The sequence below is a fragment of the Promicromonospora panici genome, from assembly GCF_900608595.1.
In the GTDB taxonomy this organism is placed as follows: Bacteria; Actinomycetota; Actinomycetes; order Actinomycetales; family Cellulomonadaceae; genus Promicromonospora; species Promicromonospora panici.
Genome location: NZ_UWYY01000027.1, coordinates 1 through 90,166, shown reverse-complemented (window position 1 = coordinate 90,166; position 90,166 = coordinate 1). Strand labels below are relative to the sequence as shown.

The following is a 90,166-nucleotide window of genomic DNA, read 5'->3' as shown; positions in this document are numbered from 1 at the left end:
CGGGCGCGCCTGGCGGGGGTCGGGGGCGCTCGGCGGGGGAGCGCGCCGGCCGCCGTCGACCGGCGGGGGGAGCCGGCGGCCGTGGAGGTCGAGGCGGTGGTCCCCTCCCCGCCCGGCGCGGGCGACGGCGGGGTGTGCGCGGCCGCGGCGGGGGTCGGGTCCGGCGGGGTAGCGGCCTACGCGGCCGCCCACAAGACCGTCACGCTCGACGTGGACGGCGAGGTCACCACCGTCGAGACCTTCGAGGGCGACGTCTCCGACCTCCTGGCGGGCGAGGGCGTCGAGGTCTCCCGCCGAGACGCCGTGACCCCCGCCGTCGACGGCGCCCTGCGCGAAGGGGACACGGTCGTCGTCCGCTACGGCCATCGGGTCACCCTGCGGGTCGACGGCGAACAGCGCGCCGCGTGGGTCACCGCACTCGACGCCGACCAGGCGCTCACGAAGCTCTCGAAGCAGGGCGACGACGTGCTGCTCCTCCCGACCCGCTCGGACGGGAGCGTGACGCTCCCGATGCGGATCGACGTCGACGGCCCGGTGAAGCTGGTGGTCGGCGGGCAGGCTCGGCGGGTCGCCGACGGCGCGATGCCGCTCGACCGGCTGCTCGCCGAGAACGAAGTGCGGGTCGACGCCGACGACAGGGTCACCGTCGAGCGGAGGCATCCGACCACTCCGGGTGCGCCCACGGTCGCCGTCGTCGTCCGGGAGGTCCAGACCTCCATCGAGGAGACCGTCTCCGAGGTGCCGTTCGAGAGCGTGACGGCGGCGGACCCGAACCGCTACGAGGACCTGGGCCCGTACCTGGCGACCGAGGGCGTGGTGGGCAAGCGCGTCACGTCGTGGGACGTCACCAAGATCGACGGCAAGGTGGTGCACAAGGAGAAGCTGTCCACCTGGGTCGCGGAGCGGCCGGTCGACGAGGTGACCATGTACGGCACCAAGGCCCGTCCCGAACCGGAACCGAAGCCGAAGTCCGAACCCAAGCCGGATCCGAAGCCTGACTCCAAGACCGACGCGAAGCCGAAGCCGGACTCGACGCCGACGCCCGACTCGACGCCCGACTCCAAGCTCGACGTGGAGTCGCCGGACGAGAAGACCAGGGCGCAGTCCTGACCCCGTTCCGGCCGCCGCAAGCTCTGGCAGAAGGTGCTGACACGGGGCGGAGGCGGAGTTGAGCCGCCCATTTTTCACCCTGGACATTTGGGATATTGATCTATTTTCCTGGCCTTTCGCGAGTCATATTGGCGAATAGGCTTGCATTTGATAACAGCAGGGTTACGGTCACCGAGAAAGCCGGATCGGCTGGCCGGGCCCGCGCCCAGCGCGGGAGGCACGTGAGACTCGTGTCGCCCCGGCCCCCGTGCCCGGAAGGCGCCAGGACTGGATCCGCGTGTCATCTCCCCACCCAGCTCAGGGCATCCCCAGTGATCTGCCCATCAACCCTGAGGCCGACGCCGGCGTCGGCATCACCGAGCTTTCCGGCCTACCGCCGTCGGCGGACGAGGCCTTCCCCGCGGCAGTGACAGCCGCAGCCGGCCCTCCATCCGGCGCACCGCCCGCAGCGGCAGTCGCCCCGACGGCCGTACCACCTCCATCTCCGCCGCCTCCACAGTCCGCCTCGGCGCCCCGGCGTCACCGCCGGGCCGCCCTCCTCGCGGGGGCCGCGGCCGTCGCCGTGGTCGGTGCCGGCGGCATCACGGCATACGCCTCGGCCCACAAGAGCATCACGCTCGACGTGGACGGCAAGGTCACGACCGTCGAGACCTTCCAGGGCGACGTCGCCGACCTCCTCGTCGACGAGGGCGTCGAAGTCACCAGCCGGGACGCTGTGACGCCCGGCGTCGACGGTGCCCTCCGGGACGGTGGCATGGTCGTAGTCCGCTACGGCCACCACGTCACCGTCCAGGCCGACGGCGAGCGTCGGACCGCGTGGGTCACCGCGCTCGACGCCGACCAGGCGCTTGCCACGCTCTCCAGGCGGGCCGGCGACGTGGCCCTGGTCCCCTCCCGCTCCGGCGGCCGCGTCACGCTCCCGATGCGGCTCGATGCCGACAGCCCCGTGAACCTGGTGGTCGGCGGAAAGACGCAGCGCGTGTCCGACGGCGCAGCAGCGCTCGACGACCTGCTCGCCGACTACGACGTCACGGTCGACGCGGACGACAGGGTCACCGTCGAGCGCGGGCAGCCGGCAGGCTCGCCGACGGTCGACCCGGGTGTGCCGACGCTGACCGTCGTCGTCAAGAAGGTCGAGACCTCGGTCGAGCGGACCGTGACCCGGCTCCCGTTCGACAAGGTCACGGCTCAGGACCCGGACCGCTTCGAGGATCTCGACCCATACCTGGCGACCGAGGGCGTGGCGGGCAAGCGTGTCACGTCGTGGGATGTCACCAGGGTCGACGGCAAGGTCGTGGACAGGGACAAGCTGTCCTCGACCGTAAAGCGCAAGCCGGTCGACCAGGTGGTCATGTACGGCACCAAGGCGCGCCCCGAGCCGGAGCCCGAGCCGGCTCCGGCACCGCTGGAGGCGGTGGAGCCCGTGTCGCTGGAGGCGGTGGAGCCCGAACCGGAGCCCGAACCGGAGCCCGAACCGGAGCCCGACGACGGGGCGGTCGTGACCGGCGACGTCTGGGCCGCCCTCGCGGAGTGCGAGTCGGGCGGTGACCCCACCACCAACACCGGCAACGGCTACTACGGGCTCTACCAGTTCTCGCTGCCGACCTGGGAGGCGATGGGCGGCTCCGGCCTCCCGTCGGATGCCTCGGCCGCCGAGCAGACGATGCGCGCCCAAGCGCTCCAGCAGCAGTCCGGCTGGGGCCAGTGGCCCGCATGCTCCGCATCGCTCGGCCTGTACTGACCCCACCTCCGGGCCGTGTCGGACGCCCAGGTCACCGTAGCGATCTGGGCGTCCGGCACGACCGGAGGCTCGCGGAGAACTTGGACGCCTGTCCTGGACGAGTGACCGAGAACACAGCGGCAACCCCACCGAGATGGTTGGCCGAGCGATAACAAATCAGTTACGTTCGGTTGTCCTCGCTGGCGCGGGGGTGCGATGTGGTGTAAGCCACAGCACCCCGGCGGCGGCAGGGCGGCACTGACCGCGGAACCTCGCGGGCAGTGTGAGACCGCCGGATCGGCCGGTCGAGACCGCGACGGCTCGCAAGAGTCGCCAGGCCCAATTCGGCCGAATCGTGGTAGGAATTCCCGCCCCAAACGGGACTTCCGCCTCGCCGCCCGTGCCCGGGACGTCCGACGACTGGACACGAGTGAACCCCCGTTTTGAGCAGCAGAGTTCTGGCTCCATCCCCAGCATCAACTCAACGTCCGAGGCAGTAGCACCTCAGGCCGCCCCCTCGAAGCGTCGCCGTCGCTGGCCGCTCGTCGCCGGCCTCTCGGCCGCCGCGATCGTCGCGTCCGGATCGGTCGCCTTCGCGCAGGCGCAGAAGACCGTCACGCTCGACATCGACGGCACATCGAAGACCATCACCACCTACTCCGGCTCCGTCGCGGGCATGCTCGAGTCGCAGGACGTCCGTCTGGGCGACCGCGACCTCGTGGCCCCCGGTGCCGATGCCAAGCTTTCCGACGGGGACGAGATCGTCGTCCGCTACGCCCGCCAGGTCACCATGACCGACGGCAAGGGGGAGCGCGACGTCTGGGTCACCGTCACGGACGCGAGCGAGGCCCTGACCACCCTTGCCGAGCGTGGTGGCGACGTCGCGCTGGTGGCGTCCCGCTCGGGCGACCGCGCGTCGCTCCCGCTCCGCCTGAACGACGACGGACCCGTCGCCGTCGTGGCGGACGGCAAGACGCGCGTGGTCGAGGACCACTCGGCGAGCGTGGACAGCGTGCTCGGCGGCCTCGAGGTCGAGCTCGACAAGGACGACCTCGTGAGCGTCGCCCCCGTCGCCACTCTGGCGCGGGACAAGGCGATCGACAAGAAGGCCGCCAGGTCGGCCGACCGGGCCGGCGCCGACGTCGCCATCCAGGTGCAGCGCGTCGAGACCAAGAAGATCACCCAGAGGTTCGACCTGGACTTCGACACCAAGACCGTCCAGGACGACGACCGCTACGTGGACGAGGGCGACCTGGTCCGGAACGAGGGCAGGCAGGGTGTCCGCACCCGCATCGTCCTGCACCGTCTGGTCGACGGCGAGGTGGTGCACCGCAAGGAGCTCTCCGAGAAGGTGACGAAGAAGCCGGTCGACCGGGTCATCGTCGAGGGGACCAAGGAGCGCCCGGTGGAGGAGCCCGTCGTGGAGACCTCCGTCGAGACCGCCCCGGAGCCCAGCGCCCCGGTGCCGGCGGGCTCCGTCAAGGAGATCGGTCAGCAGATGGCCGCCGCCCGCGGCTGGACCGGCGAGGAGTGGACCTGCCTCGAGCTCCTGTGGGAGCGCGAGTCCGGCTGGAACTACCAGGCGGCCAACCCGACGTCGAGCGCCTACGGCATCCCGCAGGCGCTGCCGGGTTCCAAGATGAGCACGGCGGGCTCGGACTGGGCCACCAACCCGGCCACCCAGATCGAGTGGGGCCTCGGCTACATCGCGGACCGTTACGGCACGCCGTGCGGTGCGTGGGGCCACTCGGAGTCGGTGGGTTGGTACTGATCCGGTTAGGCTCCCCTGCATGAACGAAACCTCAGGCGCCCTGCTCGGTCCCGCGGAGATCCGCGACCTGGCAGGGCGCTTGGGCGTTCGGCCCACGAAGACCCTGGGCCAGAACTTCCTGCACGACGGCGGCACGGTCCGCAAGATCGTGCGCATCGCCGGGCTGAAGCCCGGGGAGCGGGTCGTCGAGGTCGGGCCCGGGCTGGGATCGCTGACCCTGGGCCTGGTAGAGGCCGGCGCGTCCGTGGTGGCCATCGAGATCGACCCGGTCCTCGCGGGCCAGATCGCCGGCACCGTGAAGGCGCGGTTCCCGGACTCGGACTTCGAGGTGGTGCTCGCCGACGCGATGGACGTCACCACCCTGCCCGGCGATCCGCCGACGGCGCTCGTCGCGAACCTCCCGTACAACGTGGCGGTCCCGGTGCTGCTGACCATGCTGCAGCGGTTCGACTCGCTGGAGCGCGTGCTGGTCATGGTCCAGGCCGAGGTGGCCGACCGGATCGCCGCCGTACCGGGCTCCAAGATCTACGGCATCCCCTCGGTGAAGGCCGCCTGGTACGCGTCGGCCCGCCGGGCGGGGACCATCGGGCGCAACGTGTTCTGGCCCGCCCCGAACGTCGACTCGGCGCTCGTCCAGCTGGAGCGCCGGGAGCCGCCGTCGACCACGGCGTCGCGCGAGCGGGTCTTCGCCGTCGTCGACGCCGCGTTCGCGCAGCGCCGCAAGACGCTGCGGGCCGCGCTGTCCGCGCTGTTCGGCTCGGGCGCCGCCGCCGAGACGGCGCTCCGTGCCGCCGGCGTCGATCCGAGTGCGCGCGGCGAGACGCTGGTGGTCGAGCAGTTCGCGCGCATAGCGGAGCAGCTCCCTGACAACGGGGAGGGGCGCGAGTGAGCCCGCGTCTCGCCGCGGCTCCGCCGCCGTCCGTCCGGGTGCGCGCGCCCGGAAAGGTCAACCTCACGCTGCGCGTGGGACCCGTCGGCGCCGACGGCTACCACCCGCTGGCGACGATCTTCCAGGCCGTGTCCCTGTTCGAGGAGGTCACCGCGACCCAGGTCGCGCCCGGCTCCGGCATCTCGCTCACGGTCTCGGGCCCGCAGGCGGACGTCGTCCCGACCGACGAGACCAACCTCGCGTGGCGCGCCGCGGCACTGCTGGCCGAGCGCACGGGGCTGGCCGCCGACGTCGGCCTGCACATCACCAAGGGCGTGCCCGTCGCGGGCGGTATGGCGGGCGGGTCCGCCGACGCCGCCGCGACGCTCGTGGCGTGCGACGCGTTGTGGGACGCCGGGGTGCCGCGCCCGGAGCTGGTCGAGATGGCCGCCGAGCTCGGGGCGGACGTGCCGTTCTCGCTGCTGGGGCACACCGCCGCCGGCACCGGGCGGGGCGATCTGCTGACGCCGGCGATGACGCGCGGCGAGTTCCACTGGTGCTTCGCGACGCAGCGCAAGGGCCTCTCGACGCCCAGCGTGTACCGCCGGTTCGACGAGCTGGCGGGCCCGTCGACGCCGGACGTGGCCCCCGCCGCCGACGACACCGAGCTCATGCACGCGCTGCGCGCCGGCGACGCGGTAGCGCTCGGCAAGGCGCTGCACAACGACCTGGAGGCCCCGGCCCTGGACCTGCGGCCGGAACTCTCCGAGGTGCTGGACGTCGCCACCGACGCCGGGGCGCTGGGCGTGATCGTGTCCGGGTCCGGGCCTACCGTCGCCGCGCTCGGCCGCTCGCGACAGCACGCGCTCGCGCTGGGCGCCGCGTGGACGGCCGCCGACGTCGTCGACGCGGTCTGGACCGCGACCGGCCCGGCCCCGGGAACCCAGATCGTCACCTCGATCACCCGCTGACCCCTCCCGCCGAGGGGAGAGGGGTCAGTAGGCGACCTGGGGAACGAACACGTTCTTCAGGTGCGTGTGCGCCGCGATCCAGCGGGTGCGTCGCACGGTCGTGTTGCTCTCGGTGGTCACGACGCACTCCACCACGGGCTCGATCAACCCCGTCATCGCGGCCAGCGCCAGCGCGGCGTTGAAACCCCACTCCTCGAGCAGCACCTGGGCGCCAGCGCCCTGTGTGAGCTGCAGCGGGGTGCTCGCCCGGCGGGCGAACGCGACCAGGGAGTCCTTGTGCGCGGCAGGGATGTCGCCCTCGACCATGGCGCAGGCGAGGTCGGGCAGCAGTCCGGCCGCGGCGACGCCCGCCGCGGCCACCGAGCCGGTGCCGAGCACCGCCACGCGGGACGGGTCGACCCTCGCGAGGGTGCGCAGGGCTTGCACCGACCGGACCGCGTCGGTGAAGACGCCGCGGTTGTACGGGTCGTCCAGGTCGTCCTGGGGCAGCTCGACCACGAGGTGTGCGAACCCGCCGGGGGCGAGCCACTCCACGTCACGGCCGGCGTCGCGACCGGCAGACCGTAGCTCCACCAGGCCGGGCAGGGTCGCGCCGGCGCCGACCGGCGTGATGAGCCGTCCGGTCACCGGGCGGCTCTCGAACCCGGCGAACGTCACGGCCTCGGCAGTGAGGTCCTTGGACCGGGCGGAGGCGGCGGTCAGCACGGGTGCGACATCGATGTCGCGGTGAGCGGCCAGCGTCTGCGACCAGAACAGGTCGAAGTCGATCGGCTCGTCGGTGGCGGGCGCAGCCGCTGGCGTCACGGCAACGGGCGGCAGGTCGAAGTCGGTCGGCTCGACGCTGGCCGGGGCAGTGGGCGGAACCGTCGGTGAGGGCGAGAAGGCCGTGATGGGCGGCAGGTCGAAGTCAGGCACTGGGGAGACCTCCGGAAGATGGGCGTGCGCTGGGAGCGTACCGCCAGTCGGTATCGGGTAAATTTCCGGTACGCTCCCGTCGCGCGTCAGATGATCTTGCCCAGCCACTGGAGCTTGCGGGGGAAGCGGTAGTCGCCGCCGCCCTCGTGGTTGTTGTACGGGTAGACGTCGATCTCCTTGACGGTCTCCTCATGCCCCGGCGCCCAGTTGTTGAACGCGGCGTACACGGTGGACGGCGGGCAGGTCGCATCCATGAGCGCCGCCGAGAACAGCCCGGCCGCGCGGGCCCGGCGGGCGAACGACACCGCGTCCAGGTACGAGAACGTCCGCCAGACCTGCGCCTCGACCGACGGGTCGCGGTACACCGAGAGGTACTTCGTGATCTCGCCGTACGGGAGGCTGTCCGTGATCGACACCGCCCGGCGGAAGTGGCTCAGGAACGGCACGTCCGGCATCGCGGCGACGACGTCGGGCACCAGGCCCGCGACCGCGATGGTGATGCCGCCGCCCTGGCTGCCGCCGCTCAGCGCCACGCGCGCCGGGTCGATACCCGGGATCGCACGGGCCGCGTCGACGGCGCGGACGCCGTCCGTGAAGACGCGGCGGTAGTAGTGGTCGTGCGGGTCCAGCACGCCGCGGGTCATGAACCCCGGCGACGCCGGCCCCGACCCCACCGGATCCGGCGTCGCGCCGCCGGCGCCCCAGCCCGAACCCTGCCCGCGGGTGTCCATCATGAGGTGCGCGTAGCCGGCCGCCGCCCAGTGGATCCGCTCGTGCGGCAGACCCCGCCCGCCGCCGTAGCCCTGGTACTCGACCACCACCGGCAGGTCGCCCGCCGCGTGTGCCGGGCGGGTCAGCCACGCCTTGACGGGGTGGCCACCGAAGCCGGGGAACGTGACGTCGTCGACCAGGATCTCGGTCAGCCCGACGTCGATCCGCTCCACCTCCGGCGCCTCGTCGAACGAGCGCGCCTCGGTCAGGGTCGCCGACCAGAACTCGTCGAAGTCGCCCGGCTCGTCGATCTCGGGCAGATACTTCTCGAGATCGGGCAACGGCATGTCGAACTGGGCCACGTGGGTGCTCCTCGGCGTCGTCTTGTACAAGGTCGACGGCGGAGTCCTCCTGGCACATCGCCGTCGACGGGGTGAGCGTAGCGCGCGACTACCCTTGTGAGGTGGCACATCTTCTCGGCGCAGACGGCATCGCGCTGACCATCGGTACTCGCACCCTCCTGGCAGACGTCTCCCTCGGGCTCGACGACGGCGACCGCGTCGGCGTCGTCGGCCCCAACGGCGCCGGCAAGTCGACCCTGCTGCGCATCCTCGCGGGCACTTCGCAGCCCGATGCCGGACGGGTCACCAAGGTGGGCGGCTCCACCCTCGGCATGCTCGACCAGCGCGACGAGCTGGCCGACGATTCCACGGTCCTCGACCTCGTGCACGGCGACGCCGAGACGCACGTCTGGGCGTCGGAGGCTCGGGTCCGCGAGGTGCACGACGGCCTGCTCGCCGACCTCGCCTGGGACGCTCCGGCCGCGAAGCTCTCGGGCGGGCAGCGCCGTCGCGTGGCGCTGGCGGCACTCCTGGTCCAGGACCCGGACGTGCTGCTGCTCGACGAGCCCACCAACCATCTCGACGTCGAGGGCGTGGCCTGGCTCGCCGCCCACCTGCGGGAGCGCTACGGGCGGCCGGGCGCGACCGGCGCGCTCGTGGTCGTGACCCACGACCGCTGGTTCCTCGACGAGGTCTGCACCCGCATGTGGGAGGTGCGGGGTGATGGGACGGGCGCCATCGACGGGTACGAGGGCGGCTACGCGGCCTACATCCTGGCGCGCGCCGAGCGGGCGCGGCAGGCGGCGACGGCCGCCGAGAAGCGGGACAACCTGCTGCGCAAGGAGCTCGCGTGGCTGCGCCGCGGGGCGCCGGCCCGCACGTCCAAGCCCAAGTTCCGGCTCGATGCCGCCTCTGCCCTGATCGACGACGAGCCGCCGCCGCGCGACTCGATGGAGCTGACGCGCATGGCGACGCGGCGGCTGGGCAAGGACGTGCTGGACCTGGAGTCGGTCAGCGTGACCGTCCCGGGCAAGGTCCTGTTCGACGACGTGACCTGGCGCCTGGGCCCGGGCGACCGGTACGGCGTCGTGGGCGTCAACGGCGCGGGCAAGACGACGCTGCTCGCGCTGCTCGCGGGCCGGCGGGAGCCGGACTCGGGCCGGGTCAAGCGCGGCAAGACCATCCACGTGCGGGAGCTGTCGCAGGACGTCGCCGAGCTGGACGAGGTCGGGAACCTGAAGGCCGTCGAGGTGATCGAGCAGGAGAAGGGCCGGGTCGTCGTCGACGGCAAGGAGCTCACCGCGGCGCAGCTCACCGAGAAGCTCGGCTTCACGCGGGAGCGCGCGTACACGCCGGTGCGGGATCTGTCCGGCGGCGAGCGGCGTCGGCTCCAGCTCCTGCGGCTGCTCGTGGCCGAGCCCAACGTGCTGCTGCTCGACGAGCCCACCAACGATCTCGACACCGACACCCTCGCCGCCGTGGAGGACCTGCTGGACGGCTGGCTCGGGACGCTGATCGTGGTCTCGCACGACCGGTACCTGCTGGAGCGGGTCGCGGACCGCCAGGTGGCGCTGCTCGGCGACGGGACCATCCGCGACCTGCCCGGCGGGGTCGAGGAATACCTGCGGCTGCGGGCGGCGGCGAAGGCCGCGGGCGCCTCGGCGTCGGGCACTCCCGCGGGCGTCGGTGCCGATTCGGCCGGGCGAGGTTCGGCCCCCGGTGGGCCGACGTCGGGCGCGGCTCCGGCGTCGGGCGGCGCCGCGGGCGGCGAACCTTCGCAGCGCGATATCCGCGCCGCACAGAAGGAGGCTTCCCGAATCGAGCGTCGTCTTGCGAAGATTGCCGAGAAGGAGGCCGAGCTGCACGAAACAATCGCACAGCAGGCAACTGACTACCAGGCTGTCGCCAAGCTGGACGCGGAGCTCCGCGACCTGGCGAACGAGCGTGACGAGCTCGAGGCGGCGTGGTTGGAAGCAGCGGAGGTGGCGGGATGACCGACAACGATCTGGGACCGCTCGACGGGATCGACCGAGCGCTCGTCGACGCGCTGCGCAAGGACGGCCGCACCACGCTGTCGGTGCTGTCCGAGATCTCGGGCCTGTCCTTGTCCGCGGTGCAGGTGCGGGTGCGAAAACTCGAGGCGCGCGGCGTCATCACGGGCTACCGGGCGGTGGTGAACCCGGAGGCGGTAGGGCTGCCGCTCTCGGCGTTCATCGAGATCACGCCACTGGACCAGGCGCAGGAGGACGACGCGCCCGAACGCCTGCGCGGGATGGCCGGGATCGAGTCCTGCTACTCCGTGGCGGGCAACGCGAACTACCTGCTCACCGCACGCGTGGCGTCGCCGCGGGCCCTGGAGGAGCTGCTGGGGCGGATCCGCCGCACGGCGAAGGTCTCGACGCGGACCACCGTGGTGCTGCAGACCTACTTCGAGGGCCAGACGACCGAGCCCGATCCCTCGCGGGCCTAGCGCCGCGCCAGGGCCGGATGGTCCAGCCTGAGCGTGCCGGCATCGGCGTCCAGCTCGGCCGACACGCCCAGCGGCACCGTGACCGGGTCAGGCCCGTGACCGAACCCGAGCTCGCCGAGGATCGGGATGCCGAGCGGCCCCAGCAGGTCCATGATCACGGGCTCGACCGGGTCGCAGTCCTGCCACGAGCCCAGCACGATGCCGAGCACGCCGTCGAACCAGCCCGAGCGCAGCAGGTGCGTGAGGAACGAGTCGATGCGGTAGGCCCGCTCGTCGACGTCCTCCAGCAGGACTAACCCGCCGGCCGCGGACGGCGTCGTGCCGACGCCGATGGAGGTCGTCAGGAGCGATACGCAGCCGCCGGTCGTGATGCCGCGGGCAGTGCCGCCCACCAGCGTGTGTGCCCGCGGACCCGTGATCGTCTGCGCGGCCTCCGGCTCGAACAGGGTGCGCCGCAGATGCTCGCGGGCCGCCTCGGACTTGAGGAACGACACGGTTCCCGACATCGGCCCGTGCAGCGACACCAGCCCGAGATGCACGGCGACGGCCTGGTGCAGCACCGTGCAGTCGCTGTACCCGACCAGCACCTTGGGGTCGGTGGCGGCGAGCGCGTCCCAGTCGACGAGGTCGACCATCCGCGCCGTCCCGTACCCGCCACGCGCCACGATGACCGCGCGGACGTCGGGATCGAGCCAGGCCTCCTGGAAGTCGGCGGCGCGCGCCAGGTCGGAACCGGCCAGGTACTCGTGGCGGGGGTGCGTGTCCTGGACGTGCGGCATCACCTGTACGTCCAGGCCCCACTCGCGCAGATGGGCGACGCCGATGTCGAGCCGCTCGGCGGGTACCGGACCGGACGGGGCGACGACGGCCACGGTGTCGCCGGGGCGCAGTCGCGGCGGGCTGGTCAAAGGCCGCAGCATGCCGCCGAGATTACCTTTCGCGTCCTGTCGCGCATGCGGACGCTGCTCACTTTCACCCATCTGAAATCTTGCTGCTCAGCGCTGTGCCGAGCCGGCCGAGCAGCTCGGCCAGTGCGAGGCGGTCCGGCGCCGGCAGCTCGGCGAGGAGCTGCTCCTCGTGCGTGAGAAGCTCGCGCACGGCCCGTTCGACGAGCGTGTGTCCGGCGGCGGTCAGCGTCACGGAGACGGCCTGCCGTCCTGAGCCCGTCGAAGGGTCGGACGGCGCCCGCACGACCAGCCCGTCACGTTCCGCCCGCGCGACCCGCTGCGAGATGGCGCCTGCCGTGACGAGCGTCTGCGCCGCGAGCTGCCGCGTCGTCAGCGACCAGGGCCGACCCGAACGTCGCAGGGTGCTGAGCAGGTCGAGCGTCGCGGGGTCGATCCCGATGCGGTGCAGGGTCCGGCGCCGGTCGTCCGCGAGAGTTTTCGCGACGCGCCACAGCGGCGTGATCACGCCGATCGACGACACCGGAACGCCCGGCAGCTCACGTTCCCACGCGGCGGCGCTCATGGCGCAGCTCGACGCGCCTGTCGACGTGCTGGTGGCCATGGCGGGCGGCAACACGGACTTCGCCCGGACTTCGGCCGGCCTCGGCAAAGTAACCAGCTCTGCCGAGTCGGCCGATCTTGCCGAGGTGGCTGAGGGTTGGCGCGCCAACATCGAGGCGAACCTGCTCAGCACCGTGCTGGTCGTGACCGCCGCTCTGGAGGGCATGCCCGCGGGCGGCGCGATCGTCACGGTCGGCTCGATCGGTGCCGAGTACGCGGGCACGTCGTACGGCGTCGCCAAGGCGGCGGTTCAGGCGTGGACCGCCGGGCTGTCCGCGACGGTCGGCCCGCGCGGCATCACCGCGAACTGCGTCGCTCCCGGCTACATCGCCGACACCGGGTACTTCAAGGACCGCCTCACCGAGCAGCGTCGCGACCGCCTGATCGCGGCCACGCACGACGGGCGCCCCGGCCTGCCCGACGACGTCGCCTCCCTGGTCACCTTCCTCGCCTCACCGGGCGCCCGGCACGTCACCGGCCAGACGCTGCACGTCAACGGCGGCGCCCACACGACGCGGTGATGAGCGCGGCTCTGGCCGTTGCCACTGCTGATCCAGGTTCAGCAGGCTGAGGACGACCGTAGTCGACCCGACCATGGTCGTCCCCGGCCTGGTGAACGTGAGTCAGTTGGGCTTGGTGGGTATACGCCGGCTCGCGTTTAGTCCGGTGCGTCGCTTCCGTCTTGTAAGGGCGGATTGTTACGCTCGCGCTCGCCAGTACATCGCCCGGCGCCGGCGTCGGGCAGACGAAGGAGCGCCGAGGGAATGCCCACCACCCGAACCTGGCTGCAGGCGGGCGGTGGCACCGTGGCCGCGGCCCTGATCATCGCCGCCATCGTGCAGGCGGTGAACTCGAGCGCGATGTGGGTGTCCAACGACCCGGTCGGCGAGTGCGGCGCGACGTCCGGCGGGGCGGTGGTCGCCGCCCAGAACGTGCTGTGGGCCGGCACCGGGCTCGAACCCGTGGACGGGTCGTGGGACACGGAGTCGGACGTCGCGACCAAGGCGTTCCAGGCGTACAACGGCCTGCCGGTCAACGGCTGCGTCGACACCGGTACGTGGGTCACCATGCGTGCGCTGGTGGTCTCCGTGTGCGACCCGGAGTTCGACTGCCGGGGACCGGACCACCGCGTCCGTTACACCGCCGCGGGCGGCGTGCGCGACACGTACTTCGCTGAGAACGACTGCGACTGGGGCTCCTTCGTGCCGCCGGGGGTGGCCCGCAGCCCGGTCGCGTCCAACGAGGTCATCGCTCTCTCCCGAGACGCCGTCACCGAGATCGAGTGCGAGGGCTGACGTGGTCACCACCATCGAAGAGCCCAGGATCCGGCCGGAATGGCTCCTCGGCGGGGCCATCACACTGCTCGGCGCGATCATCATCATCGTGGTCACGCTGGTGCTCGGGGCGAGGGAGGACGAGCCCGTCGTCACCCCCGCCGATGCCACCGCGCTCACCGCCGGGTCCTGCGCCGAGAACCTGCGCCAGCCGCACTGGGTGCCCGAGGAGGTCCGGCGCGCCGTCGCCGAGTGCCCCGCCGACATCTCGGCGGGGATCGGCCGCACGACGGCGGAGGACCACCTCGGCACCTGGGTCATCTACCTTCTCGACGGGGCCGAGAACGCGGAGACGTTCCGTGGTGACCCCGGCCTGGCCTGGCCCGAGGAGGAGGTCCGCGCGGGTGCCTACCACCCGGCGTCGACCATCACCTACGTGGCGTACGCGGGCTCGGCGGAGCTGTCCGACGAGCTGTCCGGCGACAACGTGACCGTCGAGTGGGAGGAGCTCACGGAATCGGGCCGCGAGGCGCGGGTCACCCGCGTCGACAACAACGGGTACGGCCCGGTGCGCGTCGAATGGACCGACGACGCGGGCTCGTACCTGCTGCTCGGCATCATCGGCCGCACACCGACGGGGAGCGCGGGGCCCACGGTGGCGGAACTGATCCGCATCGCGGACAGCGTCGCCGCCAACGACGAGTAACTCCTTCCTTGTTGTGGGCGGGATCGTTGCGCCTAAAACGGGCGCGTGGTCGCAACGATCCCGCCCACAACAAGGGGTGGGTCAGAGGGTTTGCGTCAGGACCTCGTCCAGGGCTCGGACGCCGGCCTCCAGGGCCTCGGCCGGGACCGTCAGCGCCGGGCGGAACCGGACCGAACGCTCACCGCAGCCCAGCAGCAGCACGCTCCGCTCGGTGAGCGCGGACAGCACCCTGTCGCGCACCTCCCGCGACGGCAGCGTCAGCGCGCACATGAGGCCCTTGCCGCGGACGTCGGTCACGCCGTCGTGCCGGGTGGCCAGTTCGGTGAGCGCGTCCTGGAGCCGCTTGCCCATGGTGCGGGCCCGGTCGACCAGGCCCTCGGCCTCGTAGGTCTCGAGGATCCGGCGCGAGCGCACCATGTCGGTGAGGTTGCCGCCCCAGGTGGAGTTGATGCGCGACGAGACGGCGAACGCGTTGTCCGGCACCTCGTCGACGCGGCCGCCGGCCATGATGCCGCAGACCTGCGTCTTCTTGCCGAAGGCGACGACATCGGGCGTGACGCCGAGCTGCTGGTAGGCCCACGTGGTGCCGGTGATGCCCGCGCCGGTCTGGACCTCGTCCAGGATGAACAGCGCGTCGAACTCCCGGCACAGCGCCTGCATACCTGCCAGGAACGAGGGGCGGAAGTGGTGGTCGCCGCCCTCACCCTGGATGGGCTCCATGATGAACGCCGCGATGTCGTGCGGGTTGGCCTCGAACGCCGCGCGGGCGGCCCCGAGCGCCGCCGCCTCGGCCGCGTCCATGTCCTTGCCCTCCGCGATGTACGGCGAGGGGATGCGCGGCCAGTGGAACTTGGGGAACCGGGCCACCTTGCCGGGTTCGGTGTTCGTGAGCGACATCGTGTATCCGGAACGGCCGTGGAACGCGTGCTCCAGGTGCATCACCTGGGTGCCGAGCTCGGGGGAGCGGCCGTTCGCCTCGTTGTGGCGGGACTTCCAGTCGAACGCGACCTTGAGCGCGTTCTCGACGGCGAGCGCGCCGCCGTCGATGAAGAACAGGTGCGGCAGGGCGGGGTCGCCGAGCACGCGCGCGAAGGTGTCGGCGAAGCGCGCCATCTCGACCGTGTAGATGTCGGAGTTGGACGGCTTGTTGATCGCGGCGGTGGCGAGCTCCTCGCGGAACGCGGCGTCGTCGGCCAGGGCGGGGTGGTTCATGCCGAGCGGTGAGGAGGCGAAGAACGTGAACAGGTCGAGCCACTCGCGCCCGTCACGGGCGTCGACGAGCGTGGAGCCGTGCGACCGGGTGAGGTCGAGGACCAGGTCGAACCCGTCGACCAGGAGGTGCTCGCGAAGGGTGGGGAGCACTGCGGTGGGCTCAAGATGTGTCGTCATGCAGGCAACGTAGGCAATGATCCTGTTGCGTTTCAATGCGTATGGAAAAGTTCCTGTTACCGGATGTACCTGGGGCGTCGCGTCGCGATCAGCTCCGCTGACCCGAGCGCCAGCGTGGACCCGAACATCACCAGGAGCGCCGCGGTCCATCCGCCCGACGCCGCGTGCACCGCGCCGATCACGGCGGGCGCCGTCGCGGCCACGGCATAACCGAACGTCTGGACGGTCGCCACCGTCCGGCGGGTCTGGGCGACGGTGCGGCACCGCTGCGCGACGATGGTGAAGATCACGACGAAGTTCCCGCCCTGCGCGATCCCCGCGAGGCTCACCCACAGCAGCCACCACTCCGGTGCGAGCAGCAGGCCCGCCGGAAGCCCGGCCCACAGCAGGCCCATGGCGATCGCGGCGGCGCGCATCGGCACCCGGGCGGCCAGCACGAGCGGGACCAGCACGCTGCCCGCGATCGCGAGGCCCTGGAACGGCGCCGCCGCGTTGCCCGCCGTGGTCACGGAGACATCGAGCAGGTCGCGCAGCAGCTCCGGGAGCCAGCCTGTGACCGCGAAGTACGAGAACGACTGACCGGCGAACGCCACCGACAGCACCCAGGTGATCGGACGGCGCAGCACGCCGCCCCACGTCTCATCCGGCCGCTCGGCGCGTGCGGCACCGGCCACGCCGTCGTGCAGCGATATGTCAGACGCAGGGGTCACCCGAGTGACCTGTGGGTCTGACAGGCGGCGGGTGGTGATGAGCCAGACGGCCAGTGCCACCACCGCGACGAGCGACCACGAGGCGACGGCGCCCTGCCAGCCCAGCAGGGCCGCGAACGGCGCGGTGAGCGAGGTCGCGAACACCGACCCGAGGTTCATCACCGACGAGTACAGGCCCGTCGCCAGCGCCGTCCGGGCCGGGAAATCGCGCGCGATGATGACCGGAACCACCACGTTGCCCACCGTGATCGCGGCGCCGAGCACGACGGTACCCGTGAAGGCCGCCACCACGCCGACCGTGCCGGAGCCCGCTGACCGGATGAGCGTGCCCGCGATCACTCCCACCAGCGCCACCGTGACCGCCGCGTACGGCCCGATCCGGGCGATCAGCGTCGACGCCGCCGGCGCCACCACGCTGAAGCAGAGTGCCGGGATGCCCACGAGCAGGCCGGTCAGGGTCTGGTCCAGGCCGAGACCGGTCGCGGCGTCGGCCAGCACCGGAGGGAGGGATGTGATGGGGGTGCGTAGGTTCAGCGCGAAGACGAGGACTGCGACGAGCAGCGCGGAGCCGCCCGCCGCTGCGCGGATGTTGCTCATGATGCCGTCATTGTGCGTGACGAGGGCAGTTGGTTGCGTCGGGCGTCCATCGCTTCACCACATGGTGTGCCGATCGTCATCTCCGCTCCCCAGGAGGTATTGCGGCTTTCCCGTTAGATTGGGCGACCGGTCAGCCGGTCCGGAACAACTGAGGTGTCGAATGAACCAGCGGCAGGTCTTCCGAGGCGTGGGAGCACTCGTCGGCGTACTCATGCTGTCGGGGTGCGGTTTCGATATCGGAAAGCTCGACTACACCGAGCCCGAGTTCGTGGGTTCCTACGTGGGTGACGGCGCCGCGACGATCGTCGCGCTCGGCGAGGACCGGACGTTCACGGCGGTCGGGGTCCCGGACGAGGTGCTGGAGAACGTGGCCGAGGGCGGGATCGACGAGGTGCCCGCCGAGATCGAGGGCACCTGGAAGTACGACTCGAAGAGCTCGGCCGACCATGTCGAGCTGACCGTCACCGACGCCGACGGCGTGCCGGCGAAGCTGGGCGAGCTGCCGCTGTACGTCGCCGACGCCGACGACCTGTTCTTCCTGCCCGACCAGCTCGGCCGTGAGAAGGTCATGGTCAGCCGGAGCCACTGAGCCCGGTCAGCCTCTCACCACTGCCGGTGCAGGGTTGCCTTGCCGCCGGTCACCAGGCTCGCAGGCGGGACGTCGTCGGCCACGACGGCGCCGGCCGCGACCACGGCGTCCCGGCCGATGCTGACGCCGGGCAGGATCGTGGCGCCCGCGCCGATCCACGCGTTCTCGGCCACGTCGATGGGTCCGCCGCTCAGCCACTCGCGGCGTGCCCCCGGATCGACCGGGTGGCTCATGGTGATGAACGTGACCCTGGGCCCGATCATGACGCGCTCGGCGATCCGGATGCCGGCGTAGTCCAGGAACGTGCAGTTCTGGTTGATGAACACCCGCTCCGCGAGGTCCAGGTTGAGGCCGTGGTCCGTGTAGAACGGCGGGTAGATCGTGACTCGCTCCGGCAGCGGCTTGCCGAGGAGCTGCTCGAACAGCTCAGCCTTGGCGGTCTCGTCCTCGAACGGCAGGACGTTCAGGCGGGATGTGAGCTCGGTGGCACGCAGGACCCGTTCCGCCATGGCCTGGAACTCCGGGCTGTGGATGCGCATGAGGTGATCGTGGGGCATGCGACGATCCTGCTACATCGGCGCTCGCCGGAGCTGTCCGCCCGAGCTACTCGTCGAACTGGGCGGTCACCGTGCGCAGCAGCGCCGCGAGCTGCGGCCGCTCCGTGGGGGACAGGGCCGTGAGCACCTTGGCCTCGATGTCGAGCAGGTCGCTCATCGCGGCGTCGACCCGTGCCAGGCCCTCCTCGGTGAGCTGGACCAGGACCCCGCGGCGGTCGTCGGGGGAGCGGTGCCGCTGCACGAACCCGCGCGACTCCAGTCGGTCGATCCGGTTCGTCATGGTGCCGCTGGTGACCAGCGTCTGCGTGACGAGCGTCCCGGGCGACAGGCGGTACGGCTCGCCCGCGCGCCGGAGCGCGGAGAGCACGTCGAACTCCCAGGTCTCGAGGCTGTGCCGGGCGAAAGCGGTGCGGCGCGCGAGATCGAGGTGCCGGGCCAGGCGGGACACGCGGCTGAACACCGTGAGGGGTTCGAGCTCGAGGTCCGGGCGCACGTGTCGCCACGCGGCGACGATGCGGTCTACCTCGTCGGCGGGACCTGTGTGCTCCATGGCGAGAGGCTACCGGATGTCTCGACGTCAAGAATCTCGATAGCGGGTGGGCTCGACGTAACCCGTGGTCGGAGTGGCCGTGGCGACCGTAGGCTCAGGCCTCGTGGGAACTGATATCAGGGTGCACCAGGTGTATGCCGGACGAGTGCTGCAGGGCGCGGGCGCACGGGTCCTCGTGCCGGACGAGGTAGAGCGGCTAGGGTCGCAGCGGGTGCTGGTGGTGGCCGCGCCGTCGTCGGCCGGTGTCGCCGAGGACCTGGCCACAGCCCTGGGGGAACGGTATGCCGCGACCTTCGGCCGGCCGGTCCAGCACACGCCGGTCGAGGTGACGGCCGAGGCGCTCGCCCTGGCCGGCCAGGTCCGGGCGGACGCCATAGTGGCGATCGGCGGCGGCTCGGCGATCGGGCTGTCGAAGGCGCTCGCGATCCGGACCGGCATGCCGCAGGTGGCGGTGCCCACCACCTATGCCGGCTCCGAGGCGACGCCGGTGCTCGGGGAGACCGAGGACGGCGTCAAGACGACGCGGCGCGACCCGGCCTTCGCGCCGGGCACGGTCGTCTACGACCCGGAGCTCACGCTGTCCATGCCCCGCGGCCTGACGCTGACCTCGGCCCTCAACGCACTGGCGCACGCCGTCGAGGCGCTGTGGGACTCCGGCGCGAGCGCGGCGACGCGGGCGTACGGCGTCGAGTCTGCCGACGGCATCCTCACGGCGCTGCCGGTCGTGCTGGACCGCCCGTCCGACGTCGTCGCCCGCGCGCGGCTGCAGGAGGCCGCGTGGCTGGCGGGTGCGTGCCTCGCACAGGCGCAGATGGGCCTGCACCACCAGCTCGCGCACGTGCTCGGCGGAACCTTCGGGCTGCCGCACGCGGAGCTGCACGCCCTGCTCCTCGCGCACGTCATGCGATTCAACCTGGTCGCGGCGCCCGACGCCGCGGCGCGCCTGGCGCGCGTCGCGAACGGCGACCCGACGCTCGCCGTCGCCTCCCTCGCGGCGCAGCACGAAGGGCCGACGACGCTCGGCGCACTCGGCGTGCCCCGCACCGCCCTGCGCGAGGTAGCCGAGCGGGTCGCGGCCGATCCCTACCCGAACCCGCGGCCCGTGACCGCCGACGCCGTAGAGGAGCTGCTGCTCGCGGCCTGGTGAGTCAGTCGCGAGTCTTGCGAGCCAGAAGGTGTGCCTGCGGGAAGCCGCGCACCGGGTCTTCGGCCGGAGCGATCACCAGGCGGGCGACCTCCTGGAGGCCGGTCTGCCCGAGCAGGTCGATGACGTGGTCGGGCGAGTATCGCCAGGCGGGCGACACCTTGTGGTCGAAGGGCTCGGCCGTCGCGTCGTTGCCGTCCAGTGCCTGGAACGCAGTCAGGATGTAGCCGCCGGGGGCTAGTACGCGGCTCAGCTCGGCGAGCGTCGTGGGCAGCACGTCCGGCGGCGTGTGAATGAGTGAGTAGTTCGCCACCACTCCGGCGAGGCTGCCCGGCGACACGCTGAGCGCGCCCATGTCGCCGACGTCGAACCGGATGCCCGGGTTGGCCGCCCGGGCCGCTGCCACGAGCTGGGGAGAGAGGTCGACGCCGAAAGCGTCGACGCCCCTCTCCCGGAGATACGCCGTCACGTGCCCCGGTCCGCAGCCGACGTCGGCCACCGGCCCGCCGCCCGCCTGTCCGACCAGGTCGGCGAAGGCCTGGACCATGACGTGGTTCAGCGGCTCGCCGGCGAACGCCTCGCCGATGAACGCCGTGTAGGCGTCAGCCATTTCGTCGTAGTCCGCGCGGACGGTCGCAAGGTGGGTGGAGGTCGTCACACGAGGGAGCGTAGACCGCAACTGACGGGCGCTCAAGAATATGCCCGGTTTATGGCGCTGCGTTGCTCGATTTCTGCCCCACTATCACAGGGTGAAACTGGGCGCGCATTAAAGAGGAATATCCAATTCCCGTTGCAGAGTCCGTGTCGTGTGCTTAATGTGTGGAACGCGAACACTGTTCCGCTCGCAGGTGATCATCCTGTGATTCCCGTTTTCCGGAAGGAATAGCACCATGACCGTCGTTGACATCGTCGCCACCCTGCTCGACTCTCTTGGCATCACCCTGGCGCAGATCCGCGCCCTCCTGGGTCTCTGAGCAGGTAATACGCCGCTCGTTTAGCAGCGAGGCGGCGTTTGAAACATCCCCAGCTAAACGAACACCCTCTGCGCAGCGCGCAGGGGGTGTTCGTTCTTTTGCGTTGCGCGCACACATTGTTGCTTCTACGCAGGAATGGCACGCGGCTTCGGACATTCCACCAGTGACCGGCATTTCGCCGGCCATATTGACGCGCCGTCAGTGGCGTGGATCCATAACCCGCCGTGACGGGTTCAGTGCGAGGGGCCCAGCATGACGGACTCAGCGCGACAGCTTGGTCAGCACCGGCTTCTTTTCCATGTTGTGCAGGCCGTTCCACGCCAGGTTGACCAGGTGGGCCGCCACCTCGGTCTTCTTGGGGCTGCGTGCGTCCAGCCAGTACTGGCCGGTGAGCGCGATCATGCCGACCAGCATCTGCGCGTAGAGGGGTGCGGCCTTGCTCTCGAGCCCGTTCGACCTGAACTGGGGCTCGAGGATCGCCTCGACCTGGGTGGCGACGTCGCCGATCAGGCTCGAGAACGTCCCGGTCGCCTGCGCGACGGGGGAGTCGCGGACGAGGATCCGGAATCCGTCCTCGGACGATTCGATGTAGTCCAGCAGGGCGAGCGCGGTGCGCTCCAGCAGGACCTTGGGGTGTCCGCCGGAGCCGAGCGCGCCGGTCAGGGCCGTGGTGAGCGCCTGCACCTCGCGGTCGACCACCACTGCGTAGATGCCCTCCTTGCCGCCGAAGTGCTCGTACACGACGGGCTTGGAGACCTCGGCGCGTGCCGCGATCTCCTCCACGCTCGTGCCCTCGAAGCCTTTCCCTGCGAACAGTCCGCGGCTGACGGCGAGCAGCTGCTCACGACGCTGACTGGCCGTCATGCGAGGTCGGTGGGTACGTCGGTTGTCGGCGGCCATGGGGTTCATTGTGCCTGAATGGCCGTTCCCGACATGTCCGGGAGCAGGCTGCCGGAATGAGCGGGTGTGGCTGACGACTCGGCCGCTACGGGCAAGGGCATGCCCGAGGACCTGGCAGACTGTTCACGGACGTGCGACGGTGGCACACGCCCGCTTCGGGTCATGACGGGACCCCGCGCGCCCGGTCCGCCTTGGTGTAATCGGCAGCACAGAGGTTTTTGGTGCCTTTAGTCCAGGTTCGAATCCTGGGGGCGGAGCCATCCGGATCTGACGAACCCACCGATCGGAGCACTCGTGACCGAGACACCTCAGCCGGCAGCAGTCATCGTTCTTGCCGCCGGCCAGGGCACCCGCATGAAGTCCGCGTTGCCGAAGGTCTTGCATCCGCTCGGCGGCAAGCCGATGGTCGGGCACGCGCTGGCGGCCGCTCGTGAGCTGGAGCCGGTGCAGGTGGCCGTGGTCGTGCGGCACGAGCGCGAGCTGGTCGCCGAGGCCGTCGCACAGCTCGACTCCGGCGCGGTCCTCGTGGACCAGGACGACATCCCGGGCACGGGCCGCGCGGTCCAGTGCGCCCTGGCAGCGCTCGACTCCAAGGCGCAGGCTGCCGCCGCCGCCGCCGGGATCGCGGACGGTGAGGTCGTGGGCGACGGCGTCGACGGGCCGGTCGTCGTGGTGGCCGGCGACGTCCCGCTGCTCGACGGAGCCACGCTCGGCCAGCTCCTGGCGGCGCACCACGCCGACGGCAACGCCGTCACGATCCTCACCACCGAGGTCACCGACGCCACCGGCTACGGCCGGATCATCCGCGAGAAGGACACGGGCGACGTGCTCGAGATCGTCGAGCACAAGGACGCGAGCGCGGACCAGCTCGAGATCCGTGAGATCAACTCCTCGGTCTACGTGTTCGACGCCGCCACGCTGCGCCGCGGCCTGGGCGGCCTGAACAGCAAGAACGCGCAGGGCGAGGTCTACCTGACCGACGTCGTCGCGTTCGCGCGCGCCGAGGGCCTGCACGTGCGGGCGCTGCTCGCCGACGACCCGATGCTGGTCGAGGGTGTCAACGACCGGGTGGCCCTCTCCGTCCTCGCGCGCGAGATGAACCGCCGCATCGTCGAGGAGTGGCAGCGCGCGGGCGTCACCGTGCAGGATCCGGCCACCACGTGGATCGACGTCGACGTCGAGCTCGCTCCGGACGTCACGCTCCTGCCGAACACGCAGCTCAAGGGCGCGACCGTGGTCGCGACCGGCGCCACGATCGGCCCAGACACCACGCTGGCCGACGTCGAGGTGGGGGTGGGCGCCACGGTGATCCGCACGCACGGTTCGCTCGCCGTCATCGGCGAGGGTGCGACGGTCGGACCGTTCGCATACCTGCGCCCCGGCACCAGCCTGGGCCGCAAGGGCAAGATCGGCACGTTCGTCGAGACCAAGAACGCCGAGATCGGTGAGGGCAGCAAGGTGCCGCACCTCTCGTACGTGGGTGACGCCACGATCGGTGAGCACACCAACGTCGGCGCCGCGTCGGTGACCGTGAACTACGACGGTGTGCACAAGCACCGCACGGTGATCGGCTCGCACGCCCGCACGGGTGCCGACAACATGTTCGTCGCCCCCGTCACGGTGGGCGACGGCGCGTACACCGCCGCCGGGTCCGTGATCCGCCGCGACGTGCCGGCCGGCGCGCTCGGCGTCACGGCCGGGCAGCAGCGGAACATCGAGGGCTGGGTGGCCCGCCGTCGGCCGGGAACGGCCGCTGCCGACGCCGCCGCGCAGGCCAACGGTGGTTCCGGCCTCGGCGACCAGGCGCAGCGGCAGCTCGCCGAGCAGAATGCCGCCGGGGCCCCCGTGGCCCCGCAGGCCGCGGCCGCTCAGGCCGAGCCGGCCGACCAGGCCCCTGTCCCCGGGGCCGACAAGGAAGGAAAGTCCCACTGATGTCCAGCACCGCCCCCGCTCCCGGCCCGAACCGCCATCCGCTCGTCCTCGCGGCCGGGCGGGCACACCCCGAGCTGGCGAAGAACGTCGCGAAGGAGCTGGGCATCGACCTTCTCGGCGTGTCCGCGTACGACTTCGCGAACAGCGAGACCTACGTGCGCTTCAGTGAGTCCGTGCGTGGCATGGACCTGTTCCTGCTGCAGTCGCACACGATGCCGGTCAACCAGTGGATCATGGAGCAGCTGCTCATGGTCGACGCCGCCAAGCGGGCCTCGGCGCACTCCGTGACCGTCGTCGCGCCGTTCTTCGGCTACGCGCGCCAGGACAAGAAGAGCCGTGGCCGGGAGCCGATCTCGGCCCGCCTCATCGCCGACCTGTTCAAGACGGCGGGCGCGGACCGCCTGATGAGCGTGGACCTGCACACCGCGCAGATCCAGGGCTTCTTCGACGGCCCGGTGGACCACCTGTGGGCGATGCCGATCCTCGTCGACTACGTGCGCACCCGCGTGGACGTCGACAACGTCACGGTCGTCTCGCCCGACGCCGGCCGGATCCGCGTCGCCGAGATCTGGGCGTCCAAGCTGGGCGGTGGCCCGCTGGCTTTCGTGCACAAGACCCGCGACGTCACGCGGCCCAACCAGTCCGTCGCCAACCGTGTGGTGGGCGACGTCGAGGGGCGGGACTGCGTGCTCGTGGACGACCTCATCGACACCGGCGGCACCATCGCCGAGGCCGTCAAGGTCATCATGGCGGCCGGCGCCAAGTCCGTGACGGTCGCCGCGACGCACGGCGTGCTGTCCGGGCCGGCGCAGAAGCGGCTCACCGAGTGCGGGGCCCGCGAGGTGGTCGTGACCGATACCCTCCCGATCGAGGACGGCCGCCGGTTCCCCAATCTCAAGGTGCTCTCCATCGCGCCGTTGCTCGCCTCGGCGATCAACGAGGTCCACTCCGACGGTTCGGTAACCTCGCTCTTCGACGGCAACTCCTGATCCCCGGCTGGTCTGCGGCGTAGCACACGGCACTTGACTCAGACCCGGTCAACGGAGGACCGTGTCTTGACATCGATTTGGGAGGGTCAGTGACCGTCACCGTCGTGGTCCCGACGTTCAACGAGGGGCCCAACGTCCGGGCGCTCACCGAGCGGCTGTGTGCCGCGTTCGGGGTGCTGCCCGACGATGGTCGCGCCCCCGGCGTCCCGACCGGACCCGAGGGCGGCCCCGCGCCGGTGGGGGCGCCCGGCCTGGCCGAGATCCTCTTCGTCGACGACTCGACCGACGACACCCCGGAGCTGATTCGCGAGGTGGCCGCCACCGCGCCCGTCCCAGTGCGGCTGCTGCACCGGGAGAAGCCCGAGGGTGGTCTCAGCGGCGCCGTCGTGGCCGGGCTGCGCACCGTGACCACCGAGTGGGCGGTCGTCATGGACGGCGACCTGCAGCACCCGCCGGAGCTCGTGCCCGCGCTGGTCACGCGTGGCCGGGAGTCCGGCCTCGACATCGTGGTCGCCTCCCGGTACACCGGCGACGGCGACGCCGGCGGCCTCGACGGCTGGTGGCGGCACGGCGTCTCGATCGCCTCGGCGCTCCTGGCCCGATCGATGTTCCCGGTGCGCCTGCGCAACGTGACGGACCCGCTCACCGGGTTCTTCGCCACCCGGGTCGACCGGCTGGACCTGGACGCGCTGCACCCGCGCGGCTTCAAGATCCTGCTCGAGCTGCTCGCCCGCAACACGCTGGCCGTGGGGGAGGAGCCGTTCGTGTTCGGCGAGCGGTACGCCGGGCACTCCAAGGCCACCTTCAAGACCGGGCTCCGCTACCTGGAACAGCTCGCGGCCCTGCGGTTCGGGCGGATGTCGCGATTCGCGATCATCGGCGGCTTCGGCGCCGTGCTCAACATCCTCATCCTGTGGGCGCTGACCGGGCTGCACGTGCACTACGTGGTGGGCGCGGTGATCTCCGCCGTCGTGACGATCCTCATCAACTTCGGGCTGCAGGAGCGGTTCGTGTTCCGCGACCTGCGGAACGAGGGCCGCGGCGTCTGGTCCAGGTTCGCGCACTCGTTCGCGTTCAACGGCACCGAGGCGACGATCCGCCTGCCCGTGCTGTGGTGGCTGGTCGAGTTCACGGGCATGTGGCCGGTGCTCGTGCAGGCCATCACGCTCGTCGTGGCGTTCCTGCTGCGGTTCGTCTTTCATGTCCAGGTGGTCTACAAGCCGCGCCGTACGCAGCCGACGATCGGCGTCACACCGCCCGTCGGTGCGGACCGGGCCGACGAGCGGGTACAGTAGTCAGGTTGCCTCGGCGAGGGACGCTTGACGGCCGCGGCGGGACTCGATCCCGCAAGCACTCGGCCGGCGTCCGTGATCGACTGGGCGGCCGTCGGCGGCCCCTGGGTGGAGTTCCCTCCAGCACTCCGTCCCACGTGCCCGCTCCGCGCCCGTCACGTGTCCCGCGCCGACGCAGCCGCCCCATCGAGTTGCACCCACAGACATTTCAGGAGTGAATTCCCATGGCCGAGATCAAGCTCGCCGCCGAGGCCCGTACCGAGTTCGGCAAGGGCGCGGCCCGCCGCATCCGCCGTGACAACAAGATTCCCGCCGTCCTGTACGGGCACGGCGGCGACCCCGTGCACGTGACGCTGCCGGGCCACGAGTCCATGCTGGCGCTGCGTCAGACCAACGTGCTGCTCAACATCGAGGTGGACGGCAAGGGTCAGCTGGCCGTCGCCAAGGACGTCCAGCGCGACCCGGTCCGCAACGTCATCGAGCACATCGACCTGCAGGTCGTGCGCGCCGGCGAGAAGATCACCGTCGACATCTCCGTGAACATCGTGGGCGAGTCGGCCCCCGGCACCATCCACCTCGTCGAGGAGCAGACGCTGTCGGTCGAGGCCGAGGCCACGCACCTGCCGGAGTCCGTCGAGGTCTCCATCGAGGGCCTCGAGTCCGGCTCGCAGATCCACGCCGACGAGGTCACGCTCCCGGAGGGTTCGACCCTGCTCACCGACCCCAAGGCCGTCGTCGTGCTCGTCACCGAGCCGCGCGGCGAGGCCAGCCCGGAGGAGGAGTCGGCAGCGTCCGCCGAGTCGCCCGCCGAGGCGTCCTCGGAGAGCTGACCCTCTCTGTACCCCGAGTAGTCGGCAGATCGTCAGGTGATCGGTAGCTCCAGCTGCCGATCACCTGACGGTCTGCCGACCGCTCACCCGACGTGTAAGGGAAACGCGATATGAGTGACCGGGCTTGGCTCGTCGTCGGGCTCGGCAACCCCGGACCGAAGTACGCCGGCAACCGGCACAACGTGGGTCAGATGGTGCTGGACCTGCTCGCCGAGCGCACCGGCGCTCGCTTCTCCAAGCACCCGCGGGCGCAGGCTGTCGTCGCCGAGGGACGGCTCGGTGTTCTGCCGGGCGGTGCGCCCGGGCCACGCGTGATCCTGGCCAAGCCGACCACGTACATGAACGTCTCGGGCGGCCCGGTCAGCGCGCTCGCCAAGTACTACGACGTCGACCCCGACCAGGTGGTCATGGTGCACGACGAGGTGGACATCCCCTTCGACACGATCAAGCTGAAGATCGGCGGCGGCGAGGGTGGCCACAACGGGCTGCGCGACACCACCAAGGCGCTCGGGACCAAGGACTACTACCGGGTCCGGGTCGGCGTCGGCCGCCCGCCGGGCCGCATGGACACGGCTGACCACGTGCTCAGGGACTTCTCCGGCACGGAGAAGAAGGACCTCCCGATCCTGGTGGACGACGCCGCGGACGCCGTCGAGCTGCTGGTCACCGAGGGCCTGCTGGCCGCCCAGGGCAAGTTCCACACGAGCGCGCCGAGGTAGAACTGCAGCGAGGTAGAACTGCAGCGAGGTAGAACTGCAGCGAGGTAGAACTCTGGCGAGGTAGAACCGCAGCACGCGCTGCGGTTCTACTTCGCTGCAGTTCTACCTCGGCGGGGCCGCCTCGGCTCCCGCCCACGTCGTCAGGTAGCTCTCCGGGCCGCGGGCCAGGTCGTCGATGAGGTCCTGGCCGCCCACGAGGCGCAGGTCCTCGACGTAGTCGGGCACCAGGCCGTAGTGCGCGACGCCGTCGACGTTGACGTCCCAGGTGCGCTGACCGGTGGTCTGCCGGTCGAGGAGCGTGCCGCCGTCGAAGGACCGGAACGGGTAGGTGACGGAGTTCGCTGCGACGTCCGCCCGGGGCGGCGGCGTGCCGCCGAACCCGTTCATGTCGAAACCGAACCCGATCCCCGCGCCGTACCTGTCGCGTACGGGCGCGGTGCGGTTGTATTCCTCGACGAACTCGTGCGCGGCGTGCCCGTAGATCGTGGCGAACCCGCCGAGGTCGTAGAGGCGGTCGAGGTAGCGCTCGTCCATCCAGGAGTGCGTCGACAGGACACCGGGGTAGTCGGTCTCCTCGAGGATGTCGAGCGTCTGGTCGGCGGCCTTCGCGCTCATGTGGTCGATCTCGACCATCATATTCCGCTCGACCAGACCGCGGACGGCGTAGGCACCGAGCCCGCTCAGGCCGTGCGTGTTGCAGAGTGTCCCCGGCGGGTAGAGGGGCAGGACAGGCGGGAGGTCGTCCTCCAGTGCGGGCGGGAGCTCGCCGTTGCCTGGATTGTGGTCGTGCGGCTGGTCCGCGGGGCAGGAGCGCGCGTCCCACCACGTGCCGGTGGAGAGGAACTGGCCGGCGTTGATGATCGTGCCCATGGACCCTTCGTCGAACCGCACGCCGCACAGCGCGTTGTCGAACTTGTGGCACAGGTACATCGAGCGGACGCCGAGGTCGTACAGCTCGTCGAGGCCCGCGTCGATGTCGGCCCGGGAGCAGTTGGGAATCCGGAGGGTCTGCTTGCAGCCGAACGGCTCCGACGTCTCGACGCCGAGCACGACGGCGAGCTTGCCCTCCTCGATCACCTGCCGAGCCTCCTCGCTGCTGGTCACTATGCGGAACCAGCCGCGGCCCGGTCCGCCGTACTGAGCGTCGACGTACGCCTGCAGGTCGTAGGTGTCCTGCGCCTGGCGGCGGATCGCCGTCATCTCGTCACAGCTCTGGTGCGTGCCCGGGTTGATGCTGCACAGGAGCCCGTTGGTGACGAGGTCGTTGACGAGCACGCGCTGCCCACCGCGCCAGGCCCGCTCGACCCAGCGGTAGTACATCTGCTGATGCGTGAGGGAGTCGTGGGCCGGCCAGTCGGCGAAGGTGGGCCAGCCAGTCGTGTCGTGCGTGCCGATGGGGGAGCCGTCGCGGGTGAGGTTCTCCAGCAGGGCACCGAGGCCGTGCGGCTCGTGCGACAGGCAGTCGCGCAGCGCCGTCTCGATCCCGTCCTCCGAGAAGACCTTGCCGCAGAGAGCCGCTCCCCCCATGCCGTCCTGCATGAACAGGTGGCTGTGCGCGTCGATCAGGCCGTACACGGTCCCGTCGGGCCGGGTGCCGGTGAAGGGCGTGCCGGTGACGTTGACCTCGGACTCCGGGCTGGGGAGTGTGGGTTCGGCCAGTGCCGCTGTGGTGACGGCGGCGGGTCGCGGTCCGGTGTCCGCGTTCGTGGCCGACGCCGGTACCAGCGCCGCCGCGCTGAGGGAGGCCGCGGTCATGGCCGTCACGAGAACTGCCGTCTGTCTGATGCGTCGCAGGCGTTGCACGAGACCTCCCGCTGGCCGGGGCGAGGCCGGGGACCCGCCTGGTCGTGACGGCGTCGTTGCCGTTACTGAGTGCCACACAGTAACAGGAAGATCACCCAGAGGGTAGATATCGGTCAAGAGCCCTTTGCCCGATTCAACCTGTCACGTACAGGTCACCCGAGTGACCCACACGTCTGACACGTGGCTGGACCCTCGCGCAGGTCGAGCGCGCAGGCTCCCGGACATGACCTCATCGCACGTGGCCCGACGCCGGCCGCACCGCTCGGGCGTGGGCGGGCCGCTCCCGGCGTCCTACCTGGTGTGGCTCGCCGCCACCACGGCCTCCCAGCTCGGCGACGTCGTGTTCGGCTTCGCGGTCGGCTGGGTGGCGGCCGAGCACGGCGGTTCCGCCGCCGGCCTGGTGCTCGCGGCCGGGAGCCTGCCGTCGGTCCTGCTGCTCCTGCTCGGCGGGGCCGTCGCAGACCGGTTCGGCGCGCGCCGCGTGATGATCGCGGGCGACGCCGTGATGGTCGTGGTGTCGCTCGCGCTGGCGGTCGCCGTCCTGCACGCGGGTACGCCACTGTGGCTCCTGCTCGCGGCGAGCGCGCTGCGCGGAGTGGTGTCGGCGTTCTACCGGCCGTCGGCGGGGTCGATGCCACGGCGCCTCGTCGCCGACGCGCAGCTCACGCGGGCCCTGGCCCTGCGGCAGAGTGCGGCCCAGGCGGTCCTCCTGCTGGGCGCGCCGCTCGCCGGGATCCTGGTGGCGGCCGGCGGCCTCGGCTCGGTGGCGCTGCTAGACGCAGGCACGTTCCTGGTTGTGCTTGTCGTCCTGCTGCTGGTCCGGCCCCGGTACGCGACGCCGTCGTCGGACCCGGGTGTACCGGTGTGGCGGGCGGCCCTCGACGGCGTGCGCGTGGTGCGCCGGACGCCAGGCCTACCAGCTGCGCTGGGGCTGACCGGCGGAGCCGCCGCGTTCCTCCTGCCGACCACGTCTCTTGTGCTTCCGCTCCTGGCGCGCCACGCCGGATGGGACGCGTCGGCCGCGGGGATGGTCATGGGGGCTCAGGGGGCGGGCATCGTCCTGGTCACCGCGGTCGTCGCGCGGCGCGGTGGTTCGCGGAGGCCTGGTGTGGCGGCGTCGGGTGGGCTCGTCGCCGCGGCACTGGGGCAGGCTGGGCTGGTGGCCGCGGCTTCGATCCCCGTCGGCGCGGCCTCGGGATGGCCGACCGTCGTGGCGGCGACTGCCATGGGGTTTGCCGTAGGGGTCGGCAGTGGGCTGTTCACCGCCCACCTCGCACCGGTGGTGCTCGGCTCCGCCCCGCGTACGCACCTCGCGCGTGTGCAGGCGCTGGTGGGGTTGGTGCAGGTCCTGGCCCTGACGATCACCAACCCGGCGCTGGGCGCTCTCGCGAGTGCGACGTCGCCAGCCGTCGCCGGGGGTGTCTGCGCGCTGGGGCTGCTCGCTTGTGCGGCCGGGGGTGCGACAGCCCTGCGGCGGTTGACCCTCGATCAGGTCGAGGGTGCACAGTGAACCCATGCACGAACACCTCCACGGCATCGGCGCGGTGGCGCGGAGAAGCGGGCTCCCGGTGAGCGCACTTCGCTTCTACGACGCCGCGGGTGTCCTCCGCCCTGCGTGGTGCGACCCCGTCACCGGCTACCGCTGGTACTCCAGCGAGCAAGTGAGCCAGGCCAGTCTGATCGCGCGGCTGCGCCAGGTCGAGATGCCGCTGGCCGACATCACCGAGGTGCTCGCGAGCCGCCACCGGCCGGACGAGGCGCTGACCGTGCTGGACCGGCACCTTCACGCGCTCGAATCGCGGTTCGCCCTCGCGCTGGAGCAACTGTCCGACGCCCGCGAGCTCCTCGCCGACCTGCCTGTCACTCGCTTCGAGGTGTCCGCCGCGGATCTTACGCAAGCGCTCGCCGCGGTCCGCTACGCCGTGGCATCCGACCAAGCCTGGCCCGCGCTGACCGGCATCCTGCTCGACTGCTCCGCCGGCGTGCTGCGGCTGGTGGCCTGCGACCGCGCCCGGCTCGCTGTCGCCTCGATGCCGGTGGAGCGCCTCGACGGGCCGCCGATACAGGTGGTCGTGCCGCCGTCGGTCCTGGAGTCCTTGCCCGACAGGGAGGGCGGGTCGCCCGGCGCCGTCGGGTTGTCGGTCGAGATGCGCGCCGACCGGGTCTCGTTCAGTGCTCCTGGGGCGGAGCCGGTCGTGGCCGAGCCGGTCGCGGCTGAGTACCCGGACTACCGGACGCTGCTGCGGGCAACCTGGACCCGAGAGGTGCGCATTCCGGCATCAGACCTGGTCAGCCGGGTTGTGGACCGGGACCCGGCTGTCGACCGAGCCAGGCCCGACGTCGTGGCGGTGCTGCTGGGAGACCGCGGCGTCGACGTCGTGCAACCGAGCGTGCCGGGCGCGGTGGCGTACGACCGCGCCTACCTGCTGGAGGCGCTCGCGGCGACGGGCGGGGACGACGTAGTGCTGTCTCTCGACGCGGCACGTCGGGTTCTGGCGGTGGCGCGCCAGGACCGCCCGGAGGACCGAAGCCTGCTCATGCCGGTCCGGCTCCGGCTGGAACAAAACGCATACAGCTAGCTCGATCTGTATGCGCTTTGTTCCGCTAGGAGTTCGGGTATCAGCCGCCCGAGTCCGTCAGGCGGCGCGGCGGGGCGAACAGCCAGCGCGCCCCGATCCGCGGCGCCAGCGAACCTAGCCCCAGCCCGACGGCGATCGCCGCCACCCAGAGCGCGACCGGCAGCCACTGCGACTGCGGCGCGGGGATCCAGATGCCGTTCCGCCACAGCACCGAGAGCAGCGCGAGCACCACGGACGTGTGCGTGACGAACACCGGCAGCGTCCGTGCGCCGAGCCACTGCAACCCGAGTGACCTGGGCAGATACCGCGTGCCGGGTGCCCGGGAGGCCAGGGCGCTCACCGCCACGCCCGCCGGGACCCCCGCGATGTTGGCCAGCAGGTAGAACCCGGGGACGCCGGCGAGGTCGAGCTCGCGCACGGTGACCTGGATCCCGAGCCAGACGGCGACGGCGCCCAGCGCCCAGAGCCAGGTGACCCGCTCGGCGAACCGCTCGAACAGCGGTCGCAGGTGCAGCCCGGCCAGGAAGAACAGCACAAACTGGGCGGTACCCCGCCACGCAATGGTCTCCGGCTCCCAGCCGGCCAGTGCCCACCCGCTCACGCCGGCGGCCAGCACCAGCTGAACCGGGACCGGAACCCGGCGCAGGGCCCGCGCGATCACGAAGAACGCCGCGAGCGTCCAGATGAACCACAGCTCGGAGCGGGGTATCAGCGGCGACCAGGCGAGTTCGTGCGCGAGGGTCCCCCAGTCGGCGTCGGGCACCTGGTAGTAGCCGGTGAGCAGGCGGACCACCAGGGAGATCGGCTCCCACAGGACAAAGACCCAGGCGAAGTAGAGCAGCTTGCCGCGGGCGAGGCGGGACCACGACGCCGCCACCCACTTCGCGGCGAACATGCCCGCGACCGCGAAGAACAGGGGCATCCGCAGGCTGCGCAGCGTCTCGTTGATCTCGCGCAGGACGCCCACCTCGTACCCGGTCGACCACGTCCAGTTGGTCGCGTGGTAGAGCACGACGAGGCCGATGGCGAGGCCGCGGGCGGTGTCGGGCCAGGCGAGGCGGACGGGGGTGCGGTGCCCGACGGCGGCGTCGCGCCCCGGTTCCGACCGGCCCGCGTGCCGCGGGGTTCCGGGTGGGGTGAACATCGCCGGTCATCGTACGTGCCGGGTGTGACACAAAGGCGACGAGCAAGCACTGTCGGTGGCCGGGAGTAGCCTGGGTCCAGCCCCTCACTCGTGACCCGTACCCCGGGTCATGCCCGTGAAGGGCCCGTAGTCGTGCGCCATCGAAGGACAGATCTCCATGAACCTCACCGGCCTTCTGCCTACCCTCCTGAGCGATCCCGGGGCCTCCGCCGCGGTGGAACACGTGCGCGCCCGTGGCTTCGCGGACGTGGTGGGCCCGGTCGGCGTGCGCCCGCCCCTGCTGGCGGCCGCGGCCGGGCAGCGCCCGCTCGTGGTCGTCGCCGCGACGGGCCGCGAGGCCGACGACCTGGCCGCGAGCCTGCGCAGCTACCTCCCGGAGGACCGCGCCGACGACGTCGCCGTGCTCCCCGCCTGGGAGACCCTGCCGCACGAGCGGCTCAGCCCGCGCGCGGACACGGTGGCCAAGCGCCTCGCGGTGTTCCGCCGGCTGGCCCACCCTGCCGAGGGTCACGGGCAGGCGGGCGCGATCCGGATCCTGGTGATGCCGGTCCGCGCCCTGTTGCAGCCCGTCGTCGACGGCCTGGGGGAGCTGGAGCCGGTCCAGCTCGACATCGGTGCCACGGCAGACCTGACCGACGTCGCCGAGCGGCTCACCGCCGCGGCGTACACGCGCGTCGACATGGTGGAGCGGCGCGGAGAGTTCGCGGTGCGCGGCGGCATCCTCGACGTCTTCCCGCCCACGGAGGACCACCCGTTGCGGTGCGAGTTCTGGGGCGACGAGATCACGGAGATCCGCTGGTTCGCCGTGGCCGACCAGCGCAGCCTCGAGCTCGCGGAGCGCGGCGTCTGGGCGCCGCCGTGCCGCGAGATCCTGCTGGACGACGCCGTTCGGGCGCGGGCGGCGGAGCTCGTCGAGAGCCTGCCGGGTGCGGTCGAGATGCTCGACAAGCTCGCCGCCGGCGTCGCCGTCGAAGGCATGGAGTCGCTCGCGCCGGTCCTGGTGGACCGCATGATTCCCGTCCTGGAGCTCGTGCCCGACGACGCGCTGCTCGTGGTCAACGAGCCCGAGCGCGTGCGCCGGCGCGCGCACGACCTCGTGGCGACGACCGAGGAGTTCCTCGCCGCGGCCTGGACCGGCGCCGTCGCCGGCGGCGCCGCGCCCATCGACCTGTCCGCCGCTTCCTTCGAGACCTTCGCCGAGGTGCGCGAGATCGCCGCCCGGCGCGGCCTCGGCTGGTGGACCCTCTCGTCGTTCACGCAGGACACCGAGCTCGCCGACGTGTCAGACACACAGGTCACCGGAGTGACGTCAGCGTCTGGCACGTCCGGGGAGAACGTGTTCACGATCAGCGCGCGGGATGTCGAGTCGTACCGCGGCGACCTCGCACGCGCCCTCGACGACGTCCACGGGCTGCAGGTCGCGAGCTGGCGGCTCGTTCTCACCACAGAGGGTCACGGACCCGCGAAGCGCATGACGGAACAGCTCTCAGCGGCGGGCACCGCGGCCCGGCTGGTGGTCTCGCTCGAGGACGAGCCGGAGCCCGGCGTCGTGCACGTGGTCGCGGGCGGTGCCGGCAAGGGCTTCGTGGCACCCGACCTGAAGCTCGCGGTCTTCTCCGAGCAGGACCTCACGGGACGGGCCGGCTCGGGCACGCGCGACATGCGCAAGATGCCCAGCCGGCGCCGCAACGTCGTGGACCCGCTCCAGCTCAAGGCGGGCGACTTCGTGGTGCACGAGCAGCACGGCGTCGGCCGGTTCGTCGAGATGGCGCAGCGCACCATGGGCACCGGCGGCAACCGGGCCACGCGCGAGTACCTCGTGATCGAGTACGCGAGCAGCAAGCGCGGCCAGCCGGGGGACCGGCTGTTCGTGCCCACCGACCAGCTCGATCAGGTCACCAAGTACACGGGCGGCGAGTCGCCGTCCCTGTCCAAGATGGGCGGCGCCGACTGGAAGAACACCAAGGCGAAGGCCCGCAAGCACGTCAAGGAGATCGCGAGCGAGCTGATCCGGCTCTACAGCGCGCGGATGGCTACCCAGGGCCATGCCTACGGGCCCGACACCCCGTGGCAGCGCGAGCTCGAGGACGCCTTCGCCTATGTCGAGACGCCGGACCAGCTCGCCACGATCGACGAGGTCAAGGCCGACATGGAGAAGTCCGTGCCGATGGACCGCCTGGTCTGCGGCGACGTCGGCTACGGCAAGACGGAGATCGCGATCCGGGCCGCGTTCAAGGCGGTGCAGGACGGCAAGCAGGTGGCGATCCTCGTCCCCACGACGCTCCTGGTGCAGCAGCACTTCGAGACGTTCTCCGAGCGGTACACCGGGTTCCCCGTCAACGTGCGGGCGCTGAGCCGCTTCCAGTCCGCCAAGGAGTCCGAGGAGACGATGGCCGGTCTCAAGGACGGCAGTGTTGACATCGTCATCGGCACGCACCGCCTCATCACCGGCTCGGTCGTCTTCAAGGACCTGGGCCTCGTGGTCATCGACGAGGAGCAGCGGTTCGGCGTCGAGCACAAGGAGACGCTCAAGCAGCTGCGCACCAACGTGGACGTGCTGGCGATGTCCGCCACCCCGATCCCGCGCACGCTCGAGATGGCAGTGACCGGCATCCGCGAGATGTCCACGCTGGCCACGCCGCCGGAGGAGCGGCACCCGGTGCTCACCTACGTGGGCGCCTTCGAGGAGAAGCAGATCGCAGCCGCCCTGCGACGCGAGCTGCTGCGCGAGGGCCAGGTCTTCTACGTGCACAACAAGGTGGAGACCATCCAGCGCACCGCCTCCCGCCTGAACGAGCTGGTGCCCGAGGCCCGCATCGGCGTCGCGCACGGCAAGATGAGCGAGCACCAGCTCGACCAGGTCATCCGCGCCTTCTGGGAGAAGGAGCTCGACGTGCTCGTGTGCACCACGATCATCGAGACCGGCCTGGACATCTCCAACGCCAACACCCTGATCCTCGAGCGCTCCGACATGCTGGGCCTGTCCCAGCTGCACCAGCTCCGCGGGCGTGTGGGCCGCGGGCGCGAGCGCGCGTACGCGTACTTCCTCTATCCGCCGGAGAAGCCGCTGACCGAGACGGCGCACGACCGGCTCGCCACCATGGCCGCCCACACCGACCTCGGCGCGGGCATGCAGATCGCCATGAAGGACCTGGAGATCCGCGGCGCGGGCAACCTGCTCGGCGGCGAGCAGTCCGGCCACATCGCCGGCGTCGGGTTCGACCTCTACGTGCGCATGGTGGGCGAGGCGGTCTCCGCCTTCCGCGGCGACCGCGAGGAGGAGGCCCCCGAGGTCACCATCGAGCTGCCCGTCGACGCCCACCTGCCCGAGACCTACATCGCCACCGAGCGGCTGCGGCTCGAGGCGTACAAGAAGATCGCCACCGCCCAGGACGCCGCGGCGCTCGCCGAGGTGCGCGCGGAGCTCACCGACCGCTACGGCACGCTGCCCGACGTCGCGGACGCCCTGTTCGACGTCGCCGACTTCCGCAACCACGCCCGCCAGGCGGGGCTCACGGACATCACGGCGCAGGGCAAGTACGTGCGGTTCGCGCCAGTGAACCTGCCCGAGTCGGCACAGCTGCGGCTCAAGCGGCTCTACCCCGGGACGATCCTCAAGCCCGCGATCCGGGCGGTGCTCGTGCCGTTCCCGACCACGGCCCGGATCGGCGGACGGCCGCTGCGGGGTACCGAGGTGCTGGAGTGGGCGCGCGGCCTCATCGATGCCGTGATTCTGGCGGATGTGGGGGCTGCGGCTAAGGTCGGCACCAGCGCCTGACCGAGTGTCCGCCCCGCTGTGTCCCTCACGGTGGGCGTAGGTGAAACTCGAATTCACAGTAACTTGCCAGGACCGTATAGGCTCCACCCGCGTAACTCGCTCATCATGTCTTTTTTGTGTGGAGGACCCCGCATGGCTCTCGGACACCGCATGCGTGCGGTCATCGGCTCAGTAGCGGCAGCAACCGCTCTCGGAGCCCTGGTGGCTGGCTGCTCGCTCGAATCGCCGCAAGCGGCGGAGGGTGACGGACAGGAGGTCGAGGTGAACGCCGAGCTGCGCGCTCTGCTGCCCGGCGAACTGCGAGCCGAGTCCACGCGCATCACGGTCGGTACGGAATCGGGCTACCCGCCCTTCGAGTACACGAATGAGGCCGGACGCATCGTCGGGTTCGAGATCGACCTGTTCGACGCTGCCTCGGACCGGCTGGGTCTGAAGTACACGTTCCATGACATGCCGTGGGACTCGCTGATCGACGAGCTGTATGCGAGCAACGTCGACGTCGTTGCTGCCGCCATGTCGGACACCGCCGAGCGTCAGGTCGAGTCCGACTTCGTGGACTACTACAACGACAGCGACGCGATCATGGTCCCGGCCGGCAACCCCGACGGGATCAAGACGCTCAAGGACCTGTGCGGCCGCAAGGTCGCCGTTCTCGGTGGCACGGCGGTGGAGGACTACACGTCGCAGCAGTCGGCGCTGATCGCGCTCAACGAGAACGAATGCAAGGCCAAGCCGGTCACGATCATGCCGTTCGGCACCGACGCCGATGCGCTGGCGCAGGTCCAGGCGGGCAAGGCGGACGCCGAGCTCACCCAGTGGTCGACGGGTGCCTACAACGCGAAGCAGGTCGGCTCGGGTGACGTCTTCGAGGTGGCGAACACCGAGGTCATCAACCCGACGCCGCTGGGCTTCCGGTTCCTCAAGGGTGACGTCGAGATGGTTCGGGCCTACCAGGCTTCACTGCAGAGCTTGATCGACGACGGCACATACGCCGAGATCCTCGAGAAGCACGACCTCTCGGTCGGCGCGCTGAAGACGGCCACGGTCAACAACCAGAATCCGCAGTGACGTACCGCTGAACGTCGCGCAGAACGGGTCGTCCCACACCGTGGGGCGGCCCGTTCTGCTGTACCCGCACGTCCGTCGCGCCCGGCGCCACCAGAGCCCGAACAAATAATGGTCACCCTAGTGACCATTACGGCGCCCGTCGGCTAGCCTGGTAACCGAAGGGAGTTTGTCATGGCCAGAACGTCCCTCCGGACCCGGCGCGACCTCGCCTCACTCGGCGAACACGTCCGCGCCTGGCGCAAGATCCACGGCCTCACGGCCCAGCTCGTCGCCGACCGCGCGGGCATCACCCGCACCACGCTGCGAGCCATCGAGACCGGCACCGGAACCGTCAGCCTCGAGAACACGTTTGCCGTGTTGCGTGTGCTCGGCGTGGCGGACGCCGTCGTCGGCGCGAGCGACCCGTTGACCACCGAGATGGGCAGGTTTCACGCGGAACGTGCCCTGCCGCAGCGGGTAAGAGTCTCCAGCTGAGGAAGTGAGCCACATTGTCGATACATGTCGAGGTCGAACTGCCCGGTGGCGGACAGATCCGCGCCGGTGACCTCGACATGCACCTCAATCGTGGTGGCGCCCTGGTGGGCTGCACATTCCGCTACGACGCCGCTTACCTCCGCGACGCGCGCGCGTACGCCCTGTGCCCGGAGCTGCCGCTGACGCCGGGGAACATCCCGTCGGGCAGCGACCGGCCCCTGTTCGGCGTCCTCGCCGACTGCCAGCCCGACCAGTGGGGCCGCACGCTCCTGTTCAACGCCGAGCGGCGCGCCGCTCGCGCGGAGGGCCGCGGGTTCATGACCCTCACCGAGGTCGACTTCCTGCTCGGCGTGCAGGACGAGACCCGCCTGGGCGCGCTGCGCTTCTCGCTCGATGACGGCAAGACGTTCATGGGGCCGCCGCGCGCGGAGGTACCCGACCTGGTGGAGCTGCCGTCGCTCACGGACGCCGCGGACGCCGTCGCGCAGCACCGGGAGACGGACCACGACGTGCGGCTCCTGGTCGCGGCCGGAACCTCCATGGGCGGGGCCCGGCCGAAGGTGACCGTCAAGGACGACAAGGGCGACCTGTGGATGGCGAAGCTGCCCGAGAGCGGCGACCGGTGGGACGTGCAGGCCTGGGAGTACCTGACGCTGCGGCTGGCCTCGGACGCCGGCATCGAGGTGCCGGTGGCGCGGCTGCACCGCATCGGGCCGGCGCGCTCCATCCTGCTAACGCGCCGCTTCGACCGGCGTCCGGACGGCGGCCGCATCGGCTTCCTGTCCGCCGACAGCCTGACGCAGAAGGCGTTCTTCGAGGTCATCGACTACCGGACCCTCGCGGAGACGCTCGCCGACCACTCGGGCCGGCCGGCCACTGACGGGCACGACCTGTTCCGCCGCGTCGCGTTCACGCTGCTCGTGCGCAACGTGGACGACCACATGAAGAACCACGGCTTCCTGCGCCGCCATGACGGCTGGTCGCTGTCGCCGCTGTTCGACGTGAACCCGAACCCGTTCGCCGTCGCGGAGTCGACGCCGCTGCGCCCGGGCGGGTCCCGCATCGACCGGGACGTGCGGGTGCTGCTGGCCACCGCGGACTCCTACGGGCTGCGCCAGGACGACGCCCGGCGGGTGCTCGCCGAGGTGGCGACGGCGACGTCCGGCTGGACACGCATCGCGCGCGACATGTCGCTCCCGGCCGAGGAGATCGCGCTGATGGCGGAGGCTTTCGAGAACCCGAACCGCGACGAGGCCCAGGCGGCCTGAGGGTTACGCTCGATAGGTGACTGGTAACACCCGGCCCATCGAGGCCTCCATCCGCACGGACTTCCGCGACGAGATGGACTACGGCGCCTACCTGGGGCTCGACGAGCTCCTGTCGGCGCAGCACCCGATGAGCGATCCTCCGCACCACGACGAGCTGCTGTTCATCATCCAGCACCAGACCACCGAGCTGTGGCTCAAGCTCGTGGTGCACGAGCTGCGGGCCGTGCGGCAGTACCTCGACGCCGACGACCTGTCCCGCGCCCTGAAGGGCCTGGCCCGGGTCAAGCACATCCAGCGCACCATCACCGAGCAGTGGTCGGTGCTGGCCACCCTCACCCCGAGCGAGTACGCGGAGTTTCGTGGCTCGCTGGGCCAGTCCTCGGGCTTCCAGTCGCACCAGTACCGCGCCGTGGAGTTCCTGCTGGGCAACAAGAACGCCGGGATGCTGCAGGTCTTCCGGGACAAGCCCGAGGTGCACGCGCAGCTGGCGCAGCTGCTGGACGAACCCACGGTGTACGACGCGTTCCTGCGCCTGCTGGCGCGGCGCGGGCACAAGGTGCCGGCTGAGATCTTGGACCGCGACGTCACCCAGGCCTGGGCCGAGCACCCGGAGCTAACTGCCGTCTTCAAGACGATCTACGAGGACCCCCACGACTACTGGGAGCTGTACGAGGCGTGCGAGGACCTGGTCGACATCGAGGACGCGTTCCAGCTGTGGCGGTTCCGGCACCTGCGTACGGTGCAGCGCACCATCGGCTTCAAGACGGGCACGGGCGGATCAAGCGGGGTCAGCTTCCTGAAGCGTGCTCTCGACCTGACGTTCTTCCCGGAGCTCATCTCGGTGCGTACCGAGATCGACGGCCCGCTCGGCGCGTGACCGCACGACGGGGCGGGCGGTCAGGACGGGAGGTCGCGGCGGACTACCTTGCCTGTCGGGTTGCGGGGGAGCGTCTCCAGGAAGTGGACGTCGCGGGGGAGCGAGAAGCGCGGCAGGCCGTCACGGAGCCGGGCGAGCAACGTCTCGGCGGTGAGCGTCGCGCCGTCGTGCAGCACCACGTACGCGGCGAACCGGTCGCCGAACTCCTTGTCGGGCACGCCGAACACCGCGACGTCGGCGACCTCCGGCATGGCGGTGATCGAGTCCTCGACGGGGCGGGGGAACACGTTCTCGCCGCCGGAGACGATCATGTCGTCGGAGCGGCCGATCACGTAGAGGCGTCCCTCGGCGTCGAGGCGGCCGCGGTCGCCGGTCGCCATCAGGCCGCCGAACATCGGCTTGCCCGCGCCGTTGGTGTATCCCTCGAACAGCATCCCGTTGCCGACGCAGATCTGGCCGACGTCGCCCTGCGGGACCGGGCGGCCGTCGTCGTCCAGGATGCCGATGCGGGTGCCCAGGGGCGGGCGGCCCGCCGTCGTCGGCTCCGCGGCGAGGTCCGCCGGCGTCGAGATGGCGGCCCAGGAGGCCTCGGTGGACCCGTACAGGCCGTAGAGGACGGGGCCGAACTCGTGGAGGAACTGGGTGATCCGGCCGGCGGGCATCGCCGAGCCGGAGTAGGCGACGACGCGCAACGACGACGTGTCGTAGCGAGCTCTCACCTCGGCCGGCAGGTCGAGGATGCGCTGCAGCATCACGGGAACCGCGATCAGGGCGGTCACCCGCCGCTCCGCGATGGTGCGCAGCGTCTGCTCCGGGTCGAACCGGCGCTGCAGGACCAGCTCGGCGTGCAGGGCCATGCCGAGCTGCATGGCCGCCAGGCCCCACGTGTGGAAGATCGGCGTGGTGATCATCATGCGGTCACCGGTCCGCAGGGGGATGACCGACAGCAGCGAAGCGGCCTCGCTCAGGCCGTGCGGCTGCGGGCGGCGGGCGCCCTTGGGGGTGCTGGTCGTGCCCGACGTCATCACGATCGTCCGGCCGGGCCTCTCCGGGATCGGCGTTGCGGCCGGGCTGCCCGACTCGATGAGTTCCGCGAGGCCGGAGGCGCCGTCGTCGGCCCAGGTCGAGAAGACCGGCAGGCCGGCGGGCAGGTCGGGCTCCCGGTCCAGGAACTCCTGGTCGGCGAGCAGGACCGCCGGCCGCTGCTCGGACACTACGGCCGACACCTGGGCGGGGGAGAGGCCCGAGTTGAACAGCAGGGTGGTCGCGCCGAGCTTGGCGAGCGCCACCATGGCCTCGATGAGGCCGCCATGGTTGCGGCACATCAGGCCGACGGCGGTGCCGACGCCGACGCCCCGGTCCGCGAGGGCATTGGCCAGGCGGTTGGCGCGGTCGTCGAGCTCCCGGAACGTCGAGGTGCCACGCTCGTCGGCGACGGCGGCCTGGTGCGGGGCGCGGACCGTGCTGGCGCGGTAGCCGCCGGCGATGGACGGGCCCCACGTGAGGAGCTGCCAGATCGCCCCGACGTCGCGATGGACGCGGAGGCCGGGGGCGAGGACGCCGGACCTGACGAGATGGAAGCCCTGGTTGAGGAAATTCTCCTTGCGGTCGACCTGCACGAGGCCGTCGGTTCGTGTCCCTGTCGCATCGGTGGTCACCGCGTCGCCTCCCTAGTCCCGCCACTATTGCAGACGCATTCAATAGGAAACGAATGCCGGAGGCAACCCCCGTTTGGCTGTGGGCGTGATCGTTGCGACTACCCGCCCGTTCTAGGCGCAACGATCGCGCCCACAACAAAAGGGGTCAGGCGAGGGTTAGTGCCAGGGTGCCCAGGGACTTCAGGGTCTCCTCGGCGGACGGCTCGTCGTAGCCGCGCGTGCACACCGCGATCACCAGGGCGTCCGGCCCCGGCTCGCCCACGAACGCGACGTCGTGCCGGATGCCGTCCACCCAGCCGGACTTGGAGCCGTACGGGAGGCCGTGCGGCACGGCGGCCGTGAGCTGGCGGTCGGTCTGGCGCCCGAGCAGCGCGCACATCCACATCGTCCGCTCCGGACTCGCGAGCCTGCCCGCGACCACCGCCGACATGAGCAGGCACAGGTCGGCCGCCGTGGTGCGGTGCGAGGCGCCCGCCCGCTCGGCGGCCAGGTCGGAGTACTTGCGGCCGAAGACCGAGCTGGTGGCCCCGGCGTCGGCCAAGGCGAGGTTCACGGCCGGCAGGCCCACGCGCTCGGTCACGATGTTGGTCGCCTCGTTGGAGGAGACAACGATCATGCGCTCGATCACGTCGCCGAGCGGCATCGGGGTGCCGTCCGGCGGGAGGCCGGTGTCGACGTCGTCGGGCTCGATCGTGAACTCGCCCGCGCCGTCGACCTGTGACGTGAAGGTCCGGGTGGCGACGCAGGTCTCGTCCAGGCTCGCCGTTCCGGCGTCGAGCTCGCGCGCCGCCGCGACCAGGACGGCGAGCTTCACGGTGGAGGCCGCGTAGAAGTCCAGGCCGTCCTGGCGCGCCGCCAGCACCTCGCCCGAGGCCCGGGCGATCCGGTAGGCCACCACGGGCACCCCGTCGCTGTGCGTCCCTGTCGCCACCATGTCCGCCCGCCCTACTTCGCGGTCTCGTGGACGACGTCGGACCACGCGCGGACCAGCGCGCGCGACTGCGCCTCGTTCTCGGTCGCGTGTACCAACGCCGCCTCGGCCAGCGCCGCCCGGTTGATGCCCTGCTCCGAGAGCGCGGCCTCGTCCCAGGTCGCCACCCGTTCGGGCCTCGCCTCGGGGTGGAACTGCAGGCCCCAGGCCGCCTCGCCCACGCGGAACGCCTGGATGGGACACACGCCGCTGGAGACCAGCAGCGTCGCCGACGGCGGCAAGGTGGTCACCGAGTCCGCGTGGTTCTCGATCATCCACAGCGGCCCGTCCGGCACGCCGGGCAGGTCGCCGAAGACCCGGTCGTCGGCGGCGGCGGGCAGCACGGTCAGCGGGCACATGCCGCGTTCCGTCTCGCCCGACCGCGCCGTCACGACGCCGCCGGTGACGTGCGCCAGGAGCTGCCCGCCGAGGCACAGGCCGAGCAGCGGCAGCCCGGCCTCCAACGCCTCCGTCGTCAGCCTCCGCTCACGCGCGAGGAACGGGTGGTCGACGTCGTCGTCGGGCATGAAGCCGCCGCCCAGCAGGACCACGCCCGCGAAGCCGTCGAGCGTCTCCGGAAGCTCCGAGCCAGGGGTCAGGAACGGGTCGAGACCTGCCTCGGGAAGCAGCTGCTCGAGCCTGCCCATGGAGCTGGTGGGCGAGTTCAGGACTACCAGCACACGCGTCATGCTTCGACCCTAGGGGCGGCCAGCTCTCGTGCGAAGTGGCAGGCCACCACGTGGGAAGCTCCGCCGGGAGCACCGCCTGAGCCGGCCTCCGGGCGGGGTACCAGCGCCGGCCCGTCCGTCTCGCATGCCGTTGGCACCAGCCGCAGCCCCGCGTCCGCCCGGTCGGTCAGCGGGTACGAGGGGATCGGGTCGGGCTGCGCCTCCGGCAGCGTGGGCGCGAGCCAGCACCGCGTGTGGAACGGGCAACCGGACGGCGGGTCCACCGGAGAGGGCGGGTCGCCCTCCAGGACTATCGCGGCCCCGCCGACGCCGCTGCTGCTGGCCGAGCCTGCTTCGGAGGTCGAAGCCTCGACCAGCCGCACCGACGGGTCCGGCACGGGCACCGCGGACAGCAGCGCCTGCGTGTACGGGTGCTGCGCCCCGTCGTACACCTCGGCCTCGGGCCCCTGCTCGACGATGCGTCCGAGGTACATCACCGCGACGTCGTGGGCGATGTGCCGCACCACGCCGAGGTCGTGGGCCACGAACAGGTACGACAGGCCGAGCTCCGCCTGGAGGTCCTCCAGCAGGTTGATGACCTGTCCCTGCACCGACACGTCGAGCGCCGAGACCGGCTCGTCGCACACCAGGATCTTGGGCCGCAGGGCGAGCGCGCGAGCGATCCCGACGCGCTGCCGCTGACCGCCCGAGAACTGGTGCGGGTACCGGTTCGCGTGGTCCGGGTCCAGGCCGACGAGCTCCAGCAGCTCGCCCACCGCGGCCCGCCGTCCACCCGCCGGGTCGATGCCGTGGATCGCGAACGGCTCGCCCACGATTTCGCTCACCGACATCCGCGGGTTCAGCGACGTGTACGGGTCCTGGAACACCATCTGCACGTCGCGGCGTAGCTGCTTGCGGCCCGCCCGGGACAGGCGCGCGACGTCCTCGCCATCGACGAGCACCGCGCCCGACGTCGGCTTCTCGATGCCGACCAGCACGCGCGCGAGCGTTGACTTGCCGGAGCCGGACTCGCCCACGAGGCCGAGCGTCTTGCCCCGCTCCAGAGTGAGCGAGACGCCGTCGACCGCCTTGACGGCGCCGGTCGAACGCCGCAGCAGGCCGGAGCGCACGGGATAGTGCTTCACGAGCTCCCGCACTTCGAGCACGCCGTCACTCATGATCCCCACCTCCGTTGTTCGGGCCGTCGTTCGGCGCTGGGGCGTCCGCCGCAGCGGCGTCCGGTGCCGGGTCGTGGCCCGCCATGATGTCTTCTGCGAAGTGGCAGGCCGACGTCCGGCCCTCGGCCGGCGTGGCCAGCGGCGGCACCTCGGTGCGGCAGATGTCGCGCACCGCGTCGCAGCGCGGGTGGAACGGGCAGCCCGACGGCATCGCGGCGGGGCTCGGCGGGCGTCCCGGGATCACGGGCAGCCGCCCCGTGCCGGACGCGGACGGGATCGAGCGCAGGAGGGCCCGCGTGTACGGGTGGGCGGGCGTCGTGTAGGTGGGCGCCACGGGGGCCTGCTCGACTGCGCGGCCCGCGTACATGACCGTGACGTCGTCGGCGACGCCGGCCACGACGCCGAGATCGTGCGTGATCAGGACGAGGCCCATCTGCCGCTCGGCCTGGATCTCCGCGAGCAGCCGCAGGACCTGCGCCTGGACGGTGACGTCGAGGGCGGTCGTGGGCTCGTCCGCGATGAGTACGTCGGGGTCCATGGCCAGCGCCGACGCGATCATGACGCGCTGGCGCATGCCGCCGGAGAACTGGTGGGGGTACTCCTTGACGCGGGCCTTCGCGTTCGGCACCTTGACCAGGTCGAGCAGCTCGACGGCCCGACGGCGGGCGTCGCCACGCGACAGCCCCTGCCGCGCGCGCAGCGCCTCCGTGAGCTGGTAGCCCACGGTGTGCACGGGGTTGAGCGCGGCCAGCGCGTCCTGGAACACCATCGCCACCTGGTCGCCGCAGCGCGCGCGGTGCGCCTTGCGGCTCAGGGTGAGCAGGTCCGTGCCGGCCAGGCGGACGCTGCCGCGCGTGACCCGGGCCGTGTCCGGCAGCAGGCCGAGCACGGCCAGCGACGACACGGACTTGCCGGAGCCGGACTCGCCCACGATGGCGAGCGTGCGGCCCGCCTCCACCCGGTAGGACAGACCGTCGACGGCGCGCACGACGCCGTCGGGCGTACGGAACTCGACGGCGAGGTCGGTGACCTCGAGGAGCGGGCCACCCGCCCCGGCGTCCGATGCCTGGCGCGTGCCCGGGTTGGTGACGGCGCTCATGCCGTGAGCCTCGGGTCGAGGGCGTCGCGCAGGGCATCGCCGAGCACGACCAGGGACAGGACGGCGGCGATCAGGCAGACCAGCGGCGCGATCAGGATGTGTGGCGCGCCGCCGAGCACCCATTCGGAGCCCTGTGAGATCTGGATCCCCCAGCTCGTCGCGGGCGGACGCACCCCGATGCCCAGGAAGGAGAGCACCGCCTCGGTACCGATGACCGCCGCGATCGACGTCGGTATGAGGGCCGTGACCGGACCGATCGCGTTGGGCAGGACGTGCCGGAACATGATGCGCAGGTCCGAGGCGCCCAGGGAGCGGGCGGCGGTCACGTAGTCCAGGTTCTTCGCCTCCAGGACGCTGGCGCGGACGTACCGCGCGTAGCCCATCCAGTTGAACAGGATGAGCACGACGGCGGGCAGCAGGATCACGTCGAACGTACCGGCACCGAGGTCCACGTTCTTGAACAGGGAGAGCAGGAGCAGCGCCGCCAGTAGCAGCGGGACGACGAGGAACACCTCGATGGTGCGCGAGATGAGGTAGTCCGCCCAGCCCAGGTAGTAGCCGGCGAGCAGGCCGAGCGTGACGCCGATGAGCAGTGAGGCACCCACTACGACGAACGCGAGCAGCAGGGACGGCCGCACCCCGGCCACCAAGGTGGCCAGCACGTCGCAGCCGAGCGCGTCGGTGCCGAGCGGATGGGCCGCGCCCCAGCCCTGCGGGTCGAGCCGCGCCTCCCGGATGGCGCACGTGCGCGGGCTCGTCGCGGTGAACAGCCGCGGGAACGCGGCCATGACCGCGAAGAACAGGACGATCAGGGCCGCGACGATCACGTCGGGCCGGCGGCGGAGCGTGCGCCACGCGGCGGAGACGAGGCCGACGTCATTCATAACGGATCCTCGGGTCGAGTAGGGCATAGACGATGTCGACGATGATCATCACCAGGACCGTCACGACGGTCAGCAGGGTTACGACGGCGATGACGAGCGCGACGTCGTCATCCTGCACCGCCTGCCACAGGACGCCGCCGATGCCGTAGATGTTCATGATTCCCTCGGTGATGACGGCGCCGCCGAGCCCTTCGACGAAGGCCAGGCCGATGGCGGTCACCACCGGCACCGAGGAGTTGCGCACCACGTGGTGCAGGATGACGTGCCGCTCGCCCAGGCCCTTCGAGCGTGCCGTACGCACGTGGTCACCCTGGTACGACTCGAGTTGGCTGGCCCGGACCAGGCGGATGAACGCGGCCGAGCCGGCCAGGCCCAGCAGGATGCCCGGGACGACGATCGTGGCCCAGGGGTGGCTGGGGTCGAAGGACGGCTTGAACCAGTACGGCGGCCAGGAGTTCTCGCCGAACGTCTGCTCGGACCATCGGTTCAGCGGCACGGCGACGACGTACCGGTAGACGACGAGCAGCACGAAGACCGGGAACGCGTCGATGAGGACCGAGCTGAGCCGGATCCCGTGGTCGCCGGGGGAGCCGCGCCAGCGTGCGGCGGCCGATCCGAGCAGCATGCCGAGGGCGAGCCACGTGACCAGCACGACGCTGAACAGGCGCAGGGTGTTGGGCGCGGCCGCGGCGACGATGTCGGTGACCTCGCGGCCGCGCAGGTTGGTGCCGAGGTCGCCGCGCGCGTACTGGCCGAGGCGCTCCACGAACGGGCCGAGGCAGGGGTTGCCGGGCTGGTCGAAGCACGGGTCGTCCAGGTTGAAGCGGCGCTCGACGGACGCGATCTGCGCCGGTGACGCGACCCGGTCGCCGAAGAAGGCCTGCGCCGGGGTGCCGTTGAGCTGGATGGCGACGGTCGTGAGCAGGTGCAGCACGAACATCACGAGCAGCAGCGTGCCGACCGCCTGGGCCAGACGCCGCACGATGTAGCGGCCCATACGTCCTGGAATTCCTTGCCTCGGGAGCGGGCCCCGGGTGGGGCGTGCTACTCGCTGATCTCGATGTCGCGCAGGATCGGCGCACCCGAGAACGGGTTGAGGATCACGTTGTCGAGCCGCTCGCTGTAGTAGGTGGCGCTGAAGCTCCACCGGAACGGGATGGTCGGGAACTCCTCGGCGAGGATCGCCTCGGCCTCCTGGTAGAGGGCGACGGACTCGTCCAGCGACGGCGCCGCAGCGGCCTCGTCCAGCTTGTCCTCGAACTCCTTGCTGTACCAGCCCCAGTGCCCCGCGCCGGGCTCACCCGAGGCGTAGAAGCTGAGGTAGTTCTCGTTCAGCGGGTAGTCCGGGAACCAGTTGTTCCGGAACATGCCGTCGTAGCCCTGCTCGGAGCGGATGGTGAAGTAGTCGTCGCTCGAGACGATGTTGAGCTCGTAGGGAATGCCCAGCACCTCCTCGATCGAGTTGCCGATCGCGGTGAAGTACTCCACCTCGGCGTCGTCGTCGCCCAGGCTGATCTGCAGCGTCTCGCCCTCGGGCCAACCGCCGGCCGCCTCCAGCGCGGCCTTGGCCGCCTCGGGGTCGTAGACGCACCACTCGCACGTACCCGCCTCGCCGCCGGGCACACCGCCCGGGACCGCCCAGGAGTCGGCGGGCGCGGCCTGACCGCTGCCCAGCGAGGAGATGATGCCCTCGCGGTCGATCGCCATCGAGATCGCCTTGCGGAACTCCTTGTCGTTCCACGGGCCCTCCGTGTAGCCGGAGAAGCCGAGGAACGTCAGGGCGGCACCGGGCTGCTCCACGTAGCGCTCGGAGAGCTCGGGGTCGCTCTGCGCGGCCTCGACCTCGGCCGTGGGCGGGAAGGACAGGTCGATGTCGCCGGCCTGGAAGTCCGCCCAGCTCGCGGTCTCGCCCGCCGAGTACTCGGTCCAGTGGATCGCGTCGTAGTTCGGCGCCTCCTCCAGCGGGTAGTCGGCCCAGCGCTCGGCGGTCAGCTCCTGGCCCTGCTGCCAGTCGGTGACCTGGAACGGGCCGTTGCCGATGGGCTGCGTGGCGCACGCCTCGACGTCGTCCAGGCACTCCTGGGCGACCGGGAAGAATCCGGTGTAGCCGAGCATCGTCGCGAAGCCGGCGAACGGCGAGCTGAGCGTGACCTCGAGCGTCAGGTCGTCGGTGACCTTCAGCCCGGACAGCTCGTCCGCGGCGCCCTCCGCGACGATCTCGCCGGCGTCGTCGGTCTCGGGCTGCATCTCGTCGTAGCCCTCGATGATGCCGAAGAAGTAGTTGGCGTACAGGCCGTTGTCGCCGTCGGCCGTGTAGTTCCAGGAACGGGCGAACGCCTCGGCGTCGACGGGCTCGCCGTTCTGGAAGGTCAGGCCGGGCTTGATCGTGATGGTCCAGACCGTGTTGTCGTCGTTCGGCTCGATCGACTCGGCCACGTAGTTGTACGGCTCGGTGGTCTCCGGGTCGTACCGGACCAGACCGTCGTAGACGGTGTCGAGAACACTGATGTTGTCGTAGGCCCCCGCGTCGCCCGGGAAGAGGGTCTCCATGTCCTGGCTGATCCAGGTCTCGAGAGTGAGCGGCCCGGCGCTGTCCGGCTCCGTGTCGTCCGGGGTGCACCCGGCGACGGTCAGGGCCACCACGGCCGCACCCGCGGCGAAGGTGGCGATGCGTGTTTGCCTCACTGATTGCCTCCCCTGTTCGTCTCCCCGGTCTGAGGTCGGGGAGGTTTGGACCATATCGCCACAGGACGCCGGTCGCCTGGAAACTCGTGTAAACCATCTGTAACGATTCGTCAGGACCCCTTCCTAGCGTTCGCGGGACGAACAGGTTCCGGGATCGGGCCGGGCCCGGAGTTGTTTCCGTCGCAGATGGTTGAAACGGAAACAACTCCGGCGGGTGCTTCAACGCCGGACGACCACCGGATCGCTCGACGCCGAGGCCGTCGTGCCGTCCGCGACCCGGGCCGTCACCTCGACGGACAGCTCGTGCCCGACGTCCCACGGCTTGACCTTGTACCTCTGGCCGCCGCCTGACGACTGGCTGCCGCCCCGCACCGGCTCACCGTCGCGGAGCCACCGGTAGGTGAACGTCGCCTCCTGCGACCAGGTGCCGGGATCGGCCGTGAGGGTCTTGCCCTTGGCCGGTTTGCCGGTCACCACGGGTGGCGTGAGGTTGACCAGCCCGGCGTCCGCCACGAGCTGACCGACGCCCCAGCGGGCGGTCGACTGGTAGCCGGACCCGGTCGGGTCCGCCCAGTTCCGGACGGCGGTCCGCGCGCCGTCCGACGCGTCGTTGACCTGGAAGTCCAGGCCGTGGAACGTGCCAGGACCCCCGTAGGACAGCAGGTCGATCGCCGCCTCGACCCGGTACCCGCCGTCGGTCAGGGTGGCGGCGCTCGTGACGCGGGTGCGCTGCGCCGCCTCGTCGCCCGTCCCGAACGACACGGCGTTCTCGGCCGAGACGCGGATCTGCGTGTCGTCCGCCCGGTACGCGCCGTTCTTCGCGTTGCCGCCGTCCACGTAGATCTCCACGGAGTCCTGGATCCACGGGTCGGAGCCCGAGACGTCGACCACCGGGTCGGCGACGTCGGCCAGGACGAACAGCGTGCCCTCGCGCCACAGGGTGCGGACGGTCGCCACCGCGCCGCCGGAGCCCTCCACCTCCTTGGCCGTGGTCACCGCGCCGGCCGAAGCCCACACGTCGTCGACGTCTCCGTCGATCGCCGGCGCCTGTGCGGCCTCCGGGACCTCCAGGTACGACAGCTCCTCGACCAGCGTCAGGTTGCCGAGCGCGCCCGGCGTGTTCCACGACGTGGTCGTGTCACCACTGGTCACCCGGGCATCAAAGGCGGCGGTGGTGCCCTCCTCGAGGGCCGCGGGCAGATGCACGACGACGTCGTAGCCGCCCTCCCGCTCGGTCGCCACGGCGTCCGCGCCCTCGGACCCGCCGGTCACCGAGCCGTCGCGGCCGACGACGTATTCGGCGTCACCGAGCGCCAGCGTGACCGCATCGCCCGCGACGGACCCAGCCTCGGCGTCGTCCACCGAGACGAACGCCGTCAGGTGGTCGGACGCCCAGCGCAGCTGGAAGGCGACTTCGCCGCCGTCCGGTGCGTCGAAGATGTGCAACGGCAGCCGGTCCCACTCCGGGGACGCGGTCGCCGCGCCGTCCAGCGGCACGTCGCCCGCGAACACGTTCGCTGTGCGCAGCCGGGCCGGCAGCTCGCCGCCGACCGCCCCGTAGTAGGCCGGCTTGGCCTGGAACCGGTCGTCGAAGATCAGCGGCGCACCGCTGTCGACCCGCCAGGACCGGCCGTCCGTAAGGCCCCACGCCGTGACGCAGAACAGGTTGTCCGCATGCGCGCGGAACGCCTCGAACGCGTCGCGGAAGTAGTACCCCTGGTCGATCAGCCGCGCCTGGCTCACCGGCGTGCCCGTCGTGACGTCGAACTCGGTCACCGCCTGCGTGACCGGCAGGTCTGCGAACCTGGCCAGGGCACCCTCCAGCGCGCTGACCGGCATGGCGAGCGACACGTGGAACTGGTGCCCGACGCCGTCCACCGGCACGCCCCGCGCCAGCAGCCGCTCCACCAGGGCGCGGTACCGGTCCTGCTTGCCGCCCTGCTCGGTGTTGTAGTCGTTGATGAACAGGGTCACCGGCCGCTCCGCGACCGTGTCCGACGGCGGCGCGGCGTACGTCTCGTTGAACGCCTCGTCCGCGTACCGGAACGCGAGGTCGATGAACTCCTCGCCCAGGATCCGGAACCACTCGCTGCGGCGCAGCCCGTCCGGGTTCTCCGCGCCGTCGGACACGACCTCGTTGACCACGTCGAACGCGACCAGCGGGTTGGTGTCCGAGCCGAACGCCCCGTAGTCGGCGCTCAGGTTCTCCGCGATGCCGAAGATGTGGGCGCGCAGGCGCTCGCGGAGGATCGCCTGGCCCTCCGCGGTGGCCGGGAGCGGCTCACCGGCGTCGTCCTGGAAGAACCAGTCGGGGGTCTGGCTGTGCCACGCCAGCACGTGGCCGTACACCCGCAGGTCGTTGGCCTGCGCGAAGTCCATCAGCGCCGTCGCCTCGGGATGACGGCGGAACGTGCGCCCGTCGTCGTACCAGGCCTCAGGCTTCATGTGGTTCTCGGGCGTGATCTGGCCGAAGTGGCGGTTCAGCAGCTCGGCGGCGGCGCCCGACGTCTCGCGGCTGTCGATGGCGACGCCCACGGGGAAGTCGACGGTCTCCTTGATGCCGGTCAGGTCCTCGATCAGTGGCGGCTCCGGGACGGACACGACGATGTCGTCGATCAGCCAGTCGCTCGTGTTGCCGCCGTTGTAGGCGGTCTCGAAGTAGAGCAGGGCGGTGTCGTGCCCCGGCATCGTGAAGGTGGCGTTCACCTGGCTCCAGCCGGTGCTGGTGACGCCGTCGAACTGGCCGAGCGTCGAGAAGGTCTGGGCGCCGTCGACCGTGCTCGCCAGGCTCAGCCAGATGTCGCCGGGCGTCTGGCCCTCGGCGAACCGCGCCCAGGCCGAGACGTCGTAGGTGACGCCCGCCCGGAGCACGCCGCTGACGTCCCGGGCGATTCCGTCGCCCGTGGCGTTCCGGCCGGTCAGCGCGGCGGACCGGGTGGAGTCGTGGGCGTCGGAGTCCGTGACCGCGAGTGTGAAGTCCGATGTCTCCGTGCCTTCGCGCGGCACCCAGCCGCCGAGCGTGCCGTCCTCGAAGTCGGTGCTGATCACCGAACCCGACGGCGGGGGCGTGCCCTGCGGGAACGTGAACTCCCAGCCGTCGGCCAGGCGCTCGGAGACGACCGTGCGGACCGCGGCGAGCGTGCCGGACCGGTCGCCGCCGCCATCGTGCGCCAGGACCAGCTCTCCCGGGACCATCGCGGTGCGCAGGTTGGCGGTGAGGGTGTCGATGTCCTGGGTCTCCCAGTCGGCGATCGTGTTCCGCACGGCGAGCGGCTGCATGCCCAGCTCGACGGCGACGCCGGGCGTGACGCCCCAGGAGCCGTTCGGCGCGCGCCAGAACGGGATTTTCTGGTTCGGGTCGCCGAGCGCGTCGCGGATGATGCCCATGTTCGCGATGAGGTCCGCGCGCACCCGGTCCTCGGTCCAGGAGCCCATGTCGGCGTACGACGTGGAGTGGTTGCACAGCACGTGGCCGTCGGCGACGATCCGGCGCAGGATCGCGGCCCCGCCGTCGGCCTGGATGTTCTGGCCGATGACGCAGAACACCGCCTTGATCTCGTGCTCCGCGAGGAAGTCGAGCAGGGCGGGCGTGGTGCCGGGATTCGGGCCGTCGTCGAAGGTCAGGGCGGACACGTCGCCGGTGCCCTCCGCCGCGTACGCGGGGGTGGGAACGGGGTTGACCGCTCCGCCGGGGACGACGTCGCCCGGCGGGACGGTGTCGGAGGTGGTCACCATGATGTCGTCCACGAGGATCGTGTAGGGAGCGGCTTGGTCGGTGCTGCCGAGGTAGGCCTGCAGCTCGGCCGGGTCGCCGTCGGCCGTGTACGTGCCGGTGACGGTGGTCCAGGCGGTGCCGATCGTGGTGTTGCCGATCCAGGTGTAGGACGGCTTCATGACGAACCGGACGTCGGCGCTGTTCGGCTGTGTTCCGTCGGTGGGTTCGGGCAGGCGGGCGCGCATGCTGAACGTGTAGGTCAGGCCGGGCTGGAAGATCCCGGTCGGCGACTGGATGCCCTCGTAGTCGGCGGCCCGCGTGATGGCGAGGACGCTGCCCGTGCCGTCGGGGTCCGCGACCACGTCGAGGCCCGCGCCGCCGCTGGGCGTCCAAGCGCCGGTGGTGCCGTCCTCGAAGTCGACCGAGGTGACGACGGTGTCGGCGGTCTCGGCGGCGGTGCTGGCGGCCGTTGTGGTCGTAGGGCTGGGGCCCGCCGCGGAGGCTGGTGCCGCTGTCAGGCCTCCGGCGGCGACGAGCACGGCGACGCCGACCGCTGTGAAACGATTTCGGGATCGTGGAAGGGCTCTGATGAAACGATTTCGACGAGGCATGCTGCGCTCCCTTGCGCGTGTCTCCGACTGGGGGCGAACGCCGGAGCAACGGTGCCACGGCGGACGTAGGGGCAGCGTAGCCAGAGCACGCACCGTCGTCGAGAGCTCGCCGAGGTAGTCCTCTGGCGAGGTAGAACTGTGGCGAAGTAGAACCAGGGCGAAGTAGAACCCCAGCGGAAGCTGCTCCGCCGGGGTTCTACTTCGCCACAGTTCTACCTCGGCGGGAGCTCCTTCATCGCGCCCTTCGCGATGCGGAGGCGGCGGGGCGTCCGCGCGGCGACGACCGAGTCGTGGGTGACCAGCACGACCGTCAGACCCTGTTCCTTCCACAGGCCCACCATGAGGTCCACGATCTCGTCGCGGGTCTCCTCGTCGAGGTTGCCGGTCGGTTCGTCCGCGAGCAGCACCTTCGGGTTCTTCACGAGCGCCCGCGCGATGGCGACACGCTGCTGCTGCCCGCCCGAGAGCTCGCCCGGCAGGTGGTCGCCCCGGTCGCCGAGGCCCACCGAGTCCAGCGCGGCCAGCGCACGTGCCGTCCGGCTCTGCCGTGCGATCTTCGACGGCACGAGCGCCGTCTCGACGTTCTCCAGCGCGGTGAGCGTCGGGATGAGGTTGAAGTTCTGGAACACGAAGCCGATCGTCTCGGCCCGTGCGGCGGTCAGCTGGGTATCGCTCATGCCGGCGAGGTCCTTGCCGTCGAGCTTGACCGTGCCCGACGTCGGACGGTCCAGCCCGCCCAGCATCTGCAGCAGGGTGGACTTACCGCCGCCCGTCGGCCCCTGAACGGCCACGAGCTCGCCGTCGCCGATGGTCAGGGACACGTCCTTGAGCGCGCGCACCACGCGCTTGCCCTGGCGGTACGTCTTGGTCAGGTCGTCGATCTGATACATGGGTCTGCCTTTCTCAACACGGGGCGGGGGTCAGGCGAGGGAGCGGAGGGCTTCGGCCGGGCGCAGCTTCGCCGCACGCTGCCCGCCGACGACGCCGGCGAGCAGCCCGCCCAGCACCGCCAGCCCGATGGCGGCCAGGACTATCCACAGGCTCACGGGCGCCTGCAGCACGATGTCGACGGCGTTGCCCGCGTCGGCGAACGCGTCCGCTCGTTCGCCGAACGCCCCACCGCCGTCGGGCGGGGTGTCGCCGCCCTGGACCGCGCCCGCGGGCATGGGCCCGCCCATCGTGAGGCCTCCCGACGCACCGCTCAGCGTGATGCCCGCCAGGTTCACCGCCCAGACGGCCAGGGCGCCGAGCGCGAGGCCCACGGCACCGCCGATGAGGCCCTGCACCACGGACTCGCCGGCGACCTGCCCCACGACGCGGCCCTTGCTCCAGCCGATCGCCTTGAGCGTGCCGAGCTCGCGCGTGCGGCGGTTCACGCCGGAGACGGTGAACAGGATCGCGAGGCCGAAGGCCGCCGCGAGCACTATGCCGCTCAGCCAGGTGCCGAGCGTGCTGATCAGGTCGGACGCCGTCGAGAGCGATCCGGTCACGCCCTCGGCCAGGTCGGACTGGGTGCTCACCGACGCGTCGGGCAGCTCGTCCTCGATGGCGGCCGCGACGGCGTCGACGTTCTCGGCCGAGTCGACCTGCACGTAGACGTCGGTGACCTGGTCGGCGAGGTCCGCGAGGGTCTGGGCCGTGGCGAGCGGGAGGTAGGCGTCGGACGCCGTCGCGACGCCGTCACCCGTCGTGGACGAGACGGTGCCCACGGTCTCCAGGTCCTTGCCGCCCACCGTGATCGTGTCGCCGACGGCGAGCTCCTGCTGCTCGGCGTAGGTCGCGTCCAGGACCGCCACGTTCTTGTCGCCCGCCTCCAGCGTCCGGCCGTCGGCCACCTCGGCGGTGGTCAGCGGGCCGACGGCGGTGGCGTCCGGGTCGACGCCGGTAATCGTGAACTGCTCGATCTCGAAGGACGAGCCGCCCGCGGAACCCTGGCCGGAGCCGTCCGGTCCCATCTGCATGGTGACAGGGCCGTCGCCCTCCTCCATGTCCGGCATCTCGCCGGAGAAGGACATGTTCTGCAGGCCGAGCGTCGCGGCGACGCCGGACACGTGGTCCAGCGCGGCGACGGTCTCCAGCGCGGAGGCGTCGAACGGCGTCGAACCCATCGCTGTGCTGAGGCGGTCCTGCGCGAGCTCGCGCGTGCCGTCCTCGTTCGCCTCGCCCTCTCCCTCGCCGAAGTCGAAGCGGCCGGGGCCGCCGCCCTCGCCGGGTCCCTCGGCGGGCTGGTCGACGGTGATGTCGGTCCCGACGCCGTAGACGGACTCGAGCACCTCGGACTGGGCGTCCTTGACGCCGGTCGATACCGCGTTGACGACGATGACCAGCGCGATCGCTACCGCGAGACCGATCGCTACCACGACCGTCTGCTTGCGTCGGTTGCGCAGCTCTCTGCGCAGATACGTGAAGAACATGGGCTCCTGCCTGGGGTCCGGAGGGGGACTGCGGGAGCTGGAACGTTAGGCCCGTGCTCTGTGGTGGCCCTGTCCCGGTCCTGTGACGGACCTGTGAATTGCAGTCACGGCTCCCAGGAAGCGGCAGCGGTGGACGGTTCCGCGCTCCGTCGCGGGACGTTCTAGGCTGAGGGCCGTAACCTCCGAGCAACATCCTTAGAAGGAGACCCCGTGGCTAGCATCGAAGCCGTTGGAGCACGCGAGATCCTCGACTCGCGCGGCAACCCCACCGTGGAGGTAGAGATCGTCCTGGACGACGACACCTTCGCCCGTGCGGCGGTCCCGTCCGGCGCCTCGACCGGCGCGTTCGAGGCCGTCGAGCTGCGTGACGGCGACAAGAGCCGTTACCTGGGCAAGGGCGTCGAGAAGGCGGTCGCGGCCGTCAACGACGAGATCGCCCCCGAGCTCGTCGGGTATGACGCCGAGGAGCAGCGCATCATCGACCAGGCGCTCCTCGACCTGGACAGCACCCCGAACAAGGGCAAGCTGGGCGCGAACGCGATCCTTGGCGTGTCGCTCGCCGTCGCGAAGGCCGCCGCCAAGAGCTCCGGCCTGGACCTGTTCCGTTACGTGGGCGGCCCGAACGCGCACGTCCTGCCCGTGCCGATGATGAACATCCTGAACGGCGGGTCCCACGCGGACTCGAACGTCGACATCCAGGAGTTCATGGTCGCCCCGATCGGCGCGCCGACCTTCAAGGAGGCGCTGCGCACCGGCACCGAGGTGTACCACGCCCTCAAGTCCGTGCTGAAGGAGAAGGGCCTGAGCACTGGCCTGGGCGACGAGGGCGGCTTCGCGCCGAACCTCGCCAGCAACCGTGAGGCGCTCGACCTGATCCTCGTCGCCATCGAGCGCGCGGGGCTCAAGGCGGGCACCGACGTCGCGCTCGCGCTCGACGTGGCCGCCACGGAGTTCTTCTCCGACGGCGTGTACGCGTTCGAGGGCGGCAAGAAGACGTCGGACGAGATGGTCGCGTACTACGAGCAGCTCGTCGCGGACTACCCGCTGGTCTCGATCGAGGACCCGCTGTCCGAGGACGAGTGGGAGGCCTGGTCCGGGCTCATGGGCAAGGTCGGCGACAAGGTGCAGATCGTGGGCGACGACCTGTTCGTCACCAACCCGGAGCGTCTCGCCAAGGGCATCGAGCTCAAGGCGGCCAACTCGCTGCTCGTGAAGCTCAACCAGATCGGCACGCTCACCGAGACGCTCGACGCCGTGGAGCTGGCCCAGCGCAACGGCTTCACCACGATGACCTCGCACCGCTCCGGCGAGACCGAGGACACCACCATCGCGGACCTCTCCGTCGCGACGAACGCCGGCCAGATCAAGACCGGCGCCACCGCCCGTGGCGAGCGCATCGCCAAGTACAACCAGCTGCTGCGCATCGAAGAGGCGCTCGACGAGGCAGGCACCTACGCCGGCCGGTCGGCGTTCCCGCGCTTCCAGGGCTGATCTCCGTCTGACACCGCTGGTCGAGGGGGCCTCAACCGTTCGACCAGCGGGTGCGTGGCTGGAAGGTCCGCCTCGATCACACGATCCGGCACGCGTTTCACGCGGAACACGTGCCGGATCGTGTGGTCGGGGCGGACTTTCACGTTCCACAGTTTCGACACACGGCGCGCCGGAGGTAATGCCGGTACAAAGCCCCGCCGAATCGGCACAATCAACCCATGCCTTCCTCACGGCGCCCGGCGCGGCCCTCGGGTTCGGCGCGCGGCTCGGGTGCGCGCCCGTCGTCGACCTCGCGCGCGGGTTCGGGGGCGGGTTCCACGGGCGCGAAGGGGACGACGCCGTCCGGCAAGGGCAAGGCCGCGCCGAAGAAGCCGTCCGGTTCGGCGGGCTCGTCGGCAAAGAGCACGCCGGCAAAGAAGGCGCCGGCCAAGAGCGCGTCGGCAAGAACCTCGGCGGCCAAGGGTGCGTCCGCGAAGGGCGCGACGACGAAGGCGGCCGGCCGGAAGCCCGCCGCGCCGTCGTCGGCGAGCCGTCGTACCGCCGCGCCCCGGAGCGCACCCGCCCGTCCGGCCGCGGCCGCCCCACGGAGCGCGCGTCCGGCGTCGGGCAGCGGTGCGAAGCGGCCCACGCAGCCACGCCGTCGCTCGACGGCGACCGCGAGCGTCGCGCCGCCGCGCTCCGCCCGCAAGCGCGGCAGCTTCGGGCTCGTGCTGCCGGAGGTGCTGACGGTTCGCGCGATGGTGCTGTCGGTGGTGGTGCTGCTCGCGGTGGTGCTGCTGCTGCCGACGGTGCGCGCCGTCGTGACGCAGCAGTCCGAGCTGCGGGACCTGCGGTCCGAGCTGAGCGAGCAGCAGGAGCAGAAGGCGGAGCTCGAGACCGAGCTGACCCGCTGGGACGACCCGTCGTACGTGATCGAGCAGGCTCGCTCGCGCCTCAGGTTCGTCATGCCGGGGGACAAGGTGTGGCGGCCGCTCGACACGGACTCCGTGCAACCGGACGAGCCGGCGCCCGGCGTGGTCGAGCCGTCGCCGGGCGCGTCCGAGGACACGGACACCCCCTGGTACCAGAGCGTGTGGGACTCGGTGCGGATCGCGGGCGGCGGCGAGTAGATCCATCACTTGCCGACAGCGCCCTCGGTCTGGGCGACAATTGTTGGGTGAACACCGCGACTGAAACCGTGTCCGACGACGATCTGCGCGTCCTGGCCGAGCAGCTCGGCCGCGAGCCGCGCGGCGTCGTGGGGATCGCGGCGCGCTGTGTGTGCGGCCGTCCGACGGTGGTGCGCACCGCGCCGCGCCTGCCCGACGGCACCCCGTTCCCGACCGTCTTCTACCTGACCCACCCGGGCGCTACCGCCGCCGCGTCGACGCTCGAGGCGAACGGCGTGATGAGGGAGATGACGGCGCGGCTCGAGTCCGACGAGGAGCTCGCCGCCGCGTACCGGAAGGCGCACGAGCACTACCTCGCGCAGCGGGAGGCCATCGGCCACGTCGACGAGATCGACGGCATCTCCGCGGGTGGCATGCCGACGCGCGTCAAGTGCCTGCACGTGCTCTTCGCGCACGCGCTCGCCGCCGGACCTGGCGTGAACCCGCTCGGTGACGAGGCGCTCGAGCTGGCCAGGGACATGTGGCGCCCGGACCGCTGCACCTGCTGAGCTGCAGGCGCGCCTGGCTGTGAGCGTGACCGTTGCGACTACGTGTCCGTTGTAGGCGCAACGATCACGCTCACAACGACGTGAGGTTTCTCGCGAGGCGGCACGTCCGACCTTGGGCAGCACGAGCGCCTGGGAGAATCCTCGCGTGACTTCCTCTCGCGTAGCCGCGATCGACTGCGGCACCAACTCGATCCGCCTGCTCGTCGCGGATGTCGACGCCGCCGGAAACTTCACCGAGCTCGACCGCCGCATGGAGGTGGTGCGGCTGGGCCAGGGCGTGGACCGCACCGGTGAGCTCGCGCCCGAGGCGCTGGAGCGGACACTGGTGGCGACCCGCGAGTACGCGGCCGCGATCGAGGCCGCGGGAGCGCAGCAGGTGCGTTTCGTGGCGACGTCGGCCACGCGGGACGCGCGGAACCGGGACGCGTTCTTCGACGGCGTGCGGGCCGCGCTCGGCGTCGACGTCGAGGTGATCAGCGGTGGCGAGGAGGCTCAGCTGTCGTTCCGCGGCGCCACCGGCGCGGTCGCGGAGGCGCACGCGGGTCCGTTCCTCGTGGTCGATCTCGGCGGCGGGTCCACCGAGCTGGTCCTCGGCACGGGTTCGGTGGACGCGAGCGTGTCGATGGACGTCGGCTCGGTGCGGATGACGGAACGGCACCTGCACGGCGATCCGCCGTCGGACGCCGAGATCGAGGCGGCCCGCGCGGACGTGCGGGCCCACCTGGACGACGCCGCCCGCGTGGTCCCGCTCGCGAAGACCACCACCCTCGTGGGCCTGGCCGGGTCGATCACCACCGTGACCGCGCACGCGCTGGGCCTCACCGAATACCGGCGCGAGCGCGTTGACCAGGCCGAGCTGCCGGTCGCGACCGTGCTGGACTCCTGTGCGGCGCTGCTCGCGGCGCCCCGCGCCGAGCGGGTGGCGATGGGCTTCCTGCACCCGGGCCGGGTCGACGTCATCGCGGCCGGCGCCCTGGTCTGGTCCGAGGTGATCATGCGCGTCGCGGCCGACGTCGAGGCGGCGGGTGGGTCCCTGACCGGCGTGGTGACGAGCGAGCACGACATCCTCGACGGGATCGCGCTGTCCATGGCATGAGCCGGAGGTGACGCGCAGGGTGCGGCCGAGGAACGAGGCACGCGCCCGAAGCGGAACCGCAGGCTCAGGCCATACCCGCAGGGCATGAGCCGGAGGTGACACGCCGCGCGTTTCATGGCGGTATTACGCATTGCACGGTACCGTGCTGTGCGTGGACACTACACAGCTGCTCAAGGGAGTGCTGGATGCCGCTGTGCTCGCGGTCGTCGAGCAGGAGGACGGCTACGGGTACGACATCGTCCGGCGGCTGCGCGCCGGCGGCGTCGAGTCCGGTGAGGCGTCCGTCTACGGGACGTTGCGCCGCCTCTACGCGAGCGGCTCGCTCACGAGCTACGTGGTGCCGTCCGAAGAAGGCCCGCACCGCAAGTACTACGGCATCACGCCGCACGGACGCGAGGCGCTGAACAGCCAGCGCAAGGAGTGGCAGGAGTTCGCCGACACCATGGCCGGACTTCTCGGCGAGAGGAACGAGGCAGCTCGATGAGCACCACCACCAGCACCGACACCCTGTCCGCACACGTGCGCGGCTACGCACAGGCGGTGCGCCTGCACCTGGAGGACCTCGGACCCGACGTGGCCGACGACCTCACCGACGGGCTCGAGGCGGACCTCACCGAGGCCGTCCTGGACGACGTGGAGGCGCCCGCCGACGCCGTGGGGACCCAGGTGTTCGACCTCACGGCGCGCTTCGGGCCCGCCGACGAGTACGCGGCCGAGCTGCGCGCGGCCGCGGGCCTGCCGTCGGCGGCCCCGGCGCGGCGCCCGATACCTGCGGCCGCCCGAGCGATCGGCGAGGCCTGGACCGTCGCGTCCGACCGGTGGCGCGCCACGTGGCGGCCCCTGACGAGCACGCCGGGGTGGGCGGCGGCCGTGGAGTTCGTGCGGTCGCTCGTGCCGGCGTGGTGGATCCTGCGGGGCTGGGTCGTGGCGCAGGTGCTCCTGGTGTCCTTCACCCCGGCCGGCATCGTGCTGTGGCCGGAGTCGACCCACGGCCGGGTCCTCGTGGTCGCGGCGATCGTCGTGAGCATCCAGTGGGGGCGAGGCAAGTGGGTCCCGCGCTGGGCATGGTTCCCCCGTGTCGTCGCGGTGGCGTCGGTCGCGGCAGGCCTGCTCGCGATCCCGATGATGACCCAGGTCGAGGCCGGCGCCCGGCCGGTCGTGGCCGACTACTACACGGGCTTCGACGCAGGGTGGGCCGAAGGCTTCAGCAACGCGCAGGTCTCGACGGTGAACGCGGGAGACGGGGCAGGCACCGACGGTGTCTGGGTCGACGGCGTGCAGGTCAGCAACATCTTCGCCTACGACGCAGCGGGCGACCCGATCCGCGACGTCCAGCTCTTCGACGACCGGGGCCGGCCGATCCGCACGATAGGCGCCGGCGCGACCTGGGACACCTGGTCGGTGCCCGACGTCCCGGGCTCCTGGAGCTTCCAGCCGGCGCTCGCGTCCGACGGCCGTACGCGCTGGAACGTCTACCCGCTCAGCGCCGTGCCCGCCGATCAGGTCGGGCTGGGCGACGACGAGGTGGGCGGCTACTCCGAGGGTGAGGGCACGGAGTACCCGCTCCCGCCGACCGGCGTCCAGCCGCAGGAGCTGCCGTGGCCGTTCCTCAAGGCGCCGACGGCGATCGAGGACGACGACGCGGTGGCCGGCTCGGGGGCCGAGGAGTCCGACGAGCCTGCGCACGAGGGCCTCGGCCACGACCGCTCGGCGAACGATCCGGCGGGGGACACGGTGCGCCCGGGCGACCGTCCGGCGTCGGGCGGCGTTGAACCGACGCTCGAGGCCACGGAGGCCGACTGACCGCCGCGGATCGACCGCTGACAACGGACTGCCGTCCGCCGGGAACCTCCGGGGGCGGTGGTCCGTTGTGCGTGCCAGAGAACCGAGGAAGTTTCTGCAGCGGCGACGACGGCGTGGTGCGCCTCACGCACACGCCGCTCTTTGTCGTGTCAATGTGGATGCGATGCGCGCGGTACCCTGGGAATCATGCCTCAGAACGACCTGACCTCGGTCAGCCATGCCTCAGACGCGGCGAGCACGCCGCGCCCGCGGAAGGTGCCGCGCATCGTGGTGCTCGGCGGCGGGTCCGTCGGCCTCTACGTGGCACGACGCCTTCGCAAGAAGCTGAAGAAGCGGGACGCGGCCATCGTCGTCGTCGACCCGCGGCCGTACATGACGTACGCGCCGTTCCTGCCTGAGGCGGGTGCGGGTTCGATCGACGCCCGCGACGTCGTCGCGCCGCACCGCAAGGCTCTCAAGGGCATCGACGTGCTGCAGGGCAAGGTCACCACGATCGAGCACGGGCGCAAGGCCGTGAAGATCCAGCCCGAGGAGGGCGACGAGTACGAGGTGACGTACGACCAGCTGGTCCTCGGCCTCGGCTCGGTGTCGCGCACGCTGCCCATCCCGGGCCTGGCGGAAGCGGCTATCGGCTTCAAGAACGTGGAAGAGGCCATCGCGGTCCGGAACCACGTCATCAACCGGCTCGACGTCGCATCGTCGACGTGGGACGCCGACCTGCGTAAGCGGATGCTCACGTTCACCTTCGTCGGTGGCGGGTTCGCGGGCATCGAAGCCCTCGCCGAGATCGAGGACATGGCGCGCTACGCGACGCGGCAGTACCACACGATCGAGCCGTCCGACCTGCGGTTCGTCATGATCGAGGGCGCGGGGCGCATCCTGCCCGAGGTCACCGAGCCGATGGGCGAGTACGCCCTGGCCGAGCTGAAGAAGCGCGGCATCGAGTTCCACCTCAACACGTTCCTCTCGTCCTGCGTCGACGGGCACGTCGTGACGTCGACCGGCGTCGAGTTCGACACCGAGACCATCGTGTGGACCGCCGGGGTCAAGGCGAATCCGGTCATCAAGGAGGCGTCCGACCTCCCGTCCGACAAGCTGGGCCGCGTCATCGTGCTCCCCACGCTGCAGGTCGCGACGGAGGACGGCGAGATCGTCGAGGGCGCTTGGGCCGCGGGCGACTGCGCCGCCGTGCCCGACGTGCTCAACCCCGGCAAGTTCTGCCCGCCGAACGCGCAGCACGCGATCCGCGAGGCCGTGCGCCTGGCCGACAACATCGTGGCCCTCTACAAGGACAAGCCCGCCGTCGACTACGACCACAAGAACGTGGGCGTCGTCGCGTCGCTGGGCCTGTACAAGGGCGTCGCCGAGCTGTTCGGGTTCATCAAGCTCAAGGGTTTCCTCGCCTGGGTCGCCCACCGCGGCTACCACGTGATGGCGATGCCGACCGGAAACCGCAAGGTCCGCATCCTGATCGGCTGGATCGGTCAGTTCCTCATGGGCCGCGAGCTGGTCTCGCTGGGCTCGCTGCACGACCCGCGCCAGGAGTTCCGCAACGCGTCCGTGCCGCCGAAGCCGGCAGGCGTGAAGGTTGAGCAGAAGGCGGAGTCGTCCGCCGCGCGCGCGGAGTCGGGCTCCAAGGCCTGACCGGGGCACCAACTGGCACTAGGCGCTCCGTGGCTGCTGACTTCGGTCGGTTGCTTGGTGGTGGCTGCTGACTTCGGTCGGTTGCTTCGAGATCGGTCAATCAACCGACCGATCTCGAAGCAACCGACCGAAGTCGTAGTCAGGGTCCGTGCAAGGGGCCGAAGTCAGTCGTGCCAATACACTCCTCCGGCGATGTGCCCTCGGTAGTCTCTGGGGTGCGCCCCCATAGCCCAACTGGCAGAGGCAGCCGGCTTAAACCCGGCACAGTCCCGGTTCGAATCCGGGTGGGGGCACGTACGAGGTCGGCGTCAGGCCGTGGGCGTGGGCGCCGAGCGAGCTCAGCCCACCAGTTCCGCGAGGTGGCGGCCGGTCAGCGACGCCTCCTCACGTGCGAGGTCGGCGGGCGTGCCCTCGAAGACGACGCGGCCGCCGTCGTGCCCGCCCCCGGGGCCCATGTCGATGACCCAGTCGGCGCGGGCGACGACCGACAGGTTGTGCTCGACCACGATGACCGACCTGCCGGAGTCGACGAGGCGGTCCAGCAGGCTCGCCAGGTTGTCGACGTCCTGCATGTGCAGGCCGGCGGTGGGCTCGTCGAGCACGAACGCCGGGGTGTCGCCGCCCATCTCGATGGCGAGCTTGAGCCGTTGACGCTCGCCGCCGGACAGCGTGTTGAGGTGCTGTCCGAGGGAGATGTAGTCCAGCCCGACGTCGGACAGCCGGGACAGCACCGGGAGCACCGCCTTCTCCGTGAAGAAGCCCAGCGCCTCCTCGACGGACATGGCGAGCACGTCGGCGATGTTTTTTCCCCGCAAGGTGTAGCCGAGCACCTCGTCAGTGAACCGCTTGCCCTCGCACGCCTCGCACACGCTCGCGACGCCTGCCATGAACGCGAGGTCGGTGTAGATGAGTCCCACGCCCTTGCACTCCGGGCACGCGCCGGCGGAGTTCGCGCTGAACAGCGCCGGCTTGACGCCGTTGGCGCGGGCGTACTGCTTGCGGATCGGCTCGAGGATCCCGGTGTACGTGGCGGGGTTGGACCGACGCGACCCCCGGATCACCGACTGGTCCACGAACGTCACGCCGTCGCGCGGCAGGCAGCCGTGGATGAGCGAGCTCTTGCCCGACCCGGCCACGCCCGTCACCGCGACGAGCACCCCGAGCGGGACGTCGACCGAGACGTCCTGGAGGTTGTGCAGGTTCGCGTGCTCGATCCGGAGCCGACCCGTCGGCGTGCGGGGCTGGTCCTTGAGCGTCACCGCCTGGTCCAGGTGCTTGCCCGTGGCGGTCCCGGAGATGCGCAGGCCCGCGATGTCGCCCTCGTAGACCACCGTGCCGCCGTGCGTACCGGCGCCCGGGCCCATGTCGACGAGGTGGTCGGCCGCGGCCATGACCTCGGGCTTGTGCTCGACGACGAGCACCGTGTTGCCCTTGTCGCGCAGGCGCTGGAGCAGGGCGTTCATCTGCCGCACGTCGTGCGGGTGCAAGCCGATGGTCGGCTCGTCGAACACGTAGGTCATGTCCGTCAGAGCCGAGCCCATGTGCCGCACCATCTTGGTGCGCTGCGCCTCTCCGCCGGACAGCGACGACGACTCCCGGTCCAGCGACAGGTACCCCAGCCCGATCTGTTCGAACGTGGCGAGTAGATCGTTGAGGCCGTCGAGGATGGGCTGGACCTGGGGATCGGCGAGATCGCGGACCAGCTCGGCCAGGTCCGTGAGCTGCATGGCCGCCGCCTCGCCGATGTGCTTGCCCTTGACGAGCGACGACCGTGCCCGGTCGTTGAGCCGCGTGCCGCCGCACGCGGGGCATGCCGTGAACGTGGCGAGGCGGTCGACGGCGGCCCGCATCGCGCCCTTCATCGACTCGACGTCCTTGACCAGGTAGAGGCGCGTGATCTTGGGAACCAGCGACTCGTAGGTGACGTTGATGCCGCCGGAGACGATCTTGCGCTCGGCGCCGTACATCAGGTCGTGCCATTCGGTGTCGCTGTAGTCCGCCAGCGGCTTGTCGACGTCGAACAGGCCGGAGTCGGCGTAGACCTTCCAGTACCAGCTCCCCACCCCGAAGTTGGGGAAGGTGATGGCGCCCTCGTTCAGCGACTTGCTGCGGTCCACGAGGGCGTCGGTGTCGATCGCGGAGACACGGCCGAGGCCCTCGCAGTTGCCGCACATGCCGTGCGGGTCGTTGAAGGAGAAGAGGTTGGACCCGCCGATGTGCGGCTGGCCGAGCCGCGACCAGATGACGCGCAGCATCGTGTAGGCGTCGGTGGCCGTGCCGACGGTCGAGCGCGCGTTGGCGCCCATGGGCTCCTGGTCCACGACGATCGCCGCCGACAGGTTGGAGAGCGTGTCGACGTCGGGCCGCGGCCGCGACGGCATGAACCCCTGGAGAAATGCCGAGTACGTCTCGTCGATCAGGCGCCGCGACTCAGCGGCGACGGTACCGAACACGAGCGAGCTCTTGCCGGAACCGGAAACCCCGGTGAACACCGTGAGCTTCCGCTTGGGGATGTCGACCGAGACTCCCTGCAGGTTGTTCTCGCGAGCTCCGCGCACCTCGATAGATCCGAACACCACTGTCCTTTCCTGGTCGGGGGTCCCATCGTGCCAGGAGCCACTGACACGCACCCCGCCGTCGTTCCAGCCCGCACGCGTCGCGCCATGCCTTTACGCCAGGAGCAGACGCCGGAACGACCAGCGGTGTCCGTGGGGTTGGGTAGCGTGACGGGTACCAACGGCGGGAGTGGGCAGATGGCAATGATCTCAATAGGTACCGCAAGTACTGCTGGGCTCGGCACCACGAACGATGGCGGGCCCGGAGCCAGACCGGGGACGCTCGAACACACTCGCGAGCCGCTGCTACGTGACCTGGTGGGCGGCATCCTGCGGCGCACGCGCCGCGAGCAGCGTCGCACGCTGGCCGATGTCGCCACGGATGCCAGGGTCTCCACGGCCTACCTGTCCGAGGTCGAGCGGGGGCGCAAGGAGGCTTCGTCGGAGGTGCTCGCCGCCGTCTGCGAAGCGCTCGGCATGCGGCTGGTCGACCTCGTGGAACGCGCGTGGGCGGAGCTGGCTCTCGCGCTGGCGGCGCAGGAGGAAGGGCGGCGGGTTCGCGTCCTGTCGTCTGCGGCCCGCCGCTCTGCCGGCTTCTCGTCGTCGCGGCACCCGCTGCAGGCCGAGCACGCGGCACCGGCAGGCGCTTCGGGCGTCGGACAGCGGGGCGAGGCTGTGCTGCTCGCGGCGTGACGGGACCGGAGTCCTCGAGCCGGATTCAGAGCCCGGCGCGCCTCCTGCCGCCCGGACGGACGTCGTTCACCTGGTCCACGATCTTGTCGATCATGCCGTAGGCCAGCGCCTGTTCCGCGGTGAACCAGCGGTCGCGCTCGGAGTCCGCGGCGACCGTCTCGACGGGCTGGCCGGTGTGCTCCGACTGCAGCCGGGTCACCAGGTCCTTCAGGTGCCGAACGTTCTCGGCCTGGATGACGACGTCGCTCGTCGTGCCGCTCGCCTCGCCCGCAGGCTGGTGCATCATGATCCGCGCGTGCGGTAGCGCGTACCGCTTGCCCTTGGTTCCCGCGGCGAGCAGGAACTGCCCCACGCTGCCCGCGAACCCGACGGCTACGGTCGAGACGGCGTTCGGCAGCAGCTTCATCGTGTCGTAGACCGCGAGCCCGGCGCTGATGGAGCCGCCGGGGGAGTTGATGTACAGGCCGATGTCCGCGGCGGAGTCCTCGGCGGAGAGCAGCAGCAGCTGGGAGGTCACGCGGTTGGCGACGGCGTCGTCGATCTCGGTGCCGATCAGGACTATGCGCTGGTGCAGCAGACGCGCTGAGAGGTGATCGTCGAAGGGCTGGGTGTGGGGTGTCTCGGTCATGTCTCCACCATCGCCCGGCGCCTGACCTGTGGACAGCGATCTCTGCCCGCCGCAGATCTGCTCACGGCAGACCGTATCCGTCAGAGCGGGTTGCCCTCCGGGTCGACCGTGGGAAACACGTCGAAGTGGATCTCGAGCGGCACCATCCCGGGCCCGGCTTCCTGACCGTTGAGCGGATCGATGTGTTCCGCCGCGAACCGCTCCCAGGCCTCGATGATCGCCTTCATCTGTTCGGGCGTGGCCCACTTGTTTGACGTCATGAAGGTGGTGGTTCCGAGCCACGACTGCAGGGTGGCCTCGTCCATCTCCTGCCCCTTGCGGACGAACGCCATGACCCGTTCGTTGCGCAGGCGGAGGAACTCCATGTTGACGGCCTCGGCGGTCTGTCGGCTCGCCGGGGAGTCCTTTCCGGCGCTGGAGATGCTGAACCCCCCGGGCGTGCGCTCCCACCAGCGCTCCCGGGCCGTGCCCTTGCCCTCGACCTCGCGGACGAGGCCGTGCTTGGCGAGCTGGCGCAGGTGATAGCTCGTCGAGCCGCTGGACTCGCCGACGATCTCGCCCAGCTTGCTGGCCGTGAGGGGCCCGCGGCTCGGCAGCAGGTCGAGGATGCGGATGCGAAGGGGATGAGCGAGCGCGCGCAGCGCCTCGGGGCCGAGCTCCGGTGGTGGGCCGACGACGCTCGCGGGACCGGGCTCGTCCGGGGCCACACGCAGCACGGGCGGTGTCGACGGAGTAGGGGAGTCCGGACCCGCCTTTCTGTCCGGGGAGTCCTTGTGCGCTGTCGCCATAGGCAGGACGTTACCCACTCGTCGACGCCGGGACCGGATGGTCAGCACGCAAGGACCGGACGCCGCTGCCGCGGGACCGGATGGTCAGCGCAGGGAGAGGGGGTGGCGCGCCGCCGTGTTGTCGCGCACGCGCTCGGACTGGGCGCGCTGTCGCTCGGCGCGCTCGATCTCGCGGCGCTGCGCTTCGCGGTCGACCTTGCGCTGCGGGGCCGGCCGCCGACCGGCGGCTGAGGCCGCCGTGCGGCGGATCGCGACGGACTGCGGAACGACGGTCCGGGCGGCAGGTGCGTAGGCGCTCATCGCGATCTCCTGGTTCTGGGGTTCGGGGCGGGGTAGCTCGTGGACCACACCCTACGCACGCCAACACATCTTTGCAAGCAGGTCTTTGCAAATAGTTCTTTGGAACCCCGCTCAGTCGTCCGGGTCGCGCCGGAAAGCGTCCAGGTCCTGATTGAGTCGTTCGAGCAGGCCTGTGAGCAGGGGTGTCGGTGGGGAACAAGGGGTGGGGGGCGGATCGAGGGAACACCCGAGGAGGCCATGTCCGAGCTGTGACGATGGTCCCGGCCACGGTGCGGACGGGATGGGACCGGAGCGTCTGAACGGGTCCTCAGGCACCCGGCCAGGCACGGCGCCGCCCAGGAAGCAAGCCGCAGCTGGGCTTGCCGACGGTGCAGGATACTGCCCTACTCTGTAAGTTCGGTCGGTTTCACCCCGTTGGTCCGTCCCAGGCCACGACGGCGGCGTCGCTCCGTTTGCCCGATCCTCGTCCGCACCGTGGAGTCTTCGTGTTCCATCTCGCCCGGCTGTCCCTCGCGAACCGAGCCGTCGTGGCTCTGGTGACGATCGCGATAGCTGCGTTCGGGGTACTGAGCATGACGTCCCTGAAGCAGGAGCTGATCCCGTCCCTGCAGCTCCCGACGGGAATCGTGAGCGCGCAGTACCCGGGTTCGTCGCCTGAGGTCGTCGAGGAGCAGGTCACCGACGTGATCGAGGACGCGGTCGGCTCGATCGACGGGGTCGCGTCGGTCCGCTCGACGGCGTCCACCGGCGTCTCGCTGACGACCATCGAGTTCACCTATGGCACCGACATGGAGGCCGCCACCCAGCGCCTGCAGACCGCGATCGCGGGCGTGCAGCCCGCGCTGCCCGAGGATGTCAGCCCGCAGGTGACCACCGGCTCCGTCGACGACGTGCCCGTGGTCCAGATGGCCGTCTCGGGAGACAAGAGCCCCAACGCCCTCGCGGACACGGTCGAGAACGTGGTCGTGCCAGGGCTGGAGGACGTCGAGGGTGTGCGCTCGGTCTCGGTGACCGGGCAGACCGAGACCGAGGTCCGCGTCCAGCCCGACCAGGAGAAGCTCGCGGCGGCCGGCCTGACGACGCAGGACCTGACCACGGTGCTGCAGGACAACGGCGTCGTCATGCCGGCCGGGGAGATCACGGAAGGCGGCCGCGCCTGGTCCGTACAGCTCGGCAAACCGGTCGACATGGTCGACCAGCTCAAGGAGCTCCCCGTCGTTCCTGGAGGAACCGCCGCCCCGGGCGCGGGCACCGGAGCGGACGCTGGCGCAGGGACCGACGCCGGAGCGGGTACCGGTGACCCAGAGGCCGGCACCGACGCCCTGGCCGGCGCTCTGCCGACGGACCCGACCACGCCCGTCACACCGGACAGTCCGGCGCTGGTCGGCGACGTCGCGACGGTCCAGCTCAAGCCGGTCGAGGCGACGTCGTACTCCCGCCTCGACGGGTCGCCCTCGCTGGGCCTGGCCATCACGAAGACGCCGGAGGCCAACACCGTCGAGGTGTCGCACGCGATCGAGGAGGCGCTCGCCGAGCCCGAGGTGGCCGACACCCTGACCGACCGCGACGTCAACACGGCAGTCGTGTTCGACCAGGCCCCGTTCGTCGAGGACTCGATCCACGGCCTGGCTACCGAGGGTGGCCTCGGTCTGCTGTTCGCGGTGCTCATCATCCTCGTGTTCCTGATGTCGATGCGGTCGACGCTGGTGTCCGCGATCTCGATCCCGCTCTCGCTCGCGGTGACGTTCATCGCCATGAACGCGGGCGGCTACACGCTGAACATCCTGACGCTGGGCGCTCTTACCATCTCGATCGGCCGCGTCGTCGACGACGCGATCGTCGTGATCGAGAACATCAAGCGGCACATGTCGTACGGCGAGGAGCGGACCGAGGCGATCCTCGCTGCCGTGCGCGAGGTCGGCGGGGCCATCGCCGCCTCCACGATCTGCACGGTCGCGGTGTTCCTGCCCATCGCGTTCGTGGGCGGCATGGTGGGCGAGCTGTTCCGGCCGTTCGCCCTGACCGTGTCGATAGCGATGCTGGCGTCGCTCGTCGTGGCCCTGACGATCGTGCCGGTGCTGGCGTACTGGTTCATCCGTCCCCCGGAGAAGCTCGGCCGCGGCGCCGCGCTCGCCCGCGCCGCCGCCGAGGAGAAGGAGAGCCGCGGCATCTGGCAGCGCATCTACGTGCCGTCGCTGAACGGGGCGCTCGCGCGGCCGATCGTCACCATCGGGGTCGCCGTCGCGATGCTGGGTGGCACGGTGGCCCTCGTCCCGAACATCGAGACCAGCTTTCTCGGGGACAGCGGTCAGAACACGGTGACCGTCACGCAGCACTATGCGCCGGGCACGTCGCTCAAGGGGCAGGACGAGGCGGCGAAGCAGGTGGAGGCGGCCCTGGCCGACGTCGGCGCCGTCGACAGCGTGCAGACCACCGTCGGCAGCGCGGGCGACATGTCGATGGCCGCGTTCGGCGGCGCGAGCGCAGGACTCAAGGCATCGTTCGCGGTCACGCTCGACGAGGACGCCGACGGCGCGGACGCCGCCGCGGACATCCGCGCCGCCACCGCCGGGCTGACCGAGGCGCCGGCGACGGAGGTCTCCGTCTCCGCCGGCGACTCCGTGGGCACGTCCTCGATCGACCTGGTGGTCAGCGCACGTGACGACGCGGCGCTGACCGAGGCCACGAACATGCTCCAGGACGCGATGGGCGGGCTGAAGGGAGTCGCCGAGGTCAGCAACGACCTGTCCACCGCGCAGGAGATCGTCGAGGTGACCGTCGACCGCAGGGCCGCGGCGGAGTACGGGCTCACCGAGACGCAGGTGACCGGGATCGCGTCGGCCGCGATGACAGGATCGCAGGAGATGGGTGAGCTGCACACCGCCGAGGGCCCCGTCGGCGTCACGCTCACCGCCGGCGCGGTGCCGACCACGATGGCCGAGATCGGGGAGATCCCGGTCCCGACGGCGGCCGGCACCGTGCCGCTGAGCGACGTCGCGAACGTGAAAGTCGCCAAGACGCCGACGTCGATCAGCCGGATCGACGGCGACCGGTCCGCCACCGTGTCCGTGACCCCCGCCGGGGACGACCTGGGCGCGGTCACCGACGCGGTGAACGCGGAGATCGGCGCCCTGGACCTGCCGGCCGGTGCGACGGTGTCAGTGGGTGGCGCCGCCGCCGACCAGGCCGAGGCCTTCAACGACCTGGGCATGGCGCTCCTGGCGGCGATAGCCCTCGTGTTCATCGTGATGGTGGCCGCTTTCCGCAGCCTGGCGCAGCCGTTCATCCTGCTGGTCTCCGTCCCGTTCGCGGCAGTGGGCGCCCTGATCACGCTGGTCGCCACGGACACTCCGCTCGGCGTACCCGCGCTGATCGGCACGCTGCTGCTGGTCGGCATCGTCGTGTCCAACGCGATCGTGCTCATCGACCTGATCAACCAGTACCGCCACGACGGCATGGGTCTCGACGAGGCGGTACGCGAGGGCTCGCGCAAGCGGCTCCGCCCCATCGTCATGACGGCGCTGGCCACGGTCTTCGCGCTGACGCCCATGGCGATCGGTGTGACGGGCGGCGGGGCGTTCATCTCGCAGCCGCTCGCGCTCGTGGTGATCGGCGGGCTCGTCTCCTCGACCCTGCTCACCCTGTACGTCGTGCCGGTGATCTACACGCTCTTCGAGGGGCGGGCCGAACGGCGGCGCGCGGCGGACGAGGCGGCCGGACGCACCGCGCGCAGGCCGCTGACCGGCGCGTTCCCCAGCGTCGCGACGGGCGCCTTCCAGACCGTCGGGCGGCAGGCAGCGGCCCAGCGGCAGGCGCGGGGGGCTGCACCGGTCGGCCAGGGCAGTCCCGTTCCCCAGGCCGCTCCGGCGATGCAGGCGTGGCCGCCGACCGCGGAGCCGTCGCCCACGTCGTCGCCCACCTCGTCCGGCACCTGGCAGGAGCCGGGTCAGTCCCGTCCGGGCCGGCACAGCAGGCCGACGCCGGCGCAAGCTCCGCCCGCGCAGATCCGCCCCGTTCAGCCTCACTCCGGGCAGGGCGCGCAGGCCCGTCCCGCGCAAGGCACGCCGGCACACCTGCCGCCCCAGCACGCGGCTCACCACGATGGGCCGGCCCGCAGGGCTCCCGCCCGGCAGGCCACGCCCCAGCAGCATCCGCCCGCCTGGCCCGGGCAGGCGCCGAACCCGCAGCCGTCGCGGACCCAGCAGCAGGCACCACCACAGTGGCAGGAGCCGCCGCGGCAGGCGCCGCAGCACCGGCAGGCGTCCGCGCAGCAGGAGTGGCCGAACCCACCACGACACCAGCCGGCCCAGTACGAGGCGCCGCAGTACGAGGCGTCCCAGCACCAGGGGCCGCAGCACCAGGCGCCGCAATGGCAGGCGGAACCCGAACCGGAGCCCCAGCGGGACTACCGGCGTCCGGAGGCGCCTCCGGTCTGGCCTCACCCGCTCGACTGACGGATGCCTCAGAAGTCCGCTTCCAAAACACGATCAGGCATGCTCCGAACTTCGGATGCATGCCTGATCGCGTTATGGAAGCGGACGTTCGGTCCGAGCAACCTGGCGCCGGCGCCCGGCCGACGTCGGTCGCTACGCGTCGTCGAGCTTGAGGCGCAGGGCGCCGGCGACGACGACGACCGTCGTGTACGCGGCGAGCACCCCGATGCCGACCCAGGGGTCGAGGACCTCGGGCACCTGCGCGCCGGTCGGCGTGATCGCCGAGCCCGCCACGCTTGGCAGGAACTTGTTCACGTCCAGCACCCAGTCCAGGCTCGACGCGAACGCCACGACGATGCCGAAGATGAACGGCACCACCATGAAGACGGCCACGACCGTGAAGATCGCGCCCGCCGTGTGGCGCACCAGCGTGCCGATCCCCAGTGCGAAGAGCGCCACCAGCACCGTGTAGATGATGACGCCGTAGAGCTTGCGCACGTCGTCGCCGTTCGACCAGTCCAGCGTCATGTCGTTGGCGTTCAGAAGGGGGTAGCTGACGAGCCAGCCCAGCAGCAGGGACACCGTGGTCAGCACCGCCGTGACGACGGCGAGCACCGTCGCCTTGGCCGCGAAGGCGTTCAGCCGGCCGGGTGCGGCGGCGAACGTCGAGCGGATCATGCCCGTCGAGTACTCGCCGGTGATCACCATGGCCCCGAGCACCCCGACCACGAGGGCGGCGAACTCGTACCCGCCGGCGATGACGGTCGGCGCACCGAACAGCCCGTCCATCGACCCCTGGCCCTCCGGGGCCGTCTCGGCGTCGGCCATCTGGTCGTTCAGGAACTGCACCACGACGGCCATCATCAGCGCGAAGCCGGCCATGATGACGACGGTGGAGCCGAGCGTCCACCACGTCGAGCGCAGTGTCCACAGCTTGATCCACTCCGAGCGCAGCAGCCGCCAGAAGGTGACGTTGTGCACCGGGGTGGGCTCCGCCGTCGTGCCCGACGCCGGACCGCCCGCCGGGGCGGTGACGGTCGCGCTCATGACTTGCTCCCCTCGAGATCGGGCTGCGCGCCCGCGTGCGCGGCGATGTCCTCGGACTGGTACTCGACCGAATCGGCGGTCAGCGACATGTACGCCTCCTCGAGCGTGGAGGCGACGGGCGTGAGCTCGTGCAGCACGACCCGTGCGGATGCGGCGAGCTCGCCGACGGCGGCGGCGTCCGTGCCGCGGATCTCGAGGAGACCCGGCTCGACGCCGTGCACCTCGGCGCTGGTGCCCTTCAGGAGCTCCGCGAGCACCGTGGCCTGCGGCGAGCGGACCCGGACCAGCTTGCGCGCGGCGCCGTCGACGATCTCCGAGACGGGAGCGTCGGCGAGGATGCGGCCCTTGCCGATCACGATCACGTGGTCGGCCGTGAGGGCGACCTCACTCATCAGGTGGCTGGACAGGAAGACCGTCCGGCCCTCGGACGCGAGGAACTTCGCGATGTTGCGGACCCAGACCACACCCTCCGGGTCGAGCCCGTTGACCGGCTCGTCGAGGATGAGCGTGCGCGGGTCGCCGAGCAGGGCGGCGGCGATGCCGAGGCGCTGGCCCATGCCGAGCGAGAACCCGCCCACGCGCTTGCTCGCGACGGGCCGCAGGCCTGTGAGTTCAATCACCTCGTCGACGCGCTTGGTCGGGATGCCGTGCGTGGCGGCCATGGCGAGCAGGTGGTTACGCGCGGTGCGGCCGGTGTGCACGGCCTTCGCGTCGAGCAGCGCTCCGACCTCCCCGAGCGGGCTGCGGTGCGCGGCGTACGGCTTGCCGTTCACGGTGACCTCGCCCGCCGTGGGCCGGTCGAGCCCCACGATCATGCGCATGGTGGTCGACTTACCGGCGCCGTTCGGGCCCAGGAAGCCTGTCACCTGGCCGGGCTGCACCGTGAACGTGACGCCATCCACGGCCGTCTTCGCGCCGTACCTCTTCGTCAGGCCTCTGGCCTCGATCATCACTTGCCCTTCCATCTGGCATGCCGGGGTGACCTTGGCGGTCACTCGTCGGTCATGACGAGACTGATCACTACGAGACTAGGGAGCCGACGGCGCCCGCCGCACCCATAAAAGGTCCGGATCATCCCTTGGTCGGACGCACTTCATCCAAAGGTAGGAGCCGGGAACTACTGAGAGCCTCCCGGCGTTCCCTAGGATGGTCAGACAGACCAGGAGGAGCAGATGAGCAACCCCGTCTTTTCGAGAAGCGACGTCTTCGGTGAGCCCCGTCGTACCGGTGCGGCCGGTGCACGCCGAGGCGGCACCGCCACCTACCCCAACCAGACTCCCGCATATGGCACTCCGCCGCAGCCTGGCCAGTACGGCCAGTACGGTGCCGCGGATCAGCAGGCGATGGACGCGTCGCAGCTCGACGCGATGTACCAGTCGCCGTCCGCCACCACGGCGGACACCCGGCGACTGACCTACGACGACGTGATCATCAAGACCGGTGGGCTGCTCGCCCTCCTGGTCGTGGTGGCCGCGGCGACATGGACGCTGGTGCCGCTGGCCGTGCTGCCGGTGGTCACGATCGTGGGCGCGATCGGCGGCCTCGTCCTCGGCCTGGTGAACGCGTTCAAGCGGAACCCGAGCCCGGGCCTCATCGTGGCGTACACGGTGTTCGAGGGTGCGTTCCTCGGCGGCATCTCGCTGATGTTCAACTCGATGGCCGACGGCGCCGTGCTGCAGGCCGTGCTCGGCACCGTGTCGGTGTTCGCCGTGAGCCTGTTCCTGTTCCGGAGCGGCAAGGTCCGCGTGACGCCCAAGTTCACGCGCTGGCTGATGTTCGCCCTGATCGGGTACGCGCTGTTCAGCCTGCTGAACTTCGTGCTCATGCTCACGGGTGTCGCGGGCGGCGAGTTCGGTCTGCGCAGCGGCCCGCTGGGCATCATCGTCGGCCTGGTCGCCGTCGGCCTCGCGGCCGCGTCGCTCATCGTCGACTTCGACTCCATCAAGCGTGGTGTCGAGGCGGGCGTGCCCGCCAAGATGGCGTGGTCGGCGGCCTTCGGCTTGCTGGTGACGCTGATCTGGCTGTACATCGAGCTGCTGCGCCTCGCGGCGATCATCAGCAGCTTCGCCCGCGAGTAGTACTCGCGACCAGCAGATGACCGAGGCGTGAATCCCGGACGGGGTTCACGCCTCAGTCATGTTCGCGCCCCTGCGGCGTCCGCCGGCTCGTCGCCGGAGGTGTGGTCGTCCAGCTGGGCAGCGGGCGCAGCAAGAGCCGCGACTCCCGCGACGAGCATCTCGAGCAGCACCGTGAAGCTCTGGTCGACGTCCTCCCGCATGCGGAAGCCGCCGCCGAGCTCGAGCGTCACGAAGCCGTGCACGCCGGCGCGGACGGCGCGGACGGCGTCGATCAGGCGGTCGTCCGGCAGGCCGAAGCCGCGCAGGACCGCAACGACCACCTGGACGCTCTCGGCGGCCGCGTCCCGGAGCGGAGCGGCTGCCGGGTCGTCCGGGTCTGGGCCGGTCTGCGTCGCCGCGTACCGTCCGGGATGGTCGAGGGCGTAGGTGCGCCAGGCGTTCGCCAGCGCCTGGAGCGCGTCCGCCCCGGCGCGGCCCACGCTCGCGGCGGTCCCGGCGGCCGTGAGCTCGCGGACGGCGATCACCGCCACCTCGCGGCGCAGGTCTGCCAGCGAACCCACGTGCTTGTAGAGGCTCGGTGCCGCTACCCCGGCGTTCGCGGCGACCTTCGCGAGCGTGAGGTCGGCGAACCCGCTCGGCCCGCCCGCGTCCACCACCTCGACGGCCAGGCGCACCACGGCGTCGTGGGACAGGCCCGCCCTAGGCACGGTCGCCGCCGTCCTCGGACGTCGGAGCACCCAGCCCGGCCGGGAGTCCCGCGAGGAAGTCGAGCACGGCGGGCACGACGACGTCGGGCGCCTGGTGCTGCGGGTAGTGGCCCACCTCCGGGACGAGGACGCCGCGGGCGTCGATCGTGTCGGTGATCCAGGCCAGCTCGGCCGCCGGGTCGGAGAAGTCGGGGTCGAGCGCGCCGACGATCACGAGGGCGGGGGCGGCGACGTCGGGCAGCCGCGCCTCGACGACCGAGTGGTCGAGCGCGAGCGTGAGGTCGCGGAACGAGCGCAGGCGGCCCTGCTCGCGCAGCGTGTCCCGGACGGCGGCGACGTGCTCGGCGTGCCGGGGCGAGCGGCGTCCCTTGCTGATCGAGGAGTAGAAGGAGCCCCAGAACGCGGCGCCCCACGGCCGGGCGAGGAGCGCCCGGTAGACGATCCCCATGACCTTGGCCATGCCCGGGGATCCCGGCTGGCGCAGGTACGGGCTGAGCAGCACCAGGCCGCGCACGAGGTCGGGACGCTCCGCGGCGGCCCAGGCGGCGGCGGAGGCGCCCATCGAGTTGCCGAGCAGCACCGCCGGGCCGGCGTCGACATGTTCGACGAGCGCGAGAAGGTCCGAGCCCGTGGCGTCGTCGCCGTGCGTGCGGAACGTGGTGTCGGAGTCCCCGTGGCCGCGCAGGTCGGCGACGACCACGCGGTAGCCGGCGTCGACCAGCGCGGGTACGACGTCGTCGTAGGTGGACCGGAGGTCGCCCATGCCGGGAGCCGCGACGACGAGCGGACCCGACCCCGTGTCGGTGTAGGCGATGCGCCCCTCGGGCCGCGAAAGAAAGGCGAGACCGCCGCCATGGATTTGTCCCATAGCCAAAAAGCTACGCTCGTTAGCCATCGGGCGCAAGGGCGTGAACACAAAAACTTGTTGTGGGCGTGACCGTCGCGACTACACGGGCGTTATAGGCGCAACGATCACGCTCACAACCAAGTGGGTGGGTGGTCAGAGCGGGCGGGGGACTCCGAAGTAGCCCTTTTCTGCCTCGCCGGTCTCCGCCTTGATCACGTGCATCACGGCGTTGATCAGGGCCAGGTGCGTGAACGCCTGCGGGAAGTTGCCCAGGTGCCTGCCGGTGCCCGGCTCGATCTCCTCGGCGTAGAGGTTGAGCGACGACGCGTAGCCGAGCAGCCGCTCGCACAGCGACCGGGCGCGCTCCACCTCCCCGATCTCGACCAGGGCCGAGACGAGCCAGAACGAGCAGATGGTGAAGGTGCCCTCCTCGCCCTGCAGGCCGTCGTCGGTCTCCTCCGTGCGGTACCGCAGCACGAGGCCGTCCTCGGTCAGCTCGTCGGCGATCGCCAGCACCGTCGCCTTGACCCGGTAGTCGTCCGGCGGCAGGAACCGCAGCAGCGGCACGAGCAGGAGCGACGCGTCGAGCGCCGGGTCGCCGTAACGCTGCGTGAAGACGCCGCGGTCGTCCACGCCCTTGGTGCAGATGTCGTCGGCGATCTCGTCGGCGACCTTCTGCCACGACTTCGCGTAGTCGTGCTCGTCGTACAGCCGGGCCAGCTTGGCGCCCCGGTCCATCGCGACCCAGCACATGAGCTTGGAGCTGGTGAAGTGCTGCGGCTCGCCGCGCACCTCCCAGATGCCCCGGTCGGGCTGATGCCAGTGCTTCGCGGCCTCCTCGACCTGCCGCTTGAGGATCGGCCACAGCGACTCGGGCAGCTGCTCGCGCGACTTGGCGTGCAGCCACACGGAGTCCAGCACCGCCCCCCACACGTCGTGCTGCCGCTGGTCGTACGCGGCGTTGCCGATCCGGACGGGCTGCGCCCCCTCGTAGCCGGACAGGTGCGGCAGCTCGAACTCCTCCAGGGTCTCCTCGCCACCCACGCCGTACATGATCTGGAGCTGCCGGTTGTCGCGACAGACGTCCTGGATGAACGCGAAGAAGTCGTTCGCCTCGCGTTCCAGGCCCAGCGTGTACAGCCCCCAGAGCGCGAACGTCGAGTCGCGGATCCACGCATACCGGTAGTCCCAGTTGCGCTCCCCGCCCGGCGTCTCGGGCAGAGAGGTCGTGGCGGCGGCGATCAGCGCGCCGGTGGGGGAGTAGGTCAGTCCCTTGAGCGTAAGCGCCGACCGCTGGAGGTAGATCCGCCACGGGTGGTCGGGGAACTCGCCCTGCGTGATCCAGTCGCGCCAGAACCGCTCGGTGCGCCACATCGAGTCGAGGGCGCCCGCATACGTGGTCGGCGCGCTCTGCGAGCCCCAGGACATCGCGACGAAGTGCGTGGCGCCCTCCGTCATCCGGGTGCGGGCGGTGGCCCGCTTGCCCTCCAGCCCGAACCGCAGGCTGGAGCGCATGTGCAGGTCCGGGTTGGAGTCGCCGATGTGCGCCACGACCGACGAGTACCCGCTGTTCTCGTACTCCCAGTCGACGTCGTCCCGCGCGTAGTCCGGGCGCGGCTCGCACACGACCTCGAGGTCCACGGTGCCCGACACGCACTTGATGGTGCGCATCAGGACGTGCTCGGCGTCGTCGTCCGTGGGGGTGCGGCGGTGGGTGCCCGAGCGGTCCTCGACGTCGTGCCAGGGGCCCATCAGCATCGCGTCGCGCACCACGAGCCAGCCCGTCGGCGTCTGCCACGTGGTCTCGAGGATGAGGGTGCCGGGCAGGTAACGACGCGCGACGGGCACGCGCACACCGTGCGGTCCCACCCGGAAGTAGCCGGCCCCGCGGTCCAGGATCTTGGCGAAGATGCTCGGCGAGTCGGGCCGGGGCACGCACATCCACTCCACGCTGCCCGACGGTGCGATCAGCGCGTTGGTCTCGCAGTCCGAGAGGAACCCGTACTCCCCGATGTGGGGGAACTTGCTGCGGCCGTCCCACGCACGCGGGGAGGCGCCGTCGCTCGACGTATGTCCCTTCACCGGGCCCGGGCTGGTGGGCTTCGGCGTCTGGCGGCGCCGGGAGGGCGTGCCGGATGCCGCGGGGGCTTCGGCGTCGGCCCCCTGCGGCTCAATCGATTCGAGCGTCATGGGACTCAAGGGTTCCGCACGTCCCGCGCGCCTGGCAAGCCGTACCGGTGTGACGCGCGGTACCCGATGGCGCGCTCGTCCAAAGGCTTGTTCAGCGAATTATCGGGTTGTGTCGATCGAGCGGTTTCCTGTTCGACCTGTGAGTGAGAAGGTCCCAACAGGACCCCCGGAACCACAGGAGAACGAACCATGCCGAAGTACATGCTGATCATGCGCTCGACCGACGAGACCTGGGCTGCCGCCGCGGAGGTCGACTTCGAGGAGATCATGAACACGATGGGCAAGTTCAACGACGAGATGATCCAGGCCGGCGTGCTCGTCGCGGCCGAGGGCCTCGACGACGCCGCCAAGGGTGTGGTCGTCGACTACTCGTCCCAGCCGCCCGTCGTGACCGACGGCCCGTACGGCGAGACCAAGGAGCTGTTCGCCGGCTACTGGATCCTCGACGTCGCCTCGCAGGAGGAGGCCGTCGAGTGGGCCAAGCGCGCGCCCCTGGCCGGGCCGGGCAGCAAGGCGGAGATCCGCCGGGTCGCCCAGATCGACGAGTTCCCGCAGGACAACGAGTGGATCCAGAAGGAACGCGCGTGGCGCGAGGCGACCGGCCAGCTCTGAGCGAGCACGACGCCGCGCGGCGCGCCGTCGAAGCGGTCTGGCGGATCGAGTCCGCCCACATCGTGGGCGCGCTCACCCGTTACACCCGCGACTTCGAGCTCGCCGAGGACGTGGCCCAGGAGGCGCTCGCCGCGGCGCTCGTCTCCTGGCCACGCGACGGCACGCCGCGCGATCCCGCGGCGTGGCTCATCGCGACGGCCCGACGCCGGGCGATCGACGCCTACCGGCGCCGGGCCGGACGCGACGAGCGGTACGCGGCGCTCGCACAGGGGCTGGCCGAGGGGGAGGCGACGTCGGGCGCGGGGAGCACCCCGGCGTCCGGAACGAGCATCGTCGCAAGTCACCCGGGTTCTGACCCGGGGATGGTCGACCCTGACCGGATCGACGACGACGTGCTCGCGCTCATGTTCGTGGCCTGCCACCCGGTGCTGTCGCGGGAGGCGCAGATCGCGCTGACGCTTCGCGTCGTGGGTGGCCTGACGAGCGACGAGATCGCCCGTGCCTTCCTGGTCCCCGTCGCGACGGTGCAGGCGCGCATCACCCGCGCCAAGCGGACCATCAAGGCGGCCCAGGTCCCGTTCGAGGTGCCCGACGGCGCGGACCGGGCCGCACGGCTCTCGTCCGTGCGCGGCGTGCTGTACGTGATCTTCACTTCAGGCTCGTCGGCGACGTCGGGCGACGACTGGATCCGGCTCGACCTGGCGCGTGAGGCGGTGCGTCTGACGCGTGTGCTGACCCGGCTCGCGCCCGAGCCGGAGACGTTCGGCCTGCTCGCACTCCTGGAGCTGACTGCGGCGCGGTTCCCGGCCCGGGTTGGACCCGGGGGCGAGCCGGTGCTCCTGGAGGACCAGGACCGGCGGCGCTGGGACCGGGCGGCGATCATCCGGGGCCGGGCGGCGCTGCGGCGCGCCGTCGGCCCCGCGGGCATGGGGGCGTACGCGCTGCAGGCCGCGATCGCGGAGTGTCACGCGGTGGCGCGCTCGGTGCCGCAGACCGACTGGGAGCGGATAGTCGTGCTCTACGAGGCGCTCGGGCGCATCGCACCCTCGCCCGTGGTGGACCTGAACCGGGCGGTGGCAGTGGCCATGGCGTACGGGCCCGACGCCGGGTTGCGCGTCGTGGACGGGCTCGTCGAACAGGGTGTGCTCGCCGGATCGCACCTGCTGCCGGGGGTTCGGGGCGAGCTGCTGGCGCGGCTCGGTCGCACCGTCGAGGCTCGTGGTGAGTACCTGCGCGCGGCCGAGCTGTGCGGGAACGCGGCGGAACGAGCGCTCCTGGAGCGCAAGGCGACCTTGATCGAGCTAGACCCCCGCCCTGACCGTTGAGTGCTGGGTATTTGCTCCTTCGAATGATTCGAGAGGGCAAATATCCAGCACTCAACGGGGTCAGCGGAGTCTGAGCGTCGCTACCAGGACGCCCGTCAGGCACAGCGTGCCGCCGATCAGCGCAATCGGTGCGGGGACCTCGCCCAGCAGCAGCCACGACATCAGCAGCGCGAGTGGCGCGGCGGCGTAGGTCGCGGCGCCGAGCCGGCCCGCGGTCGTCCGGGTGAGTGCGAAACCCCAGGTGACGAACGCGATGGCGGTGGGGAAAACGCCCAGGTAGACGACGCTCAGGGTGGCCGACGCCGGAGCCGTGGCCAGCTCGTCCAGCAGTACCGGCGCGAACGGGAGGCACGCCACCGTGCCGGCCAGGCAGCCCAGCCACGTCATGGTCAGGGAGTCGACCTCCGGCAGCAGACGCTTCTGCAGGATCGTGCTCCCCGCGTAGATGACTGCTGCGGCCAGCCCGAGGACGACGGCGATCCCGTCCGAGGCCCCGCTCGACGTGGCCAGCGCGATCCCGGCGACGCCGGCGAACGCTATGCCGATGCCCGCCAGAAGCCGCGCGGGGAAGCCCTCGCCGAGCGAGATGCCCGCGAACACCGCGATGAGGATCGGCGCGAGCCCGACCAGGAGCGAGGCGGTGCCGGCGTCGAGCGTGCGTTCGGCCGCGTTGAGGGCGAGGTTGTACAGGCCGAACCACAGCACACCCCAGACCAGCACGCCGACCAGGGTCCGGCCGCGCGGCAGCTGTAGCTTGCCGGCCAGGCCCGCGATGACCGTGAGCGCGAGCGTGCCGACGAGGATCCGGCCCAGGGCGAGCGCGCCCGGCGAGTAGTCGAAACCCGCGGACCGGATGCCGATGAACGCGGAGCCCCAGAGCACGACGGTCACCGCTGCGGCAACCGGGACGAGAAAGCGGTTCGTGGCCGGAGGTGTGGCCACGGCGGTCAGGGTCATGTCCGCCACCTTGCCCGGGCTGACCGGCTGGGTCTGGCGGCTATCGGCCGTGGTGTTCGTCATGGTGCGATCGTCGCCCCAGAAGACCGTGAAGCACCAGCGATTCTTTCTTCATTTGGATTCAGTGTCGCTGTAGAGTGGGCCGCATGCTCGACGTCCACCGCCTCCGCGTCTTCCGCTCTGTCGTCGCCTCGGGATCCATCGGTGCCGCCGCGGCGAATCTCGGCTACACGCCGTCCGCCGTCAGCCAGCACGTCTCCGCACTCCAGCGGGAGACCGGGCTCAAGCTCCTGGCGCGGCACGGCCGCGGCATCCGGCCCACGGCCGCGGGGCTCGCCCTGGCCGCCCAGGCCGACGGCGTCCTCGAACGGCTCGGCGAGGCCGAGTCCATGGTCGCCGACCTGCGCGCAGGCCGCACGGGCTCGCTGTCGGTGGCGTACTTCGCCTCGGTCGGCTCGGCCTGGCTGCCCGACGTCGTGCGCACCGTCACCACGGAGTTCCCCGGCATCCGCCTGGACCTCGAGCTGGCCGAGCACATCCCGGACAAGACCGAGGACCGGGCCGACCTGCAGATCTGCGTGGGGCAGGCCGCGTTCGACCCCGGGAGCGGCTTCAGCGCGCACCACCTGCTCGACGACCCGTACGTCGTCATCCTGCCGCAGGGTCACCGGTTCGCCGGCCGGGACGAGATCGAGCTCGCCGAGCTCGCGGACGAACGCTGGGTCGACAACGACTTCGCGCGCGGCTGGTGCCGCCGCAACCTCCTGGAGGCGTGCACGGCCGCCGGGTTCAGCCCCACGTTCCACGTCGAGGCGCACGACTACCCGACGGCGGTCGCGTTCGTGGACGCCGGGATCGGTATGACGGTGCTGCCCGAGCTGGGCGCCGTCCAGCTGCCGGCCGGCACCGTCGCCGTGCCCGTGGTGCGCCCCACCCCGGTGCGCTCGATCTACGCGGTGCTGCAGGACGCCGTCGCGCACACGCCGCCGGCCATCGCCGCGCTGAAGGCGCTGCGGGAGGCCGCCGTCGCTTCGCGGGCGGCCATGGTGCCCGCATAGGGTGGGCGGGTAACGACGCCGGGGAGCACCCGGCGTCCTCCCGATCGAGAGGCAATCCTCGTGACCACGCTTCCTACCGCCTCCGGCACCTTCGGCGACAAGCCGGAGCTGACCTTCCCCGAGGGTGACGCGCCCGCCGGCCTGCAGGTCCAGGTGCTCTCCGAGGGCAACGGCCCGGTCGTCGAGTCCGGCCGCACCATCGTGGTGAACTACCTGGGCCAGACCTGGGGCGGCCACGTCTTCGACAACTCGTACGACCGCGGCACGACCATCGACTTCCCGATCGGCGTCGGCGCCGTCATCGGTGGCTGGGACAAGGGCATGGTGGGCCAGAACGTCGGCTCGCGCCTGCTGCTGTCGATCCCGCCGGAGCACGGCTACGGTGCGCGCGGCGTGCCGCAGGCCGGTATCGGCGGCGGCGACACGCTGGTCTTCGTGGTCGACGTCGTAGCCGTCAAGTGACGGTCCTGCTGAGGTAGAACCAGGGCGAGGTAGAACTCTGGCGAAGTAGAACTGCAGCGCATCCGAAGGTGCGCTGCAGTTCTACTTCGCCCTGGTTCTACCTCAGCGGGGTCAGGGGTAGGCGATGACCTGGGGGGACGCGAAACTGCCGACCGCCGGGGCGCCTGTGTCGTTGATGACGTGGTTGATGCCGCCCGAGCCGTTCAGGAACACGCTGGTCATGGACCGGAACCGCACGCCAGAAGCGTTCGGCGCCTGGATCCCGGACTCGGCCCGGATGTCCACGTCCTGGTTGAAGAACGAGTAGACGCCCAGACCCGTCGCCTCGTGGCTGGTCACGCCGTCTGCCACCCGGTAGGACGCGTAGCCGAGGCGGTCCCCGTCCATGAACGCGGCTTGCGACGGCGGGTCGTACGGGATCTCGCTCTGGTAGAAGATCGTCCGGCCGCGCTCGCCGTTCCAGATCGTCTGGTTCTCCTGGTAGTGCTCCACGAACAGGCCGGTCGCCGTCACGTCGTCACCGTTCACGACGACGCCGTGCGCACCCGTGTTGCCGTCCCACGACACGCCGTGGCCGTGGTCCGCGCGCCACGCCCAGATGTGGTCGAGCAGGGTGTGGTCGCTGTTCACCTCGATCGAGGTGACGGCCTTCCCCTCCCAGGGGCCGCCCACGCGGACGAAGACGTCCGTGAGCGTGGTCGGGTCGGCCGGGTCCGAGACGCTCGCCCCCTCGGGGCCGACCTGGATCAGGGTGGTCGACTCCGGCACGTTCGCGTCGGCGGTGATGCCGGCGACCTTGACGCCCGACACGTCGCCGATCTCGAGCACGCTGTTGCCCGCCGTCGGGGTGAGCGACGCGTAGCCGAGGCCCAGGACCACCGTGTCGGCCCGGTCGACCCGCAGGGCCGCGTCGAGCTCGTAGACACCTGGCGTGAGGATGAGGTTCTTGCCGTCGGCCAGCGCCGCATTGATCGTCGCAGCGGAGTCGACGTCCTCGCGCGCCACGTAGAAGTCGTCCATACCGATCGACGTGCCCGACTCGGCGGAGGTGGACCAGTCGGTGCCGCTGCTGTCGGTCCGCGCATTCGGCACGAAGACGGCGAGTTCGCCGTCGGCGCCCCGGTACAGGAACGGGGCCTCCCGGCTGATGGGCGTGCGGTCGACGGTGGTCTTGACGCCCTTCGCGCCCTCGCCGAGGTCCTGCCCGAAGTCGGTGGCGGGGGCACCCTGGACCCCCGAGAACACCATGTTCCAGACGCCGCCGTCCCAGGTGCCGACCTCGCTGTTGCGCGTGAACCACTGCTGCTGCGAGCCGGTGGCGATGGTGCCGGCCACGCGCGAGTTCGCGAGGTAGCCGCCGGAGGCGAACTCGCCGTACCGGCCGAAGACCGTCAGGCTGCCCTGGATGTCCATGCGGCGCATCGGCGCGGCCTGCGACACGGCCCAGCGCATCTGGTGCGGCTCCGTCACGCCCGCCGGGTACGGGAGCTCGGCGTCGGCGCCCACGGGGCGCTGGATCGGATTGATCGCCATGTTCGACATCGACCGCCAGAAGTGGTTGAGCGAGCCCGGGGCGGCGCACTCCCACGGCCGGTCCGGGCAGCCGACCACCGGCTCCACGTGCAGCGCGCCGTTGATCTGCACGGCGTTCGGCTGCGCGCCGAGGCCCGAGATCGACTCGTAGTACCCGACGGTCTGGTTGATGATCCCGGTGGCCGTCGCCGGGTCGTCCTGACCTGCGGCGCTGCCGTAAGTGCCGGGTTCGAAGAACACCTGGTGCCGGCCCTGGCTCATCTCCTGCTCGTCGTTCACCGAGTCGAGGAAGGTGTTGATCCGATCGGCGGTCCAGGTCTCGTCGATGAACGTGACGTTGGGCCCGAAGTCCGGGTCGGCCGCGGCCTTCTTGGGCTTCTTCACCTTTGGCTTGATCTTCGGCGTCGCGTCCGGTGTGGTCGTGCCCGGCTTGGTCGCGTCCAGCTTGGTCGCGGAGCCCTTTGCCATGGCTCTGCCCTCATCGGTGGCGGTCGGCGTCGCGGTGGCCGGCAGTGCCGTGACGGCGGCTCCCGCGGCGAGCGATGCCGCGACCGCCGCGACGGCGGCGCCGCGCAGGGTTGTGCGAAGTGTCCTCATCGACAGTTCCTTCGAGCTCGGGGCAGGCCGGAAAGGACCGGGCAGGCTGCCGGTGCGGTGCGCCTGGGTGAGCGCCCAGCCAGGCTAACGGCCCTACACTGACCCATCTGTAAGTACTTTCCGCAGACTCCGGGTCACGGTGAACTTCGGGTTCTGGGCGATGTGCTCGGTCGGCCCGACGGCACGCTCCAGCGCACGGCGGTAGTGGAGACCGGTGTTGAAGACGGTCCACAGCTCGCCGCCATCGTGCAGGATGCGGCCCGCCGTGGCGAACATCCGGTGCGCCGCGTCCGTGCTCAGCGCGGCGCGGTCGTGGAACGGCGGGTTGAGCAGCACGAGGTCGGCCGAGCCGTCCGGGAGCGGGAGCGAGTCCCCGGCGTCGCCCCGCACGACGGCGGCCCTGACGCCGTTCGCGGCGAGCGTCGCCGCGGCCGAGGTGCAGGCGGCAGCGCTCCGGTCCGTCGCGAGCACGTGGGCGCCCGGGTACCGCAGCGCCAGCACGGTGGCGAGGATGCCGGTGCCGCAGCCGAGGTCGACGGCGACGGGGCGGCCGTCCAGGTAGTTCGGGCTGTGCGGGGAGGCCGGGAGGGTGCCCGGGGCGTCGGACAGGTCGGGCCAGCGGTGGGCCTGGGCCAGCAGGAAGCGGGTGCCGAGATCGAGCGCGGCCCCGGCGAAGGCGGCCCCGTGCGCGACGACGGTCAGCCCGGCGTCCGGCGCCGCTTCTGGCGCGTTGATGGCGTCCAGGACCTCGCGGTCGGTGAGCCGGGCGGTGACGGGATAGGTGAGCGGCCCGACGTCGGACCGCGGCTCCCGTGCGATGAGCAGCCGCGACTTCTGCCGGGCGAGCGACGCGCTGACCTGCGTGAACGACGCGCCGAGCACGTCGTTCATCGCGTGGGTCATGTGCTTGACCCGGCCGCCCGCGAGCAGGGTCACTCCCGGGTCGGCGTGCCGGGCCACGCGCTCGGCGAGCTCGGTCAGCTCCGCGAGCGACGCCGGCAGCTGGAGCAGCACGAGCCGCGCGCCGGCGAGCAGCCTGGGCTCGAACTTGTCGTGCACGGTCATACCGAGCGGGACCGGCTCGTGCGGGACGGGTTCGTCCGGGACTAGTTCGTCCGGGACGGGCGCGTTCGCGGTGGCCCGTGCGCGTCCGGCCCACAGGGTCTGGGACGCGCGCTTGGCGTTGGCATCGAGCGCCGCCTCGGCCGTGATCGCGTCCTGGTGCACGCGGACGCTGTTTGCGCCGAGCGCCAGCGCCCCGAGAGTGAGCGCGCCGAACCGGTCGCCGATCACCACCACCCCGTCCGGGTCCCGCTCGATCAGCGGGGCTGCCTCGTCGAGCAGCAACCGGTCGGTGGCGTCGACGGCGACGGGGCCGTCGGCGCGCGTGCCGTCCTCGGGGTAGGGCAGCAGCCGGGCGAGGACGGCGTCGGCCTCGGGGCTCACCGTGCGGAGCGGGCCTTCTTCTCCGCGGCCTTGCGGGCTTCCTCGACGCGCTCCTCCTCGGCGCGCACCTGTGCGGCGGTCTCGCGCTCCTGGGTGAGCCACTCCGGCGGGTCGTCGCGCAGCTCGTTGATCTGCTCGGTGGTCAGGGGCTCGGTGATGCCCCCGCGGGCCAGGCCCGCGATCGAGATGCCGAGGCGTCCCGCCACGACGGGCCGCGGGTGCGGTCCGTTACGGCGCAGCTCGGCCAGCCACTCCGGCGGGTTGGTCTCCAGCTCCTCGAGCTCCGCGCGCGTGATCGGGTTGTCCTGGAACTCCTGCGGCGTGGCAGGCAGGTAGACGCCGAGTCGCTTGGCGGCGTTGGACGGCTTGAAACGCTGCGAGGCGAAGGAGGAACTCATGTTCCCAAGGGTATCGGCGCCCGCCCACCTCGCTCTCCATGGCGGGCGTGATCCTCGCCGCTCGCACGGCATGGCGCCGTGGGGGGCGAGCTGGCCGTCGACCCGGAGGTGACATTTGCGGTCAGACGCCGGACCTTCGCAGGTCTTCAAGAGGAGCTGGTGAGCATCACCCAGTGCGCCGCGGTCGGGATCAGCAAGCGCGCGGTGCTGCGACGGTCCGCTCAGGGACCTGGACCCGGGTTACCCGTGGGATCTACGACACCAACCCCGTCCCCGTCCGGGAGCGGATCTGCGACGACTACCACGACCACCTCCGCCGTCGGGCAGCATGGACCGGGTTGCTCGAACCGCAACCGGGTCTGCACTCGGTGACGAGGGCCGCAGCCAAGTCTGCAGTCGGCAGGGCGGGGAAGCTCCGGTCGGCCGGAGGGCCGCCCGCCGTCGCCTACGGCCCGTAGCCTTGGCCTGTGAGCCAGCCCTTGCCCGACGTGGGACCGCCAGTACCGGACGGCGACCCCGCCGACCTCCCGACCGCCGGGTCGGAGGACGCAGTTGACTCTGCGCCTACCGACGTCGTCGATGACAGGACCGATGGGGTAGACAGCGCCGAGGCGCCCGATGCCGACGACGAAGCTTCCGTCCTGGGCGAGGAGCAGATCGACAACGACCCCGACCGGCCGCGCTTCCGGCTCGCGTACGTCCCGGGTGCCACGCCCGGGAAGTGGGCGAGCGTATGGCGTGAGCGGCTGCCCGACGTGCCTCTCGAGCTGGTGCAGGTCGAGGCGGACGCCGTCGCACCAGCGCTGGAGGCCGGGGAGGCGGACGCCGCCATCGGCCGGCTCCCTGTGGACAAGGACGTGTTCTCCGCGATCCCGCTCTACGAGGAGACGTCGGTCGTGTGCTTCTCGCGGGACCACCTGCTCGCCGCTCTCGCCGAAGAGGAGGCGGTGACCAGCGCCGACATCGCCGGAGAGCCGGTCTGGGTCCCCGCGGACGACGTCCTCTTCGCCGCGTACCCGGTTCCCGGCGTCGTGCCCGTGGATCCGGACGGAAACCCGCTCGACCCGGTCCCGACGACGGCCGACGCCGTGGCGACCGTCGCCGCGAACGCCGGGGTCGCAGTGCTGCCTATGTCGCTCGCGCGGCTGCACCGCCGCAAGGACGTCAGCCACCGCCCGCTCGTGGACGGGCCGACGGCGCCGGTGGGGCTCGTCTGGCCCACCGACCGCACCACTGATCTGGTCGAGGAGCTCATCGGGATCGTGCGCGGGCGCACGGTGAACAGCTCGCGGGGCCGCGGCGGACCGGCCGGGCGGACCGAGGGCGCCGGCGCCGCCGGAGCGGCCGGACAAGCCGGATCAGGTGGGAAATCCGCAGGAACCGGGGTGAAAAAACCGGCCAAGGGCGGCTC

At 71.1% G+C, this 90,166-nt stretch carries 76 protein-coding genes and 2 tRNA genes; 41 read left to right on the top strand and 37 right to left on the bottom strand.

Annotation, left to right across the window (positions count from 1 at the left end):
* The 5 genes from EW117_RS25780 to EW117_RS25760 form a co-directional block, all read left to right on the top strand.
* Positions 1 to 1,110: ubiquitin-like domain-containing protein (locus tag EW117_RS25780; RefSeq protein ID WP_340641115.1), on the top strand; the 1,110-nt coding region annotated here is incomplete at its 5' end.
* A 277-nt stretch (positions 1,111 to 1,387) separates the two neighbouring features.
* On the top strand, positions 1,388 to 2,851 hold the full coding sequence (locus EW117_RS30565) for a resuscitation-promoting factor (RefSeq protein ID WP_277986493.1): 1,464 nt from the start codon (positions 1,388 to 1,390) through the stop codon (positions 2,849 to 2,851).
* Positions 2,852 to 3,260: 409 nt separating this feature from the next.
* A complete protein-coding gene (locus EW117_RS25770; protein ID WP_129789591.1) occupies positions 3,261 to 4,601 on the top strand; it encodes an aggregation-promoting factor C-terminal-like domain-containing protein in 1,341 nt (446 codons plus the stop codon).
* A 19-nt stretch (positions 4,602 to 4,620) separates the two neighbouring features.
* Entirely contained in the window at positions 4,621 to 5,490 is an 870-nt protein-coding gene (gene rsmA / locus EW117_RS25765) for a 16S rRNA (adenine(1518)-N(6)/adenine(1519)-N(6))-dimethyltransferase RsmA (protein WP_129789590.1), read from the top strand.
* On the top strand, positions 5,487 to 6,440 hold the full coding sequence (locus tag EW117_RS25760) for a 4-(cytidine 5'-diphospho)-2-C-methyl-D-erythritol kinase (RefSeq protein WP_129789589.1): 954 nt from the start codon (positions 5,487 to 5,489) through the stop codon (positions 6,438 to 6,440). The genes rsmA and EW117_RS25760 overlap by 4 nt, the downstream gene beginning before the upstream one ends.
* Before the next feature lie 24 nt (positions 6,441 to 6,464).
* Here the strand turns inward: EW117_RS25760 and EW117_RS25755 are convergent, their stop codons facing one another.
* Positions 6,465 to 7,355: an acetylxylan esterase gene (locus EW117_RS25755; protein ID WP_165362867.1), complete on the bottom strand. Its 891-nt coding sequence runs from the start codon at positions 7,353 to 7,355 to the stop codon at positions 6,465 to 6,467.
* An 86-nt stretch (positions 7,356 to 7,441) separates the two neighbouring features.
* Positions 7,442 to 8,428: an acetylxylan esterase gene (locus tag EW117_RS25750; RefSeq protein ID WP_129789587.1), complete on the bottom strand. Its 987-nt coding sequence runs from the start codon at positions 8,426 to 8,428 to the stop codon at positions 7,442 to 7,444.
* Positions 8,429 to 8,529: 101 nt separating this feature from the next.
* On the opposite strand from EW117_RS25750, the gene EW117_RS25745 reads away from it, so the two are divergent.
* Entirely contained in the window at positions 8,530 to 10,401 is a 1,872-nt protein-coding gene (locus EW117_RS25745) for an ABC-F family ATP-binding cassette domain-containing protein (protein WP_129789586.1), read from the top strand.
* Positions 10,398 to 10,877 (top strand): Lrp/AsnC family transcriptional regulator, encoded by a 480-nt coding sequence (locus EW117_RS25740; RefSeq protein WP_129789585.1) that lies wholly within the window; start codon positions 10,398 to 10,400, stop codon positions 10,875 to 10,877. Before EW117_RS25745 ends, EW117_RS25740 begins: the two co-directional genes overlap by 4 nt.
* On the opposite strand, the gene EW117_RS25735 is transcribed toward EW117_RS25740, so the two are convergent.
* Together EW117_RS25735 and EW117_RS25730 are read right to left on the bottom strand one after the other, a co-directional pair.
* On the bottom strand, positions 10,874 to 11,797 hold the full coding sequence (locus EW117_RS25735) for a S66 peptidase family protein (protein WP_129789584.1): 924 nt from the start codon (positions 11,795 to 11,797) through the stop codon (positions 10,874 to 10,876). The genes EW117_RS25740 and EW117_RS25735 overlap by 4 nt on opposite strands.
* A 52-nt stretch (positions 11,798 to 11,849) precedes the next feature.
* Positions 11,850 to 12,347, bottom strand: a complete 498-nt coding sequence (locus EW117_RS25730; RefSeq protein WP_242504567.1) for a MarR family winged helix-turn-helix transcriptional regulator — start codon at positions 12,345 to 12,347, stop codon at positions 11,850 to 11,852.
* On the opposite strand from EW117_RS25730, the gene EW117_RS25725 reads away from it, so the two are divergent.
* From EW117_RS25725 to EW117_RS25715, 3 genes are all read left to right on the top strand, one after another.
* Entirely contained in the window at positions 12,346 to 12,906 is a 561-nt protein-coding gene (locus EW117_RS25725) for an SDR family NAD(P)-dependent oxidoreductase (protein WP_207212048.1), read from the top strand. The genes EW117_RS25730 and EW117_RS25725 overlap by 2 nt on opposite strands.
* A 243-nt stretch (positions 12,907 to 13,149) precedes the next feature.
* Positions 13,150 to 13,680 (top strand): peptidoglycan-binding domain-containing protein, encoded by a 531-nt coding sequence (locus EW117_RS25720; protein WP_129789582.1) that lies wholly within the window; start codon positions 13,150 to 13,152, stop codon positions 13,678 to 13,680.
* Position 13,681: 1 nt separating this feature from the next.
* The gene (locus EW117_RS25715; RefSeq protein WP_129789581.1) at positions 13,682 to 14,365 is read left to right on the top strand and encodes a hypothetical protein; all 684 of its coding nucleotides are present in this window, start codon (positions 13,682 to 13,684) and stop codon (positions 14,363 to 14,365) included.
* Between the two features lie 81 nt (positions 14,366 to 14,446).
* Here EW117_RS25715 and lat read toward each other — a convergent pair whose 3' ends face one another.
* Positions 14,447 to 15,754 (bottom strand): L-lysine 6-transaminase, encoded by a 1,308-nt coding sequence (gene lat / locus EW117_RS25710; protein WP_129789580.1) that lies wholly within the window; start codon positions 15,752 to 15,754, stop codon positions 14,447 to 14,449.
* 56 nt (positions 15,755 to 15,810) lie between these two features.
* Positions 15,811 to 17,061: an MFS transporter gene (locus tag EW117_RS25705; RefSeq protein ID WP_129789579.1), complete on the bottom strand. Its 1,251-nt coding sequence runs from the start codon at positions 17,059 to 17,061 to the stop codon at positions 15,811 to 15,813.
* Between the two features lie 160 nt (positions 17,062 to 17,221).
* Here EW117_RS25705 and EW117_RS25700 point away from each other — a divergent pair, with 160 nt between their 5' ends.
* Complete coding sequence (locus tag EW117_RS25700) at positions 17,222 to 17,650, top strand: hypothetical protein (RefSeq protein ID WP_129789578.1); 429 nt, start codon at positions 17,222 to 17,224, stop codon at positions 17,648 to 17,650.
* A gap of 14 nt (positions 17,651 to 17,664) precedes the next feature.
* On the opposite strand, the gene EW117_RS25695 is transcribed toward EW117_RS25700, so the two are convergent.
* Both EW117_RS25695 and EW117_RS25690 read right to left on the bottom strand, forming a co-directional pair.
* Positions 17,665 to 18,207 (bottom strand): DapH/DapD/GlmU-related protein, encoded by a 543-nt coding sequence (locus tag EW117_RS25695; protein ID WP_129789577.1) that lies wholly within the window; start codon positions 18,205 to 18,207, stop codon positions 17,665 to 17,667.
* Between the two features lie 46 nt (positions 18,208 to 18,253).
* On the bottom strand, positions 18,254 to 18,757 hold the full coding sequence (locus tag EW117_RS25690; RefSeq protein ID WP_129789576.1) for a MarR family winged helix-turn-helix transcriptional regulator: 504 nt from the start codon (positions 18,755 to 18,757) through the stop codon (positions 18,254 to 18,256).
* A gap of 103 nt (positions 18,758 to 18,860) precedes the next feature.
* On the opposite strand from EW117_RS25690, the gene EW117_RS25685 reads away from it, so the two are divergent.
* Positions 18,861 to 19,904 (top strand): maleylacetate reductase, encoded by a 1,044-nt coding sequence (locus EW117_RS25685; protein WP_242504566.1) that lies wholly within the window; start codon positions 18,861 to 18,863, stop codon positions 19,902 to 19,904.
* Position 19,905: 1 nt separating this feature from the next.
* Here the strand turns inward: EW117_RS25685 and EW117_RS25680 are convergent, their stop codons facing one another.
* Both EW117_RS25680 and EW117_RS25675 read right to left on the bottom strand, forming a co-directional pair.
* On the bottom strand, positions 19,906 to 20,559 hold the full coding sequence (locus tag EW117_RS25680; RefSeq protein WP_207212047.1) for a class I SAM-dependent DNA methyltransferase: 654 nt from the start codon (positions 20,557 to 20,559) through the stop codon (positions 19,906 to 19,908).
* Between the two features lie 577 nt (positions 20,560 to 21,136).
* Complete coding sequence (locus tag EW117_RS25675) at positions 21,137 to 21,739, bottom strand: TetR/AcrR family transcriptional regulator (RefSeq protein ID WP_207212046.1); 603 nt, start codon at positions 21,737 to 21,739, stop codon at positions 21,137 to 21,139.
* 221 nt (positions 21,740 to 21,960) lie between these two features.
* Between EW117_RS25675 and EW117_RS25670 the strand changes: the two genes are divergently transcribed.
* The 6 genes from EW117_RS25670 (at position 21,961) to pth (ending at position 27,537) form a co-directional block, all read left to right on the top strand.
* A tRNA-Gln gene (locus EW117_RS25670) sits at positions 21,961 to 22,035 on the top strand.
* 94 nt (positions 22,036 to 22,129) lie between these two features.
* A complete protein-coding gene (gene glmU, locus EW117_RS25665; RefSeq protein WP_242504569.1) occupies positions 22,130 to 23,707 on the top strand; it encodes a bifunctional UDP-N-acetylglucosamine diphosphorylase/glucosamine-1-phosphate N-acetyltransferase GlmU in 1,578 nt (525 codons plus the stop codon).
* On the top strand, positions 23,707 to 24,696 hold the full coding sequence (locus EW117_RS25660) for a ribose-phosphate diphosphokinase (protein WP_129789572.1): 990 nt from the start codon (positions 23,707 to 23,709) through the stop codon (positions 24,694 to 24,696). The genes glmU and EW117_RS25660 overlap by 1 nt, the downstream gene beginning before the upstream one ends.
* A gap of 89 nt (positions 24,697 to 24,785) precedes the next feature.
* Positions 24,786 to 25,991 carry a glycosyltransferase gene (locus EW117_RS25655; protein ID WP_129789571.1) on the top strand — a complete coding sequence of 402 codons (1,206 nt, stop codon included), beginning with the start codon at positions 24,786 to 24,788 and terminating at the stop codon, positions 25,989 to 25,991.
* A gap of 221 nt (positions 25,992 to 26,212) precedes the next feature.
* Positions 26,213 to 26,818, top strand: coding sequence for a 50S ribosomal protein L25/general stress protein Ctc (locus EW117_RS25650; protein WP_129789570.1), 606 nt, complete (start codon positions 26,213 to 26,215; stop codon positions 26,816 to 26,818).
* 110 nt (positions 26,819 to 26,928) lie between these two features.
* Positions 26,929 to 27,537 (top strand): aminoacyl-tRNA hydrolase, encoded by a 609-nt coding sequence (gene pth / locus EW117_RS25645; RefSeq protein ID WP_129789569.1) that lies wholly within the window; start codon positions 26,929 to 26,931, stop codon positions 27,535 to 27,537.
* A gap of 102 nt (positions 27,538 to 27,639) precedes the next feature.
* Here pth and EW117_RS25640 read toward each other — a convergent pair whose 3' ends face one another.
* Positions 27,640 to 29,292: an amidohydrolase family protein gene (locus EW117_RS25640; protein WP_129789568.1), complete on the bottom strand. Its 1,653-nt coding sequence runs from the start codon at positions 29,290 to 29,292 to the stop codon at positions 27,640 to 27,642.
* A gap of 271 nt (positions 29,293 to 29,563) precedes the next feature.
* On the opposite strand from EW117_RS25640, the gene EW117_RS25635 reads away from it, so the two are divergent.
* Together EW117_RS25635 and EW117_RS25630 are read left to right on the top strand one after the other, a co-directional pair.
* A complete protein-coding gene (locus EW117_RS25635; protein WP_129789567.1) occupies positions 29,564 to 30,850 on the top strand; it encodes an MFS transporter in 1,287 nt (428 codons plus the stop codon).
* 4 nt (positions 30,851 to 30,854) lie between these two features.
* Complete coding sequence (locus EW117_RS25630; protein ID WP_129789566.1) at positions 30,855 to 31,919, top strand: DNA polymerase III subunit beta family protein; 1,065 nt, start codon at positions 30,855 to 30,857, stop codon at positions 31,917 to 31,919.
* Between the two features lie 40 nt (positions 31,920 to 31,959).
* Here the strand turns inward: EW117_RS25630 and EW117_RS25625 are convergent, their stop codons facing one another.
* Positions 31,960 to 33,063 (bottom strand): acyltransferase family protein, encoded by a 1,104-nt coding sequence (locus EW117_RS25625; protein WP_129789565.1) that lies wholly within the window; start codon positions 33,061 to 33,063, stop codon positions 31,960 to 31,962.
* Between the two features lie 157 nt (positions 33,064 to 33,220).
* Here EW117_RS25625 and mfd point away from each other — a divergent pair, with 157 nt between their 5' ends.
* The 5 genes from mfd (at position 33,221) to kynA (ending at position 40,528) form a co-directional block, all read left to right on the top strand.
* Positions 33,221 to 36,841: a transcription-repair coupling factor gene (mfd, locus tag EW117_RS25620; protein WP_129789564.1), complete on the top strand. Its 3,621-nt coding sequence runs from the start codon at positions 33,221 to 33,223 to the stop codon at positions 36,839 to 36,841.
* A gap of 132 nt (positions 36,842 to 36,973) precedes the next feature.
* Positions 36,974 to 37,909 (top strand): ABC transporter substrate-binding protein, encoded by a 936-nt coding sequence (locus EW117_RS25615; RefSeq protein WP_165362866.1) that lies wholly within the window; start codon positions 36,974 to 36,976, stop codon positions 37,907 to 37,909.
* A 171-nt stretch (positions 37,910 to 38,080) separates the two neighbouring features.
* Positions 38,081 to 38,383, top strand: coding sequence for a helix-turn-helix transcriptional regulator (locus EW117_RS25610; RefSeq protein WP_129789562.1), 303 nt, complete (start codon positions 38,081 to 38,083; stop codon positions 38,381 to 38,383).
* Positions 38,384 to 38,397: 14 nt separating this feature from the next.
* On the top strand, positions 38,398 to 39,651 hold the full coding sequence (locus EW117_RS25605; protein WP_129789561.1) for a type II toxin-antitoxin system HipA family toxin: 1,254 nt from the start codon (positions 38,398 to 38,400) through the stop codon (positions 39,649 to 39,651).
* Positions 39,652 to 39,667: 16 nt separating this feature from the next.
* Positions 39,668 to 40,528, top strand: a complete 861-nt coding sequence (gene kynA, locus EW117_RS25600) for a tryptophan 2,3-dioxygenase (RefSeq protein WP_129789560.1) — start codon at positions 39,668 to 39,670, stop codon at positions 40,526 to 40,528.
* A gap of 20 nt (positions 40,529 to 40,548) precedes the next feature.
* On the opposite strand, the gene EW117_RS25595 is transcribed toward kynA, so the two are convergent.
* From EW117_RS25595 to EW117_RS25545, 11 genes are all read right to left on the bottom strand, one after another.
* Positions 40,549 to 42,186 carry an AMP-binding protein gene (locus EW117_RS25595; RefSeq protein ID WP_129789559.1) on the bottom strand — a complete coding sequence of 546 codons (1,638 nt, stop codon included), beginning with the start codon at positions 42,184 to 42,186 and terminating at the stop codon, positions 40,549 to 40,551.
* Positions 42,187 to 42,331: 145 nt separating this feature from the next.
* Positions 42,332 to 43,120: a serine hydrolase gene (locus EW117_RS25590; RefSeq protein ID WP_129789558.1), complete on the bottom strand. Its 789-nt coding sequence runs from the start codon at positions 43,118 to 43,120 to the stop codon at positions 42,332 to 42,334.
* A gap of 11 nt (positions 43,121 to 43,131) precedes the next feature.
* Positions 43,132 to 43,845, bottom strand: coding sequence for a type 1 glutamine amidotransferase (locus EW117_RS25585; RefSeq protein ID WP_129789557.1), 714 nt, complete (start codon positions 43,843 to 43,845; stop codon positions 43,132 to 43,134).
* Positions 43,842 to 45,002, bottom strand: a complete 1,161-nt coding sequence (locus EW117_RS25580; protein ID WP_129789556.1) for an ABC transporter ATP-binding protein — start codon at positions 45,000 to 45,002, stop codon at positions 43,842 to 43,844. The genes EW117_RS25585 and EW117_RS25580 overlap by 4 nt, the downstream gene beginning before the upstream one ends.
* Positions 44,995 to 46,101 (bottom strand): ABC transporter ATP-binding protein, encoded by a 1,107-nt coding sequence (locus EW117_RS25575; protein WP_242504565.1) that lies wholly within the window; start codon positions 46,099 to 46,101, stop codon positions 44,995 to 44,997. The genes EW117_RS25580 and EW117_RS25575 overlap by 8 nt, the downstream gene beginning before the upstream one ends.
* Entirely contained in the window at positions 46,098 to 46,985 is an 888-nt protein-coding gene (locus EW117_RS25570) for an ABC transporter permease (RefSeq protein WP_242504564.1), read from the bottom strand. The genes EW117_RS25575 and EW117_RS25570 overlap by 4 nt, the downstream gene beginning before the upstream one ends.
* Positions 46,978 to 47,982 carry an ABC transporter permease gene (locus EW117_RS25565; protein WP_129789554.1) on the bottom strand — a complete coding sequence of 335 codons (1,005 nt, stop codon included), beginning with the start codon at positions 47,980 to 47,982 and terminating at the stop codon, positions 46,978 to 46,980. The genes EW117_RS25570 and EW117_RS25565 overlap by 8 nt, the downstream gene beginning before the upstream one ends.
* A 47-nt stretch (positions 47,983 to 48,029) precedes the next feature.
* Entirely contained in the window at positions 48,030 to 49,670 is a 1,641-nt protein-coding gene (locus EW117_RS25560) for a peptide ABC transporter substrate-binding protein (RefSeq protein WP_165362865.1), read from the bottom strand.
* 219 nt (positions 49,671 to 49,889) lie between these two features.
* Positions 49,890 to 53,924, bottom strand: coding sequence for an endo-1,4-beta-xylanase (locus tag EW117_RS25555; protein ID WP_165362864.1), 4,035 nt, complete (start codon positions 53,922 to 53,924; stop codon positions 49,890 to 49,892).
* Between the two features lie 284 nt (positions 53,925 to 54,208).
* Positions 54,209 to 54,886, bottom strand: coding sequence for an ABC transporter ATP-binding protein (locus EW117_RS25550; RefSeq protein WP_129789551.1), 678 nt, complete (start codon positions 54,884 to 54,886; stop codon positions 54,209 to 54,211).
* A gap of 30 nt (positions 54,887 to 54,916) precedes the next feature.
* The gene (locus EW117_RS25545; protein ID WP_129789550.1) at positions 54,917 to 56,410 is read right to left on the bottom strand and encodes an ABC transporter permease; all 1,494 of its coding nucleotides are present in this window, start codon (positions 56,408 to 56,410) and stop codon (positions 54,917 to 54,919) included.
* 210 nt (positions 56,411 to 56,620) lie between these two features.
* On the opposite strand from EW117_RS25545, the gene eno reads away from it, so the two are divergent.
* A complete protein-coding gene (gene eno, locus EW117_RS25540; protein WP_129789549.1) occupies positions 56,621 to 57,901 on the top strand; it encodes a phosphopyruvate hydratase in 1,281 nt (426 codons plus the stop codon).
* A 211-nt stretch (positions 57,902 to 58,112) separates the two neighbouring features.
* Here the strand turns inward: eno and EW117_RS25535 are convergent, their stop codons facing one another.
* Positions 58,113 to 58,589 (bottom strand): hypothetical protein, encoded by a 477-nt coding sequence (locus EW117_RS25535; protein WP_129789548.1) that lies wholly within the window; start codon positions 58,587 to 58,589, stop codon positions 58,113 to 58,115.
* A gap of 19 nt (positions 58,590 to 58,608) precedes the next feature.
* Here EW117_RS25535 and EW117_RS25530 point away from each other — a divergent pair, with 19 nt between their 5' ends.
* The 7 genes from EW117_RS25530 to EW117_RS25500 all read left to right on the top strand — a co-directional run bounded on the left by EW117_RS25530 (position 58,609) and on the right by EW117_RS25500 (position 64,394).
* Positions 58,609 to 59,010, top strand: a complete 402-nt coding sequence (locus tag EW117_RS25530; protein ID WP_129789547.1) for an FtsB family cell division protein — start codon at positions 58,609 to 58,611, stop codon at positions 59,008 to 59,010.
* Between the two features lie 47 nt (positions 59,011 to 59,057).
* Positions 59,058 to 59,558 (top strand): DUF501 domain-containing protein, encoded by a 501-nt coding sequence (locus EW117_RS25525; RefSeq protein ID WP_129789546.1) that lies wholly within the window; start codon positions 59,058 to 59,060, stop codon positions 59,556 to 59,558.
* A gap of 145 nt (positions 59,559 to 59,703) precedes the next feature.
* On the top strand, positions 59,704 to 60,654 hold the full coding sequence (locus EW117_RS25520) for a Ppx/GppA phosphatase family protein (protein WP_129789545.1): 951 nt from the start codon (positions 59,704 to 59,706) through the stop codon (positions 60,652 to 60,654).
* Between the two features lie 151 nt (positions 60,655 to 60,805).
* Entirely contained in the window at positions 60,806 to 61,138 is a 333-nt protein-coding gene (locus EW117_RS25515; protein WP_129789544.1) for a PadR family transcriptional regulator, read from the top strand.
* The gene (locus tag EW117_RS25510) at positions 61,135 to 62,457 is read left to right on the top strand and encodes a serine/threonine-protein kinase (RefSeq protein WP_129789543.1); all 1,323 of its coding nucleotides are present in this window, start codon (positions 61,135 to 61,137) and stop codon (positions 62,455 to 62,457) included. The genes EW117_RS25515 and EW117_RS25510 overlap by 4 nt, the downstream gene beginning before the upstream one ends.
* A 186-nt stretch (positions 62,458 to 62,643) precedes the next feature.
* Entirely contained in the window at positions 62,644 to 64,101 is a 1,458-nt protein-coding gene (locus tag EW117_RS25505) for an NAD(P)/FAD-dependent oxidoreductase (RefSeq protein WP_129789542.1), read from the top strand.
* Positions 64,102 to 64,320: 219 nt separating this feature from the next.
* A tRNA-Leu gene (locus EW117_RS25500) sits at positions 64,321 to 64,394 on the top strand.
* Positions 64,395 to 64,439: 45 nt separating this feature from the next.
* Here EW117_RS25500 and EW117_RS25495 read toward each other — a convergent pair.
* A complete protein-coding gene (locus EW117_RS25495) occupies positions 64,440 to 66,680 on the bottom strand; it encodes an excinuclease ABC subunit UvrA (protein WP_129789541.1) in 2,241 nt (746 codons plus the stop codon).
* A gap of 174 nt (positions 66,681 to 66,854) precedes the next feature.
* Between EW117_RS25495 and EW117_RS25490 the strand changes: the two genes are divergently transcribed.
* Positions 66,855 to 67,349, top strand: coding sequence for a helix-turn-helix domain-containing protein (locus EW117_RS25490; RefSeq protein ID WP_242504563.1), 495 nt, complete (start codon positions 66,855 to 66,857; stop codon positions 67,347 to 67,349).
* A gap of 25 nt (positions 67,350 to 67,374) precedes the next feature.
* Here the strand turns inward: EW117_RS25490 and EW117_RS25485 are convergent, their stop codons facing one another.
* From EW117_RS25485 to EW117_RS25475, 3 genes are all read right to left on the bottom strand, one after another.
* The gene (locus EW117_RS25485) at positions 67,375 to 67,977 is read right to left on the bottom strand and encodes a ClpP family protease (protein WP_129789540.1); all 603 of its coding nucleotides are present in this window, start codon (positions 67,975 to 67,977) and stop codon (positions 67,375 to 67,377) included.
* Between the two features lie 80 nt (positions 67,978 to 68,057).
* Complete coding sequence (locus EW117_RS25480) at positions 68,058 to 68,765, bottom strand: ArsR/SmtB family transcription factor (RefSeq protein WP_129789539.1); 708 nt, start codon at positions 68,763 to 68,765, stop codon at positions 68,058 to 68,060.
* A gap of 84 nt (positions 68,766 to 68,849) precedes the next feature.
* Positions 68,850 to 69,065, bottom strand: coding sequence for a hypothetical protein (locus tag EW117_RS25475; RefSeq protein WP_129789538.1), 216 nt, complete (start codon positions 69,063 to 69,065; stop codon positions 68,850 to 68,852).
* Between the two features lie 485 nt (positions 69,066 to 69,550).
* Between EW117_RS25475 and EW117_RS25470 the strand changes: the two genes are divergently transcribed.
* Complete coding sequence (locus tag EW117_RS25470) at positions 69,551 to 73,519, top strand: efflux RND transporter permease subunit (protein WP_129789537.1); 3,969 nt, start codon at positions 69,551 to 69,553, stop codon at positions 73,517 to 73,519.
* A gap of 132 nt (positions 73,520 to 73,651) precedes the next feature.
* Here the strand turns inward: EW117_RS25470 and EW117_RS25465 are convergent, their stop codons facing one another.
* Positions 73,652 to 74,545: an ABC transporter permease subunit gene (locus EW117_RS25465; RefSeq protein ID WP_129789536.1), complete on the bottom strand. Its 894-nt coding sequence runs from the start codon at positions 74,543 to 74,545 to the stop codon at positions 73,652 to 73,654.
* On the bottom strand, positions 74,542 to 75,495 hold the full coding sequence (locus tag EW117_RS25460; RefSeq protein WP_129789535.1) for an ABC transporter ATP-binding protein: 954 nt from the start codon (positions 75,493 to 75,495) through the stop codon (positions 74,542 to 74,544). The genes EW117_RS25465 and EW117_RS25460 overlap by 4 nt, the downstream gene beginning before the upstream one ends.
* 222 nt (positions 75,496 to 75,717) lie before the next feature.
* On the opposite strand from EW117_RS25460, the gene EW117_RS25455 reads away from it, so the two are divergent.
* On the top strand, positions 75,718 to 76,623 hold the full coding sequence (locus EW117_RS25455) for a Bax inhibitor-1/YccA family protein (protein WP_129789534.1): 906 nt from the start codon (positions 75,718 to 75,720) through the stop codon (positions 76,621 to 76,623).
* A 56-nt stretch (positions 76,624 to 76,679) separates the two neighbouring features.
* On the opposite strand, the gene EW117_RS25450 is transcribed toward EW117_RS25455, so the two are convergent.
* The 3 genes from EW117_RS25450 to EW117_RS25440 all read right to left on the bottom strand — a co-directional run bounded on the left by EW117_RS25450 (position 76,680) and on the right by EW117_RS25440 (position 80,367).
* Positions 76,680 to 77,330, bottom strand: a complete 651-nt coding sequence (locus EW117_RS25450; protein WP_129789533.1) for a TetR/AcrR family transcriptional regulator — start codon at positions 77,328 to 77,330, stop codon at positions 76,680 to 76,682.
* Positions 77,323 to 78,198 carry an alpha/beta fold hydrolase gene (locus EW117_RS25445; RefSeq protein ID WP_242504562.1) on the bottom strand — a complete coding sequence of 292 codons (876 nt, stop codon included), beginning with the start codon at positions 78,196 to 78,198 and terminating at the stop codon, positions 77,323 to 77,325. The genes EW117_RS25450 and EW117_RS25445 overlap by 8 nt, the downstream gene beginning before the upstream one ends.
* 132 nt (positions 78,199 to 78,330) lie before the next feature.
* A complete protein-coding gene (locus tag EW117_RS25440; protein ID WP_129789531.1) occupies positions 78,331 to 80,367 on the bottom strand; it encodes a glycoside hydrolase family 15 protein in 2,037 nt (678 codons plus the stop codon).
* 189 nt (positions 80,368 to 80,556) lie between these two features.
* Between EW117_RS25440 and EW117_RS25435 the strand changes: the two genes are divergently transcribed.
* Both EW117_RS25435 and EW117_RS25430 read left to right on the top strand, forming a co-directional pair.
* Positions 80,557 to 80,979, top strand: coding sequence for a YciI family protein (locus EW117_RS25435; RefSeq protein ID WP_129789530.1), 423 nt, complete (start codon positions 80,557 to 80,559; stop codon positions 80,977 to 80,979).
* Positions 80,952 to 82,304, top strand: coding sequence for an RNA polymerase sigma factor (locus tag EW117_RS25430; protein WP_242504561.1), 1,353 nt, complete (start codon positions 80,952 to 80,954; stop codon positions 82,302 to 82,304). The genes EW117_RS25435 and EW117_RS25430 overlap by 28 nt, the downstream gene beginning before the upstream one ends.
* A 60-nt stretch (positions 82,305 to 82,364) precedes the next feature.
* On the opposite strand, the gene EW117_RS25425 is transcribed toward EW117_RS25430, so the two are convergent.
* On the bottom strand, positions 82,365 to 83,324 hold the full coding sequence (locus EW117_RS25425; RefSeq protein ID WP_242504560.1) for a DMT family transporter: 960 nt from the start codon (positions 83,322 to 83,324) through the stop codon (positions 82,365 to 82,367).
* 83 nt (positions 83,325 to 83,407) lie between these two features.
* Between EW117_RS25425 and EW117_RS25420 the strand changes: the two genes are divergently transcribed.
* Complete coding sequence (locus EW117_RS25420; RefSeq protein WP_129789529.1) at positions 83,408 to 84,319, top strand: LysR family transcriptional regulator; 912 nt, start codon at positions 83,408 to 83,410, stop codon at positions 84,317 to 84,319.
* 60 nt (positions 84,320 to 84,379) lie between these two features.
* Positions 84,380 to 84,781, top strand: coding sequence for an FKBP-type peptidyl-prolyl cis-trans isomerase (locus tag EW117_RS25415; protein WP_207212045.1), 402 nt, complete (start codon positions 84,380 to 84,382; stop codon positions 84,779 to 84,781).
* 111 nt (positions 84,782 to 84,892) lie between these two features.
* Here the strand turns inward: EW117_RS25415 and EW117_RS25410 are convergent, their stop codons facing one another.
* The 3 genes from EW117_RS25410 to EW117_RS25400 form a co-directional block, all read right to left on the bottom strand.
* Entirely contained in the window at positions 84,893 to 86,911 is a 2,019-nt protein-coding gene (locus tag EW117_RS25410; RefSeq protein WP_129789527.1) for an adenylyl cyclase, read from the bottom strand.
* A 93-nt stretch (positions 86,912 to 87,004) separates the two neighbouring features.
* Positions 87,005 to 88,357 carry a class I SAM-dependent methyltransferase gene (locus EW117_RS25405; RefSeq protein WP_129789526.1) on the bottom strand — a complete coding sequence of 451 codons (1,353 nt, stop codon included), beginning with the start codon at positions 88,355 to 88,357 and terminating at the stop codon, positions 87,005 to 87,007.
* Positions 88,354 to 88,755, bottom strand: a complete 402-nt coding sequence (locus EW117_RS25400; protein WP_129789525.1) for a DUF5997 family protein — start codon at positions 88,753 to 88,755, stop codon at positions 88,354 to 88,356. Before EW117_RS25400 ends, EW117_RS25405 begins: the two co-directional genes overlap by 4 nt.
* Before the next feature lie 467 nt (positions 88,756 to 89,222).
* Between EW117_RS25400 and EW117_RS25395 the strand changes: the two genes are divergently transcribed.
* A partial coding sequence (locus EW117_RS25395; RefSeq protein ID WP_242504559.1) for a LysR family transcriptional regulator substrate-binding protein occupies positions 89,223 to 90,166 on the top strand: 944 nt, incomplete at its 3' end.

Coding starts and splice junctions, on each gene's coding strand:
- EW117_RS25550 (WP_129789551.1), bottom strand. CDS start 54,886: ATGTATCAGATCGACGACCTGACCAAGACGTACCGCCAGGGCAAGCGC.
- EW117_RS25580 (WP_129789556.1), bottom strand. CDS start 45,002: ATGAGTGACGGCGTGCTCGAAGTGCGGGAGCTCGTGAAGCACTATCCC.
- EW117_RS25640 (WP_129789568.1), bottom strand. CDS start 29,292: ATGACCGCGGCCTCCCTCAGCGCGGCGGCGCTGGTACCGGCGTCGGCC.
- EW117_RS25700 (WP_129789578.1), top strand. CDS start 17,222: ATGAACCAGCGGCAGGTCTTCCGAGGCGTGGGAGCACTCGTCGGCGTA.
- EW117_RS25705 (WP_129789579.1), bottom strand. CDS start 17,061: ATGAGCAACATCCGCGCAGCGGCGGGCGGCTCCGCGCTGCTCGTCGCA.
- EW117_RS25410 (WP_129789527.1), bottom strand. CDS start 86,911: ATGAGGACACTTCGCACAACCCTGCGCGGCGCCGCCGTCGCGGCGGTC.
- EW117_RS25505 (WP_129789542.1), top strand. CDS start 62,644: ATGCCTCAGAACGACCTGACCTCGGTCAGCCATGCCTCAGACGCGGCG.
- EW117_RS25510 (WP_129789543.1), top strand. CDS start 61,135: ATGAGCACCACCACCAGCACCGACACCCTGTCCGCACACGTGCGCGGC.
- EW117_RS25435 (WP_129789530.1), top strand. CDS start 80,557: ATGCCGAAGTACATGCTGATCATGCGCTCGACCGACGAGACCTGGGCT.
- EW117_RS25590 (WP_129789558.1), bottom strand. CDS start 43,120: ATGGTGGCGACAGGGACGCACAGCGACGGGGTGCCCGTGGTGGCCTAC.
- EW117_RS25725 (WP_207212048.1), top strand. CDS start 12,346: ATGGCGCAGCTCGACGCGCCTGTCGACGTGCTGGTGGCCATGGCGGGC.
- mfd (WP_129789564.1), top strand. CDS start 33,221: ATGAACCTCACCGGCCTTCTGCCTACCCTCCTGAGCGATCCCGGGGCC.
- EW117_RS25585 (WP_129789557.1), bottom strand. CDS start 43,845: ATGACGCGTGTGCTGGTAGTCCTGAACTCGCCCACCAGCTCCATGGGC.
- EW117_RS25420 (WP_129789529.1), top strand. CDS start 83,408: ATGCTCGACGTCCACCGCCTCCGCGTCTTCCGCTCTGTCGTCGCCTCG.
- EW117_RS25695 (WP_129789577.1), bottom strand. CDS start 18,207: ATGCCCCACGATCACCTCATGCGCATCCACAGCCCGGAGTTCCAGGCC.
- EW117_RS25565 (WP_129789554.1), bottom strand. CDS start 47,982: ATGGGCCGCTACATCGTGCGGCGTCTGGCCCAGGCGGTCGGCACGCTG.
- EW117_RS25545 (WP_129789550.1), bottom strand. CDS start 56,410: ATGTTCTTCACGTATCTGCGCAGAGAGCTGCGCAACCGACGCAAGCAG.
- EW117_RS25460 (WP_129789535.1), bottom strand. CDS start 75,495: ATGATCGAGGCCAGAGGCCTGACGAAGAGGTACGGCGCGAAGACGGCC.
- EW117_RS25445 (WP_242504562.1), bottom strand. CDS start 78,198: ATGGGACAAATCCATGGCGGCGGTCTCGCCTTTCTTTCGCGGCCCGAG.
- EW117_RS25480 (WP_129789539.1), bottom strand. CDS start 68,765: ATGGCGACAGCGCACAAGGACTCCCCGGACAGAAAGGCGGGTCCGGAC.
- glmU (WP_242504569.1), top strand. CDS start 22,130: ATGAAGTCCGCGTTGCCGAAGGTCTTGCATCCGCTCGGCGGCAAGCCG.
- EW117_RS25400 (WP_129789525.1), bottom strand. CDS start 88,755: ATGAGTTCCTCCTTCGCCTCGCAGCGTTTCAAGCCGTCCAACGCCGCC.
- EW117_RS25635 (WP_129789567.1), top strand. CDS start 29,564: ATGACCTCATCGCACGTGGCCCGACGCCGGCCGCACCGCTCGGGCGTG.
- EW117_RS25455 (WP_129789534.1), top strand. CDS start 75,718: ATGAGCAACCCCGTCTTTTCGAGAAGCGACGTCTTCGGTGAGCCCCGT.
- EW117_RS25675 (WP_207212046.1), bottom strand. CDS start 21,739: ATGACGGCCAGTCAGCGTCGTGAGCAGCTGCTCGCCGTCAGCCGCGGA.
- EW117_RS25625 (WP_129789565.1), bottom strand. CDS start 33,063: ATGTTCACCCCACCCGGAACCCCGCGGCACGCGGGCCGGTCGGAACCG.
- rsmA (WP_129789590.1), top strand. CDS start 4,621: ATGAACGAAACCTCAGGCGCCCTGCTCGGTCCCGCGGAGATCCGCGAC.
- EW117_RS25575 (WP_242504565.1), bottom strand. CDS start 46,101: ATGAGCGCCGTCACCAACCCGGGCACGCGCCAGGCATCGGACGCCGGG.
- EW117_RS25425 (WP_242504560.1), bottom strand. CDS start 83,324: ATGACGAACACCACGGCCGATAGCCGCCAGACCCAGCCGGTCAGCCCG.
- EW117_RS25440 (WP_129789531.1), bottom strand. CDS start 80,367: ATGACGCTCGAATCGATTGAGCCGCAGGGGGCCGACGCCGAAGCCCCC.
- EW117_RS25465 (WP_129789536.1), bottom strand. CDS start 74,545: ATGAGCGCGACCGTCACCGCCCCGGCGGGCGGTCCGGCGTCGGGCACG.
- EW117_RS25720 (WP_129789582.1), top strand. CDS start 13,150: ATGCCCACCACCCGAACCTGGCTGCAGGCGGGCGGTGGCACCGTGGCC.
- EW117_RS25485 (WP_129789540.1), bottom strand. CDS start 67,977: ATGACCGAGACACCCCACACCCAGCCCTTCGACGATCACCTCTCAGCG.
- EW117_RS25735 (WP_129789584.1), bottom strand. CDS start 11,797: ATGCTGCGGCCTTTGACCAGCCCGCCGCGACTGCGCCCCGGCGACACC.
- EW117_RS25660 (WP_129789572.1), top strand. CDS start 23,707: ATGTCCAGCACCGCCCCCGCTCCCGGCCCGAACCGCCATCCGCTCGTC.
- EW117_RS25630 (WP_129789566.1), top strand. CDS start 30,855: ATGCACGAACACCTCCACGGCATCGGCGCGGTGGCGCGGAGAAGCGGG.
- lat (WP_129789580.1), bottom strand. CDS start 15,754: ATGACGACACATCTTGAGCCCACCGCAGTGCTCCCCACCCTTCGCGAG.
- EW117_RS25650 (WP_129789570.1), top strand. CDS start 26,213: ATGGCCGAGATCAAGCTCGCCGCCGAGGCCCGTACCGAGTTCGGCAAG.
- EW117_RS25570 (WP_242504564.1), bottom strand. CDS start 46,985: ATGAATGACGTCGGCCTCGTCTCCGCCGCGTGGCGCACGCTCCGCCGC.
- EW117_RS25730 (WP_242504567.1), bottom strand. CDS start 12,347: ATGAGCGCCGCCGCGTGGGAACGTGAGCTGCCGGGCGTTCCGGTGTCG.
- EW117_RS25690 (WP_129789576.1), bottom strand. CDS start 18,757: ATGGAGCACACAGGTCCCGCCGACGAGGTAGACCGCATCGTCGCCGCG.
- EW117_RS25740 (WP_129789585.1), top strand. CDS start 10,398: ATGACCGACAACGATCTGGGACCGCTCGACGGGATCGACCGAGCGCTC.
- EW117_RS25490 (WP_242504563.1), top strand. CDS start 66,855: ATGGCAATGATCTCAATAGGTACCGCAAGTACTGCTGGGCTCGGCACC.
- EW117_RS25475 (WP_129789538.1), bottom strand. CDS start 69,065: ATGAGCGCCTACGCACCTGCCGCCCGGACCGTCGTTCCGCAGTCCGTC.
- pth (WP_129789569.1), top strand. CDS start 26,929: ATGAGTGACCGGGCTTGGCTCGTCGTCGGGCTCGGCAACCCCGGACCG.
- EW117_RS25615 (WP_165362866.1), top strand. CDS start 36,974: ATGGCTCTCGGACACCGCATGCGTGCGGTCATCGGCTCAGTAGCGGCA.
- EW117_RS25610 (WP_129789562.1), top strand. CDS start 38,081: ATGGCCAGAACGTCCCTCCGGACCCGGCGCGACCTCGCCTCACTCGGC.